Source organism: Nonomuraea sp. NPDC003754 (assembly GCF_053605785.1).
The window spans coordinates 1-100,319 of record NZ_JBSGJX010000037.1 but is presented as its reverse complement, the minus strand read 5'-3'; the positions used below and the strand labels follow the sequence as shown (position 1 = coordinate 100,319).

The window sequence follows — 100,319 nt, the reverse complement described above, 5'->3', positions numbered from 1 at the left end:
GCCGATCTCGGCGCGGTCCACGCGGGCGGCACGTCCTGCTCGGTCTACTCGACCTTCGCCCCCGACCAGATCGCCTTCGTCGCCGACAACGTGGGTAGGCCTTCACCGGTCAGCCGGTGACGACGGTGAGGTCGGCGGTGAAGTCGCGGTCCAGCGGGAAGACGGGGCGGGCCAGCCGCTCGTACGGCAGCCGCGTCAGGTCCTGGTCGACGCCGCCCGGCGTGAGGGCCAGCAGCCAGTCGCCGGCCGCGTCGTACAGCTCGGGTTCGAGGTAGCCGATCTTCACGACGACCAGGTCCACCTCCGCGACGTCGACGCCGAGCCTGGTGTAGGAGGCCAGCTCGCGGTACTGCATGCGGCGGGAGGTGACGAACACGCTGAGCCCGCCGGTCCGCACGCTGACGCAGGTGCCGCCGTCGGGGTCGGCGGCGACGGCTTCGAGGACGCCGTCGATCGGCAGCGGTCCGGGGGCGCGGGTGTCGATGCGGCCGCCGACGCGCACGCTCACCGGCGAGCCGATCGGCAGGCTCGCCACCTGGGCCACGGCGTCGGGGTCGACCAGCGAGGCGAACACCGCCCTGACCGAGCCGTCGGCGACCTCCGGGCGGGCCAGCAGCCGGCCGAGGGCGAAGGTGACGTCGTCGGCGCCGCCGGCGCCGGGGTTGTCGCCGGAGTCGCTGATGAAGAACGGGCGCCGGGCCGGGTCCTTGACCGCCACCACGGCCTCGTCGAGGCAGGCGTCCATGGTGCCGGTCGGCGCGACGAAGGCGAACTCGTCGCGCGCCGCCCAGAACAGCTCGCCGAGCTCGCGGGCGGCCTCGGCGGTGGCGCTGGCGTCGGTGCCGGTGGCGACGACCGCGCCGCGACAGCGGGGCTCGTCGGCCCAGGCGAACCCGATCCACACGGCCGCGTCGATGACGCCGTCCCTGGCCTCGATCTCGGGGACGCGGGCGTACAGGCCGGCGGCGGGCTCGATCCTGGTGCTGGTCATCTCGCCGGGCAGCAGGATCGGCACGTGGACGAGCGCCTTGTGCGGGCGCTCGCCCCTGCGCAGCGCGTCGACGAGGTTGCGCGCGGCGCGCTCCCTGGTCTCCCACACGTCGACGTGGGGGGCGGTGCGGTAGCAGGTGAGCAGGTCGCAGCCGTGGAAGAAGTCGTGGGAGACGTTGCCGTGCAGGTCCATGGCGGCCGACAGGTACGGCTCGGGCCCGATCGCGGCGCGGATGGCGGCGACGAGCGCGCCTTCGGCGTCGTCGCGCCCGACGACGCTCATCGCCCCGTGGATGTCGAGCAGGACGCCGTCGACGGGGCCGGCCTGGGTCAGCCCTTCGACGATCTCGGCGGCCCACGCGTCGTAGGCGGCGGGGGTGACCGCGCCGCCGGGCAGGGCTCGGGCGTGGACGAGCGGGATCCATTCGACGCCTTCGGCCCAGGGGGCGGTGGGCGCGAGCCAGCCGTACCGCGCCAGGAGGGCGGCGCCGCGGGTGACCTCGAAGTCGTCGGTGGTGCTCAGGTGCGGCGAGAAGGTGCTGGACTCGATGTGGACGCCGCCGATGGCGATGCGGAGGGGGCGGGACACGGGTGGGGGCTCCTCAGGAGGGTCGGACGTCGGCCGACGCGCGGACCAGATGACCGAGGCCGAGCAGGGCCGCATCCGGGCCGACGACGCTGGCCTCGATGGACAGGGACTGGGTCATGGACGGCAGGCAGCGCTCGTAGAGCATGCTCCTGGCGGCTGCCACGTAGACGTCCAGGCTGGACAGCGCGCCGCCGATGACGACGGCGTCGGGGTTGAGGAAGTTGACCAGGCCGGACAGGGCGACGCCGAGCAGGCCGCCGGCGTGGCGGACCATGGTCACGACGGACGGTTCGGCGTTGACGGTCGCGGCGATGACGTCGCGGGTGGTGCTGACGGGCAGGCCGCGTTCCCCCAGCTGGCGGGCCAGGGCGGCGCCGCTGGCGACGGTCTCCAGGCAGCCGCGCGCGCCGCATGAGCACTCGCGTTCGCCGCTGTCGGCGACGCGGACGTGGGTGACGTCGCCGCTGAGGCCGCGGCCGCCGCGGTAGATCTGGCCGCCGCTGACCAGGCAGCCGCCGATGCCGGTGCCGGCCTTGACGTAGATCATGTCGCCGGTGTCCCTGCCGCGGGTGATGTGCTCGCCGATGGCGGCCGCCTTGGCGTCGTTGTCGACGACCACCGGCAGGCCGAGGCGCTCGCGCAGGCCGGCCTGCGCGTCGAAGCCGCTCCAGCCCGGCATTCTGGCCGGGCCGATCAGCCGGCCGCTGGGGTGTTCGACGGGTCCGGGGAGCGCGAGGCCGACGCCGAGGAAGGCCTGGCCCGCGGCGACGACATTTCGGACCCTGTCGAAGGCGGTCTCGACCGTGTCGAAGACCTCGCCGGGTCCTGCCGCTATGTCGATGGCGATCTCCTCGGTGGCCAGCAGCCGCCCGTCGGGGGAGCACAGGCCGACGCGGGCGTGCCCGGCGCCGAGTTCGGAGACGGCGTAGACGCCGCCGGCGTCTCGCAGGCGCAGGATGCGGGGCCGGCGCCCGCCGGTGGACCTGCCCACCCCCTCCTCGAGGATGGCGCCCTCCTCCAGCAGCCGCCGTACCACGCTGGAGACGGTCGACGGCGCGACCTGCAGGTTCTCCACGAGGTCGGCACGGGACGTGGCCTCGCCGCTGGCCAACAGGCTGAGCGCCTGCTCACGCAAGTTGGCGGGGCTCGTTGGGTCCGACATGCCTCTCCTCCCTACGGCCGGTCTCCCGGACCGCGATTGCACCGAGGCCCATCATGGACCACGCCGCACTTCGACTCTAACGCGAAATAAGTTAGCGAAACAAAGTGGTTAGTTCCGTTGACTTCGAACATATGCGTCTATACATTCTCCGGATTGAGCGCACCAGAGCCCCGAAAGCGCAGGGCCGGTGCCCGTCAATCGAGGAGATCCCATGGGGACCAGATTCCACAGGCGCGGACTCCGCGGCACCGTCGCCCTAGCGGGTGTGATGGCCGTCGGCCTGGGCCTGACCGCGTGCGGCGGCGCCGGCGGCGGCTCGCCGAAGGGCGCCCAGAACGGCGAGGGCGGCAGCCAGGGCAAGGACACCGTGACGGTCGCCCTGCGCACGCCCAACTGGATCCTGCCCATCTCGGCGCCCGGCTTCACCCAGGGCGAGAACGCCATCTTCGGCGCCGCGCAGTACCGTCACCTGTACGAGTACCGGCTGGACGGCTCGGCCGTCCACAACATCGACCCCGAGCGCTCGATGGCCGCGCCGCCCGAGGTCAGCGACGGCGGCAAGACCCTGACGATCACGCTGAAGGACAACACGTGGTCGGACGGCAAGCCCGTCACCACCCGGGACGTGCAGTTCTGGTACAACCTCGTCAGCGCGAACAAGGACAGGTGGGCCTCCTACCGGGCCGGCGGGTTCCCCGACAACATCACCGAGTTCAAGGTCAAGGACGAGAAGACCTTCTCCCTGACGACCACGAAGGTCTACAACACCGCCTGGTTCGTCGGGAACCAGCTCAACCGCATCGTCCCGATGCCCCAGCACGTCTGGGACAAGGACTCGGCCACGGGCACGGTGGGCGACCTCGACAAAACCCCCGAAGGTGCGAAAAAAGTCTTCGACTTCCTGCTGGCCGCCGCCAAGGATCCCAAGACGTACGCGACCAACGAGCTGTGGCAGGTCAACAGCGGCCCGTGGAAGCTGGAGAAGTACGTGCCGAACGGCGAGGTCGTCCTCGCCGCCCGCGACAACTACTCCGGCACCGACAAGCCGAAGCTGAAGAAGGTGGTGCTCCGGCCGTTCACGGGTGACGACGCGGAGTTCAACGTGCTGCGCGCCGGCGACATCGACTACGGCTACCTGCCCCCCGCCAACCTGTCGCAGCGCAAGTACCTCGAGTCCAAGGGCTACACGATCTCGCCCTGGTACGGCTGGTCCATCACCTACCTGCAGCTGAACTACAACAACCCCACCTCGGGGCCGCTGTTCAAGCAGCTGTACCTGCGGCAGGCCATGCAGATGCTCATCGACCAGCCGACCATCAGCAAGGTCGTCTGGTCCGGCATGGCCGCGCCGACGTGCGGGCCCGTCCCGAGCAAGCCGGGCACCAACGGGAGCGGGGAGGGCTGCGTCTACGGCTTCGACCCCGCCAAGGCCAGGCAGCTGCTGGAGAGCAACGGCTGGAAGGTGACCCCCGACGGGCGGACCACCTGCGAGAAGCCGGGCAGCGCGGCCGGCCAGTGCGGCGAGGGCGTCAAGGCGGGCACGCCGCTTGCCTTCACGGTCACCAGCCAGACCGGCTTCGCGGCGACGACGAAGATGTTCGCCGAGATCAAGTCGCAGATGGCCAAGGTCGGCATCGAGCTGACCATCAAGGAGGTGCCGGACTCCGTCGCGGTCACCCCGATCTGCAAGCCGTCCGAGGCGAGCTGCACGTGGGACATGTCCTTCTTCGGTTCCCAGGGCAGCTGGTACTACCCGGCCTTCGCCAGCGGCGAGCGGCTGTTCGCCACCGGCGCGCCGGTCAACCTGGGCAGCTACAGCGACCCCGAGGCCGACCGGCTCATCGAGGCGACGCAGTTCTCCACCGACGAGGCCACGCTCAAGGCCTACAACGACCACCTGGCAAAGAACCTGCCGGTGCTGTGGATGCCGAACCCCGTCTACCAGATCTCGGCCTTCCGGGCGGATCTGCAGGGGGTCGACCCGCAGGACCCGATGAACGGCATGTTCTTCCAGGACTGGGCCTGGAAGAGCTGACGCAGCGACCGTCCCCGATCCCGGCGGCCCGCGACAGGGCCGCCGGGGTCCCCGGAACAAGGAGGGGCCTCCGTGGCCCGGTATCTGATCACGCGCCTGGGCCAGGCCCTGGTCATCGTCGTGCTCGTCACGATGATCACGTTCGTCATCCTGCATCTGCTGCCCGGCGGCGTGGCGCGGGCCACGCTGGGCAAGGAGGCGACGCTGGAGCAGCTGGCGGCCTTCAACCACGAGATGGGCTACGACCAGCCGTGGGCGCAGCAGTACGTGATGTACGTCCAACGCCTGCTGAGCGGCGACCTCGGCTACTCCTTCCAGCTCAACCAGTCGGTCACCGAGGCCATCGGCCAGCGGCTGCCCAAGACCATGGTGCTGTCGCTGCTGTCGACGCTGCTGGCCATCGTCGTGGCCGTCCCGCTGGGCGTCGTGCAGGCGGTGCGGCGCAACAGGTGGCCCGACTACGCCATCACCGCCCTGTCCCTGCTGGCCTACGCCACCCCGATCTTCTTCCTGGGCCTCATGATGATCATTGTCTTCTCGCAGGTCTGGCCGATCCTGCCGCCCGAGGCGCCGCAGGGCTTCACCCTGGGTGAGGTGCTGGCCGACCCCGCGGGCCTGGTCCTGCCGACCGTGACCCTGGCCGTCGTGACCATCGCGGTGTACTCGCGCTACGTGCGCTCCTCGATGGTCGACAACCTCAACGAGAACTACGTGCGCACCGCCCGGAGCAAGGGCCTGTCCGAAGGGCGGGTGGTCGGCCTGCACACCCTGCGCAACGGCCTGTTCCCCGTCATCACGCTGCTCGGCATGTACCTGCCCGCGCTGTTCAGCGGCGCGCTGGTGGTGGAGTCGTTGTTCAACTTCCCCGGCATGGGACAGCTGTTCTGGCAGGCCGCGCTGAAGCGCGACTTCCCGATCCTGTTCGGCGTCACCCTGATCATCGCGGTCGCCACCGTGGTCGGCGCGCTGCTGGCCGACCTGCTCTACGCGGTGGCCGACCCCAGGGTGCGGCTCAGGGCGGGCCGCGCATGATCACCTCGACCGAGACGACCGAGACGACCGGGACCCCCCTCGACGCCGACGACGCGCCGGTGCGCGGCCTGTGGCGTCAGGGCCTGTCGGTCTTCGCCGAGAACCGCCTGGCCCTGGTGGGGCTGGCGCTGTTCGTCGTGCTGGGCACGATCTGCTTCCTCGGCCCGCTGTTCTACCAGACCGACCAGGTGCACACCGACCTCGCGTCGGTCCACCTGCCACCGGGTACGGCCGGGCACCCGCTGGGAACCGACGGCGTCGGCTACGACCAGCTGGGCCGCCTCATGCTCGGCGGGCAAACCTCCCTCGTGGTCGGCCTGGCCGCGGGTGTCCTGGCCACCTTCGTGGGGACGCTGTGGGGGGCGATCGCCGGGTTCGCCGGCGGCTGGGTGGACGCGGCCATGATGCGCGTGGTCGACGCCATGATGTCGATCCCGTCGCTGTTCCTGTTCATGCTGATGGCCACGATCGTCACACCGAGCGTGCCGATGCTGATCCTGATCATCGGTGCGTTCGCCTGGCTCGGCCCGGCCAGGCTGGTGCGCGGCGAGGCGCTGACCCTGCGTTCTCGCGAGTACGTGCACGCCATGCGGTCCATGGGCGGCACCGGCGGCAGGGCCGTACGCCGGCACATCATCCCCAACGCCATCGGCACCGTGATCGTCAACGCGACCTTCCAGGTGGCCGACGCCATCCTCTACGTCGCCTACCTGTCCTTCCTCGGGCTCGGCGTGCCGCCACCGGCCGCCAACTGGGGCGGGATGCTGTCCGACGGCCTGGCCGACACCTACAGCGGCCACTGGTGGCTGCTGTACCCGCCCGGCATCGCCATCATCCTCATCGTGCTCGCCTTCAACTTCATGGGCGACGGGCTGAGGGACGTCTTCGAGGTCCGCCTCCGGCGGCGCTAGCAGGAAACGGGAACATGAGCGCACCGATCGACGCGAGCACGCCCGTGCTGCGGCTGCGTCACGTCAGCACCGACATCACGCTGCGCCGGGGTGTCGTCCACGCACTCGACCGGGTCGACCTGGAGGTACGGCAGGGCGAGACGCTCGGCGTCGTGGGCGAGTCGGGCAGCGGCAAGACGATGACCGCGCTGTCGGTCATGGGGCTGCTCCCCCACGGCGGCCGTGTCGTCGGCGGGGAGATCCTCTTCGAAGGCCAGGACCTGCTGTCGCTGCCGCCCGCCGAGGTGCGCGCGATCCGCGGCGTCCGCATGGGCATGGTCTTCCAGGATCCGCTCACCTCGCTCAACCCGACGATGCGGATCGGCGCGCAGGTGTCCGAGCCGCTGCGCGTCCATCAGGGCGTCAGCAAGGCGGAGGCCCGCGAGCGGGCCGTCGAGATCCTGCGCAGGGTCGGGATGCCCCGCCCCGAGAAGATCATCGACGCCTATCCCCACCAGCTGTCGGGCGGCATGCGCCAGCGGGTCGTCATCGCCATGGCGCTGGTCTGCTCTCCACGGCTGCTGATCGCCGACGAGCCGACGACGGCGCTCGACGTGACCACGCAGCGGCAGATCCTCGACCTGATCGACGACCTGCGCGAGGAATACGAGATGGCGGTCATCCTGGTCACCCACGACCTCGGGGTGATCGCCAGCAGGGCCGACAGGGTGGCGGTGATGTACGCGGGCCGGGTGGTGGAGTCGGCGGCGACCGCGGACCTGTTCCGCTCGCCACGGCACCGCTACACCGAGGCGCTCATGGAGTCGCTGCCCGGCGCCGCCGCCCGCGAGAACGGCTCGCGCGCCAGGCTCTACAGCATCCCCGGGCTGCCGCCCGACCTGTCCAGGCCGCTCACCGGCTGCAGGTTCGCCTCGCGCTGCCGGCATGTCACGCAGGCGTGCCGTACCACCGAGGTGGTCCTGACGGGTGAGGAGCACCGGCACGCCTGCCTGCACCCGGTCGCCGAGCCGCCTGTCACGGCTCGTGCGGTCACGCCGGCCGTGCCCGCCGCCGTGACCGCCACCGCAACCGGCTCCGTGCCTGGCTCCGCACCCGGCTCCGGGCCCGCGGAAGGGCCTGACGTTCCCGCGGTGGAGCCGATCCTGTCGGTCCGCGGCCTGGTCAAGAACTACGAGGCGGCCGGTGGCGGGCTGCGCCGCCGTACCGGGCAGGTGAGCGCGGTCGCGGGGGTGTCGTTCGACGTTCGGCCCGGCGAGACGTTCGGGCTCGTCGGCGAGTCGGGGTGCGGCAAGTCCACGGTGGGCAGGTTGGTCGTCGGGCTGGAGCAGCCGTCGGACGGGCGGATCGTCGTCGACGGCGCCGACATCGCCACGCTGGACCGGCGGGCGCGCCGCCGGATGCACCGGCAGGTGCAGCTGATGTTCCAGGACAGCTACGCGGCGATGAACCCGCGGATGCGCATCGACGCGATCCTCTCCGAGCCGCTGGAGATCCAGCAGGACGGTGACCCCGGCACGCGCCGGTCCCGCGTCGCCACCCTGCTGGACCAGGTGGGGCTGTCGCGGCGGGTGCTGGAGCGCTACCCGCACGAGTTCTCCGGCGGGCAGTTGCAGCGCATCGGGCTGGCCAGGTCGCTGGCGCTGCGGCCACGGCTGATCGTCGGCGACGAGCCGGTGAGCGCGCTGGACGTGTCGATCCAGGCGCAGGTGCTCAACCTGATGCGGGACCTGCAGCGGGAGCTGGATCTGGCCTACGTGTTCATCAGCCACGACCTGTCCGTCGTCGACTACATGGCCGACCGGATCGGCGTCATGTACCTGGGCAAGCTCGTCGAGGTCGGCCCGGCGCACGACGTGGTGCGGGCGGCCAGGCACCCGTACACGCAGGCGCTGATCGACGCCGTCCCGGCCGCCGAGCCCGGCGTGGCCGTCCGGCCGAGCGTCGCCATCAGCGGGGAGTTGCCCAGCGCGCAGAACCCGCCGTCGGGGTGCAGGTTCAGGACCCGGTGCCCGTTCGCCGAGCAGATCTGCGAGAGCGAGCCGCCGCTGACGGGCGGCGCGCACCAGGTGGCCTGTCACTTCCCGCTGCGCGGCTGAGGTCGCCCACCACGCGTCAGGGCACGGACGCACCGCCAGGCTCGGGAACGCCGAGGATTAGGCGCGTTTCCAGGGGTAGATGATCGGCGTGAAGGATGAAGGGCTGGTGTTGCTCGCCGCCTGGGGGCAACTGATCGGGCTGCTGGCGCTGCTCGGTTATTTCCTGCTCAGCAGGCACTCGTGAGGCGCGCGCTCGCCGTGGCCGCGATCGTCCTGGCGGCCGGCGGGTGTGCGAGCCCGGCGTGGAGCGATCACGACTACGCGCTGAAGGCGGGGGCGACGGCCGAGGCCGCCGCCTCCAGCGTGGAGCTGGTACGGCTGGCCGTGGCCGGCCGCGACAAGCTAACCACCCCCTGTCTGACGATCCTCCTGACCGAGGCGGCGCGCGACCTGGGGAGCGTGAACGACCAGTTCAGCGCGGTGCAACCGCCGTCGAAGGCGGCCGACCAGGTGCGCGCCCAGGTGACGGGTCTGACCTCCGCCGCGGCCGATGAGGTGCAGGAACTGCTGATCGAGGTCAGGCGCGACGGCATCGAGGAGCCGCGGCGAGCCGTACGGAACCTGAGCGCGCTGGGCGCCGCGTTGCGGGCTTTCGGGCAGGCCCACCAGTGAAGAAGCTGTTCGGCGTGACGCTCGGCATCCTCACCGCGATCGGCGGTTTCGTCGACATCGGCGACCTGGTGGCCAACTCGCTGGTGGGCGCCAGGTTCGGGATGTCGCTGGCCTGGGTGGTGGTGGTCGGCGTCGCGGGCATCTGCCTGTTCGCCGAGATGTCAGGACGCATCGCCGCCGTCTCCCAGCGCCCGGTCTTCGACCTGGTCAGGGAGCGGCTCGGACCCCGGGCCGGGCTGGTCAACCTGGGCGCGTCCTTCGGCATCAACCTGTTGACGCTGGCCGCCGAGATCGGCGGCGCCGCGCTCGCGCTGGAGCTGGCCACCGGAATGAACTATCTCCTGTGGGTGCCCGGAGTCGGGCTGGTGGCCTGGCTGGTGATGTGGCGGGTGCGGTTCTCCACCATGGAGCGGGTCTTCGGCCTGGCCGGGCTGGCGCTGATCGTGTTCGTCGGCGCCCTGTGGCAGCTCGGCCCCGACTGGGGCGAACTGGCCCACCAGGTGACCCACCCGCCGCCCGATGAGGGCGCGCCGACCTACTGGTACTACGCCATCGCGCTGCTGGGCGCGGCGATGACGCCGTACGAGGTGTTCTTCTTCTCCTCCGGAGGCGTGGAGGAGCGCTGGACCCGCGAAGACCTGGGCGAGGCCAGAGCGAACGTGTTCGTCGGCTTCCCGCTGGGCGGGTTGCTGTCGCTGGCCATCGCCGCGTGCGCCGCCACGGTGTTCCTGCCGCTCCACATCGAGGTGGACACGCTCGGCCAGATGGCGCTGCCGGCCGGACTGGCGCTCGGGCAGGCCGGGCTGGCCGCGGTGATCTTGGGGGTGTTCGCCGCCACCTTCGGCGCCACGCTGGAGACCGCGCTGTCGTCCGGCTACACCGTCGCCCAGTACTTCGGCTGGCAGTGGGGCAAGTTCGTCAAGCCCAAGGACGCGGCCAGGTTCCATGTGACCCTGCTGCTCGCGGTGATCGTGGCCACCGCGCTGATCCTCACCACGATCGATCCGATCAAGGTGACCGAGTACTCGCTGGTCCTGTCGGCCGCCGCACTCCCCCTCACCTACCTGCCGGTCCTGATGATCGCCAACGACCCCGACTACATGGGCGAGCACGTCAACGGGCGCCTGTCCAACGCCCTGGGCACCGCCTACATGATCCTGCTCCTCGTGGTCGCCGCGGCGGCGATCCCGCTGATGCTCGCGACCAAGGCGGGACAATGACGGCCGCCAGGACCCTGCACGCCCAGCTCCACCTGCTCGACAGGCAGCTGGTCAGGGCGGACGACGACAGCCTGGCCGGCAAGGTCGACGACCTGGCCCTCGCCTTCGACGACCGGGGCCGGCCGTACGTGGCCGCCGTCCTGACCGGGCCGCTGGCACTCGGGCCGCGCATCGGCGGGGTGGTGGGCCGCCTGATGGTGTCGGTGACCGAGCTGTTCCGTCCCGAGGAGGACCCGGCGCCGCAGCGGATCCCCATGGAGCTGGTCTCCGACATCGGCAGCGCGATCAGGGTCGGCGGCGACCTTCAGGAAGCGGCGCTGGAACGCTGGGCGCGGGCGCACCTCATCGCTCCGCTGCCCGGCAGCGGCGCCACCTCCGGCGGGCCCGATCATCGTCCATCGCGCAGGAGCCAGCCGGTCGACGAGCTGCGCCTGGGCCCGCTCATCGGCCGCCCCGTCGCCGACGCGACCGGCGCCGTGGTGGGCCAGGTGGCCGACGTCCAGCTGAGCCAGGACGGGCCGATGCTCGGCCAGGTGCAGCACGCCCTGCGGGTCTCCGGGCTCATCGTCGTGCCGCGCAACACGGGCCAGCTGTTCGGCTACGAGCGGGGACCTGGCGGGCAGAGTCCCTGGCTGGTGCGCGTCGTCATCCGCCGGCTGCACCGCCACAGCCGCTACGTGAGGTGGGAGCAGATCGAGTCGCTGGAGCCACACGTACGGCTGGCCGTACCGGCCGCCGACCTGGCCCCTCTGTCCAGCCTGTATCAGCCGCAGCCGCACACCTAGCCCGCCTCCTCGAACCTGACGGTACGCGAGGCGGGTGGCGCACCAGCCGGCCGTCCTTCACCGGCCCGGTCGGGACCGAGGGGTCACCAGTTGGCGGGCAGCCCCGGGGTGGTGGCAGGCAGGGCGTGGCCCGGCGGGTGGATGACGTAGACGATGCCGCCGCTGCTGGAGCTGCGCAGCCAGACGTTCTCGAAATCGGCCCTCGGGTAGATCCGGCGCACGGCGTCGTTGCTCGGCGAGGCGGGGTCGTTGGCGATCACGTCGCCGGTGGCGGTGAAGCCGACCACCACCATGATGTGGCCGTCGGTGCCGTAGCCGGCGCCGGGCAGCTCGCCCTTCTTGAACGACTGGGAGGTGATCACCGGGATGCCGGCGGTGATCAGGCGTTCCAGCTCGGTCAGCGACCGCAGCCGGGTGACGAACCCCTCCAGGCCGTAGCGGCCGGCGTAGGCGGTGTTGAACGGCCAGTTGCCCGCCCCCTGGTAGGCGTGGTCGTAGGTGTACCGGGCGGCGTGGTCCACCTCGGGGTTGGGGTCTGCGGCGTCGACCCAGGAGGTGTCCTGGGCGCTTGGCCACCTGTCCCAGTAGCCCAGCACCATCGTGGTGGAGGTCGGGCTGCACCAGGCCTGGCCGCCGCCGTCCCATTCGGGGTAGTGGCCCTGGTGGATGCTCTGCGAACGGCGGGGCACGTTCAGCTCGGTCCCCCACGCGCCGCCGCCGGGGCTGACCGGCACGGTCTTGCGCTCGGGGACGGCCGAGGCCATCGCGCCGAGCGTCTTCACCACCGGCGTCGCGGCGGAGCCTGGTGCGCGGTGCAGCGTGACGCGCAGCTGGTAGGCGGTGATCGGCTTGCCGGTCGCGGCGACGAAGGTGTCGACGGACACGGTGCCGTCGGCATCGGCCTGGCCCGGCACGGAGGTGCGGCGGATGTCGGCCTCGCCGTACGCCCAGCGGCCCAGCACGTACCACGTGGTCGCCCCGGCGGCGTGACGGCCGCGCATCTCGACCTGCAGCCAGCTTCCGGGGGGTGTGTCGGCGGTCCAGGAGGCGACCAGTTCGGTGGCGGCGAAGCCGATCGGCCGCTCAGGGCCGGTCCATCGGGCGTACTCCCAGGTCCTGGTGCCCAGCGCGTCGGTGTAGGAGGTGGTCCCGGCCGGGGAGGCGAATGTCAGGGTGTCGCCGGCCGTCACACCCTCGGCGGTGCCGGAGGCGAACGCGGCCCGCTGGTAGACGACGTCCGCCGGGCCAGGTGGCGGTTTCAGCTCGGCGGCGGCGGACGGGGTGACGGTCGTGGTCAGCAGGACGGCGGAGAGGAACACGGTCAGCACGCGCATGGGCTCACCTTGGCTGGGGGACTCTCGACGTCGCAGACGGTAGAGACTCCGGCCGCATCACGCATCGGGGAGTTTACGTATTGCCACAGGCCCGCCTTGTGCCAGGAGGACAAAGAACGGCGGGCATCCGTCGTCGCGTACGCCAAAGGGCGGCGCGGGTCGCCTGGTGATACTGGCAGCATGGATCTCGAACGAGTCAAGCGCGAGGTATTCTCGCTGGTCAGCCCGCACACGCCAGGTCTGGCCGTAGGAGTGTACGCCGACGGAGCCGCGGTGCTCACGGTCGCCCAGGGGGCGGCGTGCGTGGAGTTCGGCGTACCGGTCGACGAGCGCACCCGGTTCGACATCGCCAGCGCGAGCAAACAGTTCACGGCGGCGTGCGTGCTCCTGCTGGAGCGTGACGGGAAGCTGGGGCTCGACGACGACGTGCGCAAGCACGTGCCGGAGCTGAGCCTGGAGGTGCCGGTGACACTGCGGCAGTGCCTGCAGCACACCGGCGGCCTGCCGGAGTGGTACGGGCTGCAGGCGCTGACGGGTGTGCCGCTGCCCGAGATGACCGAGCAGCGGCTGCTGGAGGTGCTGGCGGGCATCCGCAGGACGACGTTCGAGCCGGGCACCGCTTTCGCCTACTCCAACACCGGCTACGTGCTCGCGGCGGTCGTGGTCAACCGGGTCACGAACACGTCGCTGGCGCGGTTCGCGCGGGAGCGGCTCTTCGAGCCGCTGGGGATGGCCGATTCGGTGTTCAGGGACGACGCGTCGGTGCCGCTGGAGCGGCTGGCGTACGGCTATGCCAACGCGGAGGGAGAACCGCGCCGAGCCGACACCCAGGAGAGCGCCGTCGGCGACGGCGGGCTGGTGACCAGCGTGGCGGAGCTCGCGCCGTGGTTCGGCTTCCTGGCCGACGGGCGGGTGCTCGGCGCCGACCTGCGCGACCGGCTGCTGGAGCGGGGTGTGCTCGCCGACGGGACGGTCCAGCCGTACGCGCTGGGGATCTATCACGGCGACGACTGGTTCGGCCACGCGGGCGGCATGCACGGCTACCGGTCGAACCTGCTGTATCTGCCCGATCCGGGTGTCGGCATCGCGGTGCTGTCCAACCAGACGGCGATCGATCCGGTGCGGCTGTCTCACCGGCTGGTGCGGCTGCTGCTCGGCGCGGCGGAGCCGCCGAAGCCCGCGCCCGCGGCGTCGGCGCCGCCGGAGCGGCTGCACTGGCACGATCCGGCCGGGGACGGCACGCTGACCCTCGAACCCGCCGACGGGCGCCTCGTGATCGCGGACGTGGGGGCGTTCACCGCCGGCGCCGACGGACGCTGGCACGGGACAGGTGACGCCGAGGGCGCCTGGCTGGAGATCGACGGTGACCGGATGTTCCTGCGCGTCGGCCCCCCGTCGCGCCCGCCGGTCGTCTTCCACGCCGCGTCGCCGCCCTCGGACGCGCCGATGCCCGACGGCGTCTTCCACAGCCGGGAGCTCGACATCGCCGCCACCGTGCGAGACGGCCAGGTGCGCTTCGGCCGCGAGCTGAAGCTGCCGGTGACTCCCGCGCCGGGCGGAGCGTGGGAGGCCGGGCCGTTCACGCTCCGTCTCCACGAGGGCGACCTGCTGGTGAGCGGCGGCGGCCTGCGCCGGATGCGCTTCGACGGCTGATTGGCCTGGAGGACGAGGCGGGGGCCGGCGGTTTTGGCTGCCGGGTCAGTGAACAGCGGCTGTCCGGCTCCTACCGTCCGACTGTCCCCGCCCGAACCTTCCCAAGGTGGTTCCATGACAGAGGTGGTTCCATGACATCCGCGAAGGCTGCCACCGCCGCCGTCGTACTCGCGCTCGTCACCGCCTGCTCCTCCGGCGGAGCCGCGCCACCGGCCCGCGACTCCCTGGTCTGGGCCACCGCCAGCCCGCCCAACAGCCTGGACATCGCACACGGCTTCAACAACGCCTCGACCCTCATCCAGTCCGCCGTCCTCGACACGATGCTCACCCTCGACACCCGGGGCGCGCCCGCACCCCGGCTGGCGACGGAATGGACGCAGCCGGACCCGGCCACCTACCTGTTCACGCTGCGCAAGGGCGTGCGCTTCGCGGACGGCACTCCGCTGACGGCCGACGACGCGGCGTTCTCGCTGCGCCGCCACCTGGATCCGAAGGTCGCCTCGCAGGCCGCCAGCTACTTCACGACGGTCAAGCAGGTCGAGGCGGTCGGCGACGGCCAGGTCAAGGTCACGCTGAAGCGGCCGAACCCCGCGTTCCTGGCCATGGCGGCGATCGCCTGGCAGGTGACGCCGCGCAAGCTCGCCGAGACGCATCCTCAGGACCTGGGCAGCCCCGAGGTCGGCACGATGGGCACCGGCCCGTTCAAGGTGGCGAAGTTCTCGCTCACCTCGGGCGTGGTCCTGGAGCGCAACCCTTCGTACTGGGGCCGGCCGCCCGCGCTGCGCACGGTCGAGTTCAAGACCATCACCGACCCGGAGACGCTGCGGCTGGCCGTCAGGTCGGGCGAGGTGGACGCCACCGACGGCCTCACTGTCCGTGACGCCCGCAAGTGGACCGGCCTGCCCGGTGTCAGGACGATCTTCTACCCGGGCAACAACATCGGCTACCTGTCGCTGGCGGTCACGTCGGGCCCGCTGAAGGATCTGCACGTACGGCGGGCCATCGCGCACGCGGTCAACCGCCGGGCGGTGTCGGACCTGATGACCGCCGGTCACGGCGCGCCGGCGGCGACCGTGCTGCCGGCCCCTCAGCTGGCGGCGCTGTACGGCGACAGCCTCCCGTCCCTGCCGGCCCACCCCTACGACGTGCAGCGGGCCAAGGCCGAGCTGGCCAGGTCCGCCTACCCGCAGGGGTTCGACCTGGCGGTGCCGTACGCGAGCACCGGCGACAGCGGCACGGTCATGCAGGCCGTCGCCGCCGACCTGGCCAAGATCGGTATCAGGCTCACCCTGGAGCCGAGCCCCGCCGACCAGTACCGGTCGCGGATGATGCAGCACGACCGCCTGTCGATCCAGTACGTCAACCTGGCCTACGGCACACCCGACCCGCTCGAGGTCCTGCCCGACATGGTCAGCCGCGCCGCGGCCGAGCCTGAGGGCTTCAACTTCTCCGGCTACGGCACCGCCGCCACCGACAGGCAGCTGGACGCCCTGGCCTCGGCGACCGGTCAGGACAGGAAGGCGCTGGTCACCGCGCTGCTGACGGAGGTCGCCGAGCAGGTGCCGTACATCCCGCTGTTCTCCACCGACTACGCCGTCGCGCTGAGCGAGAAGTTCACGGGCACGTTCACCACCTGGTCCGCCGACGCAATCGCCTCGCTCCGCCCGGCGGGCCGCTGAGATGGCGGTCGTCAAGCGCCTGTGCGCCGCCGTACTCCTGCTCGGGGTGCTGTCCGTGCTCACCTACGGGCTGCTCGCCGCGGCGCCTGGCGGTCCCGAGCAGGTGCTGCTCGGCGGGCGCCCGTCCACGCCGGAGACCAGGGCGGCGATCCGCGAGCAGTACCACCTGGACGACCCGTTCCCGGTCCGCTACGCACGCTGGCTGGGCGACGCGCTGCGGGGCGACTTCGGCACCTCGATCTCCTCCCGCGAACCGGTCACCGCGGTGATCGCCGACCGCCTGCCGGTGACGGCCGGGCTGGCCGGCTACGCGCTGGTGCTGACGGTCGTGGTGGGCGTGCCGGCCGGACTCGCCGCGGCGATGCGGCGCGGCGGCAGGCTGGACCAGGGCATCACGCTGACGTCGCTGGTCGCGCTGTCGATCCCGCCGTTCGCGCTGAGCATCCTGCTGCTGTACGGCTTCGCGGTCGCGCTGGGCTGGTTCCCGGTCTTCGGCGCCGGCGACACCCCGATGGAGCGCATCGTGCACCTCACGCTGCCCGCGATCGCGCTGGCCACCGGGCAGGCGGCGATCGTCGTCAGGCAGATGCGCGCCGCCGCGCTCGACCTGGCCGCGCAGGACTTCCTGACCTTCGCCAGGGCGCGCGGGCTGCCCAGGCGGCGGGTGTGGGTCAGTTACGCGTTGCGCAACGCGGCGCTGCCCGTGCTGACCGTGGGCGGGCTGCTTCTGGCGGCCAACCTGACGGGCTCGGTCTTCGTCGAGCAGGCCTTCGGGCTGCACGGGCTGGGCGCGCTGCTGGTCGGCGCGGTCGGCCAGAAGGACATCCCGGTGGTGCAGGCGCTGGTGCTGCTCGGCGGCGCGATCGTGATCGTGGTGAACCTGCTGATCGACCTCGCCTATGTGGCCGTCGATCCCCGGGTGAGGCACAAGGCGGCCGCGGCATGAGGGCGATCCTGTTGACCGTCCTGAGCCTGGCGGCGGTGGCCGCCGTGGCCGGCTCGTGGCTGGCGCCGTACGATCCGGCGGCACAGGATCTCGCGCTCGGCGCGGTGGGGCCGAGCGCCGCGCACTGGCTGGGCACCGACGACCTGGGCCGCGACGTGCTGTCGCGGTTGCTGGCCGGTGCCGGTTCGGCACTGATGTGGCCGGTGCTCGTCGCCGTCTGCACGACGCTGCTGAGCACGACGCTCGGGCTGCTGGCCGGCTACCGGCTGGGCTGGGTGGACACGCTGCTCATGCGCGCGGCCGACCTGGCGATCGCGCTGCCGGGCATGCTCGTGCTGATCGTCGTGGTCGGCGTGGTCGGCGGCGGGTACGGCTGGGCGGTGCTGGCCATGGCGGTGCTGTTCACGCCGGGCGACATCCGGGTGATCCGCAGCCTCACCCTCGCCCAGCGCGAGCTGGCCTACGCCGAGGCGGCGCGCACGCTGGGCCTGCGCCCGTCGCGGATCATGTTCAGGCATCTGCTGCCGAACGTGGCGCCCACCGTGGTGGCCAACACGCTGTTGAGCTTCGTGGCGGCGCTGGTGGCGCTGGCGGGCCTGTCGTTCCTGGGTGTCGGCCTGCCCGCCGGCACGCCCGACTGGGGCCTGATGGTCGAGGAGAACCGCGGGCTGCTGGACCTGAACCCGTGGGCCTCGATCGCGCCCGCGGCCCTGATCACCGTGGTCGCGTGCGCGGCCACCCTGCTGGGCGACCGCGCGTTCGAGTCGCTGTCGAAGGGAGGCCTGCGGTGAGGATCTCCGAGCTGCGTGTCTCAGGGTCCGGCCTCATCGTCGACGGGGTGGACCTGGAGGTCGCCCGCGGCGAGATGGTGGGCCTGGTCGGCGAGTCCGGCAGCGGCAAGTCGCTCACCGCGCGGGCGGCCGCGGGCCTGCTGCCCAAGGGGTTGCACGCCACCGGCTCGATCACGCTCGACGGCCGGGAGCTGCTCGGAGCGCGCGAGCGGGTGTTGCGCTCGGTGCGCGGGACCCGGGTGAGCCTGCTCATGCAGGACCCGTTCGCCGTGCTGAACCCCCTGCGGACGGCGGGCGCCCACGTCGCGGAGTCGTTGCGGGGGCGCAGGGACCGGGCGGAGGTGCTGCGCCGGCTGGCCGAGGTGGGCATCGACGATCCTGCCGCGGCCGGGCGCTACCCGTTCCAGCTGTCGGGCGGCATGCGGCAACGGGTGGCGCTGGCCGCCGCGCTGGCGGCGGACCCGGAGCTGCTGATCGCCGACGAGCCCACCACCGCGCTGGACGCCAGTACGCAGCACGAGATCCTCATGCTGGTCAAGGGGATCCAGCGGGCGCGCGGCATGGGTGTCCTGCTGATCACCCACGATCTGCGGGTGGCCTTCGAGCTGTGCGACCGCGTGGCGGTCATGTACGCCGGACGCATCGTCGAGCAAGGACCCGCCGCGGGGATGGGCAGCACGCCGGCGCATCCGTACACGGCGGGACTGCTGGCGGCCGTGCCGACGGTCGAGCGGCGGCTGCCCCGGCTGACCGGCATCAGGGGCAGCGTGCCCGCCGCGGCGGAGGTGACGGAGACGTGCGCGTTCGCCTCCCGCTGCGACCAGGCGACGCCCGAGTGCGCGCACGCCCGGCCGCCGCTGCGCGAGCTGGGCCCGGACCGGCTCACCGCCTGCCTGCACGACGTGCGCCCCCGGATCCGCGCCGAGGACGGTCCGCTGGACCACCGCCGGGTCGCCGCCGACCAGGTGCTGCGCGTCACGGACCTGCGCAAGACCTACGGCTCGCACGTCGCGCTGGGCGGCGTCTCCCTGCACGTCGACCGTGGCGAGACCGTCGGTGTCGTCGGCGGTTCCGGCTCGGGCAAGACCACGCTGGCCCGCTGCGTGCTGGGCCTGGTCCGGCCGGACTCGGGCACGATCGAGCTGGCCGACCCGGTGCGGCCACGGCATCGGCTGGTGCAGTGCGTCTTCCAGGACCCGTCGACCTCGCTCAACCCTGCCTTGACGGTCGGCGCCACGCTGGCGGAGGCGGCGGCGCAGGGCCCGGCGGAGGGCGGGCACACCGTGGCCGAGCTGCTCGAGCTGGTGGGGCTGCCCGCCGCGTACGCGGACCGGAGGCCGGCCGGGTTGTCGGGCGGCGAGCGGCAGCGGGTGGCCATCGCCAGGGCGTTGTCCGTGCGGCCGGAGCTGCTGATCTGCGACGAGCCGGTGGCCTCGCTGGACGTCTCGGTCCAGGCACACGTTCTGGAGCTGTTGCGGGAGGTCGGCATCAGCATGGTGTTCGTCACCCACGACCTGGCGGTCGTCAGGCAGATGGCCGACCGGCTGGTGGTGCTCTCGCGGGGCGAGGTGGTGGAGAGCGGCGACACGGCGGAGGTGCTCGACGCCCCTGCGCACGCCTACACGCGCAGGCTGCTGGCCGCCGTACCCGCCAAGCCCTGATATTTCATCCATTCGTACATAGCGCCCGCGATGGCGGGCAAGGGAGCCTATCGCCATGCATGACCTGCTGCTTCGCGACGGGACCGTCCATGACGGGCTCGGCGGACCGCCGCGGCACGCCGACGTCGCGATCGCCGACGGGCGCGTGGTCGCCGTCGGCCCCGACCTCGGCCCGGCCCGCCGTGTGATCGACGTCTCCGGCCTGCTCGTCAGCCCGGGGTTCGTCGACCCGCACAGCCACTCCGACACCGTGCCCTTCCTGGAGGAGGCGCAGCCGTTCAAGCTGCTGCAGGGCGTGACCACCGAGATCGTGGGCAACTGCGGTTTCTCGTGCGGCCCGACCCATCCGGAGACGATGGGCTTCATGCCCGCCGAGCTGGCCGGGGCGGCCTTCACCACGCTCGGCGAGTACCTGGACGCCGCCGAGACGGCCGGGCCGAGCAACAACCTGGCCGTGCTCGTCGGGCACAACACGCTGCGCCTGGCCGCGGCGGGGATGAGCGCCAGGATCACCCCGGATGGGCTGGCGCGCATGTGCGAGCTGGCCGCGCAGTCCTTCGAGGCCGGCGCGGTGGGACTGTCGAGCGGCCTGGAGTACGTGCCCGGCGCCTACGCCGACCTCGACGAACTGGTCGCGCTCGCGCTGGTGGCCAAACGCTGGGACCTGCCGTACGCGACGCACATGCGCAGCGAGAGCGAGGGCCTGGCCGACGCGCTGGACGAGGCGATCGCGGTGGCGCGGCGGGCCGGCATCCGGCTGCAGGTCTCGCACTGCAAGGCCTCGGGGCGAGCGGTGCACGGCGCCTCCGCGATGATGCTGGACAAGCTCGCCCAGGCCCGCCGCGCGGGCGTGGACGTACGCGCGGACGTCTACCCCTACCTGGCCTTCGGCACCATGCTGGTCGCGGTGCTGCCGCCGATCGCGTGCGAGGGCGGCGAGCAGGCGCTGCTCGAACGGCTGGCCGACCCGGCCCAGCGCGCGGCGCTGCGCGCGCTGGCCGAGAGCCCGGACACGGGCACCGGCGTCGGGTTCTGGCGCGAGCTGCACGCCTCGGACGTGCAGATCCTCGTCCACAACGACCCGGGCATCGAGGGCAGGCGGCTGGCCGACCTCGGCGGCGACCCGTGGGAGGCGCTGTGCGACCTGCTCAGGCTGGACCCGCAGGCCTCCGGCGTCTTCCACACCATGCACGAGAAGGATCTCGCGGCGTTCCTCGCCGACCCGCTGGTCTCCATCGGCTCCGACAACGGACCTCCGGTCGGCCCCAACCATCCGCGCACGTTCGGCACCTTCCCCACTTACCTCGGCACCTACGTCGAGAAGGACGACATGCCTGAGGCGATCCGCAAGGTCAGTTCCGCCGTCGCCGCCCAGTTCGGCCTGGCCGGGCGCGGCTGGCTGGGGCCGGGCGCGGTCGCCGACCTCTGCGTCTTCGACCCGGACACGATCGGCCACGCGGGCACCTACGAGCGGCCCGACGTACGGCCGACGGGCGTCGAGCACGTCTTCCTGGCCGGGCATCAGGTGATCGCCGGCGGCGAGTTCACCGGCGGCAGGCACGGCCGGATGCTCAGGCGGGGCGCCCGGTGACGGCGCGCGGGCGGATCACGCTCGGCGTGCTGATCGACAGCCTCGGCCCCGACGTGGTGCGCCCGCTGGCGCTGCCGCACGGAAGGGGACCGCTGGTGGGAACCCCGGTCATCTACGACCCCGAAGGGCCGCAGGCCGGGCTCGACGGCACGGTCCTGCTGGTGACCGGCCGCCCCTCGGCGGAGATCCTGGCCCGCGCGGGCGAGAGCGGGGTGGCCGTCGTCGTGGTCAAGCCGGGCACCTGCGACGAGCAGGCACTGACCACCGCGGCCGAGGCGGCGGGCACGGCGCTGCTCGCCGCGCCGCCCGAGCTGTCCTGGGGCCAGCTCTACACGCTCGTCGACACCCTGCTCGCCATGGTCGCCCCGGCCGAGGATCCTGGCGCCACCCGGGCGGCCGACCTGTTCGTGCTGGCCAACGAGGTGGCCGTCCGGGTGGGTGGCGCGGTGGCGATCGAGGATCTGGCGATGCGGGTGCTCGCCTACTCCACGGTCGAGGGCCAGCGCATCGACGAGCTGCGCAAGGAGGGCATCCTGGGCCGCCGGGTGCCCGAGCACCCGACCAACGCCGAGGAGTACGCGATCGTCCTGCGCGCCGACGGGGTGGTCTGGAGCTACGAGCCGCGCGAGTACTATCCCCGCCTGGCCATCGCGATCCGGGCGCACGGCGAGGCGCTCGGCACGATCTGGGCGGTGCAGGCGGACGAGCCGCTGGCTCACGACGCCGCCGCGGTGCTCGCGGAGGCGGCCGCGGCCGCCGCGCCGCACCTGGCGCGCATCAACCTCGCCGCCGACGCGGCGCGGCGCCGACGGGACGAGTGCCTGGGCTGGCTGCTGCGCGGCATCGGCGCGGTCGACGAGCTGGCCACCTCCTTCGGCCTGCTGCCGAGCGAACCGGTGACGGTCGTGACACTGGGCCCCTACGCGGGCTCGGCCGACGCCTTCGCCGCCGCGCACGCCGCCGACCTGCTGCGTACCGCGTACCTGGCCTACCGGATCCGGGCCGCGACGGGCGTGGTCGACGGCCGCGCCTACGCCATCGCCGCGGCTGAGGCGTCCGCGCCGCTGCTACGCAGAATCACCGTGGACACCCTGGCCAGGGTGAGCGAGCGGCTGGGCGGCGGCTGGCGGGCCGGCATCGGCCGTACCGCCGCCTCCGTCGCCGCCGTGCCCGCCGGCGCGCGCCAGGCGGAGGAGGCGCTGCGCGCGGTCTGCGGGCCGTTCGCCCAGGAGCTGGCCGGTTCGCACGAGGACCTGTCCACGCCGCTGTTCCTCATGGACGCGGAGGCCGCGCTGCGGCCCAAACCCTCCCTGTCCGGCGAGCCGCTGGCGCTGATCGCCGCGCACGACGCCAGGCACGGCACCCAGTACGTGCACAGCCTGGCCGTCTGGATCGGCGCCCACTACGACGTGCCACGCGCGGCCGAACTGCTGTCGCTGCATCCCAACACGCTGCGGTACCGGCTGCGCAAGGTCGGCGAGATGATCGCGCTGGACGACCCGGACACGCGGCTGGTGCTCGCCCTCCAGCTCAGGCTGAACGGCGCCACAACGCGGACCGGGTGAAGTTCGGCGTGGACGCCAACGCCCCGGGCGGCGCGCGCCGCGATGCTGAGTTCCATGGCCGAACACCTCATCATCCGTCCCCTTCACGGCACAGGGGCGCTGCAGCGTGCCGACCGACTGTTGCGCGAGGTCTGGGGCACCAGACGCGGTGACGACCCGCCGATGCTCCTCGACCTGATGTGCGCGTTCGCCCACACGGGCGGATACGTGGGCGGCGCCTTCCTCGACGAGGAGCTCGTCGGGGTGGCGGCAGGTTTCCTGGCGGCCGACCACAGCCTGCACTCGCACGTCGCGGGGGTGGCCGCCAAGGCGCGCGGACGTGGTGTGGGCCGGGCGCTCAAGGAGCACCAGCGGGCATGGGCGGCCGAGCGCGGGCTCGTCGCCGTGTCATGGACGTTCGACCCGCTGGTCAGGCGCAACGCCTTCTTCAACCTGACCCGCCTGGGTGCCCAGGTCCGTGGCTACCTGCCCGATTTCTACGGTCCGATGAGCGACGGTATCAACGACGGCGGGCCGTCCGACCGGCTGTTCGTCACCTGGCCGACCGAACAGGCCGCTCCCCCACCGGTCCCGGAGGGCGACGGGGTGGTGGTGGTGGACGAGACGGGCGCCGTACGGGACGCCGGGGGCGCGCCGCTGCTGCGCTGCGCGACCCCTGCGGACGTCGAGTCGCTGCGCGCGGCGGACCCGGCGGCGGCCGGGCGGTGGCGGGCGGCGCTGGAGAGCGGGCTCGGCGGCGCGCTCGAGCAGGGCTACCGGGTCACCGGCTTCACCCGCTCCGGCTGGTACCTGCTCGCCCGCGGAGGTGCCGCGTGAAGCTCGAGGCCGTCGAACTGCGCGAGGTCGCGTTGCCGCTGGTGAGCCCGTTCCGTACCTCGCTCGGCACCCAGACGGTGCGCACCGCGCTGCTCGTGCGGGTGCTGAGCGACGAGGGCGAGGGCTGGGGCGAGTGCGCGGCCGAGGACGAGCCGACATACAGCCCTGAGTACCTCGCCGGGGCCGCCGACGCGATCAGGCGGTTCATGGTCCCGGCGCTGGCCCCGCTCGACCTGGACCCGGCGGCGGTCGGCCCCGCGCTGCGGCACCTGCGCGGGCACCCGATGGCCAAGGCCGCCGTGGAGACGGCGGTGCTGGACTGCTGGCTGCGGGCCCGCCGCACGAGCCTGGCCGCCCACCTGGGAGGGGTACGGCGGCGCGTGCGCGTGGGCGTCTCCGTGGGCATCGCCGAGACCGTCGACGCGCTGCTGGACACGGTCGACCGGCATCTGACCGCGGGCTACGCCAGGATCAAGCTGAAGATCGAGCCCGGCTGGGACCTCGAGCCGGTCAGGGCGGTGCGCGAGACGTTCGGCGCCGGAGTGATGCTCACCGTCGACGCCAACACCGCCTACCATCCCGGCGACCTCAGGCACCTGGCGAAACTCGACGCATACGGGCTGGCGCTGGTCGAGCAGCCCTTCGCCCCTGACGACCTGCGCGCGCACGCCGCGCTCGCCGCCCGCATGGACACACCCGTGTGCCTGGACGAGAGCATCACCAGCGCGCGCGACGCCGCCGAGGCCATCAGACAGGGCGCCTGCTCGATCATCAACATCAAGCCGGGCCGCGTCGGCGGCTACCTGGAGGCGCGCCGCATCCACGACCTGGCCGAGGCGAACGGCGTGCCGGTCTGGTGCGGCGGCATGCTGGAGACCGGCCTCGGCCGGGCCGCCAACCTGGCGCTGGCCAGCTTGCCCGGATTCACGCTGCCGGGCGACATCTCCGCCACCGAGCGGTACTACCACCGCGACATCACCCGCCCGTTCGTGCTGGACGGCGGCGAACTGCCGGTTCCGGACGAGCCCGGCCTCGGCGTGCTGCCCGAGGAGGCGGATCTGGAGGCGTGCACGACGACGGTGGACACGGTGAGCTGCCGACGTTGAACCCGCACCGGGTCGAGCTCGGTGGCTGCGCGAAGCCGGCGCGGACCCGTGCCGGGCGCGCTCGGGACCGCCGCCACGTGGGCGCCGGTCGTTGACATCACGGGCGGGCGCCGTGAAAGTGGCGGGCGTGGAAGACATCGTCGCCGTCGTGACAGGGGCCGCGCGCGGCATCGGCCGGGGCATCGCCCTCGTGCTGGGTGAAGCCGGCGCCACCGTCTACGTCACCGACCGCGAAAGCCGCGACCAACGCCACTCCGACCTGCCCGGCACGGTCGAGGACACCGCCGAGCAACTGACCGCGCGCGGCGGCCACGGCATCCCCGTGCGCGTCGACCACCGCGACGACCAGGCCGTCGAGGCGTTGTTCGCCAAGGTGGCCGCCGATCACGGCGGGCTGGACCTGCTGGTGGCCAACGCCTGCGACGGCAACGCGCTGCCGTTCGCCGGCGGGCCGTTCTGGACCCTGCCGCTCGACCACTGGCGCAACATGATCGACGTCGGGGTCCGCAGCCATCTCGTCTCGGCCTGGCACGCCGCCCCGCTGCTGATCGAACGGCGGGGCCTGGCCGTCCTGACCGGGTACGCCGATCCCGACGCCGAGGTGATCGCCGGCCATCTGTTCTACGACCTGGCCATGACGAGCGTCAGCCGCCTGGCCCGTTCCCTCGCCCACGACCTGCGCCCGCACGGGGTGACCGCGCTGGCGGTCTCGCCGGGGTTCACCAGGACCGAGGCGATCGTCGCGGCGCTCGGCGACGACTTCCAGGGCGGCGACCCGGTGGAGTTCCCCGGCCGGGCCGTGCGGGCCCTCCTGGACGATCCGGACGTGCGGCGGCACGCGGGGCGCACGATCCCGGTGGCGGAGCTGGCCCGGGAGTACGGCTTCACCGCCTGACCAGGCGGTGTGTGGCACCCACGTGACGGGCGTGCATTTTGCACTTTTTCCGGATGCGATCCGCATGACGTCAGGTGCACACGACACTACCGACAGCTATCGGCCGGCGCAAAAATCATGGCATGACGGAAATCAAGCCATTCACGATCGAGATCCCGCAAGCCGATCTCGACGATCTGAAGGACCGGCTGCGCCGTACCCGCTGGACCGAGGAGCTGCCCGCCGAAGAGCTCGACGGCGTTCCGGCGGCCGGACCGGTGCGGCCGGGCTGGCAGTACGGCGTGCCGCTGTCCTACGTGCGCGACCTGGTGACGCGGTGGCGCGACTCCTTCGACTGGCGCGAGCAGGAGGCCAGGCTCAACCGACACCCGCAGTTCAGCACGGAGATCGACGGGCAGACCGTCCATTTCGTCCATGTGCGCTCGGACAACCCGCAGGCCACGCCGCTGATCCTCACCCACGGCTGGCCGAACACGTTCGTGGAGTACCTCGGCCTGGTCGAGCCGCTGTCACGGGAGTTCCACCTGGTCATCCCCTCCATCCCCGGATTCGGCTTCTCCGGGCACACCAGGCGGCGCGGCTGGGACGCCACACGGGTGGCCGCGACCTGGGCCGAGCTGATGCGGCGACTCGGCTACGCACGCTACGGCGTCCACGGCAACGACGCCGGCGCGATCATCGCGCCCGTGCTCGGCCGGATCGACCAGGACCGGGTGATCGGCGTGCACGTGAACCAGATCTTCTCCTTCCCCTCCGGTGATCCGGCCGAGTTCGCTGGCCTCACCCAGGCGGACCTGGACTATCTGGGGTTCCTGCAGTCGTTCGTCGAACACGCGATCCACGACAAGGCGCAGAGCGCGCAGCCGCAGACCCTGGCGCACGCGCTGGCCGACTCGCCCGCCGGCCTGCTCGCCTGGATCGGGCAGCTGCTCGGCGACGCCCTCGACCCCGACGACGTGCTCACCATCGCCTCGATCTACTGGTTCACCAACACCGCGGCCTCCTCGGCCCGTTTCTACTACGAGAACGCGCACACGCCGCAGCCCACCGAGCCCACCACGTTCCCTCTCGGGCTGGCCAGTTTCGCCTACGACTTCCGGCCGGTCCGCGCCTTCGCCGAGCGGGACCACAAGAACATCACGTCGTGGAACGAGTACGACCGGGGAAGCCACTGGGCCGCCCACGACGCGCCCGACCTGCTGGCCGACGACATCCGCACGTTCTTTTCCACCTTTTCCACGATGGGAGACAAGGCATGAGCCGGCCGATCCTGGAGCAGGCGCACGACGCGCTCCGCACCGCCGTCCAAGGGGTCTCCGACTGGACCGCCCCGACTCCTTGCTCGGACTGGAACGCCACCCAGGTACTGCAGCACGCCGCGGGCGACCAGATCGCCTTCGCCGCGTTCCTCACGGGAGGACCGAGACCGTCGGAGAACCCGTTCGCCCCGTCGGGAAGGCTCGACGCCTCGCCCCAGAGCGTGCTGGAAGAGGCGCTCACGCTGTCCGCGGACGCCTGGGCCGGCATCTCGCCCGACGCCGAGGAGGTCCCGGTCCCCGTTCCACCGAACAAGATGCCCGCCAAGCTCGGCGTGGGCGCCTGCGCCCTCGACGCCGCCGTGCACGCCTGGGACATCGCCATGGCGAGCGGCGCCCCGTCCCCGCTCACCCGGGAGCTCGCCCGCGAACTCCTCCCGGTGGCCCGCCAGATCGTCGAGCCCCTGCGAGCCTTCGGCGCCTACGCCGCCGCGCTCCCGCCCCGGCCGGGCGACGACGACACCGCCACCCTCCTTCGCTACCTGGGTCGCCACCCCGAACCGGAAGGACGTTGACCACGAGCAACCAACTCCCCGTCACCTCCGACCGCTAGGTCGCGCACGGCGGCGGCGCCGGGATCAGCGCCGCCGCCCCGTCCCGCCCACCACACGCGCGCCCGCCGGGGAACCGCGCAGGTCAGGACGCCGCGCGGGTGAGGCCCGCAGAACCGGCCGAACAACTCGTCCCTGGTGTCGAAGTGGCCGAGGTCGGCCACGACCCACGCGGACAGGTCGACCGACGTTCTGCCGACCGCCTCGAACAGCGTCTCCTCGCCGCTGTTGGTGAACGGGTGGCAGGAGTCAAGGCACTCGTAGAGCTCGGACACCGGCACCCACCGGCCGTCCAGCAGGAACTCCGGCCAGGCCAGGACGACCGTGCGGGGCAGCAGGGCCCGCAGCCGCGGGAAGCGCGCAGCCCAGAACCTGCCGTCCACCTGGAGCCCGCGCACCCTCGTGGCGATCCCGCGGGCCCTGGCCACCGCCTCCAGGACGGCGAGCCGCTGGCTGCAGGAGCCCTTGCCCAGGGCCAGCGTGACCGACACCGGCTGGAACTCGTCGAGCGCGTGGACCGGGCGCAGGCGGGCGGCGATGAGCCGGTGTGCCGCGATCAGGGCCGTCCGGGGGTCGCTCTCCTGGACCTCCGCCGCCAGCCGTGCCACCCGCGGATGGGCCCAGTCGAGGACAGGTGTGGTCGTGAGTGTCCGCACACCCCCATCCTGTCCTACGATCGCGGGTAGCATGAGGCGCATGGTGCGCGCTCTGGGCGATCTCGAAGCCACGATCATGGACAAGATGTGGTCCTACCACCGCCCCGCCTCGGTGCGAGACGTGCTCGAAGATCTGCGCCGGGAGCGCGAGATCGCCTACACCACCGTCATGACGGTCATGGACAAGCTCCACAAGAAGGGCCTGCTGCGCCGGGAGCCTGTGGGCAAGGCCTACGTGTACGAGACGGTGACCAGCAAGGAGGCCTACACGGCCGGCCTCATGCGGGAGACGCTGGCCAGCAGCGGCAACCAGGCCGCCACGCTCGTCCACTTTCTGGAGCGGCTGACCCCCGAGGAGTCGGCCGCGCTGGAGTCGGCGCTGCGGGTGTACCCGCCGAAGGGCCGCCAGCCGTGACGGACGCCGTCATCCTGGCCGGCTACGCGGTCGCGGTCGCCGTCCTGCTGCCGGCCCGGCTGAGCAGGGCGCGGTGGGCCGAGCGGGCGCCCAGGCTGGCGATCGCGATGTGGCTGGCGGCCTGCGCGTCGGTCGCCGGTTCGGCGCCGCTGGCGCTGCTGGCCGCCACGGTGCCGGCCGACACGATCGGGCACGGCCTGGCCGACCTGTTCGAGCTGTGCACGATGATCCTGGCCGAGGGCCCGGGAGCGGCCGCGTGGGCGGGGCTCGGCGCCGGCGCGCTGGTGGCGGGCCGGCTGGGGGCATGCCTGGGCGGGGTGCTGGCGAAGGCCAGGAGCGAACGCCGTCGCCACGCGGAGAGCCTGGCCCTGCTCGGCCGTCCCGACCGCGAGCTCGGCGCCGTCGTCGTCGACTACGCCGAGCCGCTGGTCTACTGCCTGCCCGGCAGGGCCGCCACCACCGTGATCACCACGGCCGCCCTCAGGTCGCTGAACGGCGAGCAGGTCGCCGCCGTGCTCGCCCACGAGCGGGCGCACGTGCGCGGCAGGCATCACCTCGTGCTGGCCGCCGGGGAGGCGTTCGCGCGGGCCTTCCCGTTCGTGCCGCTGTTCTCCGCGGCCCGCGCGGAGGTGGCCCGCCTGGTCGAGCTGCGCGCGGATGACGTGGCCGCCAGCCGCCACCCCCGGGTGCAGGTCGCCGCCGCGCTGGTGGGCCTGGCCACGGGGCGGGTGCCGGCGTTCGTGATGGGCGCGGGCGGGGAGAGCGCGCTGGCCAGGGTGCGCCGCATGCTGCGGCCGGCCGCGCCGCTGGGCCGCCGCCAGCGGGTGGCGGGGCTGGCCGCCGTCGCGTCGCTGCTGGCGGGTCCCGCGGCGGTGGCCGCGGTTCCTGGGCTGGCCGCGTTCGTCGCCCACCACTGCCACTCGCTTCCCCTGCTGTGAACTACGATCCTTCGTCGTAGCTCGATCTCGACGAAGGATGCGCATGCACGACGTGTTCGCCAGGCTCGACGCTTTCGGCGAGCGGTACCGGCTCGACCACGGCCTTTCTCCCGGCGAGGACTGGATCGACTGCTCGCGGCTGCTCGATCCCGGCTCGCCGGAGCTGACCCGCGTCCTCGATGCCGAACGGCACGCCAGCGGCCAGGTGAGCGACCACGCCACGGCACTGACGGTGATCGCCGTCTACGCGAGCCGCGTCACCCCCGCCGCGCTGCTGGCATGGGCGCTGGAGGGAGTCCTGATCGACATGCGCCCCTCGAACGTGGCCATCCGCCTGTCGGAGCATCACGGGTTCGAGGCGGTCGGGCTGCGGGAGCCGTCCGTCACCGAGGGCCCGGTGGAGAGGCTGGTCTCCTGGGTGCTGGAGGAGCATCTGCTGCCGCTGGCCGCCGCGCTGCGCGTACGGACCAGGGCGGGGCTGCGGCAGCTCGAGGGCGGGATCGCGTACGGCTGCGCGACGGCCTTCGGCGCCGCGGCGCTGCGCGGCGCCGACGTGGACGCGCTGGAGGCGGCCTACCATCGCTTCCTGTCGGCCGCGGGCGGCAGGCTCGTCCGGCTGGGCCGGCTGGTACGGCTCGCGGAGGCCGGCCGGGAGGGGCTGTTCTACCTGCGCGACACCTGCTGCCTGTACTACACCTCGGCCGAGAAGGAGCTGTGCGCGAGCTGCTGCCTGGTCAGCGAGTCCGACCGGATCGCGCGCTACCGGGCGGCACTCAGGAAGGCCTGAGAGGCGACACTGACGCCAGGGTGAGGCCATATCCCTCTTGTCATGGTGTCATCATGGCGTCATAGTGGTGCCGTGCCCGAGACCTTCGAGACCCCAGACCCGATCACCGCGACGATCTCCACCGGCACCGGCAGCCTGCGGATCGAGGCGAGCGACCGCGCCGACACCGTCGTCACGGTCCGCCCGCGCGACGAGTTCGACGACGCCGACGTGCAAGCCGCCCGGCAGACCACCGTCGAGTTCGTGGGCGGGCGACTGCTGGTGAAGGCGCCCAGGAAGCGGGGGCTGTCGCTGTTCAGCTGCCCCGGTTCGGTCGACGTGCTGATCGAGCTGCCGGCCGGCTCGCGCGTCGAGGCGTCCACGCAGGCCGAGATCCGCGGCAGGGGGCGGCTCGGCGAGTCCTCGTTCACCACCGCCATGGGCGGCATCACGCTCGACGAGACGGGACGGCTCCGGCTGAGCTCGGGCGACGGCGACGTCAGCGTGGCCGGTTCCACCGGCCACGCCGACGTCACCACCGACAACGGCACGATCGACGTGCGGCGCGTCGACGGCACCGCGCTGATCAGGACCGCCAACGGCGACATCAGCCTCGGTGAGGTGCGCGGCGACCTGCGGCTCAAGACCGCCTACGGAGACATCACCATCGACCGCGCGCTGGCGGGTGTCCACGCCAGGACCGCCCACGGCAGCATCCACGTCGAGGAGGCGGTGCGCGGCTCGCTCGACCTCGAGACCGCCCACGGCCAGCTGGAGGTCGGCGTCAAGCGGGGCACGGCCGCCTGGCTCGAGGTGAGCGCGCCGTACGGCACGGTGCGCAACCTGATGACGGCGGCGGCCGGGCCCGAGGAGTCCGACGAGACCCTCGAGGTGCGCGCCCGCACCTACCACGGCGACGTCGTGATCCGCCGCGCCTGAGCCCTCGCGGCCGTCGCCGCCCGGCGCGGGAGCACCCGGCCGAGATCAGCGGACGGCCCAGGTCAGCGGACGGCCCAGGTCAGCGAACGGCCGACGGGGAGGAGGCGTCGGCGACCAGCAGCCGGGGCGCGCCCGTGCCGTCGGCGGGTACCGCCCACACGTCCCCGCCCTTGGCGTACATCACGGTGTCGCCGTCCAGCCACGCCGCCTGGTCGTCGACGTCGGCCTGCTCGGCGAGCGGGGTCTCGGCCATCGTCGCCAGGTCGAGCGCGTGCAGCCGCCACGTCCCCCCTGGCATGCGCTTCTTGAACACCAGCCGCCCGCCGTCCGGCGACAGGGAGGGGCATTCGGCGTTGGCGCGCAGCACGCGCGCCTCCCACTTGCCGTAGTCGCCCTGCACCAGGTACGTCTTCCCGCGGGTGGAGACGGTGGCGTAGAAGCGGTTGTCGTCGGGCGCGAAGGTGACCCCCCAGTAGTTGACGTCGGCGGCGTGGTAGCGACGCCCGTCCTTGATCAGCGGGATCTGCTCCATGTTGGTGACCGCGTAGCCGGTCCGGTTGTCGAGGATGCCGGTCCAGGTGGAGAAGCCCGAGGTGTTGTAGGAGTCGCCGGTCACGAACACCGTCCAGGAGATCATCCGCCCGCTGGAGGAGACCCGGGCACGGCTCGGGATGCCGGCGATGTGCAGCCGCCTGGTCTCCCTCATCGTCCGGTCGACGACGACGGCGTAGGTCTTGGCCACGTCGGTGACCAGGCAGATGCCCGTCCCCGAGGCGGTGGCGAACCGCTCGCACCGGGTACGGCTGCCGCGCACCAGGCCGGTGCGCCCGTCCCTGACCACGATCTGGCCCGGCCGCGCGAGGTCGAAGGCGGCCGGGCCGCCTTCCGCGGCCACCCTCGCGGCACGCACGGTGTAGAACAGCGCGCCGCCGCCGAGCACGAGCAGCGCCGCGGCGAGGATGAGCGCCTTCCTCATCTGACCACCTTCCAGAGCGCCAGGCATGCCACGACGCCGGCGCCCATCGCGACCAGTCCTGGCACGGGTCCGGCGAGCGTCCACGCCGCGCCGAACAGGATCGAGGAGAGCATGCGGGCGACGGCCTGCCCGGTCTGCAGCACCGCCAGCCCGCTGGTGCGCAGGTGGGCGGGCAGCAGCGGGCCGGCCGCGGCCATCAGCACGCCGTCGGTGGCCGCGTAGAAGAGCCCGAACAGCGCCAGCACCAGCCAGTACGGCGCGCCGGTCGCCAGCAGCGCGTAGACGCCGACCAGCGCGAGGTGGCCGAGCAGGAAGACGGGGACCCGGCCCCACCTGTCGGCCAGCCTGCCCAGCGGCACGGCCAGCAGCAGATAGACGGCGGCCGTGCCGAGCGGAAGCAGCGGGAAATGCTCGGGCGCGATGCCGGTGCCCTTCTGCAGCAGCAGGTAGACGAACGGATCGCTGATGGTGACCAGGCCGAGCGCGGCGGCTGTCAGGCAGATCCGGCGGAACGGCGGCAGCCGCAGCAGCGCGAGCGCGGGGCCCAGGCGCACCCCCTGCCGCGCGGGCAGGGCCGGCGTCTCCCTGACGTACAGGGCCAGCAGCACCACCCCGAGCACGGCGATCGCGAAGCTGACCACGAACACCGCGTCGTAGGCGCCGGTCGCACCGAGCACCGCGAAGGCGGCCAGCGGTCCGAGGAACGCGCCGACCGTGTCCATCGCCCGGTGCACGCCGAAGGCCTGCCCCTGCGTCTCGGGGGTGGCGCTCAGCGAGATCAGCGCGTCACGGGGCGCCGTCCGCAGGCCCTTGCCCGTCCGGTCGGCCGCGACGACCGCGCCGAGCAGGCCCACCGAGTTCCCGGCGGCGAGCAGGCCGAGCTTGCACGCCGCCGAGAGCCCGTAGCCGATGCCCGCCACCAGCTTGCGCCGCTGCCACCGGTCGGCGGCGTGCCCGGCGGCCAGCCGTACCAGCGCGGTCACGCCGAAGTAGAGGCCGTCCAGCAGGCCGTAGGCCAGCGGGCTGAGCCCCAGCACGAGCACCGCGTAGTACGGCAGGACCGCGGTCACCATCTCGGCGGAGATGTCGGTGACCAGGCTGACCACGCCCAGCGCCAGCACGTTGGCCGGCACCGCCGTGGTCAGCCCGCGGTAGCGGAATCCGGAGATGTACATGCCTCAGTGGCAGGTGTAGGTGGGGCTGGTGTCCTTGACCTGGCCGTCGACGCCGATCAGCTGCGACGAGAAGGTGCTGTCGCCCATCGTCAGCTTCACCACGCCGAACGTCCCCGACAGCCGCTTCTGGCTGTTGGGCTGCACGTTCTCGATGTTGTACGGCGAGGCGCCGCCCATGCCGCCGAGGATCTCGACGATGCCGTTCGGGTCGGCCTGCGCGTTCGGGTTCTGCGGGCCGAACCGCTCGTAGTGGTGGTCGTGACCGTTGAGGACGAGGTCGGCTCCGCGCTCGTAGAGGATCTGCCACACCGGCCTGCTGACCGGGTCGTTGCCGTGCTCGCCGGAGCTGTACAGCGGGTGGTGCCAGTAGGCGGCGACGCACCGCTTGTTCGTGGCGGCCAGGTCGGCCTTCAACCAGGTGATCTGGGCGCTCTGGTCGAAGAGGTTGGAGTCGAGGGCCACGAAGTGCCAGTTGCCGCGGTCGAAGCTGTAGTAGCTCTTGCCGTTGGGGAAGGCGATCGAGCCGAAGTAGGACTTGTAGCCGGCCTCGAAGCCCGCGGGGTCGTAGCTCTCGTGGTTGCCGGGCGACGGGCGGGTCTTGCTCTTGAACGCGCCCCACGTCTTGTCGTAGTAGGCGGTGAAGTCCTGCAGCCGGGCGTCGTCGTACTGGTTGTCGCCCATCGTGATGACGAACTCGGGGTTCATCTGCTTGACCAGGTTGGCCGTCTTCGGGTGCACGCAGGAGCTGGAAGAGGCCGTGCACTGCTCGGCGATGTCACCCGCGGCGGCCACCACGAAGGTCTCGCCGCCGGAGGAACTGCCGACGGTGAGCTTGTCCAGGTTCGGGCCGCCGGTCGAGCCGGTGGCGGTGGCGCGGACGGTGTTGGCGCCCGCCTTGAGCGTGGTGGGCAGCGTGACGTCGGCCCAGGTGGACCAGGCGCCGGTGCCGGGGAAGTCACGCGTGGTGGTGGCGCCGTTGACCGCGATGGCCAGCGGGCGGGCGGCCGTGGTCCCGTTGGCGTAGCGCAAGGTCAGGTTGGCCGGGCCGGCCGTCGCGGCCTGGACCGTCCACTCGACGTAGCCGCCCGGGGCGTTGACGTAGTCGACGAAGCCGGAACCGGTGTAGCCGGCGTGGTTGCTGGCCACGGAGGCCTGCGAGAGCGTGGCGTCCTCCGCCTGGTAGTCGGGGCCGCCCGGGTTGCCGCCCCCGCCGTCGCCGTAGACCTGCATCTCGTAGAGCGAGTAGCCGTAGGAGGTGCCTCTGGCGGTGCCGTACAGGCGCACGAAGCGGCCCGAGCCGGTCACGGTGAGGGTGTCGGTGCCGCCGTCGCCACTTGTGGTGGAGTGGACGGTCGTCCAGGCGACGCCGTCGGCGGAGGTCTGGATCTGGTACGCCTTGGCGTAGGCCGCCTCCCACGTCAGCGTGACGCGGGAGATCGGGGTGACCGCACCGAGGTCGACCTGGATCCATTCCGGGTCGTGGCCCTCGGCGGAGGCCCATCGGGTGGCGGTGAGGTCGCCGTCGAAGGCGGCGGCGGCCCCTAACGAGGCGTCCTCGATCGAGGAGGCGGTGGCCGGCTTGCCCTGAGAGAGCAGGGTTTCGGCCGCCGTGGCCGAGGCCGGTACGGCGAGCAACCCGGCCACCAGGGTGAGGGATAACAGCAGGGCACGCGACATTGACAGCTCCAAGGCATGGGGCTACGACTCACGACGCGCGGCCGGGGCAGAAAGGTAACTGAGCGCGTCACGTCGTCGCCGACGCCGCGCCAAGCCGCTCAGCCGCATCTTGGCAAGCGGTTCGGGAGGGTGTCAATAAAGTTAGGAAAGGTTCCTAACTTCGTCACCGACGCGTCGGGGTCACTTCACCGCGATGCCGTCGAGGTAGGACTCCAGCGCGGCGAGCAGGTCGAACTCCGGCTCCAGCAGCCACTGGATCTGCAGGCCGTCCAGGACGGCGATCAGCAGCGGCCCGCTCGCCTCGGGCACGACCTCGCCGCGCTCCTGCGCCTGCGCGATCGTGGCGGAGAAGAGCTCGCGGCTGGTGCGGTAGCGCTTCTGGAAGAAGTCGTGCGCGGGATGCTCGGGGTCGGTGGCTTCGGCCGACAGCGTCACGAACAGCCGCATGACGCCCTGGGCGGTCATGTTGCGGATCATGAGCTCGCGCATCGCCACGCGGAAGCTGCCGACCTCCGCCCACTTCTCCTCGAACCACGGGATGTCGATGTCGTCCCGCTGCTGCAGCACGGCGGCCAGCAGGTCCTCCTTGGACGGGAAGTAGTGCAGGACGCCCGCCAGGGTGAGTCCGACCTGGGTGGCGACGTCGCGCATCGACGCGCCCCGGTAGCCGCGGACACTGAACAACTCCCTGGCGGCGTCGAGGATCTGCTGCCTGCGGGCGATACCGACGGCGTAGGGCTTCCTGGTGGCCATGCGATCGAGGATAACAAACCTATCGGTTGGTAGCTTTTCCTGTCGCCGCCACCGGGGCCCCGAGCCGCGCCTCCCTCAGCCGCGCAGGCCCGCGAACAGGTCGTCCTCCTGATCAGGCGCGGCCACCTTGGCGACCTTCCTGACGAACGACTCGGTCGCGAACGCCCGATGCTGGGCCTCCTCCGGCATCTGCAACAGGAAGATGCTGTCACTTTGGCTGGCGTGCGCCCGCAGCGCCTTGACCTTGTTCTCCACGTACGGCGAGACGTCGACCACGGTCGTGATCAGCTCGTCCGGCGTGCCGAAGTCCTCCGGCAGTTCGACCTCCTCCATCTCGATCCCGGAGGCGCGCATCCAGTCGAACATCTCCTGCACCCGGGCCCGCGAGACGGCCGTGTAGTAAAGCTTGTCGGGAATGCCCGTCGACTCCGTCGCCGCCACCGCGATCCTGTGCGCCTGGATGTGGTCGGGGTGACCGTACCCGCCCTTCTCGTCATAGGTGACCACGACCTGCGGCCGGTAGCGCTCCATCAACCCGGCCAGCCGGGCGGCCGCCTCGTCCACCGGCACGTTGCAGAAGGAGTCGGGATGGGCGTTGCCCGCCCAGCCGTCCATGCCCGAGTCGCGGTATCCGAGCAGCTCGACGTGCTCGATGCCGAGGTGGGCGACGGACTCCTTCAGCTCGGCCAGCCTGCGCTCGGCGACCTCGGCGTCGTCGTGACCCGGGTCGCCGGGCTTGACCCCGCCCGGACCGTCACCCTGCTCACCGTTGGTGCACGTGACCAGGACGGTCCTGATGCCCTCGGCGGCGTAACGGGAGAGGATGCCGCCGGTGCCGATCACCTCGTCGTCGGGGTGCGCGTGAACGGCCATCACTGTCAACTGTCGATCCATCTTTGCATTCAACCGCACGTCCCCGACAATTCCGCACCGGGAAGGGCTAGCAGTGAACACCACCGCCGGACCACCCGTGATCCGGATCTGCCGGCGGACCAGCTGGTCGGCTGACTGCGCGCCCGGCCGTCAGACGCTGATCCGCGTGCCGGGAAGATCCGGAGAGTGACCGCCCCGGCCCCGGTTTGAGTCTCCAGTGGGGGAGACAGCAAGCTGAGGGCATGGACAGCGACACGCTCTGTTCCATCGGAGAACTATCCCGCAGGACCGGCCTGACGGTGAAGACCGTCCGGTTCTACTCCCCGACAAGGGCATCGTCCGGCCGACCGACCGCAAGATCCAGACCCTCCGCTTGCGCCGTGCAGTACTTCGAGCAGTCGCCAGACGCGGCCCCACCACCATGGAGATGGACCTCATGCACCGACTCGCCACCCTTCCCCAGTCCGAGCGACGCCGGCTGGTAGCCGATTTCCTCGACGACGCCTTCAGCGGTCTCCACGCCAACCCCGAGTTCGTGACCCTGATGCGATCCGCCATGCCCGAACTCCCCGACGACCCGACGCCGGATCAGGTCGAGGCCTGGATGGAACTCGCCGAACTCTGCCAGAACGCGGACTTCCGTACCGCGCTGCGCCGCACGGCCGAGGACCAGGCCGAAGAGCCTCCCCGACACGACATCAGCGGCCTGCACGACGGCCTCGACCAGGTGATGCGTGAACGAATCGACGAAGCCGTCTCCGCCGGCATCCTCCAGGCCGCCGCCAGAACCGCACCCCCAACGGTCTCACTGGGCAGCCTCTACGCCGACGCGTTGGAGCGTGCCGACGACGGCGATCTGCGCCGCTGGCTCCTGGCCCACCTGCGGACAACCGCCCACCCGCACGCCGAGCGCTACTGGAAAACTGCTGGCGACGATCAACGGATGGCCCGCGTCGCCGACACTCGCCCCCCTTTACAGCTGGTTCACCACCGCTCTCCGCCACCAGCGATGACGTCGAACAACCCGCGCCGCCCCGAGGCCGGGCCCGGTCGCTCCTGACGCGACCGCGGCGGCACGCGGGCGACACAGACGATGTGGATCACGTCGTGGTGAAGATGCGGGCGAGCTGGTGGTCGATCACGGCGACGGCGTCCGCGGCAGACTGCTGTCCCAGCAGAACGCTCGGCTGAATCCCATAGGCGCCCGCCACCAGGAACGCCGCCTCGGCCGCGGCGTCGATCTCCCGGGGGACCTGGCCGGCCTCCTGCCCTTGACCGATCAGTCCGCTCACCAGGTTCTCCACCGCGCGCGGCGCGTCGCGGGCGACCTTGGCCAGAGCAGGGTCGGTCAGGAAGCGGACGAAGTAGGCGGCGTACACCAGGTGCCGGTTGCGCCGTTCCTCATCCAACGGGAGCAGTTCGAGCAGTACTCCCCGCACGATCGTGCGCGTGCCGGGCACTTCGCCGAGCATCGCGAGGCGCTCGCGGGCCCGTTGCTCGGCGTCGTCGTTGAGGATCTCCAGCGCGCCGAGCAGCAGCTGGTCGCGGGTGCCGAAGTAGTACTGCAGCAGCCGGGCGGAGACCCCGGCCTCCGTGGCGACCTGCCGCAAGGTGACGTCCTCGAGGCCACCGCGGGTGGCCAGACGCCAGACGGCTTCTGCGATCTGGCGGCGGCGCTGGCCGTGGTCCACCTGTCTAGGCATGTCATCCGTCCCTGGCGACTCGTTGTGGTGCGATCGTACCAAGACAGTGTTATGGTTCGATCGCACCATAAACCGCGGGCGTGGCCGCGCCCGCTGTCACGGCCCTTCGGGGCGATGGGAGACAAAGCGCACATGAAGCACGTCACCGTGCTGATCATCGGCATGTTGCTGCTGGTCCTGGGAGCACAGGGTGCCATCCGATTGCTGGCCGATCACGACAACGCGGGCCTGCTCGCATGGCTGCCCGGCGGGTTCGCGGTATGGCTGGCGTGTTACACGATGGCCGCCGTCGCCGGGGCACTCCTGGCGGGCTGGGGCAGCAGGCAGGCCAAGCAGAGCGGGCGCGGCGCATGACCGGCCGTACACCGGCGACGGCCGTGGTCCTCGCCCTGCTGGCGAGCCTGTCGATGCTCGTGGCGGGCGGCACCCCCGCCCATGCCGGCGATACCTCAGGCCCGGTCGTCGTGACGGCGTCGGGCAAGCTCCAGGGCACGGACCAGAACGGAGTCCGCCGCTTTCGCGGCATCCCGTACGCCGCTCCGCCCACCGGGGAGCGGCGCTGGCAGCCACCCCAGCCGGCCGACTCCTGGGCCGGCACCCGCGACGCGACGACGGCAGGACCGGCGTGCATACAGCCGGAGGCACCTGACATGCCGAAGGGCACCCCGCGGAGCGAGGACTGTCTGACACTGGAGGTGACCACGCCCGCCCGGCCCGGCAAGGGACGGCCGGTCATGGTTTGGGTTCCCGGCGGCGGCTTCATCACCGGCGCCGGTTCGATCTACGACCCGGCACGGCTGGTCAGGGCCGGAGACGTCGTGGTCGTGACGGTCAACTACCGGCTCGGCGTGTTCGGCTTCTTCGCCCATCCCGAGCTCGGTGACAGCAGTAACTTCGGCCTGCAGGACCAGGTGGCGGCGCTGCGCTGGGTGCGCGCCAACATCGCCGCGTTCGGTGGCGACCCCGGCAAGGTCACGCTGGCCGGATCCTCCGCCGGCGCGATGAGCGCCTGCACCCTGATGACCTCACCGGCCGCCAGGGGCCTGTTCCACCGGGCGATCGTGCAAAGCGGATCGTGCCGTACCAGCCATCCGGCAGGAGCCATGGGCAAGGGCGTCAGCGCGATCTCCTCCTGGCACCCGATCAGCACGATCCAGGCCACCGGCCAGGCCCTGGCCAAGCAGCTGTCCTGCGCGGACGTGGCCTGCCTGCGCCACAAGAGAGCCGGCGAGCTGCTGCCGTACACCGCCTGGTTCCCGCTGCTCGCCTACGGCACCGGCATCGTCCCGCGGGAGCCGGCGAAGGTCTTCGCCGCAGGCGAGCAGGCGGCCATACCGCTGTTGCAGGGCAACACCCGCGACGAGCACGTCGAGTTCACCCTGGCCGGCTACCCGCGAGGCATCACCGCCCGCCAGTACCCGGCCATGCTCGAGACCGCGTTCGGACCGGCCGCCCCACGTGTCGAACGACGCTACCCGGCGCGACGCTTCCCCTCTCCCGCCACGGCGGCCAGCCGCGTGTTCAGTGACAGCGGCTGGATCTGCCCCTCCTGGAAGTCGGGTCGCGAGCACGCGAGGAAGGCGTCCACCTACGTCTACGTCTTCGCTGACCCGTCGGCACCCACTCCCAGCGGAGCGCCCCTGCCCGCCCACGTCCGGCCCGCCACCGCGCACGGAGCCGAGACCTCCTACCTGTTCGACTTCCCCGACGCCCCGAAGCTCACCGCGGATCAACGGCGCCTGGCGGACCGGCTCGTCGGCTACTGGGCCCGGTTCGTCCGGACCGGCGACCCCAACGGGGCGGGCAGCCCGACGTGGCCTCGTCTCGGTGCCGCCGACGGCGCGCTCAACCTCGCTCCGGAGGCGGTCCGACCGGTCAACGCAAGGATCGCCCACCACTGCGATCTCTGGTTCTGACGGCCAGATCTCTCCGCCACGATGGTCCGCGCGCCGCGCTGGCCATCGTAAACATCACGCCGTGGAGCCCCGTCCAGCGCCTGCGCTGACGCGGCGTCACCAGGCGGGCTTCGTAGGCGGCGATGACAAGTCCGGCGCGGTCTCGGGCATGGCGGCTCGAGCAGCGTCTCCCCCGACGCGACCGCCCGGATCGGGCCGGGGAGCCGGGGGCAGCGGGTGGCCGATCGTTCCCGCTTCGGCCTGGGCCACGACCAGCGGCAAGCCGCCGGTTCAGCCGACGACGGCGGCCGCGGCAACAGGCGCTCCAGCTGCCGGAAACAGGAGTTCCCGCATTCCCCGGAAAAAGTGCGGAGGCGACCGTATCGTTTCATCTCGCTGTGCAGTCGCATCACCACAGAGTGTCATCGCGCGAGCCAGGGGAGGGCCGCATGGTGGGGGCCTCAGGACGTCACGGCCCGCCAGGGCCATATGCGGAGTTGGCGCAGGACAGGAGGTTCCGTCTTCTCAGGACACGGTTTCGCCGGCTGGCCATCGGCATCGTCGCCTCGTTCCTCGGCTGGTATTTCCTCTACATCTCGCTGTCGGTGTTCGCCCGCGACTTCATGGCCTCGCCGGCCATCGGCAACGTCAACGTCGCCCTGGTCCTGGGCGTGCTCCAGTTCGTCTCGACCTTCGTCCTGGCCTGGCGCTACACCCGCTACGCCCGCAAGATGCTCGACCCGCTGTCGGCGCAGCTGCGCCACGAGGCCGAGCTGCGGCAGGCCGAGCAGGAGCGGGCCGCGCAGCTGCTAGCCGAGCGCCGGCGCATCGAGAACTGGACCCCCTCGCCCCGGCACGGAAGGCGGCACCGATGACCGGGACCGCGTTGACGTTCGGCCTGTTCGTCCTGTTCATCGCCGTCACCCTGGTGGTCACCTTCTGGGCCAGGAGCAACACCAGGTCGGCCGAGGACTTCTACGCCGGCGGCAGGGCCTTCTCCGGCGCGCAGAACGGGCTGGCCCTGGCGGGCGACTACATGTCGGCGGCGTCGTTCCTGGGCATCGCGGGCATCATCGCGCTGTCGGGGTATGACGGCTTCCTCTACTCCATCGGCTTCCTGGTCGCGTGGCTGCTGACGCTGCTGCTGGTGGAGCTCATGCGCAACGCCGGCCGGTTCACGATGGCCGACGTGCTGTCCTACCGGGTACGGCGGCAGCCCAAGGTGCGCACCGCCGCGGTGGTCTCCACCGTCACCGTGTCGGTGTTCTACCTGCTGGCGCAGATGGTCGGCGCGGGCGCGCTGGTGTCGCTGCTGCTGGGGGTGTCGACCGACGCCGCCAAGGTGGCGACGATCGTGACCGTCGGCACGATGATGATCTTCTACGTGATGTTCGGCGGGATGAGGGGCACCACATGGGTGCAGATCATCAAGGCCGTGCTGCTGATGGCGGGCACGATCGTGCTGACGGTGCTGGTGCTGGGCCGGTTCGGGTTCAACCTCAGCGAGATGCTCGGCGCCGCCGCGAAGGCCAGCGGCGAGCCCGACTTCCTGCGGCCGGGCGCGAAGTTCGCCCAGGAGGTGGAGGGCGACCCGGTCAGGACGCTGCTGAACAAGCTCGACTTCATCAGCCTGGCCCTGGCACTGGTGCTCGGTACGGCGGGCCTGCCGCACATCGTCACGAGGTTCTTCACCGTGCCGGACGCCCGCACCGCCCGCGCCTCGGTCAACTGGGCGATCGGCCTGGTCGGCGTCTTCTACCTGATGACGCTCGCGCTGGGTTTCGGGGCGACGGCGCTGGTGGGCCAGGAGGCGATCCTGGCGCAGGACCCGTCGGGCAACACCGCCGCGCTGCAGCTGGCGCAGGTGCTCGGCGAGTTCGTCGGCGGCCCCATGGGTGGTGACCTGCTGCTGGCCTTCATCGGCGCCGTGGCCTTCGCGACGATCCTGGCGGTGGTGTCCGGGCTGGTGATGGCCTCCTCCACCTCGCTGGCCCACGACTACTTCGGCCACGTGCTGATGTTCGGACGGCCGCGCGAGTCGCAGGAGGTCGGGGTGGCCCGCTTCTCGGCCCTGGTGATCGGGCTGCTGGCGATCGGGCTCGCGGTGATCGCCCGCCAGCAGAACGTCGCGTTCCTGGTGGCCCTGGCGTTCGCGATGGCCGCCTCCGCCAACCTGCCGGCGATCGTGCTGTCGCTGTTCTGGAAGCGGTTCAATTCCACGGGCGTGGTGGCCGGGGTGTACGGCGGGCTGTCGGGGTCGGTGCTGCTGGTGGTCTTCTCCCCCGTCGTGTCGGGCAAGATCGACCCGGTCACGGGGGCCGGCCTGTCGCTCCTGCCCAAGGGCATCGACTTCGCCGTCTTCCCGATGGAGAACCCCGGCCTGGTGTCGATCCCCTTCGGCTTCCTGTGCGCTGTCGCCGGGGCGCTGCTCAGCAAGGAGAAGGCCGATCCCGACCGGTTCGACGAGCTGTCGGTCCGGTCGTTGACCGGAACGGGCGCCCATCGGGCCGCCACGCGCGGGACACGCCGCCAGTACTAGCCGCCTCGCCCGCCACGTTTTAGGTTCCCCTTGAGCGCTTACGATCAAGGGGGACCGTATGGCGGAACTGCCTGAGCACCTGCACCGGGCGTTCTTCCGGGCGATGTCCCTGCTCTCGCCCCGAGGGCAGGGCGTGTTCCTGCGCCGCTACTTCGACTGGTGGCATCGAACGCCCGACCCCTGGAAGCTCGGCACCGACGCCTACGAGCGGCGCAAGTACGACACGACGCTCGGCGAGGTGCCGCGCCTGCCGTACCGGAGGATTCTGGAGGTGGGGTGCGCCGAAGGGGTGTTCACCGACACGCTGGTGCGGCGCTTCCCCGAGGCGCGGGTGACGGGGATCGACATCTCGGCGCGGGCGCTGCACAGGGCCAGGCAGCGCGCGGCGCGGGCCCGCTTCGTGCACGCCGACCTCCTCAGCCATGGTCTCGAGGAGGAGTTCGACCTGGTGTTCTGCGCGGAGACGCTCTACTACATCGGCAGGGCCGACCGGCTGCGCAGAGCGTCGCGGCGGTTGACGGGGTTGCTCGCGGACGGCGGGGTGCTGGTCCTGGTGCATCCATGGCCCGAGGCGAGGAGCCTGCACAGGTTCGCGGACGAGGACCCGGCCGTCTGGCTGATCGCCAGGCGGGTCGACACGGAGACCCACCGGCCTTTCGCGGTGGCGGTCTATCGGAAGCCTGACCAGGCAGCCGGAGAGGTGACCGCCTCACGTGAGGGCGACCGGCTGCCGGAGTGACCGTTGCTCGACCCGTGGTGGCCCACCCGAGGCTCAGCGGCCGCCGGTGAACGGCGCCTCGCCCGGCTTCAGCGCGCGGAAGCGCAGGGCCGACCAGGTCTCGTCGATGGCGACCTGGCCGTTGGGGCGCAGGCCGTACTCGCCGGCGATCGGCCACAGGGTGTCGCGGTTGATGTCGGACTTGTTGGCCTTCGGGTAGGCGATCCAGACGGTGGCCGGCTTGGTGATGTCCTCGGCGTGCTTGCCGAGCACGTCGTGGACGGTGGCCGCGTCGTCGCCGAACACCAGCGCCACCCCCGCGTCCGCCGGGCTCGGGGTGCTCGTCACGCCGTCGGGCAGCGGGCCGACCAGGGCGAGACGGTCGGGGTCCGAGACCCACAGGGAGGTGCCCGGCTTGAGGAGCAGCTTCGCGGCGGTGGTCTTGGTGGTGGTCACTTCGTCTCCGTGGAGTAGGTGAGGGACAGGACGCCGGTCGTGAAGGTGGTGGAGGAGGTCAGGGCGAGCGGGATCTGGCCGGAGCCGTCGAACAGCCGCTGGCCCGAGCCGACGACGATCGGGTGCACCATCAGGTTGAGCTCGTCGAGCAGGCCGTGCTCCAGCAGGGAGCGGACGAGGGTGGGGCTGCCGCTCATCGCGATGGTGCCGCCCGGCTCCCGCTTCAGCTCGGTCAGCCGCTCGACGAAGGAGTCGCCGGGGATGAGCGTGGAGTTGTTCCAGTCGGCCGAGTCGAGGGTGGCGGAGACCACGTACTTCCGCACGCCGTTGATGAAGTCGGCGAACGGCTCGCCCTCGCCGGCCTTGGTCGGCCAGTAGGCGGCCCATTCCTGGTAGTTGACGCGGCCCATGAGCAGCGCGTCGGACTCGGACATCTGCGCGCCGATGGCGGCGCCCATCTCGTCGTTGAAGTAGGGGAAGTGCCACTTGTCGGGGGACTCGACGACGCCGTCGAGCGAGATGAAGAACGAAGCGACGATCTTGCGCATGTCTTGCTCCCTTGTTCCGGTGTGCTGTCAGCCTCTCACCGACAAATTTTTTTGTCAAGGCGGCCATCGGCTCGCCCGGCTGGACGCCCGGGCAGAGGAGCAAGACGGTGGCGGTGCCGGTCGAGCGCCTGTACGAGGCGTTCGTCGGCCAGGGCTGGCTGTCCGGAAATTTCGTGATCCGTACGGCTAACGCGCCGAAGTCGCTGCGCGCCGGCTGGGAGGACGGATCCACGAGGCTGGTGGTCGGCTTCACCGGCAAAGGAGAGGGCAAGTCCATGGTCGGCGTGGTGCACGAGAAGCTGCCCGACGCCGAGACGGCGGCTCGGATGAAGGCCTTCTGGCGCGAGCAGCTCGCGACGCTGGCCGCCTCGCTCACCGGGTGACCCACCGGGGCGAGCAAAGGGCCCGCAGACGCCGGACCGGACGAGCGCCCAGAACAGCGGGCCAACCAGACGAACAGCCAGGTCAGCGGCCTGCCGGGTGAGCGGCAGATCGGCGAGGCCTGCCGGGTGACCCGCAGGTCGGCAGGGCATGCCAGGTGACCCGCAGGTCGGGGGGCCTGCCGGGCGAGCGGCAGGGCAGGCCGATCACGCGGGCGGGCGTCGCCTCAGCGCTTGACCGACCGCAGGACGACGAACTTGGGATCGCTGGCCACGACCTCACAGTTGCCGAACAGCCGGCGCAGCTTCACGTGGTAGCCGAGGTGCCGGTTGCCGATCACCCATAGCTCGCCGCCGCGGCGCAGCGCCGTACGGGATCCGGTGAACATCCGCCAGGCGGTGCCGTCGGTGGTCGCACGGTGGCTGTGGAAGGGCGGGTTCGTGAGCACGAGGTCGGCCGAGCCTGCCTCGGCCCCCGTGAGGGCGTCGGAGATCACGAAGCGGGCGGGCGAGGAGGCGTTGGCGGCGAAGGTCGCCTCCGCGGAGGCGACCGCCTGGTACGACTCGTCGACGAACAGCACCTCGGCCGCCGGGTTGCGTAGCGCCATGGCCAGGCCGACCACGCCGTTGCCGCAGCCGAGGTCGACGATCCGTTCCGGCCCCCGGCTCTCCGGCAGGTTGCGCAGGAAGAACCTGGTGCCGATGTCGAGGCGGTCGGCGCAGAAGATGCCCGCGTGGTTGGTGACCGTGCGCCGCGAGAGATCGCCGACGTCGTCGGGGAGGGCGTAGCTCAGCGGCCACGGGCTCGGGGGCCTGGGTAGCGCGGGGTCTGGCGTGCAGAAGATGAGTCTGGCCTTCCGCTCGGCCAGCGAGGTCCTGGTGGGGCCGAGGAGGCGCTCGAAGGTCTTCAGCGTGGAGGTGTGGATCTCGGTGACCATGCCGGCGCCGACGACGACGGTGTCCGCGTGGACGGAGGGGGCCAGGCGGTGCAACTGGTCCTCCAGGAGCGCGAGGCTCTTGGGCACGCGGACCAGCAGCACGTCGATCCGGCTGGGCGGGGTGTCCCTGGTGGACAGCAGGCGTACCTGGTCGGGGTCGACGCCGTTGCGCCCCAGGTTGGCCCTGGTGGCTTCCTGGGTGAGGTAGGAGTCGGTGATCTGGGTGGGCCGGTGGGCGGCCAGCGCCGTGGTGAGCGCGCCCCACCTGTCGCCGACCACGACCAGGCTGCCGTGGACGTCGCCGCCGAGATGCCGCAGCAGGTACTCGTCGGCGGCGTCCCAGGCGCGCAGCTGGTCGCGCGGGTTGTCCGGGTAGCGGGTCAGGTGAAGCTCGTTCATCGCGCCCCCAGGGTAGCCGAGACGTCGGCACATGATTCGCCGGTGATCGTCCCGCGCCCTCTCTCTGTCCCGCTCGGCCTGTCCCGCTCGTCACCGGCGCTTCCCGCGGCTTGGGCGCCGCCATCGCGCGGCAACTGGCCGCCAGCGACTCGGCGATCGGCAACGGCTCGACGGTCGCCGACGGCCGGGCGGTCAGCAACGGCTCGACGGTCACCGACAGCCGGGCGGTCACCGACAAACACTGTTTGGGGGCCGAGCGGGCTGAGCCATGGTCGGCGAGATCCGGGCGGGGGTGGCGTGCCGCGGCGTTTCACGGCGGACGTCACCGACGAGTCGGCGGTCGCGGGCCTCCTCGCCGGGGCCCCGACGCGTTCCTTCACTCCCCCGCCGCCCGCTTCGTCACCGGCGAGCGGATCGCGGTCAAGGGCGGCCACACGGTCGCCTGACATGCGAAGATCGTCGTGTGGAGCGCTTTCGGATAGGCGAGACGGCATTGGTGGTCACGGTTCCGGCGGCCGAACCCGTCGTCGGGCGCTGGCGGGAGCGCCACGACCCCTCCGCGGCCTACGGCGTGCCGGCGCACGTGACCGTGCTCACCCCGTTCCTGCCCCGCGACCTCGTGGACGCGCGGGTGGAGGCCGAGCTCGGGCGGCTGTTCGCCGCTTTCGCCCCGTTCGAGATCACCTTTCACGCCACCGGCCGGTTTCCGGGAGTGCTCTATCTCGCCCCTGAGCCGGACGAGCCGTTGCGCGCGCTCACCCTGGCCGTGTGGCGGCGCTGGCCCGAGGTGCCGCCGTACGGCGGGCGCTATCCGGACGTCGTCCCGCACCTGACGGTCGCCGACGGCCCGCCACCCGACGCCTGCGCTGAGATCGAGGCGGACCTGGTCGCGCGGCTGCCGTTCGTCTCCCGCGTGAGCGAGGTCGTGCTCCTGGCCTACGACGGTACGGCGTGGCGGCAGGAGGCGTCGTTCCCGCTGGGCGGCGCGGCCGGCGGCGATGACGACCCGCCGCGCTCGCCCGCCGAGGTGCGGAGCGTGCATGTGGAGGTGCGGAACGAGCACGCGGAGGGCCATGACGACCGGCGAACTTCCCGCACCGAGGCGCAGGGCGAGCACGCGGACGGCGATGACCACCGACCGAGTCCCCTCGCCGAGGTGCGGGGCGAGGCGGTGGACGGCGACTACGGGCGGCCGGGCTCGCTCGCCGAGGTGCTGGCCGACGTGGCCGCCGAGCGGGTCGCGCAGGACGTCATGTTCGGCGTCCAGGACCCCGCCGACGGCACGGGTCCCGAACGCACGGCCGCCGCCGACCGGGCGAAGGCCGACCTGGAGACGGCCAAGCGGGCCGGTGCGGTGACCTGGCGGCACATCCTGCACGAGGAGGTGCTGGAGGCCTTCGCCGAGAGCGACCCCGACCGGCTGCGCGCGGAGCTGATCCAGGTCGCGGCGGTGGCGGTCAAGTGGGCCCAGGCGCTCGGCGGCCGCGGTGCGACGCTTCCCCACCAGGTGAAGCGGGCCAGGTTCAAAGCGATCGTGGACGTGCACGTGCTGTTCGTCCGTGACGGGAAGGTGCTGCTGGGGCGCAGGGCCAACACCGGCTACGCCGACGGCCGCTGGCATCTGCCCTCGGGCCACCTCGAGGCCGGCGAGTCGGCGGTCGAGGCGGCGGCCAGGGAGGCGCGGGAGGAGGTCGGTGTCATCGTCGATCCCGGCGATCTGACCTTCGTCCACGCCATGCATCGTGCGCCCGATCGGGTGGGGCTGTTCTTCCGCGCCGAGCGGTGGCACGGCGAGCCGTACAACGCCGAGCCGGGCAAGTGCGACGCGCTGGAGTGGCATCCGCTCGACCGGCTGCCCGACGGCATGGTGGCCTACCCGGCGGCCGCGCTGGCGGCGATCGGCGACGGCCGGCCTTTCGCCCAGTTCGGCTTCTGAAACCAGCTCGGTCTCCAAAACCGGGCGATCTCTGAAACCGGCCCGGCCGCTGGAACAGGCGCGGCTTCTCGAACTGGCTCGGCTTCTCGAACTGGCTCGGCTTTCAAGTTGGCGTGCTTTCTGGAACCGGCTCGGCTGCCAAAGGGAGGGGCGGCCGCGCACGCGGGCGAATCCTGGGCGGACCTCCGGAGACAGGCCTTCGGCGGCAGGCCGCCGCTCGAAGGCCCCACCAAAGTACGGTCCTGCCGTGCCGAAGGTCGGCTTCGCCCGTCATCGCCTTGATCAGGCACGGGACGGCGGCTGAGACTCGGTCGCCATGGAAGAGATGCTGACCGAGGCCGCCCGCCGGCTGGGTGTCACCGGCGCGCAGGTCGCTGTGCTCGCCGACGGCGAGTTGCGTGAGGCCGCCACCGGGGTCGCCAACGCCGAGCTGGGCACGCCGATGGACGCCCGCACGCTGATCCAGATCGGTTCGACGACCAAGCTGCACACCGCGGTGCTGGTGATGACGCTGGTCGACGAGGGCGTGCTGGACCTGGACACGCCGGTGGTGCGCCATCTGCCGGAGCTGCGGCTGTCGGATGCCGCCGCCACCGCGTCGGTGACGGCGCGTCACCTGCTGTCCATGACCAGCGGGATCGACAACGGGTTCTACGACGACCCGGCCGACTACCTGGCGACGCTGTCCGGGATGCGGATGCTGTTCGCCCCGGGCGACGGCTACTCCTACAGCAACGCCTCCACCGTCGTCTCGGGCGCGCTGGTCGCCCGGCTGACCGGGTCGAGCTGGGACGAGGCGTTGCGGCGCAGGGTGTTCGAGCCGCTGGGGCTGCGCGAGTGCCTGACGTTGTGGGAGGAGCTGCCGTATCACCGGGTCGCGGTCGGGCACGCGCCCGACGGTTCGGTGGTGCGGCCGTGGACGTTCTCGCGCGCCTCGGGGCCCGCGGGGAGCACGCTGTGCTCGACGGCCGCCGATCTGGCCAGGTTCGGCGAGCTGTTCGTGCGGGCGGGGGCCGGCGTGCTGTCGGCGGAGGCGTGCGCCGCCATGCAGGTGCCGCAGGTGTCGCTGCCGACCAGGCGGTTCGCCGACCGCTGGTGTCTGGGGCCGTACCAGCGCGATTTCGGCGGGACGACCGTGCTCGGCCACAGCGGGACCAATCTGGGCGGCTCCTCGACGCTGCTGTGGGTGCCGTCCACCGGCGTGGTCGTCGCGGTGGTGTGCAACAGCCCGCACGCGGGTTACCCGCTGGCGGCCGCCGTGACCGCCGAGCTGCTGGGAGCCGGTCCCGCCGACGTGGAGCCGGTGACGCGGCTCACCGCCGACGCGGGCCCGTACGAGGGCCGGTACGCCGCCTGCGACCTGCGCTACGAGGTGACCTCGGTGGAGGGGGTGCTGACGGTCACGCTGGAGGACGTGGCCTCGGGCGCCGTCAGCCCGCCGGTGGCGCTGCTGCCGCTGGACGAGCACCGGTTCCTGCCCGAGCAGGACCTGTCCGGCGGGCGGGGCTGGGATCTGGCGTTCGTGGTCCGGGACGGCCGGGCGGCGCGCCTGGTCAGCGGCGGTTTCGCCGCCCGCCGGATCGCGTGAGCTCAGGCCCGGCTGACCAGCCCGCCGGATCGCGTGAGCTCAGGCTCGGCTGACCAGCCCGGCGTCGTGGGCCAGCAGCGCGGCCTGGGTGCGGTTGGCGCAGCCGAGCTTGCCGAGCAGCCGTGACACGTAGCCCTTGACCGTCGTCTCGCTGAGGTAGAGCCGGCTGCCCGTCTGGGAGTTGGACAGCCCTTCGGCCAGGCAGACCAGCACCTCGGTCTCGCGCTCGGTCAGGCCGTCCACCAGTCGCCTGGCGGCCCGTCTGGCGGGCTCGCCGGGGGCGAAGGCCGCCACCAGCCGCCTGGTCAGCTCGGGCGAGACGACGGCGTGCCCGTCGGCGGCGACCCTGACGATGCCGGTCAGGTCCTCGGGGTCGGTGTCCTTGAGCAGGAAGCCGACCGCGCCCGCGCGCAGCGCCCGGACCGCGTACTCGTCCAGGTCGAACGTGGTCAGCATGATGATCTTCGGCGGTCGCGGGAGCCGGCAGGCGCGCTCGGTCGCGGTCAGGCCGTCGACGCCGGGCATCCTGATGTCCATCAGCACGACGTCCGGCGCCAGCCGGACGATCGCCTCGACGGCCTCGGCGCCGTCGTGCGCCTCGCCGACCACCTCGAGGTCGGCGGCGCGGGACAGGATCGCCCGCAGGTGGGCGCACACCATCCGCTCGTCGTCCACGAGCAGGACCCTGATCATCGGGCGCTTCCCCTCCCCTTTCCCGGCAGTTCTGCCGGCAGGTTTCCCGGGAGATTTCCCGGCAGTTTGGCCGGCAGTGTCGCCAGCACCTCGAATCCGCCTGTCTCGGTCGGCCCCGCGGCGAACGCGCCGCCGACCAGTTCCACCCGCTGCCGCAGGCCGAGCAGCCCGGTGCCGGACGACGGCAGGCCGAGGCGCATCGGCTCGGCGCGCGCCGGGTCGGCCGGGTGGTTGCGCACCTCGACGCGGACCCCGCCGTCCCGGGGGCTCAGCCGGACGGAGACCGGCGCGCCCGGCGCGTGCTTGCGCGCGTTCGTCAGCGCCTCCTGCACCACCCGGTAGGCGGTACGGCCGAGCGGTGCCGACAGCTCGATCTGCTCGTCCTGGCTCAGCGACACCGGCAGCCCCGACTCGGCGACCAGGCGGGACACGTCGAGCAGGGTCGGCGGCGGGGCGAGGTCGGCCGGCTGCCGGTCGTGCAGCACCCCGACGACCTCGCGCAGCTCGCCGAGCGCGCGCCGGCCGGTGGCGCGCAGTTCCTCGGCGGCCGCGCGCACCTCGGGCGAGGGCGCGGCCATCCGCAGGGAGCCGGCCTGCAGCACCATCAGGCTGACGTGGTGGGTGACCACGTCGTGCATCTCGCGGGCCAGCCGCGTGCGTTCCTCCAGCCTGGCCTGCTCGACCAGCAGCCGCTGCTCGCGTTCGGCGCGTTCGGCCCGTTCGGCCAGCGCGGTGTTGAGCCGCCGCTGGGTGTCGGCGTAGAGGCCGAGCAGCGTCGCGGGGATCACCACCAGGCCGCAGATCGCGACGAGGTTCAGGGCCGTGGCGAGGTCGGGCGCCTCCCACAGGTGGGTCAGGACGAGCAGTGCCAGCCCGGCCACGGCCACGAGCAGCCGCCGGTCGCCGCGGTGGGCGCCGAGCGAGTACAGCGCGAACGGCATCGCCACCGGCACCTCGATGAAGCCGAGCGGGATCATCGCCAGCGCGACGGCGAGGGGGAAGTGCCGACGGCCCAGCAGCGCCGCCGCGGCCACGGCCTGCACCCACAGCCCCTGCCAGGGCACGTCGGGCACCAGCGCCATCGGCACCGCGCCGCTGATGGCCAGATCGCTGCCGACGCCCACCACACCCACGGCCGCGGCGAGCGCGACGTCCCCCGACAGCCTTCTGACCCGCGCGTTCATACCGCCACGCTACCGATCCGCGCAGGCCGGCCGGATCCGACGAAAGTAGGATGCCGGCGCCTACGATCCCCACGGGGCAGCCCCCCTTCGGCGCTCGTGCGGGCCTGCCGTGTCGCGTGATCCTCGATACGTGAACGATCTTCCAGGCGAACACGCCTCCCTGACCAGGCAGGACGCACGCGCGATCCTGGGCGTCACCGGCAAGGAGGGCGACACCGCTCCCCTGCTGCGCACGCTCAGGGAGCACGGCGTCGGCCTGTCGTTCCTGGTCGCGCTGACCGTGCTGGCCGTGGTGGACAACTTCCAGACCCAGGTGTTCGGCGTGCTCGCGCCCGAGATCGCCGCCTCGCTCGGGATGGACGCGGGCTCGCTGTCGGGAATCGTGGCCGCCCAGGGCGTGGCGACGGGGCTCGCCCCGTTCGCGGTGGCGGCGCTGCTGCGCCGCTACCCCCATCGGGTACGGCTGGCGGTGGGCACCGGGTTCGCCTGGAGCCTGACCACGCTGTTCACCGGGTCGGTGGCCGGGCCCGTCTCGCTGGCCGCGCTCATGCTGGTCAACGGGGCCACCACCGGCACGGTGGCGGTGCTGCATCCGCCGCTGCTCGTGGACGCCTACCCGCCGCCCGCCCGCATGCGGATCATGTCGCTGTACTCGGCCTCGTCGCCGCTGGCCGGCGTCCTGGCACCGCTGGTCGTGGCGGGGCTGGTGTCGTGGCTCGGCATGGACTGGCGGGCGGTGTTCGCGACGCTCGGCGGGCTGTCGCTGGCGGCCTGCCTGTACGCGCTGCGGCTGCGCGAGCCGGTGCTGGGCCGCTGGGACGTGGCCGAGCTTCAGGCCAGGTCGGGCAACGCCGTACCGGCCGCGGACGCGGCGACGCCGGAGTTCGGCGGCTTCGGGGCGGCGTTCGTGCGGACTCTGCGCATCCCGACCGTCCGCCGGATGTGCGTCGGCTTCACCGCGGTAGGGGCGCTGGCCGCGCCGTACGGGGTGGTGGTCTCGACCCTGCTGGAGCAGGAGTACGCGCTCACGCCCGGCCAGCGCGGGCTGTTCACCGGCGCCGCCGCGGCGGTGTCGATCGCGGCGCTGGCCGCCTTCGGGGCCAGGGCGGAGGCGGCCTACCGGGCGGGTCCTGCGCGGTTCATGGCGCTGTCGGGCGCGGCGCTGGCCGCGGCGGCCACGGCGTTCGCCCTGTCCGCGGTCGTGCCCGTGCTGTGGGTGATGCTGGCCCTGCTGGCGCTGGGCCAGGCCTTCCTCGCGGTGATCGGGCCATGCCTGTTCATCGGCGCCCTCTCGGTCGTACGGCCCGCCGACCGCCCGCACGCCATGGCCGCGCTCGGTCTGATCATCGCGGCCGGCGGCCTGGTGGGCGCGGGGCTGCTGGCCCTGGCGACCGCCTTCCTCGACCTGCGCGGCGCGCTGCTGTTGCTGCTCGTCCCCGCGGTCCTCGGGTCGTGGTTCATCGCGACCATCCGCAAGACCCTCATGGGCGATCTCGACGCCCTCATCGACCATGCGATCGGAGAAACCACATGATCGACGCCTATCGCCGCGCCGAGGCGCTGCACGTCTCGCGGGAGGCGAAGCTCGTGCACCGCTCGGCCGTGACGCCCGTCTGGGAGGAGGACTCCTTCTGGTACCTGGTGACCACCCCCGAAGGCCCCCGCCAGGTCAGGGTCTTCCCCGAGCGGAAGGAGCGGGTGGAGGGCCCGGCGCCGGCCCCGGCCGGCGAGCCGGTGCTCCCGCCCGAGCTCACCGGTGCCCAGACCTCGCCCGACGGCCGCTTCACCGTGACCTGCGAGGCCGGCGACCTGCTGGTGAACGGTACGCGCGTCACCGGTGACGGCGAGCCTGGCCATGCCTACGGCCTGCCGAGCGACCAGAACCGGATGCCGATCGTCGCCACCCAGCAGGGCATGACCACTCCCCCGCTGCTGGTCTGGGCGCCCGACGGCCGCCGGTTCGTCACCCACCGTGTCGACCAGCGGCACGTGCCCACGCTGACGATCACGCAGTCGTGCCCCCCGGGCGGCGGCCGCCCGCTGGCGCACACGATGCACTACGAGATGCCCGGCGACCCGCTGCCGACGGTCACGCACGCGATCTTCGACGCGGAGACGGGCGAGCGGGTCGACGTCGCGCTCGAGCCGCTGCCCTTCACTCACGACGCCCCGCTCAACCTCGACCGGGTCTGGTGGGAGGACGACGACACGCTCTGGCTGCTGCACTGCACCCGCGGCAACCGGGGCGCCGTGCTCCACCGCATCGACGCCAGGACCGGCCGGGCGCAGGTCGTCCTCGAGGAGCACGCCGAGACGGTGATGGCCACCGCCCCGACGATCGTCGTGCCGACCCTCGTGCGCACCCGCGGCGACGAGGTGCTGTGGTACTCCGACCGGTCGGGCTGGGGCCACCTCTACCTGTACCGGGGCGGCGAGCTCGCCAGCGCCGTCACCACCGGCGAATGGCTCGTCCGCGAGCTGCTCGAGGTCGACTGGACGGCCAGGCAGGTGCTGTTCCTGTCGGGCGGGCACGGGTCGAACCCCTACGACCGCCGCCTGTGCCGGGCGGACCTGGACGGGGGCGGGGTCACCGTGCTCACCCCCGAGGACGCCGACCACCAGGTCCACGTCTCCCCCGACGGCCGCTGGCTGGTCGACACCTACGCCACGCCCGGCACGCCGAGCGTCACCGTGCTCCGCGACGCCGCCGGAGCGCTCGTCATGGAGCTGGAGCAGGCCGACCTGAGCCTGCTGGAGAAGGCCGGCTGGCGGGCGCCCGAACGGTTCACCGCCAAGGCCGCCGACGGCGTCACCGACGTCCACGGGCTGCTGTTCCTGCCGGGCGACTTCGACCCGGGCAAGCGGTACCCCATCCTGGACTCGATCTACAACGGGCCGCAGATCACCCGGCAGCTGCGCACCACCCTGCGGGGCTACACGCTCGACCCGTGGCTGCTCGACCCGGCGGGCGGCGCGCCCTCGCTGGCCGCGCTCGGCATGGCGGTCGTGGTGCTCGACGGGCGCGGCACGCCGTACCGGGGCAAGGCCTTCCAGGACGTCTCCCACGGCGACCCGGCGGTGACGGCCGGGCTGGAGGACCACGTGGCGGCGATCACCCAGCTCGCCGCCGAGCGGCCTTACCTCGATCTGGAGCGGGTGGGGATCACCGGGCACTCGGGCGGCGGCGCGGCCACGGCCAGGGCGATGCTGACCCATCCCGGTTTCTTCCGCGTGGGCGTCGCCTCGGCGGGCGACTACGAGCACGACGGCTACTACGCCATCTGGGGCGAGACCTACCAGGGGCCGCCGCCCCAGGACTACGCCGCGGGCTCGATGCTGCCGCACGCCGGCGCGCTCGCCGGCAAGCTGCTGATCGTCTTCGGCGAGATGGACGACAACTGCCACCCCGGCCTGTCGCTGCGGCTGGTCAACGCGCTGGTCGAGGCCGATGCCGACTTCGAGATGCTCATGGTGCCCAACGCCGCCCACGGCTACCTGCACGCCGAGGCGCACGTGCTGCGCCGTACCTGGGACTTCCTCACCCGCCACCTGATCGGCGCGGAGCCGCCCGCCGGATACCGCATCGACCCGACCTTCGGAGCCGCCGCATGAGCACCGCCCTTCCTGACCTGCTCCCCGACCTGCAGGCCGACCTCGACGCGCTGGCCGGCGAGCACGGCGTCACCGGCGCGGTGCTCGCCTTCACCGACGGCCAGGAGGTGGCCGCGGCCGCGACGGGAGTCCTCAACACCCGCACGGGCCAGCCCGTCACGACCGGCTCGCTGTTCCAGATCGGCTCGGTCACCAAGGCGTGGACGGCGACCCTGGTGCTCCAGCTCGTCGGCGAGGGGCGGCTCGACCTCGACCAGACCGCGCAGTCGGTGCTGCCCGCGCTCGTGCTGCCCGAGCCGGTGACGATCCGGCAGCTGCTGGCGCACACCGGCGGGTTCGAGGGGGACGTCTTCGTCGACACCGGCCGGGGTGACGACGCGATCGAGAAGCTGGTCGCGCTGCTCGGCGAGGTGCCGCAGCTGTCGCCGCCCGGCGCGATCTGGTCCTACAACAACGCCGGGTACGTCGTCCTCGGACGTGTCGTCGAGGTCCTGCGCGGCCTGCCGTTCAACGCGGCGCTGCGCGCGCACCTGATCGGCCCGCTGGGCCTGACGCACACCGCCACCAGCGCCGACGAGGCCATCCTGTACGGCACGGCGGTCGGGCACGCCGCCGGCGAGCCGGTCTCGACCTGGTCGCTGATGCGCTCGAACGACCCGGCGGGGGCGAGCCTGGCGATGACCGCGGGAGATCTGCTGACCTTCGCCCGCGCGCATCTGGCCGACGGCGCGCAGGTGCTGCCCGCGAAGCTGTCCAGGATGATGCGGGAGCCGCAGGTCGCCCTTCCCGACCTCGGCCGGCCCTCCAGCTGGGGGCTCGGCTGGGAACTGCAGGAATGGGCGGGCGGCACGGTCGTCGGGCACGACGGCTCCACCCCCGGCCAGGCCGCCACGCTGAAGCTCGTCCCGGAGGCGGGGGTGGCCGCGGTGCTGCTGACCAACGGCGGCGACCCCGACCCGCTGGTGGCCGAGCTGCTGACGCCCGTGCTCGGCCGCCTGGCCGGGGTGAGCGCGCCGCCGCCGGTGAAGCCGCCCGTGCCGCCGCTCCCCTTCGACGTCGACCGCTACGCCGGGCGCTACGTCTCGGACGTGACGGCGTGGGAGGTCACCGGCGACGCCGAGGGCAGGCTGTGGGTGACCGTCACGCCGCTCGGCGTGATGGCCGAGCACGGCGCGCCGCAGACCTTCGAGCTGGCCAGGCTGCGCGGCGACACGTTCGTGTTCGCGGAGGCCAGGGGCGGGGTGCACGCGGCCGTCGCGTTCGTCGGCGACGGCGACGGCGGGCGGGCCGGCTACCTGCACACCGGGCGGCTGAACGTCCGCGATTCCCTGTGAGGAATTGTCGGTGTTCCCCGCGATCCGCAGGATCGAGGGGAACACCGACACGAGGAGAAGCAGTGACCGATATCCGTGCCCAGGAGCTGGCCGACCGCTACATCGCGCTCTGGCTCGAGCCGGACGCCGAGCAGCGCCGCAAGGCCGTCCAGGAACTGTGGGCCGAAGACGGCGAGCACGTGCTCCAGCCGCCGCAGGAGATCCGGCAGATCGGCTACGACCTGGGCTTCGACGCCACGACGCTCGAAGCGCGCGGCCACGAGGCGATCGAGACCCGGGTGACCCGCAGCTACGAGCGGTTCGTCGCCGGCGGGCAGTTCGTCTTCAGGGCCAAGGGCGACGCCGTACGGCTGCGCGACGTCGTCACCTTCCACTGGGAATCGGTGAACGTCGGCGGCGGAGGCGCGGTGACGGGCGGCGGCCTCGAGGTCCTCATGCTGGACGAGGACGGCCGCATCGTCACCGACTACATGTTCCCGTCCTGATCGCCGGGGTCAGCCGCCAGCAGCGCCGCCGTTTCGGCGTCGGCGGGCAGGAACGCCTCCAGCTTCAGCTCCGCCACGGTCACGTCGAGCGCGGTCGCGAACGTCGTGATCGTGGTGGTGAGCCGCAGTTCCCCGCGCGGCGAGCGCAGCCGTACGGGCACGGCGAAGCCGACGTGGTCGGGCCCCGGCGGCTCGTGCGGCACGTAGCCGGACAGCTCGTCGTACAGCTCGTCGCGCGGGATGCGGTCGAGGATGTGCTGGGCCCACTGGGCCAGGTTGACGATCCGCGGCGCCAGACCCTCCGGATGCAGGGACAGGCGCAGCACGTTGACCGGGGGGCGCAGCAGGTGGCCGGCGACGCCCTCGGTGAGCAGGCCGAAGGCGTCGTTGGCCAGTACCAGCTCGTGACGGGCGTCGACGACGATCGCGGGATAGGGCAGGTGCCCGGTCAGGATGTGGCCGAGCGCGGTCCGCACGTGGGCCAGGCCCGGGTCGTCGAGCGGGGTCTGCGGGTAGACCGGCGCGTACCCGGCCGCGAGCAGGAGGTCGTTGCGCTCCCTGAGCGGCAGCTCCATCGACTCGCCGAGCCGGACGACCATGCTCCTGCCGGGCCGGGACCGGCCGCTCTCCATGAAGCTGAGGTGGCGCTGGGTCGTGCCCGTCCGCAGGGCGAGGTCGAGCTGGCTGAGGCCGTGGCGGCGGCGGGTCGTGCGCAGGGTCTGGGAGAAGTCCACGCTCCCATTGTGCGGACGCCGCCCATTCCTTCAAGGGAATTGTCGCCATTCCCTCGCGGCGGCACGATTCCCTCCGTGAACACGCGACTGGGAGTCCTGCTCCCCACCGACAAGAACCAGTGGACCGACGCCCGAGGGCTGGTGGACTTCGGCGTCCGCGCCGAGCGGCTCGGCTTGGACTCCCTCTGGGCCAACGACACCCTGCTCGGCGCCCGCATCGAGCCGCTGGCCATGCTGGCCGCGCTGGCCCCGGCGACCGAGCGGGTCACCCTCGGCACCGCGGCGCTGCTGCCGGCCTTCCGCCGCCCGGTCACGGCCGCCCAGGAGCTGGCCGCCGTCGACCACCTGTCGGCCGGGCGGCTGGTCGTCACCGTGGGCGCCGGCTTCCCCGGCCGGTCGGAGATCGAGTACGCGGTCTCGCAGGTGCCGTGGCCGCGGCGCTTCGAGCGGCTGGACGAGACGGTCGCCCTGTGGCGGGCGCTGTGGGCGGGCGAGCGCGCCTTCCACGGCAAGGTGCTGCGCTTCGACGAGCTGCCCGAGCCGACGCCGTCGTTCCGGCCGGGCGGGCCGCCGATCTGGCTGGCCGGCGCGACACCGTCGGCGCTGGAACGCGCCGGGCGGCTCTACGACGGGTGGCTGCCCTACCCGCCCGACCCCGCCACCTACCGGGCGGGCCTCGAGGGTGTACGGCAGGCGGCGGGCGCGGCGGGGCGGCCCGTCGAGGCGGTCACCCCGGCGTTGTTCGTCACGGTGCTGATCGGCGAGGCCGCCGGCGAGCGTGAGCTCGACGCCTTCTGCAGGGCCACCTACGGCGTGCCGTACGAGACGGCGCGGACGATCCAGGCCATGGTCGCGGGCCCGGCCGAGCACGTGGCCGCCACGCTGGCCGGCTACGTGGCGGCCGGCGCCGAGCACCTGGTGTGCCGTTTCGCGGCCACCACGCTCCACGACCAGCTGGAGCAGCTGGAGCAGCTGGCCGGGATCGCCCGCCGCACGCCGTGAGGTCGCGGCGCGCCGGAACAACCGGCGCGCACCCCGGTGTTGCCGCTCATCGACGACCCCAACGGAGAAGAGGCCGCCGATGGTCAGTGTCAGCACGGAGACCCCCGAGCAGACAGAGGAACGCCTGCGCCGGGTGATCGCCGGCGCCGAGCTCGTCGTGCACGAGGGCGTCTGGTTCTTCGAGGAGTCACCCGCCGATCGCCCGCCCGCGCTCACCGGCGACACGCTGGCCGTCGTCCGCGACGAGGACAGCTGGAGCCGCCTGATACCGCTCACCCGCGACCGGGAGGACGTCGAGCGGTTCGGGATCTTCTCCTTCCACTTCCCCGCCGGGCTGGACAACAGCGGCTTCGTCGGCTGGCTGGCCACCCGTCTCAAGGCGAGCCTGGGGACGGGGGTGTTCGTGGTGTGCGGAAGCAACCGGGAACGCGGCGGCGTCTACGACTACTGGGGCTGCCCAGCCGAGCTGCTCGACCAGGCGGTCGCCGTCGTCGCCGAGCTCCGCGGGGCGTGACCGACACCGGCCGGAAGGCCGGCAGCCCACGGCAGGCCTGAGCGGTGCCCGGCTCGGAAGCCCGGACGCCGCCAGGGTGGGTCAACTCCTGACGCGGCCGGTCGAGCCCCGGGCGATGAGGGTGGGCGGGAAGACGTGGTCGACGTGGGGCGTGTGGTAGCCCTGCAGGCGCTCCCACAGCGCGTTGGCCGCGGCGCCGGCCATCTGCTCGATGGGCTGATGGACGGTCGACAGGGGCGGGTTGCTGTGCGAGGCGAGGTAGGAGTCGTCGTACCCGATCACCGAGAGGTCGCCCGGCACGGACAGACCCGCCTGGCGGGCCGCGGCGAGCGCGCCGAGCGCCATGAGGTCGCTGCCTGCGACGATCGCGGTCGCGCCGGCCGCCAGCAGCCGTTGGGCGGCGGCGTGCCCGCCTGTCAGCGAGTAGTCGGTCTCGGCGTAGAGCGCGTCGTCGACGGAGCCGAACCACTTGCGCATCTCCCTGCGGTAGCCGTTCAGCCGGTTCTGCGAGGGCCGCAGGTAGCCCTGGCCGCCGGCCAGGCCGATGCGGGTGTGGCCGAGGGATCGCAGGTGGGCGACGGCCATCGCGGCGCCGGCCGCCTCGTCGGTGGTCACGGTGGAGACCGGCAGGTCGGGGACGTGCCCGCCGACCAGAACCATCGGCAGGTGCCGCTGGTGCAGCTGCCAGTAGAAGCCGTGGTCGGCCGAAGGGTTGGCGTGCCGTCCTGAGATCAGGACCAGACCCTGGATGCGCTGCCGTACCAGGGAGGCGATGTAGTCCAGCTCCGTCGGCCCCTTCTTGGTGGAGCTGCCGATCATCGCCGTCACGCCGAGAGCGCCGAGCTTCGTCTCGATCGCGCCGGCCAGCAGCGGGAAGACGGGGTTGTCCAGCTCGGGGACGATGATGCCCACGAAGGGGTCGGAGACGGGCGCCGGCGCGACCATGCCTTGCTCGCGCATGGCGCGCAGCACGCGGTCGCGGGTCTCCTCGGCCACACCCGGGCGGTCGTTGAGCACGCGGCTGACCGTGGCCGCGCTGACCCCGACACGCTTGGCGATCGTCCGGACCGACAGCCTTGACATCGACCCTCCAGAAACCGTTGAAACATGTTGCCAGCTGTTGCGGCGGTATTCGGGAGCGACCTAGGCTCCCGGCCAGAAACGCAGGTGATGAGCGAATTGCGGAGCACTGACAGCATGTGGCAACCCGAAACACTTTGCAACACGAGCGCGCACCACGACGGTTCGCCGCTCTACGTGTCCGACCCTTCTCCGGGGCTGGGCGAGCGGGTGGAGGTGTTCGTGCGCACCGCCGCGGCGCTGGGTGCCGAGCAGGTGTACGTGCGCACCGCCCCTGACGGCGAGCCCAGGTTCACCGAGGCGAAGATCGACCGCGCCTGCGAGGACGAGACGTGGTGGCGGGTGCCGGTCGAGATCGTCAACCCGGAGTGCGGCTACCGCTTCCTGCTGCGCACGGCCCGCGGGCCGCTCTGGCTGAACGCGTCGGGGCTGCGCCGTACCGAGGTCACCGACGCGGCCGACTTCACGCTGACCGCCTACCCGCCGCCGCCCGCCTGGGCGGCGGACGCGGTGATCTACCAGATCTTCCCCGACCGGTTCGCCCGCTCCGGCCGGCCGTACGGCCCGCTGCCCGGGTGGGCCAGGCCCGCGGACTGGGACGAGCCGATCCCCTACGGCAGGCCCGAGGCGCTGCGGCAGATCTACGGCGGCGACCTGTGGGGGGTGGCCGACCGCCTGGACCACATCGCCGAGCTCGGCGCCGACCTGATCTACCTGACGCCCTTCTTCCCCGCCAGGTCCAACCACCGCTACGACGCCACCACCTTCGACCGGGTGGATCCGCTGCTCGGCGGGGACGAGGCGCTCAAGGCGCTCACCGCGCGGGCGCACGCCCGCGGCATGCGGGTGATCGGCGACATCACGCTCAACCATTCGGGCGACGCGCACGACTGGTTCGTCAGTGCCATGGGTGACCCGGGCAGCCCCGAGCGCGACTTCTACTATGTCGACGGCGACGACTACGCCACGTTCGCCGGGGTGAAGACGCTGCCCAAGTTCGACCACCGGTCGGCCGAGCTGCGCCGGCGCCTGGACAGGGTGATCGCCCGCTACCCCGACGAGTTCGGGCTCGACGGATGGCGCGTGGACGTCGCCCAGTCGGCGGGCCGCCACGGCGGCGTCGAACTCAACGACCGGGTGGCCGCGGACACCAGGGCGGCGCTGGGAGAAGGCAGGCTGCTGCTGGCCGAGCACCAGTTCGACGCCTCCGCCGCGCTGCGCGGCGGAGGCTGGCACGGCACCATGTCCTACGCCGGGTTCGCCCGGCCTGTCTGGTCGTGGCTGGCGCTGGAACGTGCCACCGAGTTCTGGGGCACCCCCGGCCCCATCCCCCTGTACGGCGGGCAGGACGTCGTCGAGGTGATGCGCGACCACGCCGCCCGGATCCCGTGGCGCTCCTACACCCACAACCTCACGCTGCTCGACTCCCACGACACGGCCAGGTTCCGGTCGATCGCGGGCCGCGACCGCCAGCTTCTCGGCGCCGCGCTCCTGTTCACGTTGCCCGGCCTGCCCATGGTCTTCGCCGGTGACGAGGTCGGTGTGGAAGGGGTCCATCTGGAGGACGGCCGCCGACCCTTCCCGTGGGACGGCGAGACCTGGGACCGGCGGACCTACGCGACGTACAGGGAGCTGGTGGCACTGCGCAGGAGCAGGCAGGCGCTGCGCCGTGGCGGCCTGCGATGGCTGCGCGCCGACGACGACGTCCTGCTCTTCGAGCGGGCACTGCCGGGCGAGACGATACTCGTCCAGGTCAGCAGGGCGAACCACGCGCCGGCTGCGGCCCCTGCCGCGCTGTCCTGCCTCACCGGCGGCCCCGACATGCGTCCCGGTGAGCCGATGCCCTCCGACGGACCGGCCTTCCACGTCTGGGAGGTCGCCCGATGATCGAGATTCTGACCGGTGTGCGTTCCGAGGCGCTCGGCAACTCGAGGGACGTGTTCGTCTACCTGCCGCCCGGCTACGACCCTGCGGCCGGGCCGTACCCGCTCGTCGTCCTGCACGACGGGCAACACGTGTTCGCGGGAGCGGGCCTCGCGCCGAGCTGGCGGGTGGACGAGACGCTCGACGGGCTCATCGGCGCGGGACTGCTGCCGCCGCTGGTCGCCGTGGCCGTCGCCAACGCCGGTGACCAGCGCGGCAACGAGTACTCCCACGAGGTGCCCTACCCGCGGGACCCGAACGGGATCTGCCGCGGCGAGCTGTACGAGCGCTTCCTCGTCACGGAGCTGCTGCCGCTGGTGCGCGGACGCTACGCGGTCACCGACGATCCGGGCGCCACCGCGGTGATGGGCTCCTCCATGGGCGGCCTGGTCAGCTACCACCTGGCCTTCCGCCGTCCCGACGTGTTCGGGCTGTCGGCCGTGCTGTCGCCGTTCCTCGTCTTCGTGGATCCGACGACGCTCGAGGAGACCCCGGTCTTCCGCCGATTCCCGGGGCGCGGGCCGCGCAGGATCTGGATCGACATCGGCGGCATGGAGGGCCTGATCATGGTCAGGCCGGTCCGCGAGCTGGTCGAGCATCTCATCGACGTGGGATACGAGCCCGACACGGAGCTGCGCTACCACCACGAGCCGGCCGCGCCGCACCACGAGGACGCCTGGGCGGCGCGCGCGGGCAGTGCGCTGCTGCACCTGTTCGGAACGGAAGGGCCACCCGTGACGCTGTCCGTCGCGGACGGCACGGACGGCACGGACAGCGCGGACGGCACGAACGGCACGAACGGCGCGGACGGCCCGGTCGCCGTGGGCCAGGCGGTCGACGTCGCGCCCGTCGGCGTGCGGGCGGACGGCTGCGTCTACTCGGTGTTGAGCGCGGAGGTGACGTGGCGGCCGCCTCACGTGCTGGAGCATGCGGGCCACGGCCTGCTGACCGGCGCCGGGGCCGGCACCGCCGAGGTCGTCGTCAGGACAGGCGAGCTGCAGGTGACCGAGCGGGTCACGGTCGTCGACGGCGCGCCCGACGCGCTGCTCGACGTCACCGTCGTCGTCCCGGTGGACACCCCTGCCGACTCCCCCGTCTACTTCTCCGGCCTGGTCACCACCCAGGTCGCGCCCGGCGTCCACCACGGCGCGTGGCGGCTGCCCCGCGGCGTCGGCCTCAACGGCACCGTCGGCCGGGGCTGGCGCCGCGACGGGTTGGGCGCCGACGGCCTGCCCATCCGAACCCCCCTACGGCACGACGGTGACCGGCGCGTGTGGGTGCGCGTCGCGGGCTGGAGCGATCCCGCCCAGGTCGATCCGCACGCCGGATCCTGAGGAGAACCCCGATGCGTACCCTTCCCATCCTCACCGCCCTCCTGCTGTCCGGATGCGCTCTGGCCGGCTGCGCGCAGGACGAACGCGCGGCCGAGCACAAGCCCGCGGCCACACCGACACTGACCGTGTGGGCCGACGACGACAGGGCCGCCCCGCTGACGCGGATCGCCGCCCGGTTCGAGCAGGACCGCGGCGTCAAGGTCAAGATCGTGCAGAAGGCGATGGGGAACCTGCGTGACGACTTCGTCTCGCAGGCGCCCTCGGGCCAGGGGCCTGACGTGATCGTCGGCCCGCACGACTGGCTGGGCAAGCTCGTCCAGAACGGCGTCGTCAGCCCGCTCGACCTCTCAGCCAAGGCCTCGCTCTTCTCGAAGGTGGCGCTGGACGGCATGACCTACCAGGGGCAGACCTACGGCCTGCCGTACGCGGTCGAGAGCGTGGCGGTCCTGCGCAACAACACGCTGGTCCCCGTCGCCCCCCGGACCTTCGACGAGCTGGTGGCCAAGGGGAAGGCGCTGGTGGCCGCGGGGAGGGCCGTCCACCCGGTCGGCCTGCCCGTCGATCCGAAGGCGGGCTCGCCGTTCCACCTCTACGCCCTCCAGACCTCCTTCCGCTCGCGGGTCTTCGGTGAGGGCGGCGACCTGGAGATCGACAACGCGGGCGGGCTGCGGTTCGCCGCGTACCTGCGGAAGCTCGCCCAGCGCAAGGCGGTGTCCACCTCGCTGACCGGGGACATCGCGACCAGTGCCTTCCTCAGGGGTGAGACGCCTTTCCTGGTCACGGGGCCGTGGGACGCGCCGGCCGTCGTCAAGGCGGGCGTGCCGTTCTCGGTGGATGCCCTGCCTCCGGCGGGAGACGAGCCGGCCAGGCCGTTCGTGGGCGTGCAGGGGTTCTACATCAGCGCCAAGAGCGCCAACCCGATCCTGGCCAACGACCTGCTCCTCAACTACCTGGCCACACCGGAGGCGCAGAAGGCGCTCCACGCGGCCGGAGGGCGCCCGCCCGCGATGACGTCGGTGCGCGACGAGCTCGCGGGCGACCTGGTCATGACGGGATTCGCCAAGGCCGCCGCCGAAGGCGTGCCCACGCCCAACGTCCCCCAGATGGACGCGGTGTGGGCCGACTGGGGGCTGTCCCAGCTGGCGATCATCGCCGGCGAGGGCGACCCCGCGGAGCTGACCAGGAAGGCCGGGGACAAGATCCGCGCCAAGATCGGCTCCTCGTGAAGCGCGCGCTGAGGCTGCTGCCGCTCGCGGTCGCTGACGCGCTGGCCCTGTACGGGCTGGTGGCGCTCGGCGCGCAACGGTCGTGGTGGATGTTCGCGGGCCTGCTGGCGGGGACGGCGGCGATCAACTGGATCTACCTGAGCAGGCGGGCCGTGCCCGCCAAGTACCTGGCGCCCGGCGTCGTGCTGCTTCTCGTGTACCAGGTGTACGTGGTCCTCTACACCGGCTACGCGGCGTTCACCAACTACGGCGACGGCCACAACGGGAGCAAGGCGGACGCGGTCGCGGCGATCCTGGCCGGCAGCGAGGTGAAGGTGGCGGGGGCCGTGCCGTACCCGATCAGGGTCATGGAGCGGGACGGGCGCCTCGGACTCCTGGTGCAGGGCCGGCCGGCGGCCGGATGGCGGCCGCTGACGTACGGCGAGATCGTCGCCAGGCAGGCGGAGATCACGGCGCTGCGCGAGCCGGCGGACGGCGGCACGCTCAAGACCGCCGACGGCATGACGGCCACGCTGTACCGGGCCACGCTCACCTACGACGCGGCCACCGGAAGCATCACCGACGGGACCACCGTGTACCGCGACACGGGGCGCGGCGCGTTCACCGCCGCCGACGGGCGCGCCCTGAGCCCCGGCTGGAAGGTCTTCGTCGGCCATGAGAACTTCACCCGCGTGCTGACCGACTCCGGGATCAGGGGGCCGTTCCTGGAGGTGCTCGCCTGGACGTTCGTGTTCGCGACCCTGTCGGTGGCGCTCAGTTTCGGCCTCGGGCTCGCGCTCGCGCTGCTCCTGGACGGGCACCGGATCTACCGCTCGCTGCTGATCTTCCCCTACGCGTTCCCCGCGTTCATGGCGGCGCTGCTCTGGCAGGGACTCCTCAACACCGACCACGGCTTCGTCAACGACGTGCTGCTCGGCGGCGCCCGCGTCCCCTGGCTGTCCGACCCGTGGCTGGCCAAGCTGAGCGTGCTGCTGGTGAACGTATGGATCGCCTTCCCCTACATGTTCCTCATCTGCACCGGCGCCCTGCAGGCGATCCCGCCCACGCTGTCGGAGGCCGCGCAGATGGACGGGGCGGGGCCGTGGCGGGTGCTACGGACGATCAAGCTGCCGTTGCTGCTGGCATCGACCGCCCCTGTGCTGGTGGCGACGTTCGCCTTCAACTTCAACAACTTCAACGTGATCTACATGCTCACCGGCGGCGGGCCGAGGGACGCGAACGCGCCGGTCGACGTGGGATCGACCGACCTGCTGATCTCGCTGGTGTACAAGCTGGCCTTCGGCGGCGCCTCCAGGAACTACGGCCTGGCGTGCGCGGTCTCCATCGTGATCTTCATGGTGATCGCCGCCGTCTCGCTGGCCGGGTTCCGCAGGGCACGGCGGCTGGAGGCGGCATGAGAGCGTGGAGGCATCTGGCCGGGCTGCCGGCCGTGGCGGTCGCGCTGTTCCCGCTGGTCTTCGTGGTCGCGGCCTCGCTCAACCCCAGCGGCACGCTGACCGGGTCGAACGACCTGTTCGCGGCGGTGACGTGGGATCACTACGCCACGCTGTTCACCGACGAGCTGCATCCCTTCCCCCGCTGGTTCGCCAACTCCATGGCGATCGGGCTGATCACGGCGGCGGGGTCGGTGTTCCTCGGGGCGTGCGCCGCCTACGCCTTCTCGCGCTTCCGGTTCAGGGGGCGCAGGGCAGGGCTGCTCGGGCTGGTGTTCATCCAGCTGTTCCCCCAGGTCCTGGCCTATGTCGCGATCTTCCTGCTGCTGTCGGCCGTCAAGGAGGTGTTCCCGCCGCTCGGCCTCGGGAGCAGGCTCGGCCTGGTCATGGTCTACCTCGGGGGTGCGCTCGGGGTGAACACCTACCTGATGAAGGGCTTCTTCGACTCGGTGCCCAAGGACCTGGACGACTCGGCGCAGATCGACGGCGCCTCCCACGCCCAGGTCTTCTTCCTGGTCCTGCTGCCGCTGGTGCGCCCCATCCTGGTCGTCGTGGCGCTGTTCTCGTTCGTGGCGACCATGAACGACTTCGTGATCGCCGGCCTGGTGCTGACCGACCCCGACCAGCAGACGCTCGCCGTCGGCCTCTACCAGCTCGTCTCCTACCAGCTGGGGCAGAGCTGGGGCGTCTTCTCGGCCGGCGCGCTGATCGGGGCACTGCCGGTGCTGGTCCTCTTCCAGTTCCTGCAGCGCTTCATCACCGGCGGCCTCACCGCCGGGGCGGTCAAGACCTGACCCCCGAGGCCGTCGGGGGAAGGGCACGCCCATGGCTTCTGCCGCGCCGCCGTGACCCCCGTCGGCGCGTACGGCCGGCCCACGGTCCTCGATGCCCGGGTGCGGGAGGAGGACGGCCGGCTCCGCCTGCGGATCGATGTCGGCTGAGGGCGCGCGGCAGCTTCCGCTCACCGGAAGCGGGTGCGTGCGGTCAGGCGGCCGGCGCCCTAGCGTCGTGGCTGTGAACGAGGTCTACGTCGTCGACGCGGTCCGCACGCCCATCGGCAAGTACGGCGGCGCGCTGTCCGGCGTCCGCCCCGACGACCTGGCGGCGCACGTCGTCAGGGAGTTGCTGGCCCGCTCCCCCGCCCTCGACCCGGCCGCGATCGCCGACGTCGTGTTCGGCAACGCCAACGGCGCGGGAGAGGACAACCGCAACGTGGCCCGCATGGCCGTCCTGCTGGCGGGCCTGCCGGTCGGGGTGCCGGGCGCGACGGTGAACCGGCTGTGCGGCTCGGGCATGGAGGCGGTGATCCAGGCCTACCGCGCCATCGCGCTCGGTGAGGCGTCGGTGGTGGTGGCGGGCGGTGTGGAGTCGATGAGCCGCGCCCCCTGGGTGCTGCCCAAGCCGTCGCGCGCCTTTCCCGCGGGCAACCAGGAGCTGGTCTCCACCACGCTCGGCTGGCGCCTGGTCAACCCGCGCATGGCGCCCGAATGGACCGTGCCGCTCGGGGAGGGCGCCGAGCTGATCGCCGACAAGCACGGGATCACCAGGGCGGCCCAGGACGCCTACGCGCTGGCCAGCCACCGGAAGGCGGCGCGGGCCGACTTCACGCGGGAGATCGTGCCCGTCGGCGACGTGACGCGCGACGAGTCGATCCGCGACGACACCTCGATGGAGGCGCTGGCCAGGCTGAAGCCCGCCTTCCGGCACGACGGCACGGTCACGGCGGGCAACTCCTCGCCGCTCAACGACGGCGCGGCCGCCCTGCTGCTGTGCGACCGGCAGGGGCTGGCCCGTATCGGCCGGGAACCGCTGGCCAGGATCACCGGGAGCGCGGTCAGCGCGATCGAACCCCAGTACTTCGGCCTGGCGCCGGTCGAGGCGATGCGGAAGGCGCTGCGCGGCCGCGAGCCGTCCGTCGTCGAGCTGAACGAGGCGTTCGCCGCCCAGGTGCTCGGCTGCCTGGCCGAGCTGCCCGAGCTCGACCCCGAGGTCGTCAATCCGCGCGGCGGCGCCATCGCCGTCGGCCACCCGCTGGGCGCCTCAGGCGCGAGGATCACCGGCGCGGTCGCGCACCAGCTGGCCGCCGCGGGATCGGGCATCGGCCTCGCCGCCCTGTGCATCGGCGTCGGCCAGGGCCTGGCCGTCGTCCTGGAACGCTGAGGAGCCCCCATGACGCAAGAGCAGATCTCCGCGGAGATCGCCGAACTGCACGAGGCGTATCTCAAGGAGGGCGCCGAGCTGCACCACGCCGCCCGCGACTTCGCCCCCTACCGCAGCAGCGCCCTGCGCCATCCGCGGCAGCCGCTGGTCGTGGTCGACGACCCAGAAGCCGCCGAGCTGGCCGGGCCGGTCTTCGGCGTCACCGACGTGACCGCGCTGGACGCCGACCTGACCCGCCAGCACCGCGGCGAGCCGCTCGGCGAGCGCATCACCATCACCGGGCGGGTGCTGGATCGGGCCGGCCGTCCCGTGCGCGGCCAGCTCGTCGAGGTGTGGCAGGCCAACGCCTCGGGCCGCTACGCGCACCAGCGCGACGACCATCCGGCCCCGCTGGACCCCAACTTCACCGGCGTGGGCCGCTGCCTGACCGACGACGACGGCCGGTACGCGTTCACCACGATCAAGCCGGGCGCCTACCCGTGGCGCAACCACGTCAACGCGTGGCGGCCGGCGCACATCCACTTCTCGGTGTTCGGCACGGCCTTCACCCAGCGCCTGATCACCCAGATGTACTTCCCCGGCGACCCGCTGTTCCCCTACGACCCGATCTTCAACTCGGTGCTGGACGAGCGGGCGCGCCGGCGGCTGATCGCCGCCTACGACCACGACCTGTCGGTGCCGGAGTGGTCGCTCGGCTACCGGTGGGACATCGTGCTCGACGGTCCCTCGGCCACCTGGACGGAGTCATGACGCATCCCACGCCCTCGCAGACCGTCGGCCCCTTCTACGGCTACGCGCTGCCGTTCGCCGGCGGCGGCGACCTGGCGAGCGGCGGCATCGTCGTCCACGGCCACGTGTACGACGGCGCGGGCGAGCCGGTGCCCGACGCGCTGCTGGAGTTCTGGCAGGCCGACCCCGCGGGCGGGTTGCGCGGCGCGCCGGGCACGCTGCGCCGCGATCCGGTCACCGGGGCGATCGTCGGCAGGCACGGGCTCGACTTCACCGGCTTCGGCCGGGTCGCCACCGACGCCGACGGCCACTGGATGCTGCGCACGCTGGTTCCCGGCCTGCCGTACATCTCGGTGTGCGTCTTCGCACGCGGGCTCGGCCACCACCTGTACACCCGCGCCTACCTGCGCTTCGATGAGACTGACCGGTTGCTGGCCGGGCTCGGGCCGCAGCGGCGGCAGACGCTGCTGGCGCGGGAGGAGCGGCAGGGGGTCTACGTGTTCGACGTGCGGCTGCAGGGCGAGCGGGAGACGGTGTTCCTTGACTTCCGCTGATCGGGGGCTGCTGTCGGCGGGTCGCGCGGGCTCGCCCGCCGAGGCGGCGACGGGGGACGAGGCGGTGCTGCGGGCGATGCTCGACGCCGAGGCGGCGCTGGCCCGCGCGTGGGCGTCGGTGCTGCCCGCCGTCCCCGCCGAGGCGGCCCGCGCGGTGACCGAGGCGGCCCGCGCCGGCCGGTTCGACCTGGACGCGCTCGTCCTGCGGGCCCGCGAAGGCGGCAACCCGGTGATCCCGCTGGTCGCCGACCTGAGATCGGCGGCCGGTTCGCAGGGCGCGCCGTACGTGCACCTCGGCGCGACGAGCCAGGACATCATGGACACCGCGCTCATGCTCGTCGCCCACCGAGCGCTGGAGCACGTGCTCGCCGACCTGTCCCGTACGGCTGCCGCGCTCGCCACGCTGGCCGCCGAGCACCGCGCCACGCCGATGCCCGGCCGCACGCTCACCCAGCACGCGGTGCCGACGACGTTCGGGCTGAAGGCGGCGGGCTGGCGCGCGCTCGCGCTGGACTCCGCCGACCGCCTGCGGGCCGTCCGCGCCGGGCTGCCCGCCCAGCTCGGCGGCGCGGCCGGAACCATGGCCGCCTTCCACGCCCACGCGCTGGCCCTGTCCCCCTCCGCGTCCCCCGCCGCGTCGGCCTCCGCATCCCCCGCCGCCTCCGTCTCCGCGCCGCCCGCCGGTGACATCGGGATGGCGCTGGCCGCGGCCTTCGCCGAGGAGGTGGGGCTGGCCGAGCCGGCGCTGCCGTGGCACGTGCTGCGCACCCCCGTCGCCGACCTGGGCGGCGCCCTGGCTTTCACCGCCGGCGCGCTCGGCAAGCTCGCCGCGGACGTGCTGGTCCTGTCGCGCACCGAGATCGGCGAGGTGTCGGAGGGGGCGGGCGGCGGCTCGTCGGCCATGCCGCACAAGTACAACCCGGTGCGCGCCACCTGGATCGCCGCCGCCGCCCGCCAGGCGCCACCGCTGGCGGCCGTCCTGTACGGCTCGCTGGCCGCCGAGGACGAACGGCCTGCCGGCGCCTGGCACGCCGAGTGGCAGCCGCTGCGCGAGCTGCTGCGCGTCGTCGGCGGGGCCGCGCGCGACGCCGCCGAGCTGGCCGAGGGCCTGCGCGTCCACCCCGAGCGCATGCGCGCCGATCTGGAGGCGACCGGCGGCCGCATCCTCTCCGAGCGCGTCGCCGCCATGGCCGGCAGGGAGCCGGCCGAGGGCCAGGACCCGCGGCAGGTGGCCGACCCCGACCTGCTCGATCCGGCGACCTATCTCGGCTCGGCGCCCGAACTCGTCGACAGGGCGCTGCGCCGTACCGCGCGCCGTACCGCCATGCCACCGGCACCGGAGACCTCGTGACACTGCCGCACCACCGGCTCGACGGCCCCGCGGCCGGACACCCGATCATCCTCGGTCCCTCGCTCGGCACGTCGCTGCGCGTCTGGGAGCCCCAGGTGGCCGCCCTCGCCCGCCGCCACCGCGTCCTGCGCTTCGACCTTCCCGGTCACGGCGCCGGCGAGCCCGCCAGGGTGGACGGCGTCGCGGGGCTGGCCGACCTCGTCCTGCGGCTGGCCGACCACCACGGCTGGGACCGCTTCCACTACGCGGGCATCTCGCTCGGCGGCGCGATCGGCGCCCACCTGGCCCTCCACCACCCCGGCAGGGTGACGACGCTGAGCATGGTCTGCTCGTCGGCCAGGTTCGGCGAGCCCGGCGGCTGGCGGGAGCGGGCGGCCCTGGTGCGGGAGCACGGCACCGCTCCCCTGCTGGAGGGCGCGGCGGCCCGCTGGTTCGCCGGCCCGCCCGTCCGCGCGCTTCTCGACGACCTGGCCGCGACCGACCCCGAGTCGTACGCCGCCTGCTGCGACGCGCTGGCCGGCTACGACCTGCGGCCCGAGCTGGCGCGGATCGCCGTGCCGGTCCTGGTCATCGCCGGGCGCGCCGATCCGGCGACCCCGCCCGCGCACGCCAGAGAACTGGCCGACGGGCTGCCCGACGCCACCCTGGTCGAGCTGCCGCGCGCCGCCCACCTGGCCAACCTCGACCGTCCCGAGGCCGTCACCGCCGCGCTGGAGGCCCACCTGGGCAGGGCGAGCGGCATGGAGGTACGGCGGGCCGTACTCGGCGACGAGCACGTCGAGCGGGCCATCGCCCGCACCACCCCGTTCACCCGCGACTTCCAGGACCTCATCACCCGGTACGCGTGGGGCGAGATCTGGACCAGGCCGGGGCTGGACCTGCGCACCCGCAGCTGCGTCACGCTCACCGCGCTGGTGGCCCGCGGCCACACCGAGGAGCTGGAGCTGCACGTGCGGGGCGCGCTGCGCAACGGGCTCACGCCGGACGAGATCGGCGAGGTGCTGCTGCAGAGCGCCGTCTACTGCGGTGTGCCCGCGGCCAACGCCGCCTTCGCCGTCGCCCAGCGCGTCCTTCAGGAGGAGGGCCGGTAGCCCAGCTGCCTGAGCACCGCCTCGAAGTAGGCCTTGATGTCGGCCGTGCTCTCGGTGTCGGGACGGGAGCCTCGATCGCCTGGACCAGCAGCGCGGTCTTGTCGGCGAACCTGCGGTAGACCGTGGCCCTGGTCACCCCCGCCCGCTGGGCGACCTGCTCGATACTGGTCAGGCTGGCGCCGCACTCGATGAGCAGATCGAGCGCGGCGGCGAGGATGGCCGCGTCGACCTCCTGGCTGCGCGGCCGTCCCGGTGCTCTCACCACTGTTCCGCCCTGGCGCCGGAGCAGAGGGTCAGGGTCACGGTGTCTACCTCCTCGGGCCGGTTGCCGCAAGGGTAGCGCGAGCCTCGGCCCCCGGCCCCGGGCCGCCTTCCTGCTCGCCCTGCGGGGTCGGCACCGCACCCGGCGCGGGCGGCAACCGGGAGTCCTTCGGCAGCGGTTCCTCGACGAAGACGTCGAACACCGCGCCGGACAGGCGGCCCCCCCTGACCCGTTCTTCACACGCTCTTCACACCGGTCCCGGCCCTCCTCACACGGGTGTCACGCCCGCCGTTTCTGTCGGAGACGATCTCTATGGTTCCCACCCATGACGCAGGACATGGCAACCACCTCCACCGCCTGGGCCGAGATCCGCGACCTCATCGACGCGGGCAACGCGGACGCGCTCGTCCGGCGCCTGCTCGCGCTCGACGGCGGCGAGCGCAAGCGGGTCGCCGGCGAGCTGCGCGGCCACATCGCGGTCATGCGCGCCCGCAGCGAGGCCAAGGACGAGGCGCGCTGGTCCAGCGACGTCTGGGACGACACGGTCGAGCCGTGGGAGAGGTGGCCCGACCTGGTGCGGCTGGCGGGGGCCGGCACACTCAGCGCCGTCTCCGCGGTGGCGTCCTGGCTGACCAGGCGCGACCTGACGCGCCGGCGGCCGTTCTCCGGCCGTGTGGTGTCGGCCGACCCGGCTCCCCTGCTCCGCCTGCTCGGCGAGCGGCCCGCCACGTGGCAGGCCGACCTCGCCGTACGGCTGGCGGCCGGGCTGAGCGGCCCGCAGGATGTCGCCGCCCCGCTGGCGCTGGCGCTGCTGCGGAGCACGGGGGCGCCGCCGCCCGAGCACGATCCGCTGGTCGTCGCCTGGGTGTCGGAAGGGGTGCGGCCGCGGGCCGATCCGCTGTGGCCCGCGCTGCTGCCCCGGATGTTCGAGGCCGAAGGGGTCGGCAGGGTGCTGCGGCACGAGCGGATCGAACCCCTCTCGCCGTGGCTGCGCCGGCTGCGCAGACCCGACGACAGGCAGGTGCTGCTCGACGGGTGCGTGCGCCGCTTCCTGCGCGGCGGCACCGCCCAGGACCTGCGCTTCTTCGTCCGCCTGCACGAGCTGCTCGCCCCCGAGGAGGCGGAGGTGGCCGCGCGGGCCCGCGACTACCTGCGGCTGCTGCCCGCCGCGCCGGGGCCCGTCGCCGAGCTCGCGCTGCGTCACCTGCGGCGGCTGCCCCGGCACGAGCCCGGCCACGTGGCCGAGGCCGTCGAGGGGCTGGTGTTCAGGGCCGAGGCCGGTCTCGCCCGCACCGGCCTGACCTGGCTGGACCAGAGCGTACGGCAGGGCGCCGTCGAGCCGGACGAGATCGCCGCGGCGCTCGGCACCGCCTTCCACCACAGCTCCTACGAGGTGCAGGGCCGCGCCGCCCAGCTCGCGCTCAAACACGCCGGGCGGTTCGGGCCGCTGGGCGCCGAGCAGGTCAGACAGGCGCTCCCGGCCCTGCCGCCCGCGCTGGGCCACCGGGTGGCGGCGGGCTTCGGCGCACCGGCCGCCGCCGAGGAACCGGCCACCGGCTGACCGCGCCCGGAAAGGCGGGCGACGCCTTCGAAGACGCTGGCCGACGAAGGAGGGCGACGCCTCCGAAGAAGCGGCCGAAGTGCACCGTGGGAGGCCGGTGACGCCTCCGCGTAGACGGCCGACCGCGCCGTGGGAGACGGGCGACGCCTCACAGAAACGGCCGACCGCGCCCGGCGAGGCGAGCGAGGCCTTCGCAGGGACGGCTGACGGCCCGTGGGAGGCCGGTGACGCCTGCGAAGAGACGGCTGAAGGCGCGGGGGGGCCGGTGACGCCTCCGAAGAGACGGCTGAAGGCGCGGTGGGGCGGGTGACGCCTGTGAAGAGGGCCGGCGCGCTACGGGAGGCGGGCGACGGCGCCGAGCAGGCCCGGCTTGTCGAAGTCGGCCGCGACGCCGGGCCGCGAGGGGCGCCAGGCGTCGATCGGCACCACACCGGGCTCCAACAGGTCGAGGCCCGTGAAGAGAGCGCCGACCTGCTCGGTCGTGCGGGGCGTGATGGATCCGGGGGTGGCCGAGCGGTACACCGACCGGCCGTTCCTGATCGTCTCGCCCGTCAGGTCGCCCGCGTAGCTGTGCGACAGCGCCAGATGGCTGCCGGAGACCAGCGGGGCGCGCAGCCGGGCGACGATCTCGGCCGCCTCCCTGTCGCCGGGGACGAAGTGGAGGATGGCGAACAGCAGCACGGCCACCGGGCGGCTGAAGTCGATGTGGGCGCGGACCCAGGGATCCTCGAGGATCGAGGCGGGATCGCGCAGGTCCGCCCGCACCACGATCGTCCGCGGGGTCTCGGCGAGCAGCGCCCTGGCGTGCACCAGCACGATCGGATCGTTGTCGACGTAGACGATCCTGGAGTCGGGCGCGGCCTCCAGCGCGACCTCGTGGACGTTCTGCCTGGTCGGCAGCCCGGCGCCGATGTCGATGAACTGCCGCACACCCGCCGCGGCCAGCACGCGCACGACCCTGATGAGGAAGTCGCGGTTGTCGCGGGCGATCCGGGTGATGCTCGGCACGAGCTCGATGATCTTCTCGGCGGCTGCCCTGTCGGCGGGGAAGTTGTCCTTGCCGCCCAGGTAGTAGTCGTACATGCGAGCCACGCTCGGCGTGCTGGGATCGATCACCGCCGGCGGCTGTCCGTCGCGCTCCACGCCCTCGCCCTTCCTCTGTTGCTGAGGATCGTAACGGCACAGCAGCCCCGGAGAGATCAGCTTCAGGGACATTTCCTGATACCGGATGATCGGCCACGGGGCTGATCGCGCGCTACCGGCCGAGCGTCCTGACCGCGGGCACCACCTGACAGCAGCTCACCGGCCCAGCGTCCTGACCGCGGGCACCACCTGACAGCAGCTCACCGGCCCAGCGTCCTGACCGCGGGCACCACCTGACAGCAGCTCACCGGCCGAGCGCGTCCAGCAGCGTGGTGAGCGTCGGCCCGAGCGGGGCGTCGAGCCGTACCCGGGCGTCCGCGTCGCCCCTCGTCGGGCCCTGGTTGATGATCGCGACGGGGACGGCGTGCTCGACGGCCCGCCGGACGAACCGGTAGCCGGACATCACGGTCAGCGAGGAGCCGAGGACCAGCAGCAGGCCCGCGCTCTCGGTCAGCTCGAAGCAGTCGGCGACGCGCGGTCGCGGCACGTTCTCGCCGAAGAAGATCACGTCCGGCTTGAGCACGCCGCCGCAGGCGGCACAGTCGACGATCGTGAACGAGTCGATGCTGTCGGCGGCGAGCACCGCGTCGCCGTCCGGGTTGATCGTGCCCGTCACGCCGTCGTCCCAGCCGGGGTTGGCAGCGCTCAGCCGTTGGTGAAGCCGCTCGCGCGGGGTGCGCTCGCCGCACGCCAGGCACCGCACGCGGTGGAGGCTGCCGTGCAACTCGACCACCTGGCTCGCCCCCGCGGCCTGGTGCAGGCCGTCGACGTTCTGCGTGATGATGCCGGCGACCAGCCCGCGGGCCTGCAGCGCGGCGACGGCGCGATGACCCGCGTTGGAGGTCGCGTGGGCGATGTGCCGCCAGCCCACGTGGCTGCGGGCCCAGTAGCGCCGGCGGGCGGCCGCGCTGCCGACGAACGTCTGGTAGGTCATCGGCTCGGCCTTGCGCGTCCGTCCCGTCTCGCCGCGGTAGTCGGGGATGCCCGACTCCGTGGACAGTCCCGCTCCGCTCAGGATCACGACGCCGCCGTCGCCGACCAGTTCGACCAGTCTGTCGAAGGAGCGGAGCGCCGACCCGTTCTGCACCACCTGCGTCACGCCTCCATAGTGCCCCACGCCGAGGCGGGCTCCAGCCCCCATCGCCGTCCCGGCTCGGCAAGAGCGGGCCGTACCGGGCCGACGAGAGCGAGTCGGGCCGGGCCGGGGGCGGACCGGGGGGCGGACCGGACGGGCCGCCCTCGCAGGCGCGGGCCGGCGCCGTGCCGCGACGGCACATGCTTCGTGAAAGCATTCCGGGCCGTCGGGCAAACAGGGGTGACCGCCGTTCCTGACCGGATGGAGACCAGTGCGTGAGCCAGACACCGATACCGACGGGACAGTCGGCATGAGCGTTTCCGCCCGTCTGCGGACCGACCTCGATCGCGTCTTCGACGCGCATTTCGCCGAGATCCACCGCTACATCGCCCGGAGGCTGTCCGTGGACGCCGCCGACGACCTGGCGGCCGAGGTCTTCCTCGTCGCCGTCCGAGGAGGGTACGACTCCTCGCGCGGCGAGGTCAGGCCCTGGCTGTACGGCATCGCCACCAACCTCATCTCCCGGCACCGCCGTACCGAGATCCGCAGGTGGAAGGCGCTCAGCCGGACAGCCGAACGCGAGGCGGAGGACCACGAGGACGCGACGCTGACCCGTGTCGCGGCCGGAGAGCTCACCGGCAGGCTCGCGGGGGCGCTTGCCGGCCTGAACCGCGGAGACAGGGACGTGGTGCTGCTGGTGGCGTTGGGCGGGCTGACCCATCTGGAGGTGGCCGCCGCGCTGGAGATCCCCTACGGCACCGTCGCGTCCCGGCTCAACCGGGCGCGCAAGCAGCTTCGCAAGGCACTGGGCGACATCAACCCGCTGAAGGAGGCGCACGATGGATGAGGTCACGCTGCTCGCCCAGGCGATCCCGGACGTGCCGCAGCCCTCGGCCGAGACCGTGGCCAGGGCTCGGGCGCGGCTGGCCGCTCTCGATGACCCGGTTCGACGGCCCCGCCCGCTCCGGCGCTGGGCCTGGACGGCGGGCGCCGGCGTCGCCACCATCGCGGTCGTCACGGCGGTGATCATGCTGGTGTCGCACCTGGGCGGCGTTCCGGAGCCGGCACCGCAGCCCGCGGCCCCTCCAGCGTTCCAGCAGGCACCACGCGTCCACCAGGGCCTGCACCGTCTCGCAGGGGCGAGGATGCCGCAGTCGGCGACGAAGACGACGCTCCGGTTCCGTCCCACGAGCGAGAGGATCGCGATTGTGCTCTTCTGCCAGAAGCCTGGCTCGATCTTCTTCAGCAACGAGGGTGGGAGCAGCGCCGGCGGTACGTGTGGTCCGGACGGCGCGCCCAGCATGCTGGCGGACAAGGCGCACGAGCCGGGCTGGCTCGGCCGCGACCACGAGATCACCTTCTGGGTCTTCCCACCCGACGCGCCCGTGGCGCGGGGGCGCAAGGCCTGCCCGCCCCAGGGCTCGTGCGACGGCGCGTACGAGCTGCCCGAACCGGAGACGGCCGACCGGCTGGCCGCCGAGCTGGGCAGCCGTCCCGGGGCCTGGTCGGTGGCGGCGTACGACGTCCAGGCCGCGCGGCCGCTCCATGACATCGCCGATCGGGTGGAGAAGCTCCCGGCACGGACGGGCGCCTACTGGCGGCGCACGCTGACCAACGGATCGTTGATCAGGGTGGGCGCGCCGGGGGCCGTCTACAGGCTCAAGGAGGAGGCGAGGTTCGACTGGTGGCAGCCGCGTGACCCCACCGGGCCGCTCATGACGGAGTCACGGCGGCTGTTCACGCGCCCGGCCACCGCGGCCGACGAGAGGGCCTGGCGGGCGGCCGGTTCGCCGGCGGAGGTCGAGCAGGCGTGCATGGGCGGAACCCCTGGCGAGGACTGCGTCCGGCTGAAGCTCAGCTCCGAGCCGTCCGCCTGCGAGTACACCCTCGGGGTCGACGCGAAGGGCCTGCTGCCCGACCGGCGGTTCGCCGGGCTCACCGTCGCGGAGGTGGAGCGCCTCCCGGCCGACCCGGCACGGCTGCGCGATCGCCTGCGGACGCTCTACGACCGCAGGACCGGTAGGTCTTTCGAGGACGCGCTGCCCATGGCGGCCTCCCTGCTGAACCTTCCGCTCAAGCCGGGCACCAGAGCGGCGCTGCTTCACCTCCTGGCCGATCTGCCGACCACCCGGGTGCGGGGACAGGCCACCGACCCGCTGGGACGCCCCGGGATCAGGGTCTCCTTCTGGGACGGCAAGGGCATGTCCTATCCGGGAGGTGAGGAGGTGCCGACCGAGTTCCAGCAGATCCTCGACCCGGAGACCGGCCGGATCCTCGCGGAGGTGACGGTCCTGCTGGAGGCTCGCGAAGGACTGCCGAAGGGAACGGTGCTGCACTACACGGCGCATGCCTCCGGCGACGGGTGGACCGACGAGCGGCCCGAGGAACCGGCGGACTGCGCCAAGAAGCGGAGGTGACCGGGGGGACCTCCCCCCCGGCGCGGCGTCGTCGGAGAGGGCTCGCATCGGCGTCTCGGCAAACCACGCAAGGACGGGCCCATGTTCGACGCCCTATCGATCTCAGCGACCTGCCCGGCCGGCGGCCCGCCGCCGGCACAGCGCATCCCGCCAGCCGGCAGTAACGGCACCAGCCGTTCCCACTCGACGTTCGTCAGATCGCCACGACCCATATGCCAAGAGTCACAAGACCAGCGCTCACCGTCAGGAGATCTAAGAAACAGCTTCAAGACCGTGTATCGAAAGTGGATCAATAGGGTTGGGCCGTGATGGGTGTCGCGCCAGGGCTGAGGAGGTCGCCATGTTGTTCGGGTCGCGGACCGGATTCGGTTTGGAGTTCCACGTCGAACAGGACCCGGGACTGCTGTGCGTCGACGTCTTCGTCGGAGGGCTCCATGTGAACACGTGGGACAACGCGTTCTATCCGCCACTACTGGTCAAGAAGCTCCAGGACGAGCTCAGCCGCTTTCGCACGCCGACTGCGCCGCCGGTGGGGTTCACCTCGCCGTCTGAGTCCTTCCGCATTGCCGAGAGCTGGATGTACGACGACGCCAGTACCGGGGCCTCACCTGGGGCCGAGGCGGCACTCGCACAGTGTGTGTTCCTGGAGTGGGGTGAGTGCACCGACGCGGTGACAGCGTTCGCGTTCCCTGACGGGGACCGGGTGCACCTCGCCTGTCGGGTACGCGCTGGAGGCGGTCCCGCGTGGGGCACCGAGGCCCGGCGTGAGCCAACGGTGGTGTCGCTGAGCCGGACGTTGCTCGTCGAGACGCTGGAGGGCGGCCTCGTCATCGCCGAACGCGAGTGGTCTGCCCGGCTCGCCGCGATTATGGCCTGCAGTGACACATGTGACGGTGAGGACGTGTCCAGCGTGCGTTCTCCATAGTACTTCAGCCGTAGATCGGGATCATATTGGGGCCGCCGTCGGCCGGTTGTTGTGGCTTGCTTGGGAGCGGTCCCGGTGGGAGTGGCTGCGCCGCCGCTTGTCAGGGCGGCCGGAGTCTGTTGGGAGGGGTGCAGGGTGGCGGGGTCGGTTTCGAGGCTGGCGGCGGCAACGCCGGACGATGTGATGCGGGCGCGCGCCGAGACGGCGATGAGCCTTCCAGCTCCGCTGGTGGCACTGTGGAGCGTGAGGGACGGCCTTCACACAGAGTCCGGTGCCGCGGTGTACTCGGCAGGGGACATCGGTGAACGCAACGCCACTTACGAAGTCGCGCAGTATGCACCAGGATTCCTCCTCGTCGGCGATGACAGTGGTGGCCGCGGATTCCTCCTGCGTGCCGATGACCCGGACTCGGCCGTGTTCTCCTCCGGTCTGTGCGACCTGGAGCCTGCGGACTTCGACGTCGTGTCCGCGGACTTCGCGTCCTGGATCGAATCGCTTGGTCCTGCCCCTTCCTGCTGACAAAGGGGTTGATCGACGGCATACGGTTCCGGGTCCGCACCGGCATCCCGTGGCGGGACATGCCTGAGGAGTATGGGCCGTGGGGTCAGGTGTACGACTTGTCCCGGCGCCGGCAGCGGGACGGCACCTTGGCATCGCATTTTCGAGCAGCTTCAGGCCCGTGCAGACGCTCAGGATCTGATCACCTGGACAAGGCCGACCAGGCCCGCAACCGCAAGAAACTCGGATCCAGGGGCGGTCGTCCGCCGAAGTTCGACCGGAGGATTACAAGGCTCGGCAGGCGGTGGAGTGCGGCATCAACCGCCTCAAAAGGCGCCGTGCCGTGGCCACCAGATACGACAAGCTCGCGGTCCGCTACGAGGCGACCGTCCTCGTAGCGGCCACCAACGAGTGGCTGTGACCGGCACATTCGCTTCGGCCGAGGGCGGGGAAAAGGCTTCGCGATGCGAGTGCACCGGATGGCAGGGTGCAACGCATGGCACCCCAGTACCAGATTCGCGCAGACTACGATGCTGACACGATCGTGGTCTACCAGGCATACGCGCCTGCCATAGCCGACGCAGCGCTGCGAGCGGGCCGCTTCGTCGCGCCGTTCTCATTCCACAGGATGACATGGATCAAGCCCTCATTCCTGTGGCTCATGCATCGCAGCAACTGGGCCCGCAAACCCGGTCAAGAGCGCGTTCTCGCCGTGCGGATGACCCGGCAGGGCTGGGAGGACGCTCTGTCCCAGGCCGTGCTCACGACCGCGGATCCGGCAGCTGTGACCCAGGCAGCCGTACATGTCCAGTGGGACCCGGAACGCTCGTTGCGCGGAGCGGCACTGAACCACTACAGCATCCAGGTCGGCATCGGCCGCAATCTGATCCGCACATTCACCGACGACTGGATCGTCAGCCTCACCGACCTCACCCCCCAGGTCCGCAAGGCCGCGGTATTGACACAAACCGGGCACGCTGCCAAAGCCCAGCGGCTGTTCCCCGCAGAGCGGGTGTATCCACTGCCACGGCCGCTGGAAAACCTCCTTTCCCCGGGTAGGTGACGGCCGGCCGGCGAGGGACACGTTGCCCGCGCCTGAGACACTACGAGTCCTTTCGCAACAGGCCCTAGCTTGCGAAATGCCACAGATGCCGGTCGGCGGGACCAGCCTTGCCGGCAGTCCAGGACGCCGCCGCCCCGGCCCCCGCCTGCCGGCCGCCCTCCGCCTGACCCACCCGTGCCCGACACCACCCCGGCCCACCGGGACACCTCAGTCGCCGGCCAGCGCGGCGGTGGCGTCGCGGCCGGCGCCGGTGGCGCGGCGCAGGAAGCCGACCAGCAGGTCCAGCTCGGCTTCGGTGTATTCCGCGCAGATCTCGTCCATCGCGTGGTTCATGCCGGAGTAGAGCCGGAACAGCTCCGCGTTACGCTCGGGCAGCGCCTTGATCAGCACGGCGCGGCGATCGGCGGTGTCGCGCTCGCGGGCCACCCACCCCGCCCTCTCCAGCCGGTCCAGGATGCCGGTCAGCGTGGCGGGATGCAGCCCCGCCTGCCGTGCCAAGGCCGTCGGACTGATCGGCCCGCACCTCCCGATGAGGTCGAGGCAGTCAAGATCCACGTCCTTCAGCTCCGCCCGCGCGCTCACCTGCCGGTCGAGCAGGGACAGCTGGCCGCGCAGCTCGCGCAGCGCCTCCTTGATCGCCACCATGGCCCGCCTGCGGCGGCGCGCGTCATCCACATGCCCAGATGTGACGGAACTCATATCATATGACTTTCAAATTAGATGCTATGGTTTCCATACTATACGGCATACGAAAGGATTTGACATGATCCTCGTCACCGGAGCCACAGGCACCATCGGCCGCCCCCTCGTCGACCTGCTCACCGGCGCGAAGGCCAAGGTCCGCGCCGTCACCCGCACCACCGGGCCCACGTCCCTGCCTGCCACGGCCGAGGTGGTGACCGGCGACCCGGCACAACCCGGCACCCTCGCCCGCCACCTCGACGGGGTCACCGCGCTGTTCCTCCACCCGCGGGCCGCGGGCGACGCGGCGGCGGAGCTCGTCGCGCTGGCCAAGGAGCACGGGGTGCGGCGCGTGGTGGCACTGTCGGCCATCAACATCGACGAGCCTCTCGACCACCAGCCGTCGCGTTTCCGCGGCGACCGCAACAAGGAGACGGAGGATGCGGCCGTCGCCGGCGGCCTGGAGTGGACGAGCCTGCGCGCGTCGAGCTTCGCGGGCAACGCCCTGACCAGTTGGGGCGGCCAGATCACGGCGGGCGACGTGGTCCGCGGCCCGTACGCAGGCTTCGCCGAGACGCCGATCCACGAGCACGACATCGCGGCGGTGGCGGCCCACGCCCTGCTGACCGACGACCTGGTGAACCGGCGCACGTACCTGACCGGGCCGCAAGCGCTCACCCACACGGACATGGTGGAGATCATCGGCGAGGCCATCGGCAGGCCGCTGACCTACATGGAGATCCCGCCGGAGGCCGCAGCCCAGGGACTGATCGCCCGCGGCCTGCCCGAGCCCTTCGTCACGGCGCTCATGGCACGGTACGCCCGGGACCTGGCCAGGCCGACCCGCCCCACGGGCGACGTGGAGAAGATCCTCGGTCGTCCGGCTCGCACCTTCGCCGCCTGGGCCGAAGAGCACGCATCGGAGTTCGGGGGCTGAAAACCACGGACAGGAATCGCTGATGACCTGCTGCACACCGTGCTCCGTCGCCGCGCCACCGGCGAATCCGTCGAAGCCATCCAGCCGGACCTGATCATCCCCACAGGCAAACGCACGGGCCGCCCGCCCGAGCCCGGCTGGCATCTACCGGGCGCTCGCCGAGCATGAGAAGCAAGCAGGTCGCGCAGATCCGTCTCGGATTCGATCTCCGCGCAGCTCATGTGATCTCCCTTCGGGGTTGACCCCATCTGGTCAGGGGATCAGATCCAACATCTGATGAGGTTCCTCCAGGGCACGGCTGACCTGGTCGCCCCTGACGCCCTTCAGGCCAGGGCCTGGCCGTACTTCCGCGTCCTCGACTGGGACGCGCACACCGCAATGGGAGCAGAACGAGACCTGATCCAGCAGGGTGCCGCATGTCTGGTGGAAGAAGAGCCGGGACGGGCCGGCCTCGGCCAGGTGCCGCCCACCCCATTGAGCCAGGGCGAGCAGCGGGACCCAGAGTTCGCGGCCCATCGGGGTCAGCACGTACTCCTCGCGCGGCGGAGATTCCTGATAGCGGCGTTTGTCCAGGATGCCGGCCGCGACCAGCGCGGTCAGCCGCTGCGACAGCACCGCCCTGGGGATGTCAAGGTGAGCCAGGAAGTCGCCGTAGCGGCGCACGCCGTACATCGCGTCACGGATCACGAGCAACGTCCAACGCTCGCCGACCACTTCCAACGCCTTGGCCAGCGAGCAGTCCTGGCCTTCGTAGTTCTTGCCGAGCGCCATGGGCTCATTTTAGTTCATTGAATGAACCGTGCTAGCGTGCGACCGCATGAGTTCAATGACCGAACCGACATTGCGGCGGGGGACACTCACTGTGGCGTCCATGGCGCCCCTGCTCGTGCTGACCAACTACACGGTGCCGATGGTCACCCTCCCCCAGACCGCACGGGCTCTGGGCGCGGGAGCCACGGGACCGGTATGGATGCTGGGCGGGATCGCCTTGGGGCTGTCGGCGCTCCTGCTGGTCTCCGGCGGACTGGCCGACGACCACGGACGCAAGCGGGTGCTGGTGATGGGGACGGCCGTGCTCGCCGCGGCCAGCGTGCTCGCCGCCCTGAGTACGGCGGTGCCGATGTTCGTGGCGGCCAGGGTGGTGCAGGGTGGCGCGAGCGCGGCGATGCTGGCGGCCAGTTTGGGCCTGGTGGGCCACGCCTACCCTTCGGGGGTCGAGCGGGTCTGGGCGACAGGACGCTACGGGGCGATGATCGGGCTCGGCACCGCGGTGGGGCCGCTGGTGTCGGGGCTGCTGGCCGTGGCGGCGAGCTGGCGGATTGTCTACTGGCTGATGGCGGCCTGCGCCCTGGCGCTCACTGTGATCTCGGCGCGCGCGTTGGAGGAGTCACGCTCAGCCGAGCCGCGTCGCTTCGACGTGCCCGGGGTGATCCTGCTCGGTTCGGGGGTGGCCACGCTGCTCGCCGGGGTGACCGAGGGACGGCTCGGCTGGTCGCGCCCGACCGCGCTCGGGGCGATCGCGGCGGCGGTCGCGCTGGTTGCCTGCTTCGTGCGGGTGGAGCGGCGGCGTGCGGATCCACTCATCGATCTCGACCTGTTCAAGCGACCACCGTTCCTGGTGGCGACGGGTGGTGCGCTGGTCGTGGGCGCGGCGGTGGTGGGTTTGATGGGCTATCTGCCGACCGTCCTCCAGGCCGCGCACGGTCTGACGCCCCTGCACACGGCGCTGCTTCTCTGCCTCTGGTCGGGGTTGTCCTTCGTTTCCGCCCTGCTGACCAAGCGGATACGGCTGGCCACCCGGTCACGTCTGGCACTCGGCATGGCTCTGACAGCACTGGGGTTCTCCGGGCTGCTCGGCGTGGGGTCGGCGTTCTCCGGTGGCCTCGTGCTGGCCGGGCTCGCGGTCAGCGGGGTCGGGGCCGGGCTGACCAACGCCTCGATCACACAGCTGGCGGTCGAGAGCGTGCCCTCCCACCGGGTTAGCATGGGCTCCGGCGCCAACAACACCGCGCGCTACGTCGGCTCATCCCTGGGGACTGGCGGCGTGGCGCTGGCCATCGGCGCGTTCGGATGGGGCGCGGGGATGACGGTGGCGGTGGCCACCTGCATCGCGCTGACCGCCGTGATGGCGGTGGTGGCGCTGCGCAAGACCGGCTGAGGCCAGGGCGTCAACAGAGCGCCTGACCCGAGAGATCCGCACCACTCGCCGGCCTGGAAGCCCGCCATCCGTCTCCGCGACGAACTCGTGGGCCTGCTCGTCGAGTCCGCCGAAGTCCGACTCCTGGCCGGCATCCTCGCCGCGGCTGAAGCGGCGCACCACCTCCGCCGGATCGAGCCCGCGGAAGAAGGCCACGCTGAAGATCACGCCCAGCGGGCCGCCGCCCTCGCTCTCTCGGACACGTTGAGCCACTGGAACGGGGCCAAGGGATCAGTTGCCGTCACGCGGGCCATGCTGGCAGGCCATACCGACAATAGGCCGAGATCGGCAGCCACCCCGAAGAGGGGAGGCAGCCGATTTCGACGGATTGGAGGAGCGTAACGACGCATGGACGTGATGACGCCCTTCGATTCATGACGTGGAGGTTGGAGCCGTGGATCGCGCACGTGGGAGCGGCAGGTGGAACAGGTGGGGGAGCCGGCGCAGGGCTTGCCGGTCGCCGGAGGCTGAGGCGGCGCCGCTGCTGATCGCTTCATCGAGGCTCGACCTGCTGGCGGCGATGTCGCGGAAAGTCTCCCTGCTGGTTGTGATGATCACGTCAGGGTGCTGGGCCGGGCCGTGCACGGTTTCGATGGTGCCGTCGTCGATGCGGGCGTGGAAGACTTCCTCCTCCACGCGGAACTCGTACAGCGCCCGCAGGCCGGTGGCGGCCTCGGCGTCGAAGCATGCCTTCAGGCCGAGCACCGCCCAGCCGGGGTGGAAGTTCTCCTGGTCGCGGGGTTCGTCCATCGCCCAGGTCTGCCCCCACCGGGCCAGGGCCAGCACCACCGGCTCGAGGCCCTCACCCGCCGGGGTGAGGGCGTAGGCGGGGGTCCGAGCCGGCGGCGGGAGCGTGACCTTGTGGATCAGCCCTTCGCGTTCCAGATACTTCATCCGTGCTGCCAGCAGCCCGGTGCCCAGGCCGCGCAGGCTGTGTTGCAGGTCGCCGAAGCGTTTGGGCCCGGTCAGGAGTTCACGGATCAGCAGCAGCGTCCAGCGCTCACCGACGAGGTCGAGGGTGCGCGCGGTGGCGCAGTACTGGTTGTAGGTGCGCTGTTCCACTTCAATATTCTAATCCTCCAGCTTCTCGTTGTTGAAATGGAACGCCTGGGAGTCGAGGAGGAGCTTGGCCAGGGCCGCGGGATGGGTGAGCATCACGTTGTGCGGGGCGTCCATGGCGATGGTCCGGTACCCGATCGCCGCGGCGAACCGGTCGAAGGGGTAGGCCTGCGGCCGGCAGTAGATGGCCGTGCCGGGGATCTGGTCGACGGCTCCGCTCAGCCGGGTCGCGTCGATGAAGGTGCGCAGAGGTTGTGGGCGCAGGCGTGGGGCGAGCCAGCGCGTGTCGTCGGGGTCGGTGATGCCGTATCTCGCCGGGGGTGGGGCGGGGATGTGACGGCCGTCCGCGCTCGTCCGGGCGGCGGCGCGGATCGCGTTGACGAAGGCGTCGGAGGCCAGGCTGAACATGCTGGCGCCGTCGCCGCCCGCCCAGCCGTCGATCAGGATGACCTGCTTCACCATGTCGGGTCGCAGGTCGGCGGCCTGCCGGACGATCAGGCCCGCGTAGCTGTGTCCGACCAGCACCACGTCGTCAACGGCGGTCGTGGCGCCGTCCAGGCAGGTGAGGACCTCGTCGACGTGGACGTCCAGGCCGACGTCGCCTTCCAGGGTGAGGGAGGGGGTCAGGGTGCGCGCCCCTGCCTGGTGCAGGTGCGGGGTGAGGCGCTCCCAGGCGGAGGGACCGTGCCAGGCGCCGTGTACGAGAACGAAGGTGGTCATGCTGTTCCTTTCGGGCGAAGCAGGGGCAGGACGTGGCCAGCGAAGTTCTCCAGGGCCGCGTGGTGGTCGTCGGCGGCCAGGCGGATCACCACATGGCGAGCGCCGGCCTCGGCGTAGGAGGTGAGCCAGTCGGCGGCCGCGCGGGCCGTACCGGCGAACAGGGCTTGGACGGCCTCGACGGCCTCCAGGGGGGCGTTGTAGTAGCGCTCGACGCTCTCGCGCAGGCGCCGGCGCGCCCGCTCGGGGTCCTCATCCAGGCACAGGGTCGCGTACAGGCCGGGAGTGACCGCCCGAGCCGCGCTCTGCCGGATGGCCGCCCGCTCGCGGGCGTAGATCTGGGCCTGGGGCGGGTAGGGCAGCCAGCCGTCGGCGAGGCCGGCCACGCGCCGCAGCGCCGCCTCCGGCCAGCCAGATCGGCGGGCCTGCTGGATGAGCGGGCGCGGGAGCCAGGGTCACAGCGTGAAAGTCGAAGTGCCGGCCGGTGAAGGCGACCTCCTGGCCGCTCCACAGGAGACGCATCGCCTCGATCGATTCCTCCAGCCGGCTGATGCGGCGCTCAAAGGCGACACCGATCGCGGTGAACTGAGCTTCGGTGCCGGGGCTCGGAAATCCGCCGCCCATGCCGACGATCAGGCGCCCGCCGGCGAGCCTGTCCAAGGTGGCGAGTTGGTGCGCCAGCAGGATCGGATGACGGAGCGTGGGCAGCAGTACGGCAGTGCCGAGCGTGATGCGCCGGGTGACGACGGCCACGGCCGACAACAGGAGCAAGGGGTCGGCGCGGGGCCGGGTGAGAGGGCTGTCGCCGGCCCACACGGAGTCGAAACCGAGCGCTTCGGCACGCCGTGCCTGTTCGACCAACTGCTCCACGTCGTGATCGCCGCGTACGGCTTGATCGCGCGTCGGTAACAGGTAGCCGACCTTCAGTGAGGCCATGTGATCCCTCTCGTCGATGACAGCTTCCCGGATCATAATCATTGACTTCCTGTTTTTGAAGTTTATGATTCTTTTTCCAGAAGCACACGCGCGAAGGAGGTCATCATGACGAACGCCCTTTACACCGCACAGGCCCACGTCGTCGGAGACCGGGCCGACGGTCACGGACGCACTGCCGACGGCAGGCTGGAGGTTGACCTCAGGCAGCCCAAGGAACTGGGCGGGGACGGCGAAGGGGTGAACCCCGAGCAACTGTTCGCCATCGGCTACGCCGCCTGTTTCGCCGCCTCACTTGCCCTGGTGGGCCAGCGCAAGCACCTACGCGCCGACGACGCGGCAATCGACTCGAAGGTCATGCTCATCCCCGCCGGCGACGGCGGCTTCAAGCTGGGCGTCGAACTGGAGATCAGCCTGCCGTCCATCGCCGACCCCACCCAGGCCGTCGACCTGGTCCGGGTGGCGCATCAGGTCTGCCCGTACTCCAATGCCACGCGCGGCAACATCGAAGTGGCGTTGGTCGTCAACGGCACACGGCTGTGACAGATCGCCGCGTGCCGGGCACCCTCACGAGATGAAGGTCCCCCGGCATGCGGCGTGCACCGGTGGGCTCACTCACTAGTCCCCCACCATGATGGCCACGCGCACCGTACGGGCCACCATCGCATTCACCACAGCAATCGACGCTGACCAGGGGTAACGCACTTCGCGTGCACCTGGTGACAGCTTCGACGCCATGCCGAGAAGGAAGCCCTCGATGTGCCGGCCCTCGAGATGGAGCTCATCGAACCCGCCGACGCATAAGACAGAGCTGTACCTGATCATCGTGATCGGCCTACGTGGCGGCTGGGGACTTCCCGGGCGACGGGCCGCGCGAGATCCTGGCCCTGCTCAACCGGGACGCGACCGTCCCCGAGGCGATCCTGAGCGCCGCCGCCACTTCGTCGTAGCCCAGTCCGCCGTACGCGATGAGGAGCACCACGTCGCGCTCCGTCGTCCATGACACGCGCAGTGTGATCACAAAAGCCGTATCCGCTTCCGAGAACGGGGGCTTCCCGGAAACCCGGTGATCTGCGCAGACCTGCCTACCTTGGGGCTGGGGACATGTTCGGGACGAGGAAGCCTAACGGGACGGCCCTCCAGCGCAGCTCAGGCAGGGTTCCACAAATCCGACCACGAATGAGGAGGATCACAACGTCGCGTGAGCGGTGGGTTGCCAGGCGCGACGCACAACGACACTCTGAACTGAAGTCAGAACCACGATGGCCACAACAGACGCAGCCAGGGCTGCGAGGGGGTCACCCATGGAACTTCTGCTGGGCATAGCGGTTGTCATCGCGATCATCTACCTGATCGGCTCGGACGGGGACAGCGAAGAGCATCCCGGCTGGCGAGGGATTCCGAAGCCGAGCTTCGACGACAAGAACCCGCCGTTTGGAGTCGACAGGAAGTCCTGGAAGCGGAGGCAGCGGATGAATGAGCGGATGCATCGGGAGATCAGGAAACAGCCCCCGTACGACCCCTGACCAGGTCGCTAGGGTCTAGGGCCGTGTTCCAGAACCCTGTCGCGCGCGCCGGATTGTCTGTACACGGACCTACGCTCTTCCCCATGCCGATATCCGCCATCCCCGCGTCCCTGTCCTTTGCCGATGCCGATGCCCGCCTGGGCGGCGCATTGTCCGCCGTGTTCGAGGGTGCGGGAGCGTCGCCCGGCTACGACGAGGTGCTGTTCTTCGACGGCGACCTCACCCTCGACGGGAATTTCCTGGACGCCATCAACGAACTGCGCGGCGGCGACGCCGAGGGCAACGTCGAGTTGATCGTGGTCACCGGCGATCTGACGGTCAACGGCCCGATCGCGCTCTATGAGGACCGGCCCGGCCTGTACGTCGGCGGTCACACCGAGGCCGAGACCCTGGAAGGCGGCGAAGCGGAGATCTACATCCACGACGGCGCCTTCACCCACCTGGTCTACGGCTGGTACAACCACGGCTCTTTGCGGACCGGGATCGTCGATACCCCTTGGGTGATCGACTACGACCACGCCATGGACGTGTACGCCCCCGGCGGGCGCTGGGTGAACAATTACGACGATGACGACGACGCCGACTTCGCCGTCGGGGACAGCCTCGTCGAGGCGTTCGTGCCCGAGGTCGTCGACGCGGAGGACCGCTGCCTGGACGTCGACGAGTTCCTGGACCGGCTGCGGGCCGGGCTGCCGGTCCTGCGGCCAGGAGCCCGGACGGCGGCCGAGTCGGCGAGTGATCACGTGTCCCGGTCTCTGGCCGACCGGGCAGAGCACCTCGACCTGACCGGGCGCAAACTCCAGGCGTTCCCCGCCGAGGTGCTCCAGATGCCGTGGCTGCGCACCCTGATCCTGGACGGCAACCTGATCGACGAGCTGCCCGAGACGCTCGGGACGCTCACCCGGCTGGAGCACCTGTCGGTGCGCGAGTGCGGGCTGACCGCCCTGCCCGAGTCGATCGGCGACCTGGCCGCGCTACGAGTGCTGCGGGTCGCCGGCAACAAGGTCGGGTTCACCCTGCCGGCCGGTGTTGGCCGGCTCACCGCCCTGGAGGAACTCGACATCTCCCGACTGTCCGTCCCCTCCGGCGCGGTGACCTGGCCGAGGGCGAACCCGCCCGAGGTGACGCGGTTCGTCCTGCCGGACACCTTCGGCGGCCTGGTCGCGCTGCGGCAGCTGATCGCCGACGGAACCAACGTCGTGTTCCCCGACTCCGCGCACGGCCTGACCAGCATCGAGGAGGTGTCCATGTCCGGCGGCAGCTACCTGTACCTGCGGACTTTCCCCGAGGCCGTCACCACCTTCCCGAACCTGCGCCGGCTCGACCTGAGCCATAACTTCTTCGACACCGTCCCCGACAGCCTGCTTCGGCTGACCCGGCTCGAAGACCTCGACCTCGGCGGCAGCCTCAGCCTGGTGCGCGACCCGCTGCCGGATCTCGGCCGCCTGCCCGCCCTGCGGGTCCTCGGCCTCAGCGGGTGGCGCACCTGGCACGCTCTCGTCCGCGAGCCGGCGCACATCTTCCTGCGGGAGCTGTTCGGCATGGCGCTGACCGGGCTGGAAGAGCTCCGGATCGACCGGTGGCACGAGGACGGCGAGGGCCGCGAGCTCAAGCCCGAACACCTCGCCGGGATCGGGACGTTCCGCCGACTGCGGACCATCGACCTGTCCTTCAACAAGCTCAAAGACCTGCCGGCCGAGTTCGACGCGCTCCCCGACTTGGCGGCGGTCGACCTCGGATACAACCTGCTCCCCGAGGAGGTCCGCGACCGGATCACCGCCGCGCACCCGACCGCCGAGATCGACTTCGGGTCCTAGGGCGTTTTAAACCCTGTCGTGGTGATCGCGCTATACCGGGATGATCTCGGTGTGGCGCGAGGGGACTTGAGTGATGCGCAGTGGGCGGTGCTGGAGCCGTTGTTGCCGGTGGCAGTGTCGGGACGGCCTGCGTTGTGCCAGCGCAGGCTGATCGACGGGGTCCGGTATCGAGTCCGCACCGGTCTGCCGTGGCGTGACCTGCCGGAGGAGTACGGGCCTCGGCAGACGGTCTACGGGCTGTTCCGGCGCTGGCAGCGCGAGGGCTGATGCCCGCCGGGACGGCGCGGCGCAGAAGGAGCCGCCTGGCGGGGTGCAGGCCGAGCCCGCCGATCACGGTCTGGGGCGGTCCCGTGGCGGGCTGACCAGCAAGATTCACCTTGCGTGTGAGCACGGTCAGCGGCTGCTCGCGCTGGTCGTCACCACGGGGCAGCGCGGGGACTCCCGGCAGTTCGTGCCGGTCCTGGAGGCAGATCCGGGTGCCCCGACTCGGTGCCGGCAGGCCGCGGTGCCGTCCGGATCGGGTGCGCGCGGACAAGGCGTACTGCTCGAAGGCCAATCGGGCCTACCTGCGCCGACGCGGGATCCGGGCCACGATCCCGGAGCGCCGTGACCAGATCGCCGGGCGCAAGCGTCGCGGCAGCTCTGGTGGCCGGCCGCCGGTGTTCGACAAGGAGGACTACAAGCTGCGCCAACGCGGTGGAGTGCGGGATCAACCGGCTCAAGCGATACCGCGCCGTTGCCACCAGGTATGACAAGCTCGCCGTCCGATTCGCCGCGGCTGTCACTATCGCCGCGCTGGCCGAGTGGCTGTGATCCCCAGCGGGCGCCTGCCATGCTGGTGGCCGCGCACTGCTTGAACCGCAAGGGATCCCGATGCCCGGCTGTATCGCCGACGCCGAGAACGGCGACAGCACCGCGAGCCCCTCCGAGGACGGGCTGTTCATGATGTTCCAGAAGCTGAACCACACCGACAACACTTTCGTCGTGGTTCAGCCCGACGGTGAAGAACAGGACTGGTTTGCCGCGGTGTCGCTGTTGGACGAAGGCGGCTACGAGGTCGAACTGCGAGACACGCGCTACCGCGAGAGGGAGGGCGCCGGACGGATCAACCCGTCAGGCGAGGAAGAACGCGGCCAGTGTGCGGGCGACCAGTGCGGGGTCGTTCTCCATCGGGATGTGACCGGCCTTGGGAACCCGCACCAGCGTGGTGTTCGGCACCTCATCGGCGAACCGCTGCGCGTAGCCGACCTTCTGGAAGGTGTCGTCCTCGCCCCACACCAGCAGCTTCGGCGCATCGGAGGCGACCAGAGCGGGCATGAGGTCGAAGGTGTAGCGGCTGTCGGCCGCGCCGGCCAGCGCCATCCAGGACCGACCCACTCGCCGATCACGCCACGGGTCGAGATAGTCGGCCATCTCCCCTTCGGAGACAGGCCGCGCCAAGGCGGTGGAAACGGCCACGCGCCGGGCGGCGAGCAACTCCTCCACGGTGGTGGCGGCGACCACGGCAGGATCGCGGTAGCGCGCCACGCCGGGCACCGGCCACGAGTCGTAGCTCACCGAATTGACCAACGCCAGCCGGGGAACCGCCAGCTCGCCGCCGGCCAGCAGCTGCTGGGCGATCGCACCGCCGATGTCATGCCCGGCCACCCCCGCCGGCGCGCCCATGCCCAGCGTCGCAGCGAACCGCGTCACCCAGGCGGCCAGCGCGGGCACGGTGGCCGTCTCCAGCGTCAGCTCCCCTTCCGAGCGGCCCAGGCCGGGGAGGTCGACGGCGACCGGCCGCAACCCGGCCGCGGCCAGGTCGTCGAGCACCGGCAGCCAGACCCGGCTCCAATACGTGCCGTGGAGCAGCAACACCTGCGGGCCGTGCTCGCCCGCCGTCAGATAGCTGGCCATGCGGCCGTCAACTTCGATCATCATGCGTGTGGACATGGCCATAACCATCAGGGAATGGGCCTACACGGGTCAAATACCACTTAGGGTATGGCCTCATGACATTGACGCAGCTCCGCGTGCTGATCGCGGTGGCCGAGCACGGCGGATTCACCGCGGCGGCGGACCTGATCGGCATGTCCCAGCCCGCTGTCAGCCGCGCGATCGCCAGCCTCGAACGCGAGCTCGGCGCCCCGCTGTTCGTCCGCCACGCGGACGGCATCGCGCTCACCGAAGCCGGACGGCGGGCCCATCTCCGCGCCCGCGAGGCGCTGCGCCACTTCGACCTGATCCGCGCGGAGGTGGCGGCCGCCGCCGGCGAGGTCACCGGGCCGCTACGCCTGGCCAGCCTGCCGAGCGCCACCGGCACCCTCATCGCCCACCTGCTGCGGGCCTTCACCGATCGCTACCCCCAGGTCCAGGTGCGCCTGTTCGAGGGGGCGGACCACGACGTCCGCGGCTGGCTGCAGGGGGGCGCGGCCGAGGTCGGCGTGGTCACGCTCCCGGCCCCCGGCCTGCACACGATCCCGCTCAGCACCCACGAGATGGTCGCCGTGGTTCCGGCCGGACATCACCTGGCCGGGCAGGAGACCATCCACATCGCCGACCTGACCGGACAGCCGTTCATCCTCACCACGGCAGGCTGTCGCCCACTCATCACCGATGCGGCACGCCAGGCCGATGCCCAGCTCGACATCGCCTACGAGGCCGGCGGCCAGTCGGCCATCCTCGAAATGGTGGCCGCGGGCCTGGGCGTCAGCATCGTGCCCACGCTCGGCCTGCCCGCCGAGCTCGCAGCAGTCGTGACCAGGCCGCTCGAACCCCGCCTCACCCGGACGCTGGCCCTGGCCGTCCTGTCACCGAGCGACTGCGGGCCTGCCGTACGGGCCTTCCTCGACCTGGCCGGTCACCGCTGATGGGGCGTTCCCGCGACCACCATGATCAGTCCCCGGTGACAGCCGTGCCTCTCCGTCGCCCGTGCCACGTCACCGATGCGGGCCTTCGCTCGCGCGGCGTCCAGCAACGCCCGATTCCAGGTGGAGCTGTCGGTCTTGCCGACGCCGCGCGGTAGCGTGCCGAACAGCTCGACGGCCTTGCCGGGGTCGCCGGCGACCATCGCGTTCTCGGTGCGGACGAGGGACGCGGTGAGCGGCCCGAACGAGTGTCCGGCGCTTCGCTTGTGCTCGTGCCCCATGCGGATGCCCGCCATGACGGCGAGGTTGGCGTACTCCTCTGGGTCACGCGCGGCGTTGGCGCGGACGGCCGCCGCGTGCTCACGTCCGGCCAAGCCGCGCGGAATCGCGAAAGGGGGCACCGGCCCACCTACAACTCACCCTGATGAATCGTGCAAAATGCACATTTATTTGGATGAGACGGAAGGACGGCCTGTGACCCCTCAGCTGAGGCTCGCCAGGACGCTCATCCTGATCTGCCTGGCCGTCCAGTTGGCCGTCAAGGTCAGCCAGCTGGTGCAGGCGTCGCTCCTGAAGGAGCAGGTCGCCCTGGTCCCTGGCCTGCTCATCGTCGTCGCCCTGGAAGCGCTGTTCGTCCCGATCGCGTTCCGCCGGGCGTCGCCCGCCACGGCCCGCTGGAACCTGGTGGCTCAGGCGCTGCTGGCCTCCTCCTTCTACCTGGTCCAGTCACCGTGGACGCCGGTGATGGCCATGCTCGTCGCCTCGCTCCTGCTCACGCTCAAGGCGAGAACGGCCTGGCCGCTGGTGGTCCTGATCCTCGCGGGCGAGTTCTCGGTCAGGGCCGCTTTCTATCCCGAGCTGGGCTCGCTCAGCTACTGGTCGGCGCTGGCGACACTCGGGCCCGGCGTCGGGCTGTACGCCGTCTGCTGGCTCCATGACCTGATCAGGCAGACGGACGCGGCCCGTGCCGAGATCGGCCAGTTGGAGGCGGCCCGCGAACGGCTGCGCGTGGCCCGCGACCTGTGCGACGCGCTGGGCGACAAGCTGTCGGCGCTCGTCCACCGCTTCGACCGCGCCGACCTCGTCGAGGTCGTGGGCGCCGCCCGCCAGGCACTGACCGACGTGCGATCCATCGCCGACGACCACCGGGACCGGACGCTGGCCGCCGAGCTGGAGGCGACGCGCTCCGTGCTCACGGCGGCCGGGGTGGACGCGGAGGTCACCACGCACCGGCCGCGGCTGCCCCTGCCGGTCGACGGCCTGCTGGCCAGGGTGCTGCGCAGGACCATGCTCGCCTGGCTGAGCACCGATCCGCCGGAGCGGGTCCTGGTCGAGCTCGAGGCCGACACACGGTTCGTCGTGCTGCGCGCCGGCCGTACGGGAGGGCGGGCCGCCGAGCTCGCCGAACCCAGCGAACCCAACGAACCCAACGAACCCAAGGAACTCGGTGAGCTCGGTGAGCTCGGTGAGCTCGGTGAGGAAGCGGCCGAGCTGGGCGGCTGCCTCACCTCCGGCGCCGGATGGACGGAGGTTCGCCTGCCCGTGACGCCGGTCAAGGCCGCGGCGTCCGGCCCGCTGGCGGGCGCGCCGTGGCTGGCCTGGTTCACTCTGGTGATCCTCGAGGTGGACACCCTGGGCAGCACCGTGGTCAACATGATCAGGCTCGGGTCGTCCTCGGCGTTCCAGGTCGTGACCGTGGCCGTGTTCCTGCCCGTGGTGAGCGGCCTGCAGCTCTACAACGGCCTGCCCCGCCGTGGCGCCCGGCCGCGCGCCTGGCGCTGGACGCTGGGCGCGCAGATCGTGCTCATGGTCACGGCCATGGCGATCATCGGGCAGCGCGCCGGTTCCTATGTCGGCCTGACCGCGGGCACCACCTTGTTCCTGGTCCGCTCCGCCTGGGCCTGGGCGCTGGGCTTCGGTCCGCTCCTGGGTGGTGTGGCCCTCTGGATAGCCCAGACCGGCGTTCCCCTGTGGGGCGCCGAATACGCCATGGTCATGATCGGCTTCACCGCCATGGCCTACGGGCTGAGCACGCTGCCCCTCGCCGCCTTCCAGTTGGAGGAGGCCCGCCGCGACCTGGCCAGGATGGCCATGCTCCAGGAACGCCTGCGGGTCGCCCGCGACCTGCACGACCTGCTCGGCTTCCGGCTCTCCGCGATCGTGCTCAAGGGCGAGCTGCTCATCGCGGGCCCGGACTCGGCCGACCCCTCCGAGCTGCGCGAACTCGCCGAGCAGGCGCTGGTGGACGTCCGCTCCATCACCGGCGGCCCCGCGCCGCTCTCCCTGCGGGAGGAGGCGGCGACGGCCCGCTCGATGCTCGCGGCCTCGGGGGTCGAGGTCACGGTGGATCTGCCACCGGTACGGCTGCCGCCCGAGACCGACTCCCTCCTGGCCGTCGTCCTCCGCGAGGCGGTGACCAACGTGGTACGGCATGCGCAGGCCACCCGGTGCGCGATCACCGTGCGCGACGCCGTACGCCTGACCGTCTCCAACGACGGCGCGACCGCTTCCGCCCCGCGGGAGGGCACGGGCCTGGCCAACCTGACCCGGCGCCTGGAGGAGGCGGGCGGGCGCCTGTCGGTGGAGCGGGACGGAGGCCGGTTCACGCTGACCGCCGAGGTGCCCTGCTCAGAGCCAGCCGGCCTCGGTGGCGATGCGGATGGCGTCCACCCGGTTACGCGCGTTGAGCTTGGTCACCGCTGAGGCGAGGTAGTTGCGCACCGTGCCGTACGACAGGTTGAGCAGCCGGGCCACGTCGCGCGGCTCGGAGCCGGACGCGGTCAGCCTGAGCACGTCCAGCTCGCGGTCGGTCAGCGGGCCGGCCGGGACGTCCAGTGCCGCGTACGCGAGCTGCGGATCGATGACCCGCCCGCCCGCCGCGACGGTGCGCACGGCGGCGACGAGGTCCTGCGGCCTGGAGTCCTTCAGCATGAACCCGGCCACGCCGGCGTTGACCGCCCTGCGCAGGTTGCCCGGCCGCCCCACCCCGGTCAGCACCAGCGACCGGCAGCCGGGCAGCCGCTCGTGCAGTTGGGCCGCCGCGGCGATCCCGTCCAGCCCGGGGAGTTCGATGTCGAGGACGGCCACGTGCGGCCGGTGCTCCAGCGCCGCGCCGACGATGCCGTCGCCGGAACCGAGCTCGGCCACGACCTCGATGTCGGCCTCCATCGCGAGCAGCCCGACCAGCGCCTCGCGCAGGATGCGCATGTCCTCGGCCACCAGCACCCTGATCAGTTCCATGCCCACTCCGTCACCCGCTGCTTGACCTGCGAGGGCGTCATCGTATTGGCCCGACGGCCGGATGTGGTGCCCGGGTCCGTGTCAGGACCTCACGGCGATCACGTTCCTGCCCCTGGCGTGGCCGGCTTCGGTTTTCCGGTGTCCAGGAAGCGGGCGCCCGGTCCGGGGGCGCGGTAGACGGCTTCCGGTGCCAGACGGGTGTGCCCCGCAGCGCATTCGAGAACGACCCTCACCGGCTCCTCGCAGGCGGTGTCATCGTCGGCGGGTCGGTGCCGGACGATGACCGACGGCCCCTGCGGGTCGGCGAGATACTTGTCGCCCCACTCCAGGAGGGCAACCAGCGTGGGCCGCAGGTCCTGGCCCTGCTCGGTGAGGTGATATTCGAAGCGCTGCCGGTCGCCGGGTTCCTGGTAGGGGACGCGTCGCATCACTCCTGCCGCCACGAGGGTGTCGAGCCGGGTGGCCAGAAGGTTGCTCGCCATGCCGAGGCGGGCCCGGAACTCCCCGAACCGGCGTGCGCCGTCCAGTGCCTCGCGCACGATCAGCAGCGACCAGCGTTCACCCACCATCGCGAGGGCACGGGCCACCGAACAGTTCACGGGGTCGATCCGCTGTGTCTCCACGGGTGGATCGTAGCGATCTGAGTTGACAATTTCCACTCAGCCTTCCTAGGCTCCGGGCGCTGAGTTGAAGAAATAAACCGAGGAGGCGGGCCATGCCCATGCTCGACGTGTACATCCCCGACGGTGCGCTCCAGCCCGATGCCGAGGCAGCACTCCTGAACCACATCACCGAGATCCTGATCCGCCACGAGGGATTCGACCCCGCCGACCCGGTGACCCGGTCCGTCTCCTGGGTCTTCCTGCACCGGCCGGTCGCCGTCTACGTCGGCGGATCGCCCGCGGACGCGCCGCACTACAAGGTCGTCCCGTCTGTCCCTGAGGGGCAGCTCGACGAGAAGACGCGGGCGGGCGTCATCGCGGACGTCACCGAGGCGATCCTGGACGCCGAGAACGGTGCCTGGCCGCGCGATGCCGGCCGGATCTGGGTGTTCCCCACCGAGATCCCTGAGGGCCACTGGGGCGGGTACGGGCAGGTCAGGCCGCTCGCGACGATCCTCGGCCGGCTCACCGACCACGACACCGAGCGGGCCCGCGGGCTCGCCGCCCAGCGCATCGCCGCCAGCCGAGCCGAACACACCCGCCTGCCGGCCTAAGCCGACCTCAGTCCAGGCCGACTCGCCGGTCGCCCATTGCAGCAGCGCTTGTGAGGTCGTGCTCCGTCGCCGGCAGCAGCCGAGAGCACGGTCGACGCCGGCGAGGACCACGTGCGTCGGGAAGGGAGCCGGATGGCCTGCGGCGGCCGGTTCGCGCCCGGATCACGGGACCGGGCAGCAGTGCCGATGCCCACCCCCACGAGGGCTGTCGTCATCCGAGGCAGGAGCGGACGGCCTTGGCCAGGTTCGCTGCCCGCGGGTCGTCGGGCCGATAGTTCCAGAGGTTCGTCACGTAGGCGAAGCCGACACCGGCGTCGGGGTCGGCGAAGCCGATCGATCCGCCGGAGCCCGGGTGACCGAACGCCCCCGGCCCGGTCAGCGGCATCGGCGGGCAGGCCCGCCAGAACCCGAGCGACATGTAGAAGGAGCGGTCGGCCGGGAGGTTCAGCCCCGGCGGCAGTCCGTGCATCGGCGTCCTGTCGGTCTGGACGACGGTCATCCTCTCGACCGTCGACGGTTCGAGCAGCCGCACCCCATCGACGTCGCTGACCGTGGCGGCATACATCCGCGCCACCGATCGGGCATCCGCGAGCATGTTCGCGGCTGGGAACTCGGCCGCGCGCCAGGCACGCGTGGCGTAGACCTCGGGGTTGGTCAAGGCGCCGCCGAGCTCGCCGGCGCGGGCCTGGACCGAACCCGGGGCCCACACGGCGTTCACCCAGGCGGTGACCGTCTCCGCATCGAGCCCGGTCGTCGCGATCAGCCCGGCCAGCAGCTCCTCCACGCTGAACGGCGCGGCATCGTGGAGCCGGGCCACCCGCTTCTCTTCCTTCTCGGGCAGCCCGATCCAGGCGCTCAGCCCGAGAGGGGCGACCACCTCCTCGGCGAAGAACGTGCCGAGCGACTTGCCGGTGATCCGGCGTACGACCTCCCCGACCAGGAACCCGTACGTGACGCTGTGATACACGTGCTCGGTGCCCGGCTGCCACAGCGGCTTCTGCGCCTCGAGCGCGCGGATGACCGGGTGCCAGGCGCACGCCTGCTCGAACGTCAGCGGCCCGTCGACGATCGGCAGGCCGGCCTGGTGCGACAGTAACCAGCGCACCGGGATCTGCTCCTTGCCGGCGGCGCCGAACTCCGGCCAGTACCGGGCCACCGGGGCGTCCAGATCCAGCTCACCGCGCTGGACGAGCATGTGGGCACAGATGGCGGTGGCACCTTTCGTGGTGGAGGCCACCTGGACGATGGTGTTCCTGCGCCACGGCCGATTCGCCTCGCGATCGGCGAGGCCGCCCCACAGGTTGACCACGGGGCGGCCGCCCACGTAGACGCTGCACGCCGCACCGACCTCGCCAGGGTTTCCGAAGTTCGCGCGGAACGCGTCGGCGACCTTTCCCCAGCCGTGCTCGACACCGCGCTCGCCATCGCCACCACCACCGCTCGCGGAGGCGTAGGCGCGGCCGGGGAGGGCGGCATGTGCGCCGGCGAGCGCGCCGGCGCCCAGCACGCCCCTCAACACGGTCCGACGCGCGACGTGTCCCTGTTCGGGTGTCCCGCCTGTTGTGTCTGCCATGCTGGGATTCCTTTCTGGAGAGCTGAAACTCAGAGAGCTGGAGAAGACGTGCGCTCTGATCGACCGGGACGGTCCGCGTAACTGAATCGGCACGGCAAGAGCGAGGTGCGAGGAGCACGAGCGGTTCCTGTCGAAAGGCGACCCGGCCGTCAGCCCCAGGCCATCGTCTGGCTCCGGCTCGCACCGGGTGGTGCCGCTCAGGGGGAGGCCGCCGATGAAGCATGTTCCGCCTGTTCGAGCGCGGCACGACATGGGAGAGGGGCTGGTCAGCCGCGAGCGATGGAGGCGGTGAAGCGTCCGGCCCGTACGAACCCTCGCCTGTCGTCAGTTCGTGGTCACGCGTCCCAGGTGACAGGCAGGCTCTTCACTCCGTAGATGTCGGCGGTCTCCGGGCGCAGGGCGACCTCGTCGGCCGGTACGGCCAGGCGCAGCGTGGGGAAGCGGTTGACCAGGGCGGGGAAGGCGACCCGCATCTCGACGCGGGCCAGCTGCTGGCCCAGGCACTGGTGGATGCCGTGGCCGAAGGCCAGGTGCCCGCCGTCCTGCCGGCGCAGGTCGAGCACGTGGGGGTCGGAGAAGCGCTCGGGGTC

95 protein-coding genes and 3 pseudogenes are annotated in these 100,319 nt (G+C 71.9%); 64 read left to right on the top strand and 34 right to left on the bottom strand.

Annotated elements, in window-relative coordinates; translation table 11 throughout:
- Window positions 1-109: 109 nt before the first annotated feature.
- Both ACWEVS_RS35070 and ACWEVS_RS35065 read right to left on the bottom strand, forming a co-directional pair.
- Window positions 110-1,579 carry a M81 family metallopeptidase gene (locus tag ACWEVS_RS35070; RefSeq protein WP_452554975.1) on the bottom strand — a complete coding sequence of 490 codons (1,470 nt, stop codon included), beginning with the start codon at window positions 1,577-1,579 and terminating at the stop codon, window positions 110-112.
- A gap of 13 nt (window positions 1,580-1,592) precedes the next feature.
- Window positions 1,593-2,741 carry an ROK family transcriptional regulator gene (locus ACWEVS_RS35065; RefSeq protein WP_452417674.1) on the bottom strand — a complete coding sequence of 383 codons (1,149 nt, stop codon included), beginning with the start codon at window positions 2,739-2,741 and terminating at the stop codon, window positions 1,593-1,595.
- Window positions 2,742-2,952: 211 nt separating this feature from the next.
- On the opposite strand from ACWEVS_RS35065, the gene ACWEVS_RS35060 reads away from it, so the two are divergent.
- The 7 genes from ACWEVS_RS35060 to ACWEVS_RS35030 all read left to right on the top strand — a co-directional run bounded on the left by ACWEVS_RS35060 (window position 2,953) and on the right by ACWEVS_RS35030 (window position 11,432).
- Complete coding sequence (locus ACWEVS_RS35060) at window positions 2,953-4,776, top strand: peptide ABC transporter substrate-binding protein (protein WP_452554973.1); 1,824 nt, start codon at window positions 2,953-2,955, stop codon at window positions 4,774-4,776.
- A gap of 72 nt (window positions 4,777-4,848) precedes the next feature.
- On the top strand, window positions 4,849-5,808 hold the full coding sequence (locus ACWEVS_RS35055) for an ABC transporter permease (RefSeq protein WP_449928123.1): 960 nt from the start codon (window positions 4,849-4,851) through the stop codon (window positions 5,806-5,808).
- A complete protein-coding gene (locus ACWEVS_RS35050) occupies window positions 5,805-6,719 on the top strand; it encodes an ABC transporter permease (RefSeq protein ID WP_452554971.1) in 915 nt (304 codons plus the stop codon). Before ACWEVS_RS35055 ends, ACWEVS_RS35050 begins: the two co-directional genes overlap by 4 nt.
- A gap of 14 nt (window positions 6,720-6,733) precedes the next feature.
- The gene (locus tag ACWEVS_RS35045; protein WP_452554969.1) at window positions 6,734-8,815 is read left to right on the top strand and encodes a dipeptide ABC transporter ATP-binding protein; all 2,082 of its coding nucleotides are present in this window, start codon (window positions 6,734-6,736) and stop codon (window positions 8,813-8,815) included.
- A 180-nt stretch (window positions 8,816-8,995) separates the two neighbouring features.
- Complete coding sequence (locus ACWEVS_RS35040) at window positions 8,996-9,427, top strand: hypothetical protein (protein ID WP_452554967.1); 432 nt, start codon at window positions 8,996-8,998, stop codon at window positions 9,425-9,427.
- Entirely contained in the window at window positions 9,424-10,647 is a 1,224-nt protein-coding gene (locus ACWEVS_RS35035; RefSeq protein WP_452554965.1) for an NRAMP family divalent metal transporter, read from the top strand. The genes ACWEVS_RS35040 and ACWEVS_RS35035 overlap by 4 nt, the downstream gene beginning before the upstream one ends.
- Window positions 10,644-11,432 (top strand): hypothetical protein, encoded by a 789-nt coding sequence (locus ACWEVS_RS35030; RefSeq protein WP_452554963.1) that lies wholly within the window; start codon window positions 10,644-10,646, stop codon window positions 11,430-11,432. Before ACWEVS_RS35035 ends, ACWEVS_RS35030 begins: the two co-directional genes overlap by 4 nt.
- A gap of 83 nt (window positions 11,433-11,515) precedes the next feature.
- On the opposite strand, the gene ACWEVS_RS35025 is transcribed toward ACWEVS_RS35030, so the two are convergent.
- Entirely contained in the window at window positions 11,516-12,766 is a 1,251-nt protein-coding gene (locus ACWEVS_RS35025; protein WP_452554961.1) for a C39 family peptidase, read from the bottom strand.
- Between the two features lie 180 nt (window positions 12,767-12,946).
- On the opposite strand from ACWEVS_RS35025, the gene ACWEVS_RS35020 reads away from it, so the two are divergent.
- The 12 genes from ACWEVS_RS35020 (at window position 12,947) to ACWEVS_RS34965 (ending at window position 27,300) form a co-directional block, all read left to right on the top strand.
- Entirely contained in the window at window positions 12,947-14,419 is a 1,473-nt protein-coding gene (locus ACWEVS_RS35020; RefSeq protein WP_449928137.1) for a serine hydrolase domain-containing protein, read from the top strand.
- 131 nt (window positions 14,420-14,550) lie between these two features.
- A complete protein-coding gene (locus ACWEVS_RS35015) occupies window positions 14,551-16,098 on the top strand; it encodes an ABC transporter substrate-binding protein (protein WP_452554959.1) in 1,548 nt (515 codons plus the stop codon).
- 1 nt (window position 16,099) lies between these two features.
- Window positions 16,100-17,044 (top strand): ABC transporter permease, encoded by a 945-nt coding sequence (locus tag ACWEVS_RS35010; protein WP_449928141.1) that lies wholly within the window; start codon window positions 16,100-16,102, stop codon window positions 17,042-17,044.
- Window positions 17,041-17,835, top strand: coding sequence for an ABC transporter permease (locus ACWEVS_RS35005; protein ID WP_354912715.1), 795 nt, complete (start codon window positions 17,041-17,043; stop codon window positions 17,833-17,835). The genes ACWEVS_RS35010 and ACWEVS_RS35005 overlap by 4 nt, the downstream gene beginning before the upstream one ends.
- Window positions 17,832-19,496, top strand: a complete 1,665-nt coding sequence (locus ACWEVS_RS35000; RefSeq protein ID WP_452554956.1) for an oligopeptide/dipeptide ABC transporter ATP-binding protein — start codon at window positions 17,832-17,834, stop codon at window positions 19,494-19,496. The genes ACWEVS_RS35005 and ACWEVS_RS35000 overlap by 4 nt, the downstream gene beginning before the upstream one ends.
- Window positions 19,497-19,551: 55 nt before the next feature.
- Entirely contained in the window at window positions 19,552-21,087 is a 1,536-nt protein-coding gene (locus tag ACWEVS_RS34995) for an N-acyl-D-amino-acid deacylase family protein (RefSeq protein WP_452417655.1), read from the top strand.
- Between the two features lie 26 nt (window positions 21,088-21,113).
- Window positions 21,114-22,652 carry a PucR family transcriptional regulator gene (locus tag ACWEVS_RS34990; RefSeq protein WP_452417653.1) on the top strand — a complete coding sequence of 513 codons (1,539 nt, stop codon included), beginning with the start codon at window positions 21,114-21,116 and terminating at the stop codon, window positions 22,650-22,652.
- Window positions 22,653-22,706: 54 nt separating this feature from the next.
- On the top strand, window positions 22,707-23,468 hold the full coding sequence (locus ACWEVS_RS34985) for a GNAT family N-acetyltransferase (RefSeq protein ID WP_449928150.1): 762 nt from the start codon (window positions 22,707-22,709) through the stop codon (window positions 23,466-23,468).
- On the top strand, window positions 23,465-24,574 hold the full coding sequence (menC, locus tag ACWEVS_RS34980; RefSeq protein ID WP_452554954.1) for an o-succinylbenzoate synthase: 1,110 nt from the start codon (window positions 23,465-23,467) through the stop codon (window positions 24,572-24,574). Before ACWEVS_RS34985 ends, menC begins: the two co-directional genes overlap by 4 nt.
- Before the next feature lie 127 nt (window positions 24,575-24,701).
- A complete protein-coding gene (locus ACWEVS_RS34975; RefSeq protein ID WP_354912727.1) occupies window positions 24,702-25,469 on the top strand; it encodes an SDR family oxidoreductase in 768 nt (255 codons plus the stop codon).
- Window positions 25,470-25,591: 122 nt separating this feature from the next.
- Window positions 25,592-26,728, top strand: coding sequence for an epoxide hydrolase family protein (locus ACWEVS_RS34970; protein ID WP_452554952.1), 1,137 nt, complete (start codon window positions 25,592-25,594; stop codon window positions 26,726-26,728).
- Complete coding sequence (locus tag ACWEVS_RS34965) at window positions 26,725-27,300, top strand: TIGR03086 family metal-binding protein (protein ID WP_452554950.1); 576 nt, start codon at window positions 26,725-26,727, stop codon at window positions 27,298-27,300. Before ACWEVS_RS34970 ends, ACWEVS_RS34965 begins: the two co-directional genes overlap by 4 nt.
- Here ACWEVS_RS34965 and ACWEVS_RS34960 read toward each other — a convergent pair.
- Window positions 27,264-27,992 (bottom strand): transglutaminase domain-containing protein, encoded by a 729-nt coding sequence (locus ACWEVS_RS34960; protein ID WP_452554948.1) that lies wholly within the window; start codon window positions 27,990-27,992, stop codon window positions 27,264-27,266. The genes ACWEVS_RS34965 and ACWEVS_RS34960 overlap by 37 nt on opposite strands.
- Before the next feature lie 40 nt (window positions 27,993-28,032).
- Here ACWEVS_RS34960 and ACWEVS_RS34955 point away from each other — a divergent pair, with 40 nt between their 5' ends.
- The 4 genes from ACWEVS_RS34955 (at window position 28,033) to ACWEVS_RS34940 (ending at window position 31,050) form a co-directional block, all read left to right on the top strand.
- Entirely contained in the window at window positions 28,033-28,407 is a 375-nt protein-coding gene (locus tag ACWEVS_RS34955) for a BlaI/MecI/CopY family transcriptional regulator (RefSeq protein ID WP_354912735.1), read from the top strand.
- A complete protein-coding gene (locus ACWEVS_RS34950; protein WP_452554946.1) occupies window positions 28,404-29,345 on the top strand; it encodes a M56 family metallopeptidase in 942 nt (313 codons plus the stop codon). The genes ACWEVS_RS34955 and ACWEVS_RS34950 overlap by 4 nt, the downstream gene beginning before the upstream one ends.
- Window positions 29,346-29,388: 43 nt before the next feature.
- Window positions 29,389-30,132, top strand: a complete 744-nt coding sequence (locus tag ACWEVS_RS34945; RefSeq protein ID WP_452417649.1) for a (2Fe-2S)-binding protein — start codon at window positions 29,389-29,391, stop codon at window positions 30,130-30,132.
- Window positions 30,133-30,204: 72 nt separating this feature from the next.
- Entirely contained in the window at window positions 30,205-31,050 is an 846-nt protein-coding gene (locus tag ACWEVS_RS34940) for a DUF4097 family beta strand repeat-containing protein (protein ID WP_452417647.1), read from the top strand.
- Window positions 31,051-31,129: 79 nt separating this feature from the next.
- On the opposite strand, the gene ACWEVS_RS34935 is transcribed toward ACWEVS_RS34940, so the two are convergent.
- From ACWEVS_RS34935 to ACWEVS_RS34915, 5 genes are all read right to left on the bottom strand, one after another.
- Complete coding sequence (locus ACWEVS_RS34935; protein ID WP_452554944.1) at window positions 31,130-32,026, bottom strand: TolB family protein; 897 nt, start codon at window positions 32,024-32,026, stop codon at window positions 31,130-31,132.
- The gene (locus ACWEVS_RS34930) at window positions 32,023-33,201 is read right to left on the bottom strand and encodes an MFS transporter (RefSeq protein WP_452417644.1); all 1,179 of its coding nucleotides are present in this window, start codon (window positions 33,199-33,201) and stop codon (window positions 32,023-32,025) included. The genes ACWEVS_RS34935 and ACWEVS_RS34930 overlap by 4 nt, the downstream gene beginning before the upstream one ends.
- 3 nt (window positions 33,202-33,204) lie before the next feature.
- Window positions 33,205-34,878, bottom strand: coding sequence for a discoidin domain-containing protein (locus ACWEVS_RS34925; RefSeq protein ID WP_452417642.1), 1,674 nt, complete (start codon window positions 34,876-34,878; stop codon window positions 33,205-33,207).
- A gap of 180 nt (window positions 34,879-35,058) precedes the next feature.
- The gene (locus ACWEVS_RS34920; protein ID WP_354912745.1) at window positions 35,059-35,631 is read right to left on the bottom strand and encodes a TetR/AcrR family transcriptional regulator; all 573 of its coding nucleotides are present in this window, start codon (window positions 35,629-35,631) and stop codon (window positions 35,059-35,061) included.
- Window positions 35,632-35,706: 75 nt separating this feature from the next.
- The gene (locus ACWEVS_RS34915; protein ID WP_354912747.1) at window positions 35,707-36,525 is read right to left on the bottom strand and encodes a PIG-L family deacetylase; all 819 of its coding nucleotides are present in this window, start codon (window positions 36,523-36,525) and stop codon (window positions 35,707-35,709) included.
- A gap of 406 nt (window positions 36,526-36,931) precedes the next feature.
- Here ACWEVS_RS34915 and ACWEVS_RS34910 point away from each other — a divergent pair, with 406 nt between their 5' ends.
- Window positions 36,932-37,564 carry a hypothetical protein gene (locus ACWEVS_RS34910; RefSeq protein ID WP_452417640.1) on the top strand — a complete coding sequence of 211 codons (633 nt, stop codon included), beginning with the start codon at window positions 36,932-36,934 and terminating at the stop codon, window positions 37,562-37,564.
- A gap of 40 nt (window positions 37,565-37,604) precedes the next feature.
- Here the strand turns inward: ACWEVS_RS34910 and ACWEVS_RS34905 are convergent, their stop codons facing one another.
- The gene (locus ACWEVS_RS34905; RefSeq protein ID WP_452417639.1) at window positions 37,605-38,207 is read right to left on the bottom strand and encodes a TetR/AcrR family transcriptional regulator; all 603 of its coding nucleotides are present in this window, start codon (window positions 38,205-38,207) and stop codon (window positions 37,605-37,607) included.
- 132 nt (window positions 38,208-38,339) lie between these two features.
- On the opposite strand from ACWEVS_RS34905, the gene ACWEVS_RS34900 reads away from it, so the two are divergent.
- The 5 genes from ACWEVS_RS34900 (at window position 38,340) to ACWEVS_RS34880 (ending at window position 43,380) form a co-directional block, all read left to right on the top strand.
- A complete protein-coding gene (locus ACWEVS_RS34900; RefSeq protein WP_449928176.1) occupies window positions 38,340-38,561 on the top strand; it encodes a hypothetical protein in 222 nt (73 codons plus the stop codon).
- On the top strand, window positions 38,558-40,123 hold the full coding sequence (locus ACWEVS_RS34895) for a carboxylesterase/lipase family protein (RefSeq protein WP_452554942.1): 1,566 nt from the start codon (window positions 38,558-38,560) through the stop codon (window positions 40,121-40,123). The genes ACWEVS_RS34900 and ACWEVS_RS34895 overlap by 4 nt, the downstream gene beginning before the upstream one ends.
- 476 nt (window positions 40,124-40,599) lie before the next feature.
- Window positions 40,600-40,977, top strand: a complete 378-nt coding sequence (locus ACWEVS_RS34890) for a DUF485 domain-containing protein (RefSeq protein WP_354912749.1) — start codon at window positions 40,600-40,602, stop codon at window positions 40,975-40,977.
- Complete coding sequence (locus tag ACWEVS_RS34885; RefSeq protein WP_449928178.1) at window positions 40,974-42,641, top strand: solute symporter family protein; 1,668 nt, start codon at window positions 40,974-40,976, stop codon at window positions 42,639-42,641. Before ACWEVS_RS34890 ends, ACWEVS_RS34885 begins: the two co-directional genes overlap by 4 nt.
- A gap of 58 nt (window positions 42,642-42,699) precedes the next feature.
- Complete coding sequence (locus ACWEVS_RS34880) at window positions 42,700-43,380, top strand: class I SAM-dependent methyltransferase (protein ID WP_449928180.1); 681 nt, start codon at window positions 42,700-42,702, stop codon at window positions 43,378-43,380.
- 33 nt (window positions 43,381-43,413) lie between these two features.
- Here ACWEVS_RS34880 and ACWEVS_RS34875 read toward each other — a convergent pair whose 3' ends face one another.
- A complete protein-coding gene (locus ACWEVS_RS34875) occupies window positions 43,414-43,815 on the bottom strand; it encodes a hypothetical protein (RefSeq protein WP_354912755.1) in 402 nt (133 codons plus the stop codon).
- Window positions 43,812-44,363, bottom strand: coding sequence for a dihydrofolate reductase family protein (locus tag ACWEVS_RS34870; RefSeq protein ID WP_452554939.1), 552 nt, complete (start codon window positions 44,361-44,363; stop codon window positions 43,812-43,814). The genes ACWEVS_RS34875 and ACWEVS_RS34870 overlap by 4 nt, the downstream gene beginning before the upstream one ends.
- 107 nt (window positions 44,364-44,470) lie before the next feature.
- On the opposite strand from ACWEVS_RS34870, the gene ACWEVS_RS34865 reads away from it, so the two are divergent.
- Complete coding sequence (locus ACWEVS_RS34865) at window positions 44,471-44,746, top strand: hypothetical protein (protein WP_452417633.1); 276 nt, start codon at window positions 44,471-44,473, stop codon at window positions 44,744-44,746.
- A gap of 224 nt (window positions 44,747-44,970) precedes the next feature.
- Here ACWEVS_RS34865 and ACWEVS_RS34860 read toward each other — a convergent pair whose 3' ends face one another.
- On the bottom strand, window positions 44,971-46,080 hold the full coding sequence (locus tag ACWEVS_RS34860; protein ID WP_452554937.1) for a methyltransferase: 1,110 nt from the start codon (window positions 46,078-46,080) through the stop codon (window positions 44,971-44,973).
- Between the two features lie 463 nt (window positions 46,081-46,543).
- Between ACWEVS_RS34860 and ACWEVS_RS34855 the strand changes: the two genes are divergently transcribed.
- Together ACWEVS_RS34855 and ACWEVS_RS34850 are read left to right on the top strand one after the other, a co-directional pair.
- Window positions 46,544-48,016 (top strand): 2'-5' RNA ligase family protein, encoded by a 1,473-nt coding sequence (locus ACWEVS_RS34855; RefSeq protein ID WP_452554935.1) that lies wholly within the window; start codon window positions 46,544-46,546, stop codon window positions 48,014-48,016.
- A 316-nt stretch (window positions 48,017-48,332) separates the two neighbouring features.
- Window positions 48,333-49,604, top strand: a complete 1,272-nt coding sequence (locus ACWEVS_RS34850; protein ID WP_452554933.1) for a serine hydrolase domain-containing protein — start codon at window positions 48,333-48,335, stop codon at window positions 49,602-49,604.
- Between the two features lie 39 nt (window positions 49,605-49,643).
- Here the strand turns inward: ACWEVS_RS34850 and ACWEVS_RS34845 are convergent, their stop codons facing one another.
- Window positions 49,644-50,297: a response regulator gene (locus ACWEVS_RS34845; RefSeq protein WP_452554931.1), complete on the bottom strand. Its 654-nt coding sequence runs from the start codon at window positions 50,295-50,297 to the stop codon at window positions 49,644-49,646.
- Window positions 50,294-51,481: a sensor histidine kinase gene (locus ACWEVS_RS34840; protein ID WP_452554929.1), complete on the bottom strand. Its 1,188-nt coding sequence runs from the start codon at window positions 51,479-51,481 to the stop codon at window positions 50,294-50,296. The genes ACWEVS_RS34845 and ACWEVS_RS34840 overlap by 4 nt, the downstream gene beginning before the upstream one ends.
- A gap of 130 nt (window positions 51,482-51,611) precedes the next feature.
- On the opposite strand from ACWEVS_RS34840, the gene ACWEVS_RS34835 reads away from it, so the two are divergent.
- From ACWEVS_RS34835 to ACWEVS_RS34820, 4 genes are all read left to right on the top strand, one after another.
- Window positions 51,612-53,015 (top strand): MFS transporter, encoded by a 1,404-nt coding sequence (locus tag ACWEVS_RS34835; protein ID WP_452417630.1) that lies wholly within the window; start codon window positions 51,612-51,614, stop codon window positions 53,013-53,015.
- Window positions 53,012-55,093 (top strand): DPP IV N-terminal domain-containing protein, encoded by a 2,082-nt coding sequence (locus ACWEVS_RS34830; protein WP_452554927.1) that lies wholly within the window; start codon window positions 53,012-53,014, stop codon window positions 55,091-55,093. Before ACWEVS_RS34835 ends, ACWEVS_RS34830 begins: the two co-directional genes overlap by 4 nt.
- Window positions 55,090-56,427, top strand: a complete 1,338-nt coding sequence (locus ACWEVS_RS34825; RefSeq protein WP_452417629.1) for a serine hydrolase domain-containing protein — start codon at window positions 55,090-55,092, stop codon at window positions 56,425-56,427. The genes ACWEVS_RS34830 and ACWEVS_RS34825 overlap by 4 nt, the downstream gene beginning before the upstream one ends.
- A gap of 62 nt (window positions 56,428-56,489) precedes the next feature.
- On the top strand, window positions 56,490-56,912 hold the full coding sequence (locus ACWEVS_RS34820; protein ID WP_449928203.1) for a hypothetical protein: 423 nt from the start codon (window positions 56,490-56,492) through the stop codon (window positions 56,910-56,912).
- Here the strand turns inward: ACWEVS_RS34820 and ACWEVS_RS34815 are convergent.
- Window positions 56,894-57,646 (bottom strand): helix-turn-helix domain-containing protein, encoded by a 753-nt coding sequence (locus ACWEVS_RS34815; RefSeq protein WP_354912776.1) that lies wholly within the window; start codon window positions 57,644-57,646, stop codon window positions 56,894-56,896. The genes ACWEVS_RS34820 and ACWEVS_RS34815 overlap by 19 nt on opposite strands.
- Before the next feature lie 75 nt (window positions 57,647-57,721).
- On the opposite strand from ACWEVS_RS34815, the gene ACWEVS_RS34810 reads away from it, so the two are divergent.
- On the top strand, window positions 57,722-58,648 hold the full coding sequence (locus tag ACWEVS_RS34810) for an LLM class flavin-dependent oxidoreductase (protein WP_452554924.1): 927 nt from the start codon (window positions 57,722-57,724) through the stop codon (window positions 58,646-58,648).
- Between the two features lie 79 nt (window positions 58,649-58,727).
- Window positions 58,728-59,162, top strand: a complete 435-nt coding sequence (locus ACWEVS_RS34805; RefSeq protein ID WP_354912779.1) for a DUF6196 family protein — start codon at window positions 58,728-58,730, stop codon at window positions 59,160-59,162.
- An 81-nt stretch (window positions 59,163-59,243) separates the two neighbouring features.
- Here the strand turns inward: ACWEVS_RS34805 and ACWEVS_RS34800 are convergent, their stop codons facing one another.
- Complete coding sequence (locus ACWEVS_RS34800; RefSeq protein WP_354912781.1) at window positions 59,244-60,245, bottom strand: LacI family DNA-binding transcriptional regulator; 1,002 nt, start codon at window positions 60,243-60,245, stop codon at window positions 59,244-59,246.
- 114 nt (window positions 60,246-60,359) lie between these two features.
- Here ACWEVS_RS34800 and ACWEVS_RS34795 point away from each other — a divergent pair, with 114 nt between their 5' ends.
- The 10 genes from ACWEVS_RS34795 to pcaDC all read left to right on the top strand — a co-directional run bounded on the left by ACWEVS_RS34795 (window position 60,360) and on the right by pcaDC (window position 72,043).
- Window positions 60,360-62,129, top strand: a complete 1,770-nt coding sequence (locus tag ACWEVS_RS34795; protein WP_452554922.1) for a glycoside hydrolase family 13 protein — start codon at window positions 60,360-60,362, stop codon at window positions 62,127-62,129.
- Window positions 62,126-63,499: an alpha/beta hydrolase gene (locus tag ACWEVS_RS34790; protein WP_452554920.1), complete on the top strand. Its 1,374-nt coding sequence runs from the start codon at window positions 62,126-62,128 to the stop codon at window positions 63,497-63,499. The genes ACWEVS_RS34795 and ACWEVS_RS34790 overlap by 4 nt, the downstream gene beginning before the upstream one ends.
- 11 nt (window positions 63,500-63,510) lie before the next feature.
- Complete coding sequence (locus ACWEVS_RS34785; protein ID WP_452554918.1) at window positions 63,511-64,725, top strand: sugar ABC transporter substrate-binding protein; 1,215 nt, start codon at window positions 63,511-63,513, stop codon at window positions 64,723-64,725.
- A complete protein-coding gene (locus ACWEVS_RS34780; RefSeq protein ID WP_452417620.1) occupies window positions 64,722-66,122 on the top strand; it encodes an ABC transporter permease subunit in 1,401 nt (466 codons plus the stop codon). Before ACWEVS_RS34785 ends, ACWEVS_RS34780 begins: the two co-directional genes overlap by 4 nt.
- Window positions 66,119-66,952, top strand: coding sequence for a sugar ABC transporter permease (locus ACWEVS_RS34775; protein ID WP_354912791.1), 834 nt, complete (start codon window positions 66,119-66,121; stop codon window positions 66,950-66,952). The genes ACWEVS_RS34780 and ACWEVS_RS34775 overlap by 4 nt, the downstream gene beginning before the upstream one ends.
- Window positions 66,953-67,172: 220 nt before the next feature.
- Window positions 67,173-68,318 (top strand): thiolase family protein, encoded by a 1,146-nt coding sequence (locus ACWEVS_RS34770; protein WP_452417618.1) that lies wholly within the window; start codon window positions 67,173-67,175, stop codon window positions 68,316-68,318.
- Window positions 68,319-68,327: 9 nt separating this feature from the next.
- Window positions 68,328-69,068 (top strand): protocatechuate 3,4-dioxygenase subunit beta, encoded by a 741-nt coding sequence (gene pcaH, locus ACWEVS_RS34765; RefSeq protein WP_449928221.1) that lies wholly within the window; start codon window positions 68,328-68,330, stop codon window positions 69,066-69,068.
- Window positions 69,065-69,601 carry a protocatechuate 3,4-dioxygenase subunit alpha gene (gene pcaG / locus ACWEVS_RS34760; protein ID WP_354912796.1) on the top strand — a complete coding sequence of 179 codons (537 nt, stop codon included), beginning with the start codon at window positions 69,065-69,067 and terminating at the stop codon, window positions 69,599-69,601. Before pcaH ends, pcaG begins: the two co-directional genes overlap by 4 nt.
- Window positions 69,588-70,952 carry a 3-carboxy-cis,cis-muconate cycloisomerase gene (gene pcaB, locus ACWEVS_RS34755; RefSeq protein WP_452554915.1) on the top strand — a complete coding sequence of 455 codons (1,365 nt, stop codon included), beginning with the start codon at window positions 69,588-69,590 and terminating at the stop codon, window positions 70,950-70,952. Before pcaG ends, pcaB begins: the two co-directional genes overlap by 14 nt.
- A 2-nt stretch (window positions 70,953-70,954) precedes the next feature.
- Window positions 70,955-72,043: a bifunctional 3-oxoadipate enol-lactonase/4-carboxymuconolactone decarboxylase PcaDC gene (pcaDC, locus tag ACWEVS_RS34750; RefSeq protein WP_452554977.1), complete on the top strand. Its 1,089-nt coding sequence runs from the start codon at window positions 70,955-70,957 to the stop codon at window positions 72,041-72,043.
- Here pcaDC and ACWEVS_RS34745 read toward each other — a convergent pair.
- On the bottom strand, window positions 71,928-72,305 hold the full coding sequence (locus tag ACWEVS_RS34745; RefSeq protein WP_452417613.1) for a TetR/AcrR family transcriptional regulator: 378 nt from the start codon (window positions 72,303-72,305) through the stop codon (window positions 71,928-71,930). The genes pcaDC and ACWEVS_RS34745 overlap by 116 nt on opposite strands.
- Window positions 72,306-72,630: 325 nt before the next feature.
- Here ACWEVS_RS34745 and ACWEVS_RS34740 point away from each other — a divergent pair, with 325 nt between their 5' ends.
- Window positions 72,631-73,866, top strand: coding sequence for a hypothetical protein (locus ACWEVS_RS34740; RefSeq protein ID WP_452554913.1), 1,236 nt, complete (start codon window positions 72,631-72,633; stop codon window positions 73,864-73,866).
- Between the two features lie 333 nt (window positions 73,867-74,199).
- Here the strand turns inward: ACWEVS_RS34740 and ACWEVS_RS34735 are convergent, their stop codons facing one another.
- Both ACWEVS_RS34735 and ACWEVS_RS34730 read right to left on the bottom strand, forming a co-directional pair.
- Window positions 74,200-75,081 carry an SAM-dependent methyltransferase gene (locus ACWEVS_RS34735; protein ID WP_452417610.1) on the bottom strand — a complete coding sequence of 294 codons (882 nt, stop codon included), beginning with the start codon at window positions 75,079-75,081 and terminating at the stop codon, window positions 74,200-74,202.
- A gap of 172 nt (window positions 75,082-75,253) precedes the next feature.
- Window positions 75,254-76,108, bottom strand: coding sequence for an NAD-dependent protein deacetylase (locus ACWEVS_RS34730; protein WP_452417608.1), 855 nt, complete (start codon window positions 76,106-76,108; stop codon window positions 75,254-75,256).
- A gap of 286 nt (window positions 76,109-76,394) precedes the next feature.
- On the opposite strand from ACWEVS_RS34730, the gene ACWEVS_RS34725 reads away from it, so the two are divergent.
- From ACWEVS_RS34725 to ACWEVS_RS34700, 6 genes and pseudogenes are all read left to right on the top strand, one after another.
- Complete coding sequence (locus ACWEVS_RS34725) at window positions 76,395-76,931, top strand: RNA polymerase sigma factor (protein ID WP_452554911.1); 537 nt, start codon at window positions 76,395-76,397, stop codon at window positions 76,929-76,931.
- Complete coding sequence (locus ACWEVS_RS34720) at window positions 76,924-78,501, top strand: hypothetical protein (protein WP_452554909.1); 1,578 nt, start codon at window positions 76,924-76,926, stop codon at window positions 78,499-78,501. Before ACWEVS_RS34725 ends, ACWEVS_RS34720 begins: the two co-directional genes overlap by 8 nt.
- Before the next feature lie 340 nt (window positions 78,502-78,841).
- Entirely contained in the window at window positions 78,842-79,426 is a 585-nt protein-coding gene (locus ACWEVS_RS34715; protein ID WP_452554907.1) for a hypothetical protein, read from the top strand.
- A 135-nt stretch (window positions 79,427-79,561) separates the two neighbouring features.
- Window positions 79,562-79,945, top strand: coding sequence for a hypothetical protein (locus tag ACWEVS_RS34710; RefSeq protein ID WP_452554979.1), 384 nt, complete (start codon window positions 79,562-79,564; stop codon window positions 79,943-79,945).
- Window positions 79,858-80,067 (top strand): annotated as a pseudogene (locus tag ACWEVS_RS34705) (transposase); the annotation flags it as partial. The gene ACWEVS_RS34710 and the pseudogene ACWEVS_RS34705, both read left to right, overlap by 88 nt.
- Before the next feature lie 353 nt (window positions 80,068-80,420).
- Window positions 80,421-80,987 (top strand): DUF4291 domain-containing protein, encoded by a 567-nt coding sequence (locus tag ACWEVS_RS34700; protein WP_452554905.1) that lies wholly within the window; start codon window positions 80,421-80,423, stop codon window positions 80,985-80,987.
- A gap of 207 nt (window positions 80,988-81,194) precedes the next feature.
- Here the strand turns inward: ACWEVS_RS34700 and ACWEVS_RS34695 are convergent, their stop codons facing one another.
- Window positions 81,195-81,662, bottom strand: a complete 468-nt coding sequence (locus ACWEVS_RS34695) for a MarR family transcriptional regulator (protein ID WP_449928259.1) — start codon at window positions 81,660-81,662, stop codon at window positions 81,195-81,197.
- An 88-nt stretch (window positions 81,663-81,750) separates the two neighbouring features.
- Here ACWEVS_RS34695 and ACWEVS_RS34690 point away from each other — a divergent pair, with 88 nt between their 5' ends.
- Window positions 81,751-82,605 carry an SDR family oxidoreductase gene (locus ACWEVS_RS34690; RefSeq protein WP_452554902.1) on the top strand — a complete coding sequence of 285 codons (855 nt, stop codon included), beginning with the start codon at window positions 81,751-81,753 and terminating at the stop codon, window positions 82,603-82,605.
- A 252-nt stretch (window positions 82,606-82,857) separates the two neighbouring features.
- Here ACWEVS_RS34690 and ACWEVS_RS34685 read toward each other — a convergent pair whose 3' ends face one another.
- Window positions 82,858-83,376 carry a winged helix-turn-helix transcriptional regulator gene (locus ACWEVS_RS34685; protein ID WP_452554900.1) on the bottom strand — a complete coding sequence of 173 codons (519 nt, stop codon included), beginning with the start codon at window positions 83,374-83,376 and terminating at the stop codon, window positions 82,858-82,860.
- Window positions 83,377-83,476: 100 nt separating this feature from the next.
- Between ACWEVS_RS34685 and ACWEVS_RS34680 the strand changes: the two genes are divergently transcribed.
- Window positions 83,477-84,763, top strand: coding sequence for an MFS transporter (locus ACWEVS_RS34680; protein ID WP_452554898.1), 1,287 nt, complete (start codon window positions 83,477-83,479; stop codon window positions 84,761-84,763).
- A gap of 411 nt (window positions 84,764-85,174) precedes the next feature.
- On the opposite strand, the gene ACWEVS_RS34675 is transcribed toward ACWEVS_RS34680, so the two are convergent.
- The 4 genes and pseudogenes from ACWEVS_RS34675 to ACWEVS_RS34660 form a co-directional block, all read right to left on the bottom strand.
- Window positions 85,175-85,864, bottom strand: coding sequence for a winged helix-turn-helix transcriptional regulator (locus ACWEVS_RS34675; RefSeq protein WP_452554896.1), 690 nt, complete (start codon window positions 85,862-85,864; stop codon window positions 85,175-85,177).
- A 9-nt stretch (window positions 85,865-85,873) separates the two neighbouring features.
- Complete coding sequence (locus ACWEVS_RS34670; RefSeq protein ID WP_452554894.1) at window positions 85,874-86,581, bottom strand: alpha/beta fold hydrolase; 708 nt, start codon at window positions 86,579-86,581, stop codon at window positions 85,874-85,876.
- The gene (locus ACWEVS_RS34665; protein WP_452554892.1) at window positions 86,578-86,964 is read right to left on the bottom strand and encodes a hypothetical protein; all 387 of its coding nucleotides are present in this window, start codon (window positions 86,962-86,964) and stop codon (window positions 86,578-86,580) included. Before ACWEVS_RS34665 ends, ACWEVS_RS34670 begins: the two co-directional genes overlap by 4 nt.
- Before the next feature lie 61 nt (window positions 86,965-87,025).
- Window positions 87,026-87,514 (bottom strand): annotated as a pseudogene (locus ACWEVS_RS34660) (LLM class flavin-dependent oxidoreductase); the annotation flags it as partial.
- Window positions 87,515-87,619: 105 nt separating this feature from the next.
- On the opposite strand from ACWEVS_RS34660, the gene ACWEVS_RS34655 reads away from it, so the two are divergent.
- A complete protein-coding gene (locus ACWEVS_RS34655; protein ID WP_452554890.1) occupies window positions 87,620-88,054 on the top strand; it encodes an organic hydroperoxide resistance protein in 435 nt (144 codons plus the stop codon).
- Between the two features lie 75 nt (window positions 88,055-88,129).
- Here ACWEVS_RS34655 and ACWEVS_RS34650 read toward each other — a convergent pair whose 3' ends face one another.
- Window positions 88,130-88,336 (bottom strand): hypothetical protein, encoded by a 207-nt coding sequence (locus tag ACWEVS_RS34650; RefSeq protein ID WP_449928271.1) that lies wholly within the window; start codon window positions 88,334-88,336, stop codon window positions 88,130-88,132.
- Window positions 88,337-88,346: 10 nt separating this feature from the next.
- Window positions 88,347-88,517, bottom strand: coding sequence for an RNA polymerase sigma factor (locus ACWEVS_RS34645; protein ID WP_449928273.1), 171 nt, complete (start codon window positions 88,515-88,517; stop codon window positions 88,347-88,349).
- A 298-nt stretch (window positions 88,518-88,815) separates the two neighbouring features.
- Between ACWEVS_RS34645 and ACWEVS_RS34640 the strand changes: the two genes are divergently transcribed.
- From ACWEVS_RS34640 to ACWEVS_RS34630, 3 genes and pseudogenes are all read left to right on the top strand, one after another.
- Window positions 88,816-89,037 (top strand): hypothetical protein, encoded by a 222-nt coding sequence (locus ACWEVS_RS34640; protein ID WP_449928275.1) that lies wholly within the window; start codon window positions 88,816-88,818, stop codon window positions 89,035-89,037.
- Window positions 89,038-89,120: 83 nt separating this feature from the next.
- Window positions 89,121-90,854 (top strand): leucine-rich repeat domain-containing protein, encoded by a 1,734-nt coding sequence (locus ACWEVS_RS34635; protein WP_452554887.1) that lies wholly within the window; start codon window positions 89,121-89,123, stop codon window positions 90,852-90,854.
- 51 nt (window positions 90,855-90,905) lie between these two features.
- Window positions 90,906-91,667 (top strand): annotated as a pseudogene (locus tag ACWEVS_RS34630) (IS5 family transposase).
- 300 nt (window positions 91,668-91,967) lie between these two features.
- Here ACWEVS_RS34630 and ACWEVS_RS34625 read toward each other — a convergent pair.
- Window positions 91,968-92,774 carry an alpha/beta fold hydrolase gene (locus ACWEVS_RS34625; RefSeq protein ID WP_452554885.1) on the bottom strand — a complete coding sequence of 269 codons (807 nt, stop codon included), beginning with the start codon at window positions 92,772-92,774 and terminating at the stop codon, window positions 91,968-91,970.
- Between the two features lie 71 nt (window positions 92,775-92,845).
- On the opposite strand from ACWEVS_RS34625, the gene ACWEVS_RS34620 reads away from it, so the two are divergent.
- Entirely contained in the window at window positions 92,846-93,703 is an 858-nt protein-coding gene (locus tag ACWEVS_RS34620; RefSeq protein ID WP_449928281.1) for a LysR family transcriptional regulator, read from the top strand.
- Here ACWEVS_RS34620 and ACWEVS_RS34615 read toward each other — a convergent pair.
- Window positions 93,694-94,101, bottom strand: a complete 408-nt coding sequence (locus tag ACWEVS_RS34615; protein ID WP_452554882.1) for a hypothetical protein — start codon at window positions 94,099-94,101, stop codon at window positions 93,694-93,696. The genes ACWEVS_RS34620 and ACWEVS_RS34615 overlap by 10 nt on opposite strands.
- Window positions 94,102-94,174: 73 nt before the next feature.
- Between ACWEVS_RS34615 and ACWEVS_RS34610 the strand changes: the two genes are divergently transcribed.
- Window positions 94,175-96,403, top strand: a complete 2,229-nt coding sequence (locus ACWEVS_RS34610) for a histidine kinase (RefSeq protein WP_452554880.1) — start codon at window positions 94,175-94,177, stop codon at window positions 96,401-96,403.
- Here the strand turns inward: ACWEVS_RS34610 and ACWEVS_RS34605 are convergent.
- Both ACWEVS_RS34605 and ACWEVS_RS34600 read right to left on the bottom strand, forming a co-directional pair.
- Complete coding sequence (locus tag ACWEVS_RS34605; RefSeq protein WP_449928300.1) at window positions 96,329-96,934, bottom strand: response regulator transcription factor; 606 nt, start codon at window positions 96,932-96,934, stop codon at window positions 96,329-96,331. The two genes, ACWEVS_RS34610 and ACWEVS_RS34605, sit on opposite strands and share 75 nt — an antisense overlap.
- A 104-nt stretch (window positions 96,935-97,038) precedes the next feature.
- Window positions 97,039-97,563: a winged helix-turn-helix transcriptional regulator gene (locus tag ACWEVS_RS34600; RefSeq protein ID WP_452554878.1), complete on the bottom strand. Its 525-nt coding sequence runs from the start codon at window positions 97,561-97,563 to the stop codon at window positions 97,039-97,041.
- A gap of 92 nt (window positions 97,564-97,655) precedes the next feature.
- Between ACWEVS_RS34600 and ACWEVS_RS34595 the strand changes: the two genes are divergently transcribed.
- Window positions 97,656-98,156 carry a hypothetical protein gene (locus ACWEVS_RS34595; RefSeq protein ID WP_449928289.1) on the top strand — a complete coding sequence of 167 codons (501 nt, stop codon included), beginning with the start codon at window positions 97,656-97,658 and terminating at the stop codon, window positions 98,154-98,156.
- A gap of 211 nt (window positions 98,157-98,367) precedes the next feature.
- Here the strand turns inward: ACWEVS_RS34595 and ACWEVS_RS34590 are convergent, their stop codons facing one another.
- On the bottom strand, window positions 98,368-99,729 hold the full coding sequence (locus ACWEVS_RS34590; RefSeq protein WP_452554876.1) for a serine hydrolase domain-containing protein: 1,362 nt from the start codon (window positions 99,727-99,729) through the stop codon (window positions 98,368-98,370).
- Window positions 99,730-100,064: 335 nt separating this feature from the next.
- On the bottom strand, window positions 100,065-100,319 hold a 255-nt coding region (locus ACWEVS_RS34585), incomplete at its 5' end, for a cytochrome P450 (RefSeq protein ID WP_452554874.1).

What these genes read in the sequence shown, in the direction of transcription:
- ACWEVS_RS35065 (WP_452417674.1), bottom strand. Translation starts at nt 2,741, where the DNA reads ATGTCGGACCCAACGAGCCCCGCCAACTTGCGTGAGCAGGCGCTCAGC.
- ACWEVS_RS35060 (WP_452554973.1), top strand. Translation starts at nt 2,953, where the DNA reads ATGGGGACCAGATTCCACAGGCGCGGACTCCGCGGCACCGTCGCCCTA.
- ACWEVS_RS35050 (WP_452554971.1), top strand. Translation starts at nt 5,805, where the DNA reads ATGATCACCTCGACCGAGACGACCGAGACGACCGGGACCCCCCTCGAC.
- ACWEVS_RS35045 (WP_452554969.1), top strand. Translation starts at nt 6,734, where the DNA reads ATGAGCGCACCGATCGACGCGAGCACGCCCGTGCTGCGGCTGCGTCAC.
- ACWEVS_RS35030 (WP_452554963.1), top strand. Translation starts at nt 10,644, where the DNA reads ATGACGGCCGCCAGGACCCTGCACGCCCAGCTCCACCTGCTCGACAGG.
- ACWEVS_RS35025 (WP_452554961.1), bottom strand. Translation starts at nt 12,766, where the DNA reads ATGCGCGTGCTGACCGTGTTCCTCTCCGCCGTCCTGCTGACCACGACC.
- ACWEVS_RS35020 (WP_449928137.1), top strand. Translation starts at nt 12,947, where the DNA reads ATGGATCTCGAACGAGTCAAGCGCGAGGTATTCTCGCTGGTCAGCCCG.
- ACWEVS_RS35015 (WP_452554959.1), top strand. Translation starts at nt 14,551, where the DNA reads ATGACATCCGCGAAGGCTGCCACCGCCGCCGTCGTACTCGCGCTCGTC.
- ACWEVS_RS35010 (WP_449928141.1), top strand. Translation starts at nt 16,100, where the DNA reads ATGGCGGTCGTCAAGCGCCTGTGCGCCGCCGTACTCCTGCTCGGGGTG.
- ACWEVS_RS35005 (WP_354912715.1), top strand. Translation starts at nt 17,041, where the DNA reads ATGAGGGCGATCCTGTTGACCGTCCTGAGCCTGGCGGCGGTGGCCGCC.
- ACWEVS_RS34995 (WP_452417655.1), top strand. Translation starts at nt 19,552, where the DNA reads ATGCATGACCTGCTGCTTCGCGACGGGACCGTCCATGACGGGCTCGGC.
- ACWEVS_RS34985 (WP_449928150.1), top strand. Translation starts at nt 22,707, where the DNA reads ATGGCCGAACACCTCATCATCCGTCCCCTTCACGGCACAGGGGCGCTG.
- ACWEVS_RS34970 (WP_452554952.1), top strand. Translation starts at nt 25,592, where the DNA reads ATGACGGAAATCAAGCCATTCACGATCGAGATCCCGCAAGCCGATCTC.
- ACWEVS_RS34965 (WP_452554950.1), top strand. Translation starts at nt 26,725, where the DNA reads ATGAGCCGGCCGATCCTGGAGCAGGCGCACGACGCGCTCCGCACCGCC.
- ACWEVS_RS34955 (WP_354912735.1), top strand. Translation starts at nt 28,033, where the DNA reads ATGGTGCGCGCTCTGGGCGATCTCGAAGCCACGATCATGGACAAGATG.
- ACWEVS_RS34945 (WP_452417649.1), top strand. Translation starts at nt 29,389, where the DNA reads ATGCACGACGTGTTCGCCAGGCTCGACGCTTTCGGCGAGCGGTACCGG.
- ACWEVS_RS34935 (WP_452554944.1), bottom strand. Translation starts at nt 32,026, where the DNA reads ATGAGGAAGGCGCTCATCCTCGCCGCGGCGCTGCTCGTGCTCGGCGGC.
- ACWEVS_RS34930 (WP_452417644.1), bottom strand. Translation starts at nt 33,201, where the DNA reads ATGTACATCTCCGGATTCCGCTACCGCGGGCTGACCACGGCGGTGCCG.
- ACWEVS_RS34925 (WP_452417642.1), bottom strand. Translation starts at nt 34,878, where the DNA reads ATGTCGCGTGCCCTGCTGTTATCCCTCACCCTGGTGGCCGGGTTGCTC.
- ACWEVS_RS34920 (WP_354912745.1), bottom strand. Translation starts at nt 35,631, where the DNA reads ATGGCCACCAGGAAGCCCTACGCCGTCGGTATCGCCCGCAGGCAGCAG.
- ACWEVS_RS34915 (WP_354912747.1), bottom strand. Translation starts at nt 36,525, where the DNA reads ATGGATCGACAGTTGACAGTGATGGCCGTTCACGCGCACCCCGACGAC.
- ACWEVS_RS34910 (WP_452417640.1), top strand. Translation starts at nt 36,932, where the DNA reads ATGGACCTCATGCACCGACTCGCCACCCTTCCCCAGTCCGAGCGACGC.
- ACWEVS_RS34905 (WP_452417639.1), bottom strand. Translation starts at nt 38,207, where the DNA reads ATGCCTAGACAGGTGGACCACGGCCAGCGCCGCCGCCAGATCGCAGAA.
- ACWEVS_RS34900 (WP_449928176.1), top strand. Translation starts at nt 38,340, where the DNA reads ATGAAGCACGTCACCGTGCTGATCATCGGCATGTTGCTGCTGGTCCTG.
- ACWEVS_RS34895 (WP_452554942.1), top strand. Translation starts at nt 38,558, where the DNA reads ATGACCGGCCGTACACCGGCGACGGCCGTGGTCCTCGCCCTGCTGGCG.
- ACWEVS_RS34885 (WP_449928178.1), top strand. Translation starts at nt 40,974, where the DNA reads ATGACCGGGACCGCGTTGACGTTCGGCCTGTTCGTCCTGTTCATCGCC.
- ACWEVS_RS34880 (WP_449928180.1), top strand. Translation starts at nt 42,700, where the DNA reads ATGGCGGAACTGCCTGAGCACCTGCACCGGGCGTTCTTCCGGGCGATG.
- ACWEVS_RS34870 (WP_452554939.1), bottom strand. Translation starts at nt 44,363, where the DNA reads ATGCGCAAGATCGTCGCTTCGTTCTTCATCTCGCTCGACGGCGTCGTC.
- ACWEVS_RS34860 (WP_452554937.1), bottom strand. Translation starts at nt 46,080, where the DNA reads ATGAACGAGCTTCACCTGACCCGCTACCCGGACAACCCGCGCGACCAG.
- ACWEVS_RS34850 (WP_452554933.1), top strand. Translation starts at nt 48,333, where the DNA reads ATGGAAGAGATGCTGACCGAGGCCGCCCGCCGGCTGGGTGTCACCGGC.
- ACWEVS_RS34845 (WP_452554931.1), bottom strand. Translation starts at nt 50,297, where the DNA reads ATGATCAGGGTCCTGCTCGTGGACGACGAGCGGATGGTGTGCGCCCAC.
- ACWEVS_RS34840 (WP_452554929.1), bottom strand. Translation starts at nt 51,481, where the DNA reads ATGAACGCGCGGGTCAGAAGGCTGTCGGGGGACGTCGCGCTCGCCGCG.
- ACWEVS_RS34830 (WP_452554927.1), top strand. Translation starts at nt 53,012, where the DNA reads ATGATCGACGCCTATCGCCGCGCCGAGGCGCTGCACGTCTCGCGGGAG.
- ACWEVS_RS34825 (WP_452417629.1), top strand. Translation starts at nt 55,090, where the DNA reads ATGAGCACCGCCCTTCCTGACCTGCTCCCCGACCTGCAGGCCGACCTC.
- ACWEVS_RS34805 (WP_354912779.1), top strand. Translation starts at nt 58,728, where the DNA reads ATGGTCAGTGTCAGCACGGAGACCCCCGAGCAGACAGAGGAACGCCTG.
- ACWEVS_RS34800 (WP_354912781.1), bottom strand. Translation starts at nt 60,245, where the DNA reads ATGTCAAGGCTGTCGGTCCGGACGATCGCCAAGCGTGTCGGGGTCAGC.
- ACWEVS_RS34795 (WP_452554922.1), top strand. Translation starts at nt 60,360, where the DNA reads ATGTGGCAACCCGAAACACTTTGCAACACGAGCGCGCACCACGACGGT.
- ACWEVS_RS34790 (WP_452554920.1), top strand. Translation starts at nt 62,126, where the DNA reads ATGATCGAGATTCTGACCGGTGTGCGTTCCGAGGCGCTCGGCAACTCG.
- ACWEVS_RS34785 (WP_452554918.1), top strand. Translation starts at nt 63,511, where the DNA reads ATGCGTACCCTTCCCATCCTCACCGCCCTCCTGCTGTCCGGATGCGCT.
- ACWEVS_RS34775 (WP_354912791.1), top strand. Translation starts at nt 66,119, where the DNA reads ATGAGAGCGTGGAGGCATCTGGCCGGGCTGCCGGCCGTGGCGGTCGCG.
- pcaH (WP_449928221.1), top strand. Translation starts at nt 68,328, where the DNA reads ATGACGCAAGAGCAGATCTCCGCGGAGATCGCCGAACTGCACGAGGCG.
- pcaG (WP_354912796.1), top strand. Translation starts at nt 69,065, where the DNA reads ATGACGCATCCCACGCCCTCGCAGACCGTCGGCCCCTTCTACGGCTAC.
- ACWEVS_RS34740 (WP_452554913.1), top strand. Translation starts at nt 72,631, where the DNA reads ATGACGCAGGACATGGCAACCACCTCCACCGCCTGGGCCGAGATCCGC.
- ACWEVS_RS34735 (WP_452417610.1), bottom strand. Translation starts at nt 75,081, where the DNA reads ATGTCCCTGAAGCTGATCTCTCCGGGGCTGCTGTGCCGTTACGATCCT.
- ACWEVS_RS34725 (WP_452554911.1), top strand. Translation starts at nt 76,395, where the DNA reads ATGAGCGTTTCCGCCCGTCTGCGGACCGACCTCGATCGCGTCTTCGAC.
- ACWEVS_RS34720 (WP_452554909.1), top strand. Translation starts at nt 76,924, where the DNA reads ATGGATGAGGTCACGCTGCTCGCCCAGGCGATCCCGGACGTGCCGCAG.
- ACWEVS_RS34715 (WP_452554907.1), top strand. Translation starts at nt 78,842, where the DNA reads ATGTTGTTCGGGTCGCGGACCGGATTCGGTTTGGAGTTCCACGTCGAA.
- ACWEVS_RS34700 (WP_452554905.1), top strand. Translation starts at nt 80,421, where the DNA reads ATGGCACCCCAGTACCAGATTCGCGCAGACTACGATGCTGACACGATC.
- ACWEVS_RS34690 (WP_452554902.1), top strand. Translation starts at nt 81,751, where the DNA reads ATGATCCTCGTCACCGGAGCCACAGGCACCATCGGCCGCCCCCTCGTC.
- ACWEVS_RS34685 (WP_452554900.1), bottom strand. Translation starts at nt 83,376, where the DNA reads ATGGCGCTCGGCAAGAACTACGAAGGCCAGGACTGCTCGCTGGCCAAG.
- ACWEVS_RS34680 (WP_452554898.1), top strand. Translation starts at nt 83,477, where the DNA reads ATGGCGCCCCTGCTCGTGCTGACCAACTACACGGTGCCGATGGTCACC.
- ACWEVS_RS34670 (WP_452554894.1), bottom strand. Translation starts at nt 86,581, where the DNA reads ATGACCACCTTCGTTCTCGTACACGGCGCCTGGCACGGTCCCTCCGCC.
- ACWEVS_RS34655 (WP_452554890.1), top strand. Translation starts at nt 87,620, where the DNA reads ATGACGAACGCCCTTTACACCGCACAGGCCCACGTCGTCGGAGACCGG.
- ACWEVS_RS34650 (WP_449928271.1), bottom strand. Translation starts at nt 88,336, where the DNA reads ATGATCAGGTACAGCTCTGTCTTATGCGTCGGCGGGTTCGATGAGCTC.
- ACWEVS_RS34640 (WP_449928275.1), top strand. Translation starts at nt 88,816, where the DNA reads ATGGAACTTCTGCTGGGCATAGCGGTTGTCATCGCGATCATCTACCTG.
- ACWEVS_RS34635 (WP_452554887.1), top strand. Translation starts at nt 89,121, where the DNA reads ATGCCGATATCCGCCATCCCCGCGTCCCTGTCCTTTGCCGATGCCGAT.
- ACWEVS_RS34625 (WP_452554885.1), bottom strand. Translation starts at nt 92,774, where the DNA reads ATGATGATCGAAGTTGACGGCCGCATGGCCAGCTATCTGACGGCGGGC.
- ACWEVS_RS34620 (WP_449928281.1), top strand. Translation starts at nt 92,846, where the DNA reads ATGACATTGACGCAGCTCCGCGTGCTGATCGCGGTGGCCGAGCACGGC.
- ACWEVS_RS34595 (WP_449928289.1), top strand. Translation starts at nt 97,656, where the DNA reads ATGCCCATGCTCGACGTGTACATCCCCGACGGTGCGCTCCAGCCCGAT.
- ACWEVS_RS34590 (WP_452554876.1), bottom strand. Translation starts at nt 99,729, where the DNA reads ATGGCAGACACAACAGGCGGGACACCCGAACAGGGACACGTCGCGCGT.